Annotated in this window: 114 protein-coding genes, 3 tRNA genes and 7 pseudogenes (2 of these 124 running past the window's edge); 64 read left to right on the forward strand and 60 right to left on the reverse strand. The window is 59.3% G+C overall.

Annotated elements, in window-relative coordinates:
- Positions 1-839, forward strand: the 3' portion of a protein-coding gene (locus tag ISN39_RS06420) for a 4-hydroxyphenylacetate 3-hydroxylase N-terminal domain-containing protein (protein ID WP_194729493.1). The gene continues 643 nt to the left of window position 1, outside the view; the window shows 839 of its 1,482 coding nt (coding positions 644-1,482); its start codon lies off the left edge, out of view; it ends in the stop codon at positions 837-839.
- Between the two features lie 2 nt (positions 840-841).
- Positions 842-1,222 (forward strand): cupin domain-containing protein, encoded by a 381-nt coding sequence (locus ISN39_RS06425; RefSeq protein ID WP_210388706.1) that lies wholly within the window; start codon positions 842-844, stop codon positions 1,220-1,222.
- 49 nt (positions 1,223-1,271) lie between these two features.
- Here the strand turns inward: ISN39_RS06425 and ISN39_RS06430 are convergent, their stop codons facing one another.
- Positions 1,272-1,892 (reverse strand): tyrosine-type recombinase/integrase, encoded by a 621-nt coding sequence (locus ISN39_RS06430; RefSeq protein ID WP_194729495.1) that lies wholly within the window; start codon positions 1,890-1,892, stop codon positions 1,272-1,274.
- Between the two features lie 186 nt (positions 1,893-2,078).
- Here ISN39_RS06430 and ISN39_RS36130 point away from each other — a divergent pair, with 186 nt between their 5' ends.
- The 4 genes and pseudogenes from ISN39_RS36130 to ISN39_RS06445 all read left to right on the forward strand — a co-directional run.
- Positions 2,079-2,546 (forward strand): hypothetical protein, encoded by a 468-nt coding sequence (locus ISN39_RS36130; protein ID WP_246763287.1) that lies wholly within the window; start codon positions 2,079-2,081, stop codon positions 2,544-2,546.
- Between the two features lie 5 nt (positions 2,547-2,551).
- Complete coding sequence (locus tag ISN39_RS36135) at positions 2,552-2,842, forward strand: hypothetical protein (RefSeq protein WP_246763288.1); 291 nt, start codon at positions 2,552-2,554, stop codon at positions 2,840-2,842.
- A 102-nt stretch (positions 2,843-2,944) separates the two neighbouring features.
- Positions 2,945-3,226, forward strand: a complete 282-nt coding sequence (locus ISN39_RS06440; protein ID WP_233450651.1) for a GYD domain-containing protein — start codon at positions 2,945-2,947, stop codon at positions 3,224-3,226.
- A gap of 68 nt (positions 3,227-3,294) precedes the next feature.
- Positions 3,295-3,440: pseudogene (locus ISN39_RS06445) on the forward strand (DUF2277 family protein); the annotation flags it as partial.
- A 183-nt stretch (positions 3,441-3,623) separates the two neighbouring features.
- Here ISN39_RS06445 and ISN39_RS06450 read toward each other — a convergent pair.
- From ISN39_RS06450 to ISN39_RS06480, 7 genes and pseudogenes are all read right to left on the reverse strand, one after another.
- Positions 3,624-4,619 (reverse strand): annotated as a pseudogene (locus ISN39_RS06450) (tyrosine-type recombinase/integrase).
- Positions 4,616-5,197 carry a tyrosine-type recombinase/integrase gene (locus tag ISN39_RS06455; RefSeq protein WP_246763355.1) on the reverse strand — a complete coding sequence of 194 codons (582 nt, stop codon included), beginning with the start codon at positions 5,195-5,197 and terminating at the stop codon, positions 4,616-4,618. Before ISN39_RS06455 ends, ISN39_RS06450 begins: the two are co-directional and overlap by 4 nt.
- Positions 5,198-5,898: 701 nt before the next feature.
- The gene (locus ISN39_RS06460; RefSeq protein ID WP_194729496.1) at positions 5,899-9,696 is read right to left on the reverse strand and encodes a vitamin B12-dependent ribonucleotide reductase; all 3,798 of its coding nucleotides are present in this window, start codon (positions 9,694-9,696) and stop codon (positions 5,899-5,901) included.
- Positions 9,697-10,278: 582 nt separating this feature from the next.
- Positions 10,279-10,869: a hypothetical protein gene (locus tag ISN39_RS06465; RefSeq protein ID WP_194729497.1), complete on the reverse strand. Its 591-nt coding sequence runs from the start codon at positions 10,867-10,869 to the stop codon at positions 10,279-10,281.
- A gap of 169 nt (positions 10,870-11,038) precedes the next feature.
- Positions 11,039-11,533 (reverse strand): xanthine phosphoribosyltransferase, encoded by a 495-nt coding sequence (gpt, locus tag ISN39_RS06470; RefSeq protein ID WP_194729498.1) that lies wholly within the window; start codon positions 11,531-11,533, stop codon positions 11,039-11,041.
- Between the two features lie 166 nt (positions 11,534-11,699).
- Positions 11,700-12,542 carry a universal stress protein gene (locus ISN39_RS06475; RefSeq protein WP_194729499.1) on the reverse strand — a complete coding sequence of 281 codons (843 nt, stop codon included), beginning with the start codon at positions 12,540-12,542 and terminating at the stop codon, positions 11,700-11,702.
- Between the two features lie 97 nt (positions 12,543-12,639).
- Complete coding sequence (locus tag ISN39_RS06480; protein ID WP_194729500.1) at positions 12,640-13,416, reverse strand: competence/damage-inducible protein A; 777 nt, start codon at positions 13,414-13,416, stop codon at positions 12,640-12,642.
- A gap of 267 nt (positions 13,417-13,683) precedes the next feature.
- On the opposite strand from ISN39_RS06480, the pseudogene ISN39_RS06485 reads away from it, so the two are divergent.
- The 7 genes and pseudogenes from ISN39_RS06485 to ISN39_RS06515 all read left to right on the forward strand — a co-directional run bounded on the left by ISN39_RS06485 (position 13,684) and on the right by ISN39_RS06515 (position 18,739).
- Positions 13,684-13,920, forward strand: a pseudogene (locus tag ISN39_RS06485) (hypothetical protein).
- Positions 13,921-14,402: 482 nt separating this feature from the next.
- Positions 14,403-14,669, forward strand: a complete 267-nt coding sequence (locus ISN39_RS06490; protein WP_074067663.1) for a hypothetical protein — start codon at positions 14,403-14,405, stop codon at positions 14,667-14,669.
- A gap of 276 nt (positions 14,670-14,945) precedes the next feature.
- Positions 14,946-15,398, forward strand: coding sequence for an integrase arm-type DNA-binding domain-containing protein (locus tag ISN39_RS06495; protein ID WP_194729501.1), 453 nt, complete (start codon positions 14,946-14,948; stop codon positions 15,396-15,398).
- A complete protein-coding gene (locus ISN39_RS06500) occupies positions 15,362-16,141 on the forward strand; it encodes a site-specific integrase (protein ID WP_194729502.1) in 780 nt (259 codons plus the stop codon). The genes ISN39_RS06495 and ISN39_RS06500 overlap by 37 nt, the downstream gene beginning before the upstream one ends.
- Positions 16,138-16,815, forward strand: a complete 678-nt coding sequence (locus ISN39_RS06505; protein WP_194729503.1) for a hypothetical protein — start codon at positions 16,138-16,140, stop codon at positions 16,813-16,815. Before ISN39_RS06500 ends, ISN39_RS06505 begins: the two co-directional genes overlap by 4 nt.
- A gap of 327 nt (positions 16,816-17,142) precedes the next feature.
- Positions 17,143-17,958: a HipA family kinase gene (locus tag ISN39_RS06510; RefSeq protein WP_194729504.1), complete on the forward strand. Its 816-nt coding sequence runs from the start codon at positions 17,143-17,145 to the stop codon at positions 17,956-17,958.
- 1 nt (position 17,959) lies between these two features.
- Positions 17,960-18,739, forward strand: a complete 780-nt coding sequence (locus ISN39_RS06515) for a DUF3037 domain-containing protein (RefSeq protein ID WP_194729505.1) — start codon at positions 17,960-17,962, stop codon at positions 18,737-18,739.
- Between the two features lie 128 nt (positions 18,740-18,867).
- Here ISN39_RS06515 and ISN39_RS06520 read toward each other — a convergent pair whose 3' ends face one another.
- Together ISN39_RS06520 and ISN39_RS06525 are read right to left on the reverse strand one after the other, a co-directional pair.
- Entirely contained in the window at positions 18,868-19,134 is a 267-nt protein-coding gene (locus tag ISN39_RS06520; RefSeq protein WP_194729506.1) for a hypothetical protein, read from the reverse strand.
- 29 nt (positions 19,135-19,163) lie between these two features.
- Positions 19,164-20,153: a hypothetical protein gene (locus ISN39_RS06525; RefSeq protein ID WP_194729507.1), complete on the reverse strand. Its 990-nt coding sequence runs from the start codon at positions 20,151-20,153 to the stop codon at positions 19,164-19,166.
- A 955-nt stretch (positions 20,154-21,108) separates the two neighbouring features.
- Here ISN39_RS06525 and ISN39_RS06530 point away from each other — a divergent pair.
- Together ISN39_RS06530 and ISN39_RS06535 are read left to right on the forward strand one after the other, a co-directional pair.
- Positions 21,109-21,663: a hypothetical protein gene (locus tag ISN39_RS06530; RefSeq protein WP_022715542.1), complete on the forward strand. Its 555-nt coding sequence runs from the start codon at positions 21,109-21,111 to the stop codon at positions 21,661-21,663.
- A 112-nt stretch (positions 21,664-21,775) separates the two neighbouring features.
- Positions 21,776-22,216, forward strand: a complete 441-nt coding sequence (locus ISN39_RS06535; protein ID WP_194729508.1) for a hypothetical protein — start codon at positions 21,776-21,778, stop codon at positions 22,214-22,216.
- Positions 22,217-22,688: 472 nt separating this feature from the next.
- On the opposite strand, the gene ISN39_RS06540 is transcribed toward ISN39_RS06535, so the two are convergent.
- From ISN39_RS06540 to ISN39_RS06570, 7 genes are all read right to left on the reverse strand, one after another.
- Positions 22,689-22,973 carry a hypothetical protein gene (locus ISN39_RS06540; protein WP_194729509.1) on the reverse strand — a complete coding sequence of 95 codons (285 nt, stop codon included), beginning with the start codon at positions 22,971-22,973 and terminating at the stop codon, positions 22,689-22,691.
- Between the two features lie 2 nt (positions 22,974-22,975).
- Positions 22,976-23,218 (reverse strand): hypothetical protein, encoded by a 243-nt coding sequence (locus ISN39_RS06545; RefSeq protein WP_194729510.1) that lies wholly within the window; start codon positions 23,216-23,218, stop codon positions 22,976-22,978.
- A gap of 17 nt (positions 23,219-23,235) precedes the next feature.
- Entirely contained in the window at positions 23,236-23,496 is a 261-nt protein-coding gene (locus ISN39_RS06550; RefSeq protein WP_194729511.1) for a hypothetical protein, read from the reverse strand.
- Between the two features lie 48 nt (positions 23,497-23,544).
- Positions 23,545-24,732, reverse strand: a complete 1,188-nt coding sequence (locus ISN39_RS06555) for a helix-turn-helix domain-containing protein (RefSeq protein ID WP_194729512.1) — start codon at positions 24,730-24,732, stop codon at positions 23,545-23,547.
- A gap of 45 nt (positions 24,733-24,777) precedes the next feature.
- Positions 24,778-25,107, reverse strand: coding sequence for a hypothetical protein (locus ISN39_RS06560; protein WP_194729513.1), 330 nt, complete (start codon positions 25,105-25,107; stop codon positions 24,778-24,780).
- Between the two features lie 215 nt (positions 25,108-25,322).
- Positions 25,323-25,407, reverse strand: a tRNA-Leu gene (locus tag ISN39_RS06565).
- A 30-nt stretch (positions 25,408-25,437) separates the two neighbouring features.
- Positions 25,438-25,845 (reverse strand): VanZ family protein, encoded by a 408-nt coding sequence (locus tag ISN39_RS06570; protein ID WP_194729514.1) that lies wholly within the window; start codon positions 25,843-25,845, stop codon positions 25,438-25,440.
- A 165-nt stretch (positions 25,846-26,010) separates the two neighbouring features.
- On the opposite strand from ISN39_RS06570, the gene ilvA reads away from it, so the two are divergent.
- The 3 genes from ilvA to ISN39_RS06585 all read left to right on the forward strand — a co-directional run bounded on the left by ilvA (position 26,011) and on the right by ISN39_RS06585 (position 29,045).
- The gene (ilvA, locus tag ISN39_RS06575) at positions 26,011-27,267 is read left to right on the forward strand and encodes a threonine ammonia-lyase (protein WP_194729515.1); all 1,257 of its coding nucleotides are present in this window, start codon (positions 26,011-26,013) and stop codon (positions 27,265-27,267) included.
- Positions 27,268-27,304: 37 nt separating this feature from the next.
- A complete protein-coding gene (locus ISN39_RS06580; RefSeq protein WP_039844674.1) occupies positions 27,305-27,631 on the forward strand; it encodes an HlyU family transcriptional regulator in 327 nt (108 codons plus the stop codon).
- Between the two features lie 145 nt (positions 27,632-27,776).
- Positions 27,777-29,045, forward strand: coding sequence for a GGDEF domain-containing protein (locus ISN39_RS06585; protein WP_194729516.1), 1,269 nt, complete (start codon positions 27,777-27,779; stop codon positions 29,043-29,045).
- Positions 29,046-29,684: 639 nt separating this feature from the next.
- Here the strand turns inward: ISN39_RS06585 and ISN39_RS06590 are convergent.
- A complete protein-coding gene (locus ISN39_RS06590) occupies positions 29,685-30,299 on the reverse strand; it encodes an FMN-dependent NADH-azoreductase (protein WP_194729517.1) in 615 nt (204 codons plus the stop codon).
- A 139-nt stretch (positions 30,300-30,438) separates the two neighbouring features.
- On the opposite strand from ISN39_RS06590, the gene ISN39_RS06595 reads away from it, so the two are divergent.
- A complete protein-coding gene (locus ISN39_RS06595) occupies positions 30,439-31,407 on the forward strand; it encodes a LysR family transcriptional regulator (protein ID WP_194729518.1) in 969 nt (322 codons plus the stop codon).
- A gap of 36 nt (positions 31,408-31,443) precedes the next feature.
- On the opposite strand, the gene ISN39_RS06600 is transcribed toward ISN39_RS06595, so the two are convergent.
- From ISN39_RS06600 to ISN39_RS06615, 4 genes are all read right to left on the reverse strand, one after another.
- On the reverse strand, positions 31,444-33,432 hold the full coding sequence (locus ISN39_RS06600; protein WP_194729519.1) for a bifunctional 2',3'-cyclic-nucleotide 2'-phosphodiesterase/3'-nucleotidase: 1,989 nt from the start codon (positions 33,430-33,432) through the stop codon (positions 31,444-31,446).
- Between the two features lie 99 nt (positions 33,433-33,531).
- Positions 33,532-33,867, reverse strand: a complete 336-nt coding sequence (locus ISN39_RS06605; protein WP_194730119.1) for a PilZ domain-containing protein — start codon at positions 33,865-33,867, stop codon at positions 33,532-33,534.
- Positions 33,868-33,954: 87 nt separating this feature from the next.
- Positions 33,955-34,836: a DMT family transporter gene (locus ISN39_RS06610; RefSeq protein WP_194729520.1), complete on the reverse strand. Its 882-nt coding sequence runs from the start codon at positions 34,834-34,836 to the stop codon at positions 33,955-33,957.
- A 72-nt stretch (positions 34,837-34,908) separates the two neighbouring features.
- Positions 34,909-35,370, reverse strand: a complete 462-nt coding sequence (locus tag ISN39_RS06615) for an Lrp/AsnC family transcriptional regulator (RefSeq protein WP_194729521.1) — start codon at positions 35,368-35,370, stop codon at positions 34,909-34,911.
- A 159-nt stretch (positions 35,371-35,529) separates the two neighbouring features.
- Between ISN39_RS06615 and ald the strand changes: the two genes are divergently transcribed.
- Complete coding sequence (ald, locus tag ISN39_RS06620; protein WP_194729522.1) at positions 35,530-36,648, forward strand: alanine dehydrogenase; 1,119 nt, start codon at positions 35,530-35,532, stop codon at positions 36,646-36,648.
- A 16-nt stretch (positions 36,649-36,664) separates the two neighbouring features.
- Here ald and ISN39_RS06625 read toward each other — a convergent pair whose 3' ends face one another.
- The 6 genes from ISN39_RS06625 to ISN39_RS06650 all read right to left on the reverse strand — a co-directional run bounded on the left by ISN39_RS06625 (position 36,665) and on the right by ISN39_RS06650 (position 40,802).
- Complete coding sequence (locus ISN39_RS06625) at positions 36,665-37,174, reverse strand: DUF1203 domain-containing protein (protein WP_194729523.1); 510 nt, start codon at positions 37,172-37,174, stop codon at positions 36,665-36,667.
- 70 nt (positions 37,175-37,244) lie between these two features.
- Complete coding sequence (locus tag ISN39_RS06630; RefSeq protein WP_074067688.1) at positions 37,245-37,805, reverse strand: GNAT family N-acetyltransferase; 561 nt, start codon at positions 37,803-37,805, stop codon at positions 37,245-37,247.
- Positions 37,806-37,813: 8 nt separating this feature from the next.
- Positions 37,814-38,683, reverse strand: a complete 870-nt coding sequence (gene sseA, locus ISN39_RS06635) for a 3-mercaptopyruvate sulfurtransferase (RefSeq protein WP_194729524.1) — start codon at positions 38,681-38,683, stop codon at positions 37,814-37,816.
- Positions 38,684-38,704: 21 nt separating this feature from the next.
- Positions 38,705-39,442, reverse strand: a complete 738-nt coding sequence (locus ISN39_RS06640) for an alanyl-tRNA editing protein (protein ID WP_194729525.1) — start codon at positions 39,440-39,442, stop codon at positions 38,705-38,707.
- A 5-nt stretch (positions 39,443-39,447) separates the two neighbouring features.
- A complete protein-coding gene (locus ISN39_RS06645) occupies positions 39,448-40,488 on the reverse strand; it encodes a cysteine synthase A (RefSeq protein WP_194729526.1) in 1,041 nt (346 codons plus the stop codon).
- A 104-nt stretch (positions 40,489-40,592) separates the two neighbouring features.
- Complete coding sequence (locus ISN39_RS06650) at positions 40,593-40,802, reverse strand: hypothetical protein (protein ID WP_194729527.1); 210 nt, start codon at positions 40,800-40,802, stop codon at positions 40,593-40,595.
- Here ISN39_RS06650 and ISN39_RS06655 point away from each other — a divergent pair.
- From ISN39_RS06655 to ISN39_RS06665, 3 genes and pseudogenes are all read left to right on the forward strand, one after another.
- A complete protein-coding gene (locus ISN39_RS06655) occupies positions 40,801-41,637 on the forward strand; it encodes an SDR family NAD(P)-dependent oxidoreductase (protein ID WP_194729528.1) in 837 nt (278 codons plus the stop codon). The genes ISN39_RS06650 and ISN39_RS06655 overlap by 2 nt on opposite strands.
- A gap of 428 nt (positions 41,638-42,065) precedes the next feature.
- Positions 42,066-43,181 carry a Fic family protein gene (locus tag ISN39_RS06660; protein ID WP_194729529.1) on the forward strand — a complete coding sequence of 372 codons (1,116 nt, stop codon included), beginning with the start codon at positions 42,066-42,068 and terminating at the stop codon, positions 43,179-43,181.
- A 252-nt stretch (positions 43,182-43,433) separates the two neighbouring features.
- Positions 43,434-43,603 (forward strand): annotated as a pseudogene (locus ISN39_RS06665) (transposase domain-containing protein); the annotation flags it as partial.
- On the opposite strand, the gene ISN39_RS06670 reads toward ISN39_RS06665, so the two are convergent.
- The 3 genes from ISN39_RS06670 to ISN39_RS06680 all read right to left on the reverse strand — a co-directional run bounded on the left by ISN39_RS06670 (position 43,584) and on the right by ISN39_RS06680 (position 44,886).
- Positions 43,584-43,817, reverse strand: coding sequence for a DUF6429 family protein (locus ISN39_RS06670; protein ID WP_194729530.1), 234 nt, complete (start codon positions 43,815-43,817; stop codon positions 43,584-43,586). The pseudogene ISN39_RS06665 and the gene ISN39_RS06670 sit on opposite strands and share 20 nt — an antisense overlap.
- A gap of 138 nt (positions 43,818-43,955) precedes the next feature.
- Positions 43,956-44,336 (reverse strand): hypothetical protein, encoded by a 381-nt coding sequence (locus ISN39_RS06675; RefSeq protein WP_074067705.1) that lies wholly within the window; start codon positions 44,334-44,336, stop codon positions 43,956-43,958.
- A gap of 475 nt (positions 44,337-44,811) precedes the next feature.
- Positions 44,812-44,886 (reverse strand) — tRNA-Asn (locus ISN39_RS06680).
- Between the two features lie 117 nt (positions 44,887-45,003).
- On the opposite strand from ISN39_RS06680, the gene ISN39_RS36140 reads away from it, so the two are divergent.
- Positions 45,004-45,300, forward strand: a complete 297-nt coding sequence (locus ISN39_RS36140) for a hypothetical protein (RefSeq protein WP_246763289.1) — start codon at positions 45,004-45,006, stop codon at positions 45,298-45,300.
- Between the two features lie 271 nt (positions 45,301-45,571).
- Here ISN39_RS36140 and ISN39_RS06690 read toward each other — a convergent pair whose 3' ends face one another.
- The 7 genes from ISN39_RS06690 to ISN39_RS06720 all read right to left on the reverse strand — a co-directional run bounded on the left by ISN39_RS06690 (position 45,572) and on the right by ISN39_RS06720 (position 49,187).
- Positions 45,572-45,811, reverse strand: coding sequence for a hypothetical protein (locus tag ISN39_RS06690; RefSeq protein ID WP_194729532.1), 240 nt, complete (start codon positions 45,809-45,811; stop codon positions 45,572-45,574).
- A gap of 569 nt (positions 45,812-46,380) precedes the next feature.
- A complete protein-coding gene (locus ISN39_RS36145; RefSeq protein ID WP_246763290.1) occupies positions 46,381-46,662 on the reverse strand; it encodes a hypothetical protein in 282 nt (93 codons plus the stop codon).
- 237 nt (positions 46,663-46,899) lie between these two features.
- Positions 46,900-46,973 (reverse strand) — tRNA-Cys (locus ISN39_RS06700).
- Between the two features lie 172 nt (positions 46,974-47,145).
- Positions 47,146-47,400 (reverse strand): hypothetical protein, encoded by a 255-nt coding sequence (locus ISN39_RS06705; RefSeq protein WP_194729533.1) that lies wholly within the window; start codon positions 47,398-47,400, stop codon positions 47,146-47,148.
- A 25-nt stretch (positions 47,401-47,425) separates the two neighbouring features.
- On the reverse strand, positions 47,426-47,668 hold the full coding sequence (locus tag ISN39_RS06710) for a DUF2607 family protein (protein WP_194729534.1): 243 nt from the start codon (positions 47,666-47,668) through the stop codon (positions 47,426-47,428).
- Between the two features lie 51 nt (positions 47,669-47,719).
- On the reverse strand, positions 47,720-48,763 hold the full coding sequence (gene ligD, locus ISN39_RS06715; protein ID WP_194729535.1) for a non-homologous end-joining DNA ligase: 1,044 nt from the start codon (positions 48,761-48,763) through the stop codon (positions 47,720-47,722).
- A gap of 118 nt (positions 48,764-48,881) precedes the next feature.
- Complete coding sequence (locus ISN39_RS06720; RefSeq protein ID WP_194729536.1) at positions 48,882-49,187, reverse strand: ATPase inhibitor subunit zeta; 306 nt, start codon at positions 49,185-49,187, stop codon at positions 48,882-48,884.
- Positions 49,188-50,598: 1,411 nt separating this feature from the next.
- On the opposite strand from ISN39_RS06720, the gene ISN39_RS06725 reads away from it, so the two are divergent.
- Positions 50,599-50,904 carry a hypothetical protein gene (locus tag ISN39_RS06725; protein WP_194729537.1) on the forward strand — a complete coding sequence of 102 codons (306 nt, stop codon included), beginning with the start codon at positions 50,599-50,601 and terminating at the stop codon, positions 50,902-50,904.
- Between the two features lie 43 nt (positions 50,905-50,947).
- On the opposite strand, the gene ISN39_RS06730 is transcribed toward ISN39_RS06725, so the two are convergent.
- Positions 50,948-51,307: a hypothetical protein gene (locus tag ISN39_RS06730; RefSeq protein ID WP_194729538.1), complete on the reverse strand. Its 360-nt coding sequence runs from the start codon at positions 51,305-51,307 to the stop codon at positions 50,948-50,950.
- Positions 51,308-51,391: 84 nt separating this feature from the next.
- On the opposite strand from ISN39_RS06730, the gene ISN39_RS06735 reads away from it, so the two are divergent.
- Positions 51,392-51,952 carry an HNH endonuclease signature motif containing protein gene (locus ISN39_RS06735; protein ID WP_194729539.1) on the forward strand — a complete coding sequence of 187 codons (561 nt, stop codon included), beginning with the start codon at positions 51,392-51,394 and terminating at the stop codon, positions 51,950-51,952.
- A 47-nt stretch (positions 51,953-51,999) separates the two neighbouring features.
- On the opposite strand, the gene ISN39_RS06740 is transcribed toward ISN39_RS06735, so the two are convergent.
- Together ISN39_RS06740 and ISN39_RS36150 are read right to left on the reverse strand one after the other, a co-directional pair.
- On the reverse strand, positions 52,000-52,257 hold the full coding sequence (locus tag ISN39_RS06740) for a DUF982 domain-containing protein (protein ID WP_194729540.1): 258 nt from the start codon (positions 52,255-52,257) through the stop codon (positions 52,000-52,002).
- A 478-nt stretch (positions 52,258-52,735) separates the two neighbouring features.
- Positions 52,736-53,080 carry a hypothetical protein gene (locus ISN39_RS36150; protein WP_246763291.1) on the reverse strand — a complete coding sequence of 115 codons (345 nt, stop codon included), beginning with the start codon at positions 53,078-53,080 and terminating at the stop codon, positions 52,736-52,738.
- Positions 53,081-53,196: 116 nt separating this feature from the next.
- Here ISN39_RS36150 and ISN39_RS06750 point away from each other — a divergent pair, with 116 nt between their 5' ends.
- The 4 genes from ISN39_RS06750 (at position 53,197) to ISN39_RS06765 (ending at position 54,824) form a co-directional block, all read left to right on the forward strand.
- A complete protein-coding gene (locus ISN39_RS06750) occupies positions 53,197-53,517 on the forward strand; it encodes a hypothetical protein (RefSeq protein WP_194729542.1) in 321 nt (106 codons plus the stop codon).
- Between the two features lie 220 nt (positions 53,518-53,737).
- Complete coding sequence (locus ISN39_RS06755) at positions 53,738-53,971, forward strand: hypothetical protein (RefSeq protein WP_246763292.1); 234 nt, start codon at positions 53,738-53,740, stop codon at positions 53,969-53,971.
- Positions 53,968-54,195 carry a DUF551 domain-containing protein gene (locus ISN39_RS06760; protein WP_194729543.1) on the forward strand — a complete coding sequence of 76 codons (228 nt, stop codon included), beginning with the start codon at positions 53,968-53,970 and terminating at the stop codon, positions 54,193-54,195. The genes ISN39_RS06755 and ISN39_RS06760 overlap by 4 nt, the downstream gene beginning before the upstream one ends.
- Positions 54,192-54,824, forward strand: a complete 633-nt coding sequence (locus ISN39_RS06765) for a hypothetical protein (RefSeq protein WP_194729544.1) — start codon at positions 54,192-54,194, stop codon at positions 54,822-54,824. The genes ISN39_RS06760 and ISN39_RS06765 overlap by 4 nt, the downstream gene beginning before the upstream one ends.
- Before the next feature lie 486 nt (positions 54,825-55,310).
- Here ISN39_RS06765 and ISN39_RS06770 read toward each other — a convergent pair whose 3' ends face one another.
- Positions 55,311-55,547, reverse strand: a complete 237-nt coding sequence (locus ISN39_RS06770; protein ID WP_246763293.1) for a hypothetical protein — start codon at positions 55,545-55,547, stop codon at positions 55,311-55,313.
- A 404-nt stretch (positions 55,548-55,951) separates the two neighbouring features.
- Here ISN39_RS06770 and ISN39_RS06775 point away from each other — a divergent pair, with 404 nt between their 5' ends.
- Positions 55,952-56,311: a DUF3307 domain-containing protein gene (locus ISN39_RS06775; RefSeq protein ID WP_246763294.1), complete on the forward strand. Its 360-nt coding sequence runs from the start codon at positions 55,952-55,954 to the stop codon at positions 56,309-56,311.
- 172 nt (positions 56,312-56,483) lie between these two features.
- Here ISN39_RS06775 and ISN39_RS06780 read toward each other — a convergent pair whose 3' ends face one another.
- Positions 56,484-56,888 (reverse strand): hypothetical protein, encoded by a 405-nt coding sequence (locus tag ISN39_RS06780; protein WP_194729545.1) that lies wholly within the window; start codon positions 56,886-56,888, stop codon positions 56,484-56,486.
- 502 nt (positions 56,889-57,390) lie between these two features.
- Between ISN39_RS06780 and ISN39_RS36155 the strand changes: the two genes are divergently transcribed.
- Positions 57,391-57,996 carry a hypothetical protein gene (locus tag ISN39_RS36155; RefSeq protein WP_246763295.1) on the forward strand — a complete coding sequence of 202 codons (606 nt, stop codon included), beginning with the start codon at positions 57,391-57,393 and terminating at the stop codon, positions 57,994-57,996.
- 671 nt (positions 57,997-58,667) lie between these two features.
- On the opposite strand, the gene ISN39_RS36160 is transcribed toward ISN39_RS36155, so the two are convergent.
- Both ISN39_RS36160 and ISN39_RS06795 read right to left on the reverse strand, forming a co-directional pair.
- Positions 58,668-59,288, reverse strand: coding sequence for a DUF982 domain-containing protein (locus tag ISN39_RS36160; protein ID WP_246763296.1), 621 nt, complete (start codon positions 59,286-59,288; stop codon positions 58,668-58,670).
- A 92-nt stretch (positions 59,289-59,380) separates the two neighbouring features.
- Positions 59,381-59,638: a hypothetical protein gene (locus tag ISN39_RS06795; RefSeq protein WP_194729546.1), complete on the reverse strand. Its 258-nt coding sequence runs from the start codon at positions 59,636-59,638 to the stop codon at positions 59,381-59,383.
- A gap of 129 nt (positions 59,639-59,767) precedes the next feature.
- On the opposite strand from ISN39_RS06795, the gene ISN39_RS06800 reads away from it, so the two are divergent.
- Complete coding sequence (locus tag ISN39_RS06800) at positions 59,768-60,100, forward strand: hypothetical protein (RefSeq protein WP_194729547.1); 333 nt, start codon at positions 59,768-59,770, stop codon at positions 60,098-60,100.
- Between the two features lie 425 nt (positions 60,101-60,525).
- On the opposite strand, the gene ISN39_RS06805 is transcribed toward ISN39_RS06800, so the two are convergent.
- Positions 60,526-60,798 (reverse strand): hypothetical protein, encoded by a 273-nt coding sequence (locus tag ISN39_RS06805; RefSeq protein ID WP_348651967.1) that lies wholly within the window; start codon positions 60,796-60,798, stop codon positions 60,526-60,528.
- Between the two features lie 273 nt (positions 60,799-61,071).
- On the opposite strand from ISN39_RS06805, the pseudogene ISN39_RS37845 reads away from it, so the two are divergent.
- A pseudogene (locus ISN39_RS37845) lies at positions 61,072-61,369 on the forward strand (DnaT-like ssDNA-binding protein); the annotation flags it as partial.
- A 440-nt stretch (positions 61,370-61,809) separates the two neighbouring features.
- Here ISN39_RS37845 and tnpA read toward each other — a convergent pair.
- A pseudogene (gene tnpA, locus ISN39_RS06810) lies at positions 61,810-62,242 on the reverse strand (IS200/IS605 family transposase).
- A gap of 66 nt (positions 62,243-62,308) precedes the next feature.
- Between tnpA and ISN39_RS06815 the strand changes: the two are divergent.
- Genes ISN39_RS06815 through ISN39_RS06825 form a run of 3 tightly spaced genes read left to right on the forward strand, consistent with a single transcriptional unit; the run spans position 62,309 to position 63,557 of the window.
- Positions 62,309-62,638 (forward strand): helix-turn-helix domain-containing protein, encoded by a 330-nt coding sequence (locus ISN39_RS06815; protein ID WP_194729549.1) that lies wholly within the window; start codon positions 62,309-62,311, stop codon positions 62,636-62,638.
- Positions 62,635-63,144: a transposase gene (locus ISN39_RS06820; protein ID WP_194729550.1), complete on the forward strand. Its 510-nt coding sequence runs from the start codon at positions 62,635-62,637 to the stop codon at positions 63,142-63,144. Before ISN39_RS06815 ends, ISN39_RS06820 begins: the two co-directional genes overlap by 4 nt.
- On the forward strand, positions 63,033-63,557 hold the full coding sequence (locus tag ISN39_RS06825; protein ID WP_246763297.1) for an RNA-guided endonuclease TnpB family protein: 525 nt from the start codon (positions 63,033-63,035) through the stop codon (positions 63,555-63,557). The genes ISN39_RS06820 and ISN39_RS06825 overlap by 112 nt, the downstream gene beginning before the upstream one ends.
- On the opposite strand, the gene ISN39_RS06830 is transcribed toward ISN39_RS06825, so the two are convergent.
- Positions 63,558-63,737 (reverse strand): hypothetical protein, encoded by a 180-nt coding sequence (locus ISN39_RS06830; RefSeq protein WP_194729552.1) that lies wholly within the window; start codon positions 63,735-63,737, stop codon positions 63,558-63,560.
- Between the two features lie 333 nt (positions 63,738-64,070).
- Positions 64,071-64,283 carry a hypothetical protein gene (locus ISN39_RS06835; RefSeq protein WP_194729553.1) on the reverse strand — a complete coding sequence of 71 codons (213 nt, stop codon included), beginning with the start codon at positions 64,281-64,283 and terminating at the stop codon, positions 64,071-64,073.
- A gap of 211 nt (positions 64,284-64,494) precedes the next feature.
- On the opposite strand from ISN39_RS06835, the gene ISN39_RS06840 reads away from it, so the two are divergent.
- The 7 genes from ISN39_RS06840 to exoR all read left to right on the forward strand — a co-directional run bounded on the left by ISN39_RS06840 (position 64,495) and on the right by exoR (position 74,247).
- Positions 64,495-65,508 carry a hypothetical protein gene (locus ISN39_RS06840; RefSeq protein ID WP_194729554.1) on the forward strand — a complete coding sequence of 338 codons (1,014 nt, stop codon included), beginning with the start codon at positions 64,495-64,497 and terminating at the stop codon, positions 65,506-65,508.
- A gap of 250 nt (positions 65,509-65,758) precedes the next feature.
- Positions 65,759-66,424: a protein-L-isoaspartate O-methyltransferase gene (locus tag ISN39_RS06845; RefSeq protein WP_194729555.1), complete on the forward strand. Its 666-nt coding sequence runs from the start codon at positions 65,759-65,761 to the stop codon at positions 66,422-66,424.
- An 882-nt stretch (positions 66,425-67,306) separates the two neighbouring features.
- A complete protein-coding gene (locus ISN39_RS06850) occupies positions 67,307-68,131 on the forward strand; it encodes a DUF2497 domain-containing protein (protein WP_194729556.1) in 825 nt (274 codons plus the stop codon).
- 117 nt (positions 68,132-68,248) lie between these two features.
- On the forward strand, positions 68,249-71,089 hold the full coding sequence (locus tag ISN39_RS06855; protein WP_194729557.1) for a valine--tRNA ligase: 2,841 nt from the start codon (positions 68,249-68,251) through the stop codon (positions 71,087-71,089).
- Between the two features lie 396 nt (positions 71,090-71,485).
- A complete protein-coding gene (locus ISN39_RS06860) occupies positions 71,486-72,721 on the forward strand; it encodes an OmpP1/FadL family transporter (RefSeq protein WP_194729558.1) in 1,236 nt (411 codons plus the stop codon).
- Positions 72,722-72,989: 268 nt separating this feature from the next.
- Positions 72,990-73,445 (forward strand): hypothetical protein, encoded by a 456-nt coding sequence (locus ISN39_RS06865; protein ID WP_194729559.1) that lies wholly within the window; start codon positions 72,990-72,992, stop codon positions 73,443-73,445.
- Position 73,446: 1 nt separating this feature from the next.
- On the forward strand, positions 73,447-74,247 hold the full coding sequence (gene exoR / locus ISN39_RS06870) for an exopolysaccharide production regulator ExoR (protein WP_022715350.1): 801 nt from the start codon (positions 73,447-73,449) through the stop codon (positions 74,245-74,247).
- A gap of 9 nt (positions 74,248-74,256) precedes the next feature.
- Here exoR and xth read toward each other — a convergent pair whose 3' ends face one another.
- On the reverse strand, positions 74,257-75,048 hold the full coding sequence (gene xth, locus ISN39_RS06875; RefSeq protein ID WP_194729560.1) for an exodeoxyribonuclease III: 792 nt from the start codon (positions 75,046-75,048) through the stop codon (positions 74,257-74,259).
- Between the two features lie 121 nt (positions 75,049-75,169).
- Complete coding sequence (gene erpA, locus ISN39_RS06880; RefSeq protein ID WP_022715352.1) at positions 75,170-75,502, reverse strand: iron-sulfur cluster insertion protein ErpA; 333 nt, start codon at positions 75,500-75,502, stop codon at positions 75,170-75,172.
- 222 nt (positions 75,503-75,724) lie between these two features.
- On the opposite strand from erpA, the gene ISN39_RS06885 reads away from it, so the two are divergent.
- The 13 genes and pseudogenes from ISN39_RS06885 (at position 75,725) to ISN39_RS06945 (ending at position 91,071) form a co-directional block, all read left to right on the forward strand.
- Positions 75,725-76,942, forward strand: a complete 1,218-nt coding sequence (locus ISN39_RS06885; protein ID WP_074067765.1) for a deoxyguanosinetriphosphate triphosphohydrolase — start codon at positions 75,725-75,727, stop codon at positions 76,940-76,942.
- A gap of 53 nt (positions 76,943-76,995) precedes the next feature.
- On the forward strand, positions 76,996-78,753 hold the full coding sequence (gene argS, locus ISN39_RS06890; RefSeq protein WP_194729561.1) for an arginine--tRNA ligase: 1,758 nt from the start codon (positions 76,996-76,998) through the stop codon (positions 78,751-78,753).
- A 61-nt stretch (positions 78,754-78,814) separates the two neighbouring features.
- Positions 78,815-81,841 (forward strand): SPOR domain-containing protein, encoded by a 3,027-nt coding sequence (locus tag ISN39_RS06895; protein ID WP_194729562.1) that lies wholly within the window; start codon positions 78,815-78,817, stop codon positions 81,839-81,841.
- A 120-nt stretch (positions 81,842-81,961) separates the two neighbouring features.
- Positions 81,962-82,975, forward strand: a complete 1,014-nt coding sequence (gene nagZ, locus ISN39_RS06900; protein ID WP_194729563.1) for a beta-N-acetylhexosaminidase — start codon at positions 81,962-81,964, stop codon at positions 82,973-82,975.
- Positions 82,976-82,995: 20 nt separating this feature from the next.
- Entirely contained in the window at positions 82,996-83,856 is an 861-nt protein-coding gene (locus ISN39_RS06905; RefSeq protein ID WP_039844710.1) for a ScpA family protein, read from the forward strand.
- 59 nt (positions 83,857-83,915) lie between these two features.
- Positions 83,916-84,569 (forward strand): annotated as a pseudogene (scpB, locus tag ISN39_RS06910) (SMC-Scp complex subunit ScpB); the annotation flags it as partial.
- A gap of 187 nt (positions 84,570-84,756) precedes the next feature.
- Positions 84,757-84,948, forward strand: coding sequence for a twin-arginine translocase TatA/TatE family subunit (locus ISN39_RS06915; RefSeq protein ID WP_074067775.1), 192 nt, complete (start codon positions 84,757-84,759; stop codon positions 84,946-84,948).
- A 51-nt stretch (positions 84,949-84,999) separates the two neighbouring features.
- Complete coding sequence (tatB, locus tag ISN39_RS06920; protein WP_194729564.1) at positions 85,000-85,665, forward strand: Sec-independent protein translocase protein TatB; 666 nt, start codon at positions 85,000-85,002, stop codon at positions 85,663-85,665.
- The gene (tatC, locus tag ISN39_RS06925; RefSeq protein WP_194729565.1) at positions 85,662-86,489 is read left to right on the forward strand and encodes a twin-arginine translocase subunit TatC; all 828 of its coding nucleotides are present in this window, start codon (positions 85,662-85,664) and stop codon (positions 86,487-86,489) included. The genes tatB and tatC overlap by 4 nt, the downstream gene beginning before the upstream one ends.
- Positions 86,490-86,590: 101 nt before the next feature.
- On the forward strand, positions 86,591-87,874 hold the full coding sequence (gene serS, locus ISN39_RS06930) for a serine--tRNA ligase (RefSeq protein WP_194729566.1): 1,284 nt from the start codon (positions 86,591-86,593) through the stop codon (positions 87,872-87,874).
- Positions 87,875-87,878: 4 nt separating this feature from the next.
- Complete coding sequence (gene surE, locus ISN39_RS06935) at positions 87,879-88,646, forward strand: 5'/3'-nucleotidase SurE (protein ID WP_194729567.1); 768 nt, start codon at positions 87,879-87,881, stop codon at positions 88,644-88,646.
- Between the two features lie 6 nt (positions 88,647-88,652).
- Positions 88,653-89,306 carry a protein-L-isoaspartate(D-aspartate) O-methyltransferase gene (locus ISN39_RS06940; RefSeq protein WP_074067785.1) on the forward strand — a complete coding sequence of 218 codons (654 nt, stop codon included), beginning with the start codon at positions 88,653-88,655 and terminating at the stop codon, positions 89,304-89,306.
- A gap of 172 nt (positions 89,307-89,478) precedes the next feature.
- Positions 89,479-91,071: a peptidoglycan DD-metalloendopeptidase family protein gene (locus tag ISN39_RS06945; RefSeq protein WP_194729568.1), complete on the forward strand. Its 1,593-nt coding sequence runs from the start codon at positions 89,479-89,481 to the stop codon at positions 91,069-91,071.
- Between the two features lie 713 nt (positions 91,072-91,784).
- On the opposite strand, the gene ISN39_RS06950 is transcribed toward ISN39_RS06945, so the two are convergent.
- The gene (locus ISN39_RS06950; RefSeq protein WP_194729569.1) at positions 91,785-92,657 is read right to left on the reverse strand and encodes an ATP-binding protein; all 873 of its coding nucleotides are present in this window, start codon (positions 92,655-92,657) and stop codon (positions 91,785-91,787) included.
- A 211-nt stretch (positions 92,658-92,868) separates the two neighbouring features.
- Between ISN39_RS06950 and yajC the strand changes: the two genes are divergently transcribed.
- From yajC to ISN39_RS06975, 5 genes are all read left to right on the forward strand, one after another.
- Positions 92,869-93,216, forward strand: a complete 348-nt coding sequence (yajC, locus tag ISN39_RS06955; RefSeq protein ID WP_022715367.1) for a preprotein translocase subunit YajC — start codon at positions 92,869-92,871, stop codon at positions 93,214-93,216.
- 43 nt (positions 93,217-93,259) lie between these two features.
- The gene (gene secDF, locus ISN39_RS06960; protein ID WP_194729570.1) at positions 93,260-95,791 is read left to right on the forward strand and encodes a protein translocase subunit SecDF; all 2,532 of its coding nucleotides are present in this window, start codon (positions 93,260-93,262) and stop codon (positions 95,789-95,791) included.
- Between the two features lie 3 nt (positions 95,792-95,794).
- On the forward strand, positions 95,795-96,181 hold the full coding sequence (locus ISN39_RS06965) for an Mth938-like domain-containing protein (RefSeq protein ID WP_074067794.1): 387 nt from the start codon (positions 95,795-95,797) through the stop codon (positions 96,179-96,181).
- A gap of 2 nt (positions 96,182-96,183) precedes the next feature.
- Entirely contained in the window at positions 96,184-97,035 is an 852-nt protein-coding gene (locus ISN39_RS06970; protein WP_194729571.1) for a phytoene/squalene synthase family protein, read from the forward strand.
- Positions 97,036-97,108: 73 nt separating this feature from the next.
- Positions 97,109-97,579 (forward strand): hypothetical protein, encoded by a 471-nt coding sequence (locus ISN39_RS06975; RefSeq protein ID WP_194729572.1) that lies wholly within the window; start codon positions 97,109-97,111, stop codon positions 97,577-97,579.
- A gap of 3 nt (positions 97,580-97,582) precedes the next feature.
- Here ISN39_RS06975 and trmFO read toward each other — a convergent pair whose 3' ends face one another.
- From trmFO to ISN39_RS07010, 7 genes are all read right to left on the reverse strand, one after another.
- The gene (trmFO, locus tag ISN39_RS06980; RefSeq protein ID WP_194729573.1) at positions 97,583-99,016 is read right to left on the reverse strand and encodes a methylenetetrahydrofolate--tRNA-(uracil(54)-C(5))-methyltransferase (FADH(2)-oxidizing) TrmFO; all 1,434 of its coding nucleotides are present in this window, start codon (positions 99,014-99,016) and stop codon (positions 97,583-97,585) included.
- A gap of 254 nt (positions 99,017-99,270) precedes the next feature.
- Positions 99,271-100,944 carry a GNAT family N-acetyltransferase gene (locus ISN39_RS06985; protein WP_194729574.1) on the reverse strand — a complete coding sequence of 558 codons (1,674 nt, stop codon included), beginning with the start codon at positions 100,942-100,944 and terminating at the stop codon, positions 99,271-99,273.
- 130 nt (positions 100,945-101,074) lie between these two features.
- On the reverse strand, positions 101,075-101,566 hold the full coding sequence (locus ISN39_RS06990; protein ID WP_039844726.1) for a hypothetical protein: 492 nt from the start codon (positions 101,564-101,566) through the stop codon (positions 101,075-101,077).
- 86 nt (positions 101,567-101,652) lie between these two features.
- Complete coding sequence (locus ISN39_RS06995) at positions 101,653-102,999, reverse strand: HlyD family type I secretion periplasmic adaptor subunit (RefSeq protein ID WP_074067804.1); 1,347 nt, start codon at positions 102,997-102,999, stop codon at positions 101,653-101,655.
- Positions 102,989-105,253 (reverse strand): type I secretion system permease/ATPase, encoded by a 2,265-nt coding sequence (locus tag ISN39_RS07000; protein ID WP_246763298.1) that lies wholly within the window; start codon positions 105,251-105,253, stop codon positions 102,989-102,991. The genes ISN39_RS06995 and ISN39_RS07000 overlap by 11 nt, the downstream gene beginning before the upstream one ends.
- Before the next feature lie 23 nt (positions 105,254-105,276).
- Positions 105,277-107,301: a hypothetical protein gene (locus ISN39_RS07005; RefSeq protein WP_194729576.1), complete on the reverse strand. Its 2,025-nt coding sequence runs from the start codon at positions 107,299-107,301 to the stop codon at positions 105,277-105,279.
- Positions 107,302-107,444: 143 nt separating this feature from the next.
- Complete coding sequence (locus ISN39_RS07010) at positions 107,445-108,428, reverse strand: fibrinogen-binding protein (RefSeq protein ID WP_074067809.1); 984 nt, start codon at positions 108,426-108,428, stop codon at positions 107,445-107,447.
- Between the two features lie 868 nt (positions 108,429-109,296).
- Between ISN39_RS07010 and ISN39_RS07015 the strand changes: the two genes are divergently transcribed.
- Positions 109,297-110,064, forward strand: a complete 768-nt coding sequence (locus ISN39_RS07015) for a response regulator transcription factor (protein ID WP_074067811.1) — start codon at positions 109,297-109,299, stop codon at positions 110,062-110,064.
- 13 nt (positions 110,065-110,077) lie between these two features.
- On the opposite strand, the gene ISN39_RS07020 is transcribed toward ISN39_RS07015, so the two are convergent.
- Positions 110,078-110,404 carry a hypothetical protein gene (locus ISN39_RS07020; protein WP_194729577.1) on the reverse strand — a complete coding sequence of 109 codons (327 nt, stop codon included), beginning with the start codon at positions 110,402-110,404 and terminating at the stop codon, positions 110,078-110,080.
- A 370-nt stretch (positions 110,405-110,774) separates the two neighbouring features.
- On the opposite strand from ISN39_RS07020, the gene ISN39_RS07025 reads away from it, so the two are divergent.
- Positions 110,775-111,113 carry the beginning of a UDP-glucuronic acid decarboxylase family protein gene (locus ISN39_RS07025; RefSeq protein WP_194729578.1) on the forward strand. 681 nt of this gene lie beyond the right edge of the window, so only the first 339 of its 1,020 coding nucleotides appear in the window; its start codon is at positions 110,775-110,777; the stop codon falls past the right edge of the window.

The following is a 111,113-nucleotide window of genomic DNA, read 5'->3' on the forward strand; positions in this document are numbered from 1 at the left end:
CCTTCGCAGTGCCCATGAATGCAGCCGGGCTGAAGATCATGTCCCGCAAGTCGTATGAAGAAAATGCAACCAGCGTTTTCGACAATCCGCTCGCCAGCCGCTTCGATGAGAACGATGCGATCCTTTATTTCGATGACGTCAAAGTGCCGTGGGATAGGGTTTTCATCAACCAGGACATCCACATGTGCCAGCAGCAGTTTCATGCGACGCCCGCCCATGTCCTGCAGAATTACCAGGCACAAATCCGCCTGATGGTGAAGATGCGATTTCTTCTGGGGTTGGCACATCGCATCACCGAGACCAACGGCATCGTCAATTTCCCGCAGGTGCGCGAAACGCTCGGTGTCCTGGCGGCCCAGAGCGCGATGGTCGATGCGCTGGTGCATGCCATGGAGGTCAAGGGACGAAACTTCGGTGCCTACTTCGTCCCGGATGCGCACACGCTCTATTCGGCTCAGGTACTCACGCAGAAGCTCTATCCGGAAGTGATTTCGGCACTGCGTGAACTGGCCGGCGGCGGACTGATCATGCTGCCCTCAAGCGTCGAAGACTTCGCCGATCCCCAACTCAAGGCTCTGATCGAGAAGACCCAGCAATCACCATCCACGAGTGCCGAAGGGCGGGTGAAGCTCTTCAAGCTGGCCTGGGATGCGATCGGCTCCGAGTTCGCCTCGAGGCATACCCAATACGAGATGTTCTATGCGGGCGCGAACTTCGTCACCAGGAATCACAGTTATAGAACGTGCGACTGGCATTCCGGCACCCGATTGGTCGATCAGATGCTTGATTCCTATTCGCTCGAAAACGAACTTGGAGCCCTCGCGGCAGTGGCGGAATGACCATGCACCCGTCCACACTGAAAGAGCACAAGGAATTCCATCAGGTGGACATGGGACAGGGGTGGCATGTCCCTCCTGGCTACCCGGAGGGAATAGAGCAGAAAATACTGGCGGGGCGGCTTGACGAAGTGAAGGGCGAAGGCAACCGGACACGATTGCTGCGTTTCCTGCCGGGCGCGCGCACTGAAAAGCCGTTCGTGCATGACTACTGGGAAGAGGTCTATCTTCTCGAAGGCGACCTCATAGTCGGCGACAGGTCCCCCGAAACATATCCTGCTCATACCTACGCATGCCGTCCTCCAGGGGTCTCTCATGGGCCATTCAAATCAGAGATGGGCTGCTTGCTGCTGGAGATTCACTATTATGAGACGACATTGAGATGACCACTTCTGGCGCGGGGGCGACCACCGGCTTTCGCCGATGGTCAGGTCGTCATAACTCGATCTGCTCGGCAATCCGCAAAGCGTCATCCACCTCTACGCCGAGATATCGAACGGTACTTTCGAGCTTGGTGTGACCGAGAAGGATTTGGACCGCCCGTAGATTGCCTGTGTTTTTGTAGATTTGTGCCGCCTTTGTCCTTCTCATAGAGTGCGTGCCGTAGGCGCTCGACTCTAGCCCGATACTCGCGACCCACCTGTGGACGATCCTGGCATACTGCCGTGTCGAGATGTGCTGCGATGTCTGTCGGCGGCTTGGAAATAGATAACTTCCGCCATTCCTTCGAACGAACGGGAGCCAAGCTGCCAATGCAGTTTTCGTCTGCTCCGTCACCTCGAACTGGACTGGGCGTCTCGTCTTTTTCTGAATGATTGTTGCACGATCTCTGATCGAAGCACCTGACCAAAGGTCTTCAATCCTTAATCGGACGAGATCACATGCGCGGAGCTTGCTGTCGATGGCGAGGTTGAAAAGTGCCAGTTCACGGGTCGCACCGCTCATTTCGAGCCGAACCCTTATTGACCAGACATTCCTGGGTTGGAGCGGACGCTTTTGGCCGACGAGTATTCCTTTGTTCCAAGGACGCCGGGAACGCAACACAACAGATTCCATGATTATGCCTCCGCCGCTCCTCCCACCTCGTCGCCGCTTTGGGCGGGACGGACAATAGCATCTTCGGCGGTTCCCGGCCCGAAGCGGACGAAGTCCACACGCGAAATCCTCCCAGCAGCAGTCGTCACAAAAGCGAAAGCCTAAGAGCTGCTGATGTCCTTGATCTGACGCGCGGAGGACAGTCATGTGCAATTGGCGCAGCATGGTACTGCGGCGGTATCGTCACTCATCTTTCAGGCGTGCCTTGCACATGCGCAAGAGCCCCCGAAGGCTGAACCGATCTTCTCAAACCCTGGACCCGATGCCGATGAACACGGCCAGCAGCTTGGGTATCCAGTTGGTTGGCCTTTGGACAAGCCACAGAATATGGTCGGCAATTATAGCCATGCAGATCAGTTGACCCCGACGCGTACGGTAGCTGCCGCCGAAAAAACTTCGTCGTTGTTGCGGGCTCAGACCGAGATTTCTGTCTCGTATACTTTCGGCGACACTTATACTTTCGCTTCAAGCACTGCCACTCTGGCGGAGTATCTGGCCCGCAATCCAACGACGGGGTTACTGATAGCGCACGACCAGACCATATTGTACGAACACTACCAATATGGCCGTACCGATCACGACCGATTTCTTTCGCAATCGATGGCAAAACCATAACTGCCATGCTGATTGGAATTGCGATCTCGGAAGGTGCGATCCACTCTGTAGATGACACGGTGCAAACCTACGTGCCCGAGCTGACGGGTAAAGAGATCGGCAAGACGCCGATCCAGGCTTTTCTCCACATGGCGTCCGGCATCGCTTTCACGCAGACCTCTCAAGGAGCTGATGACCGCACGAGCGACGACGCGAGGCTCGATAGAGAACTTTTCGGGAAAGACAAAATCAGCACCATCGACCAATCTAGCGCTCTGCGGTCCGACGCTCGTCTAACGCCAAGTTTTTTGAGATAATAAGTATTGGGCAGATCACCCGATCTGCCCATTATCGAGGGAGGATGTCCTATGCCACTTTTCGTAACAACAGGGTGCTATACAGCCACGTCAGCGAAGGGAATGATTGACAATCCATCGAACCGAGAAAAGGCGGCCCGTGGCGTCATGGAAGCAGCGGGCGGGAAACTGCATTCTTTCTACCTCACGACCGGCGAAACCGACTGGATGGCAATCACGGAATTCGACGATGGTGCTGACCTGATCCCCGCACTTCTCGTCGTCAGCGCATCGGGAGCCGTATCGAATGTCAAAACCGTGCGAGCCTACACGGGCGCGGAATTCAAGGCTGCGCAAGAGAAGGCGGGCACAATCGCATCTTCCTACAAGCCCCCGGCAAAATAAGCAGACCACTGGTTGAAACATCTCTGGCAGCGGATCGAACCTCCGCTGCCAGAAACGATGTGTTGGCGCGCAATGAGGCCGCATTCGAGCGCGTCAGTTCGATCGCGGCATGTCCCGCGAGCTGCTCGATTCGCTGGAGACCTCTCAACCTCCTCGCGATCGCGAGGAAGTAGCGGCAAAGGCGCGCGCGAGAACGGCGATCCGGTTCGCGTAAGAGAGTCCGTCACGCACAGGATCAAGTTGGCCCGTTTGCGGTGTTGAGAAGAGCTTAGAAGATTCGCAGCACTCCGCAATGGCCGGTGTTGGCGCTTTCCTGCCTAGTGAAAGTTCCTCGATGATTGGTGGGCTCGGCATGACATCGCGGCCCTCACCGCGATGTCAATGGCTCCGGCAGGGATCAAAGTTTGTCAAGAAACGCCAATAGCTCGTCGCCAGCCCTGAACCGGCCAGGCGATTGTCCATTGAACGGGTCGATCTTGGCTAGAGCGGCCTCCTTGATTGCCAGGTGGGCATGCAAGTACGGCTGTGTGGACCGCGTGGACTCATGGCCTAGCCACAATGAGATCACCGTGCTGTCGACACCGGCATCCAGCAACTCCATCGCCGCGCTATGTCAAAGGTCATGGGGTGATATCCGCTTTGATCGTAACGACGAGCAGCCCTTCGACGCCGTCGACACGTATTTTGCCAGAAGATACTGAACGGCATCAGGACTCATCCGCCCGCCGTGAACGGTCGGGAAAAGAGCATTGCCGTTTCCAACCGGTGGCTCGTCCAACCAGGACCTGAGCGTGACATTGAGCATTCTGGTTATCGGCGTAGTGTGTTCCTTGCGTCCCTTCCCGAAACACCGGATATGCGCCCCTGTGTCGATGGTGACAGCACTTCGATCAAGGCCCACGAGTTCCGAGAGCCGCATCCCTGTCTGCACGGCTGTCAGCATCAAAACATGGTCACGACGCCCAACCCAGGTTCGTCGATCAGGAGCCGAGAGGATCGCTTCGATCTCGTTACGGGTGAGAAATTGCACCTCCCGCTTCGACCCGATCTTCCCTGGGATCGCAAGGACGCGCTGTATCTGCCCACTATATGCTCGTTCCTCGAAGGCCAGGAAGCGGAAGAAGCACCGGATTGCCGTCAGCCGAAGGTTATAGGTCGCAGGGCTGGCGTGGCGCTCGGAGTCCAGATCATCAAGGAACGCGACAACCAGCTCCGCATCGAAATCCTCCAGTCGAAGATCAGACGGAAATTTGCCGGTTCGACGATGTGCGAACTTCAGGAAGAGCTTGAATGTGTCGCGATAGGAGGCAATCGTATGTGGGCTCACGTTGCGGTGGCGAGCAAGGCGCTGCGCGAAGAAGCGTTCAATCAACCGAGGGAGTGGATTTGTCATTCGGCGACCTCCCACCTCGCGTCGAGACGACGTTTTGCCTCGCCTAAAAGATCGGGATGCGCTGTCAGATACCAATAGGTGGCGCTGACATAATTGTGCCCGAGGTAGGTCGAAAGCTCCGGTAAGCGCCGTTCGATGTCTTCGCCATCCTGGTACCAAGACAGCAGCGTTCGAACGGCGAAGGTGTGGCGGAGATCGTGAATCCTGGGACCGCCACGCTCATCCGGCTGCCTCAGCCCCGCCTGGCGTGTCCAGAGGATAAAGGAGAAGTGTGGGTTGGCATGGATCAGGGCCCTGCCAAGGTCTCCGGTAAAGAAGTATTTGCTTATCCGTCTGACCGGGTGATCGTCACGGATTGCCGCATATCGCCGAAGCGCCAGCGTCGTACTCGGATGCAGCGGCACGATGCGGGTCTTTCCGAACTTCGTCTCGCGGATCGTCAGCATGCCTGCTTCCAAATCGGCGTCCTCACGAAGCAACCGCGCCGCCTCTGAGAAGCGAAGTCCGGTGGATGCCAGCAAGCCGAAGAAGTAATGATATGTCGGCCCTCGGAAGCTTCCAGGATGCAGGTCGAGCATCGACTTCAGGAGATCGGTGATCTGTTCGTCTGAATAGATGAAAGGACGCGGTCTTCGTTGTGGTGGAAAGATGTGCGGAGGCGGAATCTCTGTTTGGGGGTCGACCACCTGGAGGTGGCGGGCAAAAGCTCTGACCGTCGAAAGGCGCGACGACCACGTTGCGGGACCACATTGGTGGCTTGCCCACTCCACCGCAGTCTTCGCGGTGACCCGCAGTTCGCCACGCGCAGTCGCATACCTCACAAAATTGCGCAGGCGGCTCTCCTGAGTCTGGAGTTGATCGGTTTCGTGCCGCGCCTGAAGGCGTCCAAGTTCGGAATGTACGAAGCTCGCTCTAGGCTCTAGCTGTAGTCCATTCCGTCGGTCCCTAGATCGAATTCATGACTTCATCTTGGGTGAGGTCTCTGCCCACATTTCTTAGTTTTCCCGTCATGCGTTGTGAAAACAGAGCTTCGTCGGCTGCGAAGTGGGCTCCGCTCCTCAGCCCTGTCTTCCTAAACGGAATCCGCCCCGAAGGGCGGATGCTTCTTTGACGCGGCTCGCCTTCGCGCGAACCGCGGGCGAGTAAGAAGGCTTCGTCGGCTGCGAAGTAGGCTCCGCTCCTCAGCCTTGTCTTCCTAAACGGAATCCGCCCAAAGGGCGGATGCTTCTTTGTCGCGGTTCGCTTTAGTGCGAACCGCGGTTCGGAGTAAGAAGAGTAATCAAGAGCACCCACTTGTACTTCCACACGTATCGCACTTCTCGCAGGTCCCATTCCGTACCATCGTGAAGTTCTGGCACTCGGTGCACATATTGCCCGTGTAGCCCTGCATGATGGAGCGGGCGCGGCGTTCGGCTTCGACCTTCTTGGCTTCGGTCTTGGCAGAGGCTGCGTCGGCAGCGGCGGCGTCGGTGAAGAGCGTGCTGGATTCCTCAGCGATCTCTTCGGCGATTTCCTCCGCCAGTTCCTTGGCGCGTTCCTCATAATCGCGCTTGAAGGCGACGACTTCGGAGGAGGCGGCGACGGTTTCGAGCTTGCGCACGGTGTTGCCGGCAATCGCCGTGATCGTCGCGCCCGAGGAGGCGCGGACAGGGGCGGCGGTTGCAGCACCCTTGATCTCCGATGCCGCGCGCTCGGTCGAGTTTCCGGAAACCAGCGTCGGCTTATAGCCGCGAGTCAGGCCTTTGGAGACGACGTCCGCCTTGCCTTCCGACACGCCGCGGCCGAGCGCCGTGTTGTTGAAGTCGGACGTATCGACATGCGCCAGATCGTGGCGGCCGAGATAGGAGATGGCGAGTTCGCGGAACACGTAGTCGAGGATCGACGTCGCATTCTTGATCGCGTCGTTGCCTGTGACGATGCCCGCCGGCTCGAACTTCGTGAAGGTGAAGGCATCGACATATTCCTCGAGCGGCACGCCGTATTGCAGACCGAGCGAGACCGAGATCGCGAAGTTGTTGATGAACGCACGAAGGGCCGAACCTTCCTTGTTCATGTCGAGGAAGATCTCGCCGAGGCGGCCGTCGTCATATTCGCCGGTGCGCAGGAAAATCGTGTGGCCGCCGATCTTTGCCTTCTGGGTGTAGCCCTTGCGGCGGCCCGGCAGCTTTTCCTGGCTGCGCACGACCTTCTCGATCACCCGCTCGATGATCTTCTCGGTGACGGTGACGGCCTGGGCGGCGGCTGGCTGGGCCAGCAGTTCCTCCAGCGCGTCCTCGTCGCCTTCGTCCTCGATCAGCGAAGCGTTTAGCGGCTGCGACAGCTTCGAGCCGTCGCGGTAAAGCGCGTTGGCCTTGAGGCCGAGCTTCCAGGAGAGCATGTAGGCGCTCTTGCAATCGTCGACGGTTGCATCGTTCGGCATGTTGATCGTCTTGGAGATCGCACCCGAGATGAAGGGCTGGGCAGCCGCCATCATGCGGATGTGGCTTTCGACCGAGAGATAACGCTTGCCGATCTTGCCGCAAGGATTGGCGCAATCGAAGACGGCGAGGTGCTCGTTCTTGAGGAACGGAGCGCCTTCCAGCGTCATCGCACCGCAAACATGGATGTTTGCAGCCTCGATGTCCTTCTTCGAAAAGCCCATGTGGTCGAGCAGGTTGAAGCTCATGTCGGCGAGCTGCTCGTCGGAGACCTTCAGCGTGCCCTTCAGGAAGTCGAGCCCAAGCGTCCACTGGTTGAAGACGAACTTGATGTCGAAAGCGGACTTCAGCGCCGCGTTGACGGCCTCGACCTTCTCGTCGGTGAAGCCCTTGGCCTTCAGCGTCGAGGGGTTGATGGCGGGCGCCTGGTTCAGATTGCCGTGGCCGACGGCGTAAGCTTCGATCTCGGCAATCTGGCTTTCGGAGTAGCCGAGCGTGCGCAGCGCTTCCGGTACGGCACGGTTGATGATCTTGAAGTAACCGCCGCCGGCAAGCTTCTTGAACTTGACGAGCGCGAAGTCGGGCTCGATGCCGGTCGTGTCGCAATCCATGACGAGGCCGATCGTTCCGGTCGGCGCAATCACGGTTGCCTGGGCGTTGCGGTAGCCGTGCTTTTCGCCGAGTTCCAGTGCCTTGTCCCAAGCGCTCTTGGCGTGCGCGGCGAGATCCTGGTCCGGGTTTTCGCCGTGGATGAGGGCGACGGGGTTGATCGACAGGCCTTCATAGCCGGACATCTCGCCATAGGCGGCGCGGCGATGGTTGCGGATGACGCGCAGCATGTTCTCGCGGTTCGGCGCAAACATCGGGAACGGGCCGAGTTCAGCAGCCATTTCCGCCGAGGTGGCATAGGAAATGCCGGTCATGATCGCCGTCAGGGAGCCTGCGATGGCGCGGGCTTCGTCGCTGTCATAAGGAATGCCGGACGACATCAGCAGGCCGCCGATATTGGCATAGCCGAGACCGATCGTGCGGTATTCGTAGGAGAGCTCGGCGATGCGGCGCGACGGGAACTGCGCCATCATCACGGAGATTTCGAGCACGACGCTCCACAGACGCACGGCATGCTCGTAGTCGGCGATGTTGATCCGCTTTGTCGCCGCATCCTTGAACTGCATGAGGTTCAGCGAGGCAAGGTTGCAGGCCGTGTCGTCGAGGAACATGTATTCCGAGCACGGGTTGGAGGCGCGGATAGGGCCGGCGGCCGGGCTGGTATGCCAGTCGTTCATCGTCGTGTTGAAGTGCAGACCCGGATCGGCCGATGCCCAGGCGGCATAGGAGATCGTTTCCCAGAGGTCGCGGGCCTTCAGCGTCTTCATGACCTTACCGTCCTTGCGGGCCGTCAGGTTCCAGTCGCCATCGGCTTCGACGGCGCGAAGGAAGTCGTCGCGGATCGAGACCGAGTTGTTGGAGTTCTGGCCGGAAACGGTGAGGTAGGCTTCACTATCCCAGTCCGTGTCGTAGGTCTTGAACTCCATGTCCTTGTAGCCCTGGCGGGCGAACTGGATGACGCGGCTCACATAATTTTCCGGAACCTGGTCCTTCTTGGCGGCGCGGATTTCGCGCTTGAGGGCAGGGTTCTTGGTCGGGTCGAAACAATCCGCATCGGCGCCGCCTTCGCAATTGAAGCAGGCCTTCATGATCGCCTTCAGGTGCTTGGCGACGATCTTCGAGCCGGTGACGAGGGCTGCAACCTTCTGCTCTTCCTTGACCTTCCAGTTGATGTATTCCTCGATATCCGGATGATCGATGTCGACGACGACCATCTTGGCCGCACGGCGCGTCGTGCCGCCCGACTTGATGGCGCCCGCCGCACGGTCGCCGATCTTCAGGAAGCTCATCAGGCCGGAGGAGCGGCCGCCGCCGGAAAGCTTTTCGCCCTCGCCGCGCAGATATGAGAAGTTGGAGCCGGTGCCGGAGCCGTACTTGAAGAGGCGGGCCTCGCGAACCCAGAGGTCCATGATGCCGCCTTCGTTGACGAGATCATCCTCGACCGACTGGATGAAGCAGGCATGCGGCTGGGGGTGCTCGTAGGCCGACTTGGACTTTGTCAGCTTGCCGGTGAAGGGGTCGACGTAGAAGTGGCCCTGGCCGGGGCCATCAATGCCGTAGGCCCAGTGCATGCCGGTGTTGAACCACTGCGGGGAGTTCGGGGCGACGCGTTGGGTAGCGAGCATGTAGGCGAGTTCGTCGCGAAAGGCAGAGGCATCTTCCTCGGACGAGAAGTAGCCGCCCTTCCAGCCCCAGTAGGTCCAGGTGCCGGCCAGACGGTCGAAGACCTGGCGCGCATCGATTTCGGAGCCGTACTGCTGATCCTTCGGCAGCTCCTTGAGGGCTGCCTCATCGGCAACCGAACGCCACAAGAAGGAGGGAACGTCGTTTTCCTCGACCTTCTTCAGCCTTGCCGGAACGCCGGCCTTGCGGAAATATTTCTGGGCAAGGATGTCGGCCGCGACTTGGGAGAACTGCGCGGGAACGTCGATGTTCTCAAGGCGGAAGACGATCGAACCGTCGGGGTTCTTGATCTCGCTCGTCGCCTTGCGGAATTCGATGTCCGCGTAAGCGCTCTGGCCTGCCTTTGTGAAACGGCGTTCTATGCGCATGTCCTTGCACCTCTGTTTGCGCGCCCCATCCCCGTTGACCAGGACGCAAGTTTCCTCATCCGGCAGCGCCGGAAGATGCGCAGCCAGCTCTCGTTTCCGTACCGTCACAGGAGTGTCATCCGGAGATGTCTTTCCTGTATCTTGTGGTGATGGTGGCTGCAAACACTAAATATAGTATTAACAGCTTATTATCGCCAGCCCCGGATGTCACTTTTTTGGAGGTCAAAAATCGCGCAAAGGTCCCCTCACGGCTGCCATCCATCATGGATGTAACACCCTGATTCCACGCTCGAATTTTGAAGAGAACCGGCCTCGTTAAACCCGGTCCAGCTGCCGCCGCAACATCGGAAACCATTAAGTGAGAAATGGGCGATTCCGTCAAGGGGTGGTTTTTAACGAAGCGTTCACCACAACATATTGTGGACGGCCCTGTGAAGACTGGGGAAAAGCCTGGAGGCCCTGAATTTCAGGGCTTTGCGGGCTTCAGGCACCTGGAAAGCGAGGATGAAAAGAAAAAGTTAGCCGAATCCAAATCTAAGGATGGCATTTTCGGCCCGGATCGGCATCGCGATTCGGGAGGCCTCACATCGCATCGAGCGCGACGGTCACGGTGGCAATGCCGATCGCCGCTCCAGCCTCGTCGCGGATGGTGAAACTGGCCTGCGCCTCGAGAATCTGCGTGGTCTCGTCGCGCTCGGCGCGATCGACGAAAATCTCGTCCGAATCGCGCGCGAAGGTCTGCAGATATTTGTTTTCGTCGGCCTGCCAGAAATCCGTCGTCACTCTGCTCTCGCCGACATTGAGCCCATTCCTGTCGGTAATGAAGAACTCGACGATAACGCCCTGCGATGCATCCTGTTTTTCCTTCAAGTAGCGCGAAACGGGCGTGGATAGAATGGCGGACACCATCTGCAGGGCGCCGGTTTCCACTTCGGATCGGTAGGTCGAATCAAGGACCTGGATATCCGTGCTGCTGACGTCACTGAATTTGGCGTTCTGCTCTCTGATCGCCGCGAGGACCATCGGCGTGCTGACCATCGGCCGGACGACGGTATCTACATAGTCGCGGACGACGGCGACATAGGCGGGTTCGGCAAAGGCCGGCACGGGCAACAAAGAGGGGATCGCCAGCCCTGAAGCGACGACCGCTCTAACCCAACCCCGGTATGCCATTCCCCTCTTCCTTGCTCCGCGCGTTTTTGCCCTCGCGCGATCCGTGACCCGGCCCTTGGCACGTCGCTCGGATGCGCGCGTGCAGGCCAGGCTCGCATCATACATCTGCAGTATTACTAAGATGACAATTCCGCGTGGAGTTTATTCGTGCCGGAATGGCCCGACGCTGTCAGCGCGGACCCTTGGCGATCGGCTCCTGATAGGTGAAGCCCATGTCCCAGGGGAAGTAGATCCAGGTGTCCTGGCTGACCTCCGTGACGAAGGTGTCGACCGTCGGCACGCCGAGCGGCTTTGCGTAGACGCAGGCAAAATGCGCCTTGGGCAGCATGGCGCGCACTTGCACCGCCGTCTTGCCGGTATCGGTGAGGTCGTCGATGACGAGGATGCCATCGCCGCCATTTTCCTTGAGCTCCGGCGCAATGCCCTTCAGCACCACCATATCCCCCTGGTTGACGTAATCATGATAAGAAGCGACACAGACCGTTTCGATCAGGCGGATGTCGAGTTCGCGGCAGATGATTGCCGCAGGAACCAGGCCGCCGCGGGTGATGCAGACAATGCCCTTGAATTCCTTGTTGAGGCCGGCGATGCGCCAGGCAAGCGCGCGGGCGTCGCGATGGAACTGATCCCAGGAAACGGGAAAGGCTTTATCGGGAAAAGACATCGAACTGCTCCGCGGCATGAAAGGAAAACCCGCCGGCGACCAAGCGCAATCCGTCAAACGCAAATCGCGCAGGGCCAACCCGCGCGAAAGGAAGTTCCGGAGCCCGTCACCGGTTGCCGCAATTAGCGGGATTTGCGGGTAAAACGCAAGTCCCGCCGGTGCTTCGTCAACGGGAGAGGAGGGTGAGCGCCGTCATCGACTGCAAGAGCGACTTCGTCGTGCCGCCGAAGATCATCTGCCAGAGGCGCGAATGGGTGTAGGCGCCCATCACCAGGAGATCGATGCTGCTGTCGGAGAGGCGGTTTTCGATGACGTTCGAGGCGCTCTTATGGGTGCCTTCCGCAACGGCAAGCATCGCCTTCACGCCGTGGCGGGAAAGCGTGGCTGCGATTTCCGCTCCCGCCAGGCCCGCCGTCTGCATCGCAGAATCCACCGGATCGACGGAAAAGACCTCGACTTCGTCGGCAGCCTTCAGGATCGGCATGGCATCGAATGTCGCACGTGCGGCTTCCTTCGAGCCGTTCCAGGCAATCATCACGCGTTTGATCGCTTTCGGTTGCCGCAAGATATAGGGGATCATCAGGACCGGACGGCCGCTTTCGAAAAGAAAGCTGTCGATATCGACCTGGCTGTCAGATGGCTTGGAAGGGTCCGCTTGCGAGGCGATCAAGAGGTCCGCGCTGCGGGCGCTCTCGATCAGCGGCGCCGAGCCGTAGCCCGCCGAGGTGGCGAAGCTGCGCCATTCGAATGATGCGCCGGACGCTTCGGCTTTCTGGCGGAAGATGCGCTCCACTTCCACGGTCTCGGAATGCGCCATGTCCTGCAGCGCCTGAACGGCGACTGGATCGGGAATTTCCATCGGAGCGACCAGCGGCACGGCCGAGATGTTTTCGGCGTGGAGACCGATGACATGGGCATCGTTTTCGGCGGCAAGCGCAAAGGCAAAATCGGAGACCGCACGGCTGTTGTCGGCCGTATCGAGAATGGCGAGTATGGTCTTGTAAGGCATATCAATTCTCCTCGGCGGCTGAAAATGGTTTCGTAAGCAGGAAATGCGTTGTCGGTGGAACGGTTCCTTGGTTGTTCGAGGGCGGTGTGTTGCTGCTCTAAGCTTCGGCGGACCGGTTTTCGTCAATCTCCCTGGTCCTACGAATGTTCTCGATCATGGCGTGAACCTCAGCGCCCGCTGCATCGACAGCCGCCTGCGACCGGCCGCGCACGACGATCTCCGTCGAGAATTTCTGGCCGACATAGCGCGGATAGGAGCCGATGCTGGTGTCCGGGTGCGCCTTCTGGATGGCGGCCAGCAGCATGCCGATATCGCCTTCGGCATAGGGGCAGGCGATCGCCAGCGACAGCACGCGCTGCCCGGTGCGAAGCATCGGCAGCACATTGTCGACCATGGCCTGAAACACCTGCGGCACGCCCGCCATGACGTAGACATTGCCGATGACGAAGCCGGGGGCAGTCGACACCGGATTGGCGATGTGTGCCGCCCCGCGCGGCATGCGCGCCATGCGCTTGCGCGCTTCGGTGAATTCCATCTCGCGGCGCTTGTACATGTCACCGAGCAGTGTCATGGCAGCAGCATCATGGTCGCAGGGAACGCCAAAAGCCTTCGAGACTGCGTCCGCGGTGATATCGTCATGCGTGGGGCCGATGCCGCCCGAGGTGAAGACGTAGTCGTATTTGCCGCGAAGGGCGTTCAGAGCTTCGACGATCGCATCCTCGTCATCGGCGACGATCCGCACCTCCTTGAGATCGATGCCGGAAAGCTGAAGCATATCCGCCAGATGGCCAATGTTTTTGTCCTTGGTTCGGCCGGACAGAAGCTCATCGCCGATGGCCAGCATGGCGGCGGTGATGACGGTTTCAGTGCTCATGAGAGATATCCTGATGGGGCTTTGCTATAGGTAGCGCCGTTTTCCCGGCTTGCAAATGGCGGCACCCGGTCGCGGCAGAAGGCGAAGGAAACGGTAAGTGCATTTAGTCTACATACATTGAACGCTGAGTTCTGCGCAGGCAGGTCATGCTCAAGGAAGCGCGCTGATAGAACTTCCGCCGGTCAACCATTCAATCCGTGCCGCAGGGGAGTTCGTCATGGCGAGGTCCTAGTTCTTTACTATTCGGCCTGTGGCCATATCGAAACCATGGCATATGCAGTTGCGGAAGGCGCGCCAAGTCTGCGGGCGCCGAAGTCACCGTAAAGGGCGTTCCGGACCTGATTCCCGAAGAGATGGGTGTCGATGAGATCAAGGGCGGCTCGCCCCCACGGCGCGTCCACGATCACCGACGGCGATGGCTCGCGCCAGCCTTCAGCAATCGAGCTGGAAGCCGCGAAATACCAGGCCGCGCACGTCGCAAAGATCGCGGCGAAGCTCGGGTAAGACGCTTTCCGATCAAATGGTAGAGGCGGCGCGGCTCATCGCTGCGCCGTTGCTTGGCCGCAAGAGGTGCTTTCGTGCAATTCCTCTTGATTTTAACCAAAGCAGCATTCACGCGGCGCCAAAGTCGGCCGCTACCAGTGAAACTGCAGGGCTATGACCAGCAACATGGTCCCGGCAAGCACGCTCCCGAACAAACACGCAGCGGCTGTTTTGTAAAACCTGAGACGCCGCGCCCTTTCTCCACTCCAATCGTAAACCATCGTCTTACTCCCACAAGACAAGCTTACACGCATCGTGGCACTGTAATTCGTGCATCCGCAAAGGCGCCTTCGAGCCCTGCCGCCTTTCAGACGCCGGCATAAAATCATATTTATTGGGATTGATAAAGATGGTGGGGCGAGACCAGTAGGCGCATAGTTCTTTCCGCCGCGGCTGTAAGACCTGCGATTTCGTCCTGTGTGCCAATAGGACCGGAGATTTTGATGCGCGCTGTTATCGCTTCCCTGCTGGTCGCCCTTGCCCTTGCCGGATGCAACACGGCTCCGCCGGAGCCCATCCGCGGCAGCCTCACCTATGGCAGAGTCGTCCACGTTCCCGCGCGAGCGGGATACACCGTCAAGCACGAGTTTCCGGACAAGTTCGGATACCGGGTCTACGAAAGATACGTGGTTCAGCCGGATGGAACGCTGAAGCTCATCTCCCGCCGAACCGGCTCCGACTACTGGCACTTTCCCCGGATGAAATGGTGAGTGGACTGCCCGGCGTCGCAAAAACCTCGCGTCACGGCTGCGTGCTGGTGCGGGCGACGGGGATCGAACCCGTAAGGATTTCTCCGAGGGATTTTAAGTTAGTTTTTTGGGCTAATCCCTGATACCCTGAAACCCACCAAAAATCGCTTAAAATCCTTGTAAATCATGGCTTTCACGTGTAATTAAGGGATACCACAATTATGTATTAGGGCACATCGGGGTATTACAAAAATGTACCCTGAGATATACCCTGAAAGCCGAGGGATTTTTTTGAAAATGCCGCTTCTTTCTGAGGATTTTATCCGGCGCGCGAAATTGCCGGAAGGCGTTAATGAGAAGGTTATCCGCGATTCAAAGTTGACTGGCTTCATTCTGCGCATGCGCCGAAGTGCGGCTGGCGAAACCGTTAAGGCGTTCTTCGTTGAGCATGTTGTCGATAACCCCGACGGTTCCAAGAAGCGTTCAAAAACTTCGGTTGGTATCTATGGCACATTCACGGCGAACGCCGCGAGGGCAGAAGCGCAAACGATGCTGCAAGCTGCCAAGCGTGGCGAAGACCCCGCCGCCGAGCGCGCGGCCAAGAAGGCGCGGAAACGGTTTGAGGCCCTTGTCGATGAATATCGCGAGAAAAAGCTTATCCGCCGTAAAGATTCGACTCGGAAGGATTACGAAGGCCGCATCGGCGTATCCTCTTGCCATACTTCAAGGGCAAGTTCGTTGATGACATAACAACGCCAATGGTGGCCGATTGTCACTTTCGAAAAAGGGCCAATCCGACCGATGCCAACCGCGCAATCGCGGTTCTTTCGGCCATTATGAAGCATGCCGTTCAGCAAGGCATGCGCGCCACTAACCCTTGCAAGGGCATCGAGCGCTACCAAGAAACCGCGAAAGACGATTGGATTGACGAACATCAGTTGCCGGCTTTCCTCGACAAACTGGACGCCGTTGTAACCCCCGTCGGCGATCTCTTACGCTTCATGGCGGTAACCGGGTGGCGCGTTTCTGAGGCGCGCTTGATGCGTTGGGAATGGGTCAACTTACGCCGCCTCATAGTTCGCATACCCGATGAAAACTCAAAAATCGGCGTAATTGACAGACACCTTTCCGCTGACGCCGCTGAATTGATTAACCGTCAATCGCATCGCGAAGGTTTTGTTTTCAGCAACAGGGAAGGGCGCTTTCCTACCAATTACAAGGACGTGCGCAACGTTCTGGCTGACACATGCAAGGCGGCAGGAATTCCCAAGCTTACGCCGCATGCCCTTCGCCACACGATGGCAACACATACGGCGATCGCCGGGGCGACTGCTCATGAATTGCGAGAGGCGGGCGGATGGAAAACGCTTGCGATGGCAAACCGCTACGTCAGTCGCGCGGAAGCCCTTGGCAAGAGTGGCGCGGAAAAGGCGGCGGCGGCGATCAACATTCACCGCAAACCCAAAGCCGACGTGAAGGAATTCACCCGATGACTGATTCGGCTCTTTTATGGGAGCGGGTCGAACGGTTTTCGTTTTCCGAAGATGCCCAAAACCAAATTATCGACCTTTGCCAGCCGTTGAAATTTTCGACCGAAACAATGGCGTGCCGTGAACCGGGCTTAACAAACCGGTCCCCCGAATTCTGCTGCATCGAATTGTTTGAAGCGAAGGCAAGGCTTTCCCTACGCGCCTACATCGACAGCCCGCGCGTTACGGCGAAGGAAGAGCGGGGGCGCTTCGAACGGATAGAGTCTACGGTGCGGCAAGCGCATGAACTGTTGCGCCACGCGGAACCATTTCTTTTCCCGTGGCGGCTCGACGCATCCAACCAAATTCTGGCTGACTTGCAGCATATCGCCGACCAAGCTCGCGAGGCCGCCAGCAATGTTGACAAAGAGTTCCAGGCCGATCCGTTCAACAGCGTTCACGATCCGCACCGCTTGCAATTGTGCTTAGCGATGTTGTGGCAACAGTTCCTTGAGACCGAAGCGCCCCCGGTGAACTCCCGTAGCAGCGCCGCCGCCCGTCTGTTGCTTGCCACGGTGAATCCAGCGATGGCGTTTGCGCGCGAATATCTCGGCATTCGGCAGGCGCGGCCTCTGACTTCTGACAATGCGGAATATGCTATCCGGCAACTTACATCGCACAAATTCACCGATCAGTGACTTCCCTTTCTTCCGTTCGGGAAAGCCCACAGCGCATTCCAGCCCTTTGCCGGTATTGACGACCGCAAACGCCTTGCGCGCTTCTTCGGCCACCGCCTTGATATAGCGAACTACCGGCAAGCTTCGAGGCGTTCAAGGATCACTCCGGCGCTCTTGTTTCGGCAGCACACGTGATGCGCTTGCAGCGCCTTCGTCCCTCGGCAAGGTGCAACTTGGCCCGAGGCGGCCACTCCTTGTCCGTGACTTTGTGGGAGGCGACAATCGCAGAAAACCAACACATTGAAGTTGTCGCGTCGCTGGTGTACGACCAACGCGACGGGGGCGAAATTGCTGGCTGGGGTAAATTGGCGACCTGCGCGAATTCAGCGCGTGAATGCGGTGTTGACTACGAGCACCAAGCCTCTGCTCGTGGTCACGGATGCTGGCACAGCGCTTGTGAAGTATATGGGCAACCGGGCAGGGATAGATGCTCTCGTAACCGAGTTGCTTGCCGCCGAATTAGCCGCCAGAATTGGATTGCGTACCCCAGATTTCGCCGTCGTAGTGATTCCCGAAATCGAGACTGCGGATCCTCTAATTACCGTTCAAGCTGGGCCGGCATTCTTTTCTCGTTGGGAGCAGGCGCAGAGCTTGTCACCAAATTCTAAGCTTCTGGCTAACCTGCGAACGCCAAGCGACGTGGCACGTCTTGTGGTATTCGATACTTGGATCAGAAACAAGGACCGCTTTGCGGACGATGCAAATGGTGGCGTCCTGAACTACGACAACATCCTATTCAAGGCGGACAAGCGCAAAACACAGCTCCTGGTCATTGATCACAGTCATGCGTTCGCGGAGACGTCGCTCGCGAACGAAGTCAATGATTTTTGGGCAACCGAGCAAACGGTTTACGGATTGTTTAATGAGTTCGCCGCAATGCTGACGCGGCAAGATGTAAAATCGGCGCTTAATACCATATGCGCCGTGGCTATTGGTGAGATAAGAGATATATGTCACTCGCCGCCGCCCCAGTGGGGCTTCACGGCAGGCATGGCCAATCAATTGGCTGGCTTGCTGGTGGAGCGGGCAAAACGGATGACAGAGTGGCTGCCAGACGCGATTTTCGATCAACTGGAATTTGATCTTGATAGGAAGGAGGCATGAGATGGAAGCACTGAAACTATTCTATTCTATCGTACAGTTCAGCCCCTTTCCGGAGCGTTTTGAATACGTTAACGCGGGTGTTGTCGTCTTCGAAATCCGCCAAGGTAAAGTCGTCGTTAAGTTGGCAGATGATTTTTCGCGCGTGAAGAAGTTCTTCGGTGAAATCAACGCGACCTTCCTCAAAGGCGCTCTTCATGATTTCTCGCAGAGAGTCGTGCTTCACTTTTCGCGACCGTCGATCGCCGCCGCATGGATTGACGACTTCAATGCCAAAAGAGCCGATCTTTTCCGGCTGACTCCTTTGAACGCGGTCGCCGGTGACCGCGCCGATGATGTCGCGGAAAAACTCTTTAACGAGTTAGTTGCTTGGCATGCCCATTCAAAGAAAATTGAGCGGATCAACACGCTGCTAACAAGCGCTTTCCGTGAAGCTGGTGTCCTGTCGCTTCTCGATAAACGCCCCGACCCTGTCCATATCGAGCAGTATGGGGTGAATGTTCAAGCCGATTACGGCTATCAGAACGGCGTTTACAATCTTATCGATGCCGCTCGCTTCGACAATCCGCAACGTGGCCTTGCTGAAGCTGGAAAGCGGGTTCTGGAGGGGAAGGCGCTGTCCGAGATGCTGGGTAAGCGCCTCATTGTGGTTGGAGAATTCGGCACTCAACCGGATCGCTATGTTGAGAACCTGCGCGGCGACTTCGAGAGCGTTGGTGCCAAGCTCTTCCGACTGGAAGAAGTCGACGAACTCTCTGAAGAGATACGGCGAACCGCGCACTGACGCCGGTTACAATGATCTTGTATTCACCCGCACCGGTCGTGGAATCACTTCGGACGAAATTGAAGCGTCGTGAGCTACCCGGACGTCCTAGTGGGTACTAGTACTAGCACGTGAGCGGATGCGGTCATTCAAATTTCGCCGTCCAATAACGAAGGACGCCGCCGATATGCCCGAAAGTGGAAGCTTCCACTTCCGTCCGGCTGGATTTCGAACGAACAATTGATATCGATGATATCGTCCAGTTTGTCCGAGATATCGGCAAAGCGCTCAGCAAGAGATCGCGACGCGACTGTTGCCTGACTGATTTCGCTTTTGGACAGGAAATAGGGTTCGTCAGCGGGAATGTCGCTGCGGTTTTCGAAGGCTGCAAGGCGGCTGGATTCTTTGATGTTCATGACGGCGTCCTTTCTTGATACGGCGGCGCTCATGGCCGCCCTTTTTTGGCAGCAGCAAGTTCGGCCCGGAGCACCCGGACTTCGGTTACAAGCTTCGCAAGCATGCGGTTTTCGAGCCTATCCATCGCCGCATTGAAGAGACGGCGCTCTTCATCCAGCAATCGCGCGATTTCGTCCGCTAACTCGATGGAGACGAGAACCTCTTTGGTCATGGCGCCTTCGACCGCGCCCGCCAAATTGGAAAGATCACTGGCAACTCCTGGCGGGCCGGTTTCGGTGGAAGCGGGCACGTTGGTTGCGCCGAATCGAAGGCCCGCCGGGCGAATGTCCGTTGCCGCGTTGGCGTCCAGAAGCACGCTGTCGATAACCGTCTCAAGGTCGGCAGCGACGATCTGCCTTACAATCGCTTCGAACGCCGCGTTTCGCGCCATTTCTTTGGTGAAAGTTGAAATCGCGCCAACCTTGTAAACGCTCATGGCCGCTGCCGACAGCGTCCGTTTGACAACCGGAATCGGCTGGCCTTCGGCAAGGAACGAGCCCGGCGTATCCCCCGGCGATAGCGCCGGAAGCCGCGCCGAGCGAAGGCCCGGCCCGAATGGAACTTTCAAACTGGACGCCCGGCGCTGCAATTGGCCGTAGACGCTAAGAGGAGAAAGCAAGGCGAGCGGCAAGAGCGCGGTTCCGACCAACTCGGCGGCCCAACCGCTAACGGTGGTCATTGCCGGGTTGGTTTCCGCCTTCGAAACCACGGATGGATCATTGGCAATCTCGACAAGCTTCGCGCCTGCCGCTTCGCCGTAGAGATGCGCGGCAACGTCGGCAAGTGGCCGTTGACTTATCATCGCTTTCAGCGAAACGGCCATGCTTCGGACGATTTGCGTGGCGGGGTCGGGCGATCGGCCTTGCCGGTTTCCTTGCCGAAGCCCGGTAATCTGCCTTTGCGCGGAAACGGCGGTCGATTTTGCGAAATCGGCCTTCCTTTGCACATCGAGGAACTCGGCTCTTGAAACATCGGACATAAAAAATCCCCTCGCGTTCGCTGGGGGATGGCTGCCGATCGATGCGTGCCGTCCCGACGGCCATCCCTGGGAAGTTCAATTAAAAAACTAGCACGTTCCCCAAAATCTGGCCAGCACTTTTGCAATTATAGCGGAGCTATAAGATTGGAATTAATCAATTATGGGTTGCATCAGATCCCGTTTCGGTTCGAGGGGGGGTCCAAATAATTTTTTCGCGAGTTTTTGCGGAAGAAAGAGGGGGCGGTCAGGAACCGGGTATGGCCTACTTTTCGAACTCCCCGCCCCGGGATGCAACCGTCCCGCGTATTTGACCAAGCGTGTGGCATTTAATTGCCGCCGCCTTAGGTTTTTAGCCATACTAAATGTGCATATCTCATCAGCAGTACGGTGACCGCGATCTAGACCGAACGCCGGGAGAGTGGGCGTGGCCTTGGCTGGCGATCAAGTGGGACGGCGGCATTGCGCCAATTCCAGTCATTGACAGCAGGTGCAACAAATGGCCGGATTCGACCCTTCTCAGACCTTGCCGCGGAGAAGTTGACGGACAAGTCCAGACCCCGTTGCGGTCGTTCAGTGCCCATCGTAGCACGACGCTGTGCATTGCCTCGGAGGCCCACGCATCCTCCATCCGAAGGAAGGCAACTCCATTTGACGGAGACACGCGGAACGTGGCTCGGCACGCTAATTGTGGTATCTTAGTTGAAGAGGCAGTTGCTCATGCGTCGGCTACGGCATGAGCTTGGAGGAGTCCGGGGCATCGGCGATCGAAGATGCAGCCTCGTCCCAGGCGCTGTCGCAGCCAATCGGGCTGAGTTACGACCGCACGCTTGATCTCGATCTGGGGAACAGGCGCTCGGTGAAACCACACACGTCTCGAGCGCAAGCAGGTCGCCTCTAAATCTGCGGCGGCGCTGAGCATCGGCTTGGATCCACCGCTCGCACCATGGAGGAACCAATGAAACCCACAATCGCGGCATGCGCCGCAGCGATGACACCTGTCAAAACAGCGCTTCTCTCCGGATTACTCCTGGGCTTAGCTCCTGGAGTCGTCCTCGGACAGCCGATCGAAAAGAAGGGGACCACGCCCTATGTCACGCATTTCGTTTTTCGGCCTTTGATGAGCATTGACATTCCCGGAGTCGGTACGGCCACCGCGCTGGAGGCGGTCGGGACCACCGAAAATATGAAGGGAGAGGCGATGCTCGACAAGATGTCAGCACATTGCACGGCGGTAAGCGTTGCTTCGGGCGACAAGAACTACATTGATGGCGCTTGTGTGCTGGCCGATCGGGACGGCGACAAGATCTTCTCGACCTTCGATACACGCGATCTCGACAAGTCGCAGCCGGAAATGGATTGTGGCACCCATATTATCACCGGCGGCACCGGCAAGTACGCGGGCATCACGGGGCGTGAGCCCTTTGCTTGTATAGCGATGCCTGCGCTGGCTGGTCCCGGCGGCTATACTGCGATGGACATCCCGCATAACACGACGTGGGAGATCAAATGACAGGAACCTTGATGTCCTATCGCAAACTCGGCGGCCGACAACCGGTCCCAACAAGGTTGAATGAGAGGCCGGCCCGACAGCCGGGCTTTTTTCTGCACGGGATCAATGGCTGATGAAGCACAGTAGACCTAGCACAAGAATCTTTGGGGACGTCCTCAGCCTTGCCCTGCAAATCGCAGGGGCCATTGGGGCGTCAATGTCCGTTCGTTGTTCATCTGCGTCATTCACCTGGCTCGAACAAATGACCACTTTCCACCCATTGCTGCCATTCGATCTGACGCGGGCGAACGGCAGCAATTGGGCCGTAAGCTGCTGTGCTACCGAATACAGCGGGCGCGGACGCAAGTACGAAAACCCTTCCATAAATCGCACGGTTTCTGGAAATCGCATATTCGAGGCGCGGCTTGTTCTGAAATACGCGCCCGGCGACGTTGATAAAATCAAAGCGGGCGACGAAGCCGAGGGCGTTATTGCCGGGTTGCCGTTTCAGGCAGCACTTCGCAAGGCCGAGGCCAACCGCACCAACGCGTCGGCAAATCACGGCACGCTTTAGAATCGTAGACCGGAAGGATTTCTAAAATGTCGGCACGCCGAAATCGATGCTTTGTCCCGGCAACATGTACGAGCGCAAAGTCATCTTGGAATGTCAGGCCTGTCGCAAGAAAGTTACGTTCGTCCTCACCATCAAGGTATCGACACGACAAACATTTGATTCGCCCTATGTATTAGCTGAACGATACATACATTGATGCACGCAAGTTAAATTTGTCCTTCCGTTTTGAGCAAGGCCTAGAAATTGTAGAAAAGTTCTCTTCGGCCAACGAGCGCCGCCCGCATTCAGTTGCGGGCGTGGGAACGAACCGGCGAACACTTGAAAGAAATCGACGCCCGGCCCGCCAACGCCCAAAACAAAGTGCGGACGCCCCTACTTTGATTTTCCCAATTCCAAGCGCCGAGAGCCGTGAACCGCTCTATTCGACGGTTCACGGCATTGAGCAGCTGGCGCAGGAAGAGAAAAGCAGCCGCTAGGATTTTAGAGGCTGCCTTTCGCACCTGATCTCACCCATCCGGTGCGCCGCATGTTCGGAAAACAAGCGCACCAGTTGGCCAGCGCACTCACGTTCCCGCACCGCCCGCGCCAGCCGGGCGTCGAATTCGGCGACGATCTCGTATGCGGCGTCGTCGCTGTCAGCGGCCACCACGCGGGTGGTGAAATGGTGAAATAATACGTTGGCCGAAAATTCGGCCGCTACCATCATATCAACGAAAGCCTCAATCTGCTCGGCGACGAGTTTGGTTTCATTGCTCATGCTCATTTCCTCCCTGTTGCAAGCTTGTCCTCGAAGAACTGGCGCATCATCGAGTGATAGGCGAACCTTTGCAGGCAGCGTTCTGGGCTCAATTCGTCGTTCTCCCAACGGGCCGGGTGATTTGCCTTGGCCCGCTCGCTGATTTTCAGGCTTGCCAGCGATACGTCGTCCACGCCTGCCGCCAGAATGGTGACGAATTCGTCGTCATCGAGTTCCGGGATTTTCTCTTTAGCTTTCGTGCTCATGCCCGTTTCCTCCTTGGTCAGCGTATGTGTTCGCGTTCGATCAGCAACAGCGCGTATTCGGGATCACCCTTCCTGATCTCTTTGGCCACCCGCCGCAGAAGGTCATGAACCTCTTCGGCGTTCTCCTGCGCGTCCTCGACCTCGTATTTGTAGTAGTCGCGGTCTTCGCGCAGCGCGGCGTTCTCTTTCAGGGCGGCGTCTAACTTGACTTTCAGCTTCGCCACCTCGTCGTCGGGCGGCGCGCTCCTGGCTTTCAGCAATTCCACGTCGTGGTCCATGGTTCAGTCCTCCTGTTTTGCGCCCGGTTACTTTCCCCCGAATTGCGTTCAATGCAGCGTCGTCCTAGGCGGGCCGCCCTTGCCGTTGCGCGGCTGGCCAGCGTGCAGCCATTGTTGCAGTTGACGGTATGTCGTGAATCCGGTGCCGTAGTGCTTGCCCGCCGCCACCCGTTCGGCCTCTTCGAAATCAAGGCTTCGCCAGCGAAGGAAATCGCCTCGATGCATGGGATTGGGGAATTGCCCGGCGGCAATCTTGGCGTCGATCTTGCGCAGCACCGCCTCAACGTCGCAGCAAGGGTATTTGCCGCGAAGCTCCCGGCATTCCTTCGGCGGCACATAGCCGAGCGTTTGTCCTGTAAAACCGTCTCTGAAAATGCCTTGCGGCTTGCTTGCCTTAGCCAGCCGTTCGGCTTCTTCGAGGACTTCGAGGATACGGGTTACAAATACAGGCCTATCGGTTTCATAGCTTGGGAATGTCCCGGCGGCGATCTCGGCATCCACCTGCGCAAAGACCCGCGCGGTATCGCAATTCGGAAAACGCGCCTTTAGCTTCTGAACGCCTTGCGGCATTAGCAGGTCCGTTACGCTGACCGTCTCTACCTGCCGCAAAAGTTGTGAAACCCTCTCGCGTGGGCGCGGGGGAATATCATCTTCTGACGAACGAAGTGAGGAAGTAGATAGGGGTTCAGAATGAACCCCGGTCACGGGGTTCTGTTCAACGGGGTTAACTTCAACGGGGTTTGAAGGTCGTTTTGTTCCCTCGGAAACTGCACTTTTGTTCACCCGGAAATGGTCGTTTTGTTCTCTTGGAGATGCGTTTTCCGAGGGTCGTTTTGTTCCCTCGGAAATGGCCGCGCCCGGCAAATGGAAGTTGTAGAGGTTGGTTGTCTGCTTGCCTCTCGAAGTCCGCCTCTTCCAACTGATGTAACCGGCGGCCTTAAGCTCTGCTAGGCTGTTGCTGACCGCTTTTTTGCTCAGTCCGCATCGTTCGGCAATCACCTCAACCGACGGATAGCAGGCACCGGTTACGCTGTTTCGAAAATCCTTGATCATGATATGAAGAACCCTCGCGGAGGATGGCTTCACCCGTTTATGGTCAAGCATCGCGGCGTCGATAATGTTGAGAACGTCATTCTTCGATAAATGCGGCATGATGCATCCCTGCGGCTCGTAGAAGCCGGGGGCAGGTTGCGGCGGGATCAGGAAATGCGGTATGATCGCAGGGTCAGAAATCAATGCACTTCCAAGAGCCGCCGTAGGCCCACCCGCCTCGGCGGCTTTTCATTCGGCTGCTGGAAGAGTTTCGATCCGCGGCGTTTCGACGGTTCCCGTCGCCAACAAGTCGCAAAGAGAACTCAGCTCGTAAATAACGCCTTTGGCACCGTGCCGTCTTGTGAATGACGGGGGCTGACGCCGCCGCCTCCGGGCCTTCATTGTTTCCGGCTTAACGCCGAGGATGGCGGCTGCGTCCTGTTCGTCGCAATCGGCGGGCAATTCAAGGTCTTCGGCAAGCTGACGATACAGTCCCCGACCGCGATAGCCTTGCACTGCCCAAAAGCGTTTGCGGTGCTGGAATAGTCTGGAAATGCCCGTTTCAACCTTCGTTTTCATTTGTTAGTGCTCCCGAATAAAAATTAAGCACGACTACAATAATTGCCGGTCGTACACCGTCGCAAACGTAAAGGTTCGGCGAATCGGGCCGAAGGTTTTACGCAAACGGGTTCGGGGCGGGGCAAGGCTTCGTATACCCTGAGGTGTACCCTAGCCCAATTTTGGGCGGACTAAAAAACGACAACAAAAATGTGATTTATCTAGATATTTCAATATGGTGCGGGCGACGGGGATCGAACCCGTAAGGATTTCTCCGAGGGATTTTAAGTCCCTTGCGTCTACCAGTTTCGCCACGCCCGCGCGCGATCCTCAATTAACGACTGGAGTGATTCAGTCAAGAGCGCCGGCGGCGGCACCGGTTTGCGGCTTTGGAGCGGGAACGGCCTCGATCCTTTGCTTCATCTGCCCGCGCCGGTAGGTAGCGCGGCCGGTAAGAATGCCGACCATGGCGCCGGCTGCCTTGATGACCGAGTCGTGCAAGCGTGCATGACGCGTCGGCGACAGGTATTGCAGGAACTCGATGGCGAGTGCGCCGAAGATCAGCAGCAGTGCGACGAGCTTCCACTGTTTCGGATAGCCGAGCGCGAAAACGAAGCCGGTGACGGCATAGGCAAGCGCGCGGTCGGCGTTGACGCTGGTCATCGTATGCGGCCTGAGGCCGATCGGCGAAATGGTGACGAAAATGATGGCGGCAAGCAGCAGCCAGGCGAGCGGTCGCATAAAACGGGATGTCATCATCCCTTCACGTTAGCAGCATTGCAAAGCGAACGCACGGGGGAGCTGCAGCAATCCGCCAAGCGCGATGAAGAAAGCTTTCTGCAGAGCGAACCGCACGGCGGTTAAACGGACTTCTTTTGCCAGCCGACCTGTGCCATAGCGAAGTCTTGAGACAGGAATGGACCGATGACCGTCACAAGACAGGATGTAGATCGCGCGGAAGAGGCGCTGCGCAGCCTCTTTCCGGCAACGCCGCTGCAGCTCAACGACCATCTTTCGGCGCGCTACGGTGCTGAAATCTGGCTGAAGCGGGAGGATCTGTCGCCCGTCCGTTCTTACAAGATCCGCGGCGCCTTTAATTTCTTCCGCAAGGCGATTGCCGAAGGGAGCGGCGAGCGCCTCTTCATCTGCGCTTCGGCGGGTAACCATGCACAGGGCTTTGCATATGTCTGCCGCCATTTCGGCGTTCAGGGCGTGGTCTTCATGCCGGTGACGACGCCGCAGCAGAAGATCGACAAGACGCGCATGTTCGGCGCCGAATTCATCACCATCAAGCTCTACGGCGATTTCTTCGATCAATGCTATCAGGCCGCCCGCGACCATGCCGAGGCGGAAGGAGGCGTCATGGTGCCGCCCTTCGACCATGCGGACATCATCGAGGGGCAGGCAACGGTCGCAGCAGAAATCATGCAGCAGCTGCCGGAGGGTAGGGTGCCGGACATGCTGGTCTTGCCGGTCGGAGGCGGTGGGCTTGCTGCGGGCATCACGGGCTATCTCAAGGGCTCGGTCCCGAATTCCGTCTTTGTCTTCACCGAGCCGGCAGGCGCGCCGAGTCTGAAACGCAGCATCGAGGCCGGCGAAGTGGTGACGCTTTCCAAGGTCGACAATTTTGTCGACGGCGCGGCCGTTGCGCGCATCGGCGACCTGAATTTCGCAGCGCTCAAAGGCTTTGCAGCCGCGCACGTCATGCTGATGCCAGAGAACGCCATCTGCGTGACGATCTCGGAAATGCTCAATGTCGAGGGCGTCGTGCTGGAGCCGGCAGGGGCTTTGTCTTTGACGGCGATCGCGGCGATGGATCCGCAGACCATTCGCGACAAGACGATCGTCGCGGTTGTCTCCGGCGGCAATTTCGACTTCGAGCGGCTGCCCGACGTCAAGGAGCGCGCGATGCGTTACGCCGGGCTGAAGAAATACTTCATCCTGCGGCTGCCGCAGCGCCCCGGCGCGCTCCGCGATTTCCTCAATCTTCTGGGGCCCGACGACGACATCGCCCGCTTCGAATACCTGAAGAAGACGGCGCGCAACTTCGGCTCGGTTCTGATCGGCATCGAGACCAAGGCGCCGGAGAACTTCGCCACCCTGATTTCGAATTTCGAAAAGGCCGGCATGGGCTTCGAGGACATCACCGAGAACGACATCCTCGCCAACCTCATCATTTGACTTTGCGGGCGCGAGCGGCCCGTGTTAAAGGCGGAACATGGCTTCGATCTTATCCAGCATTTTCTCGATGTTTTCCGGTGGCGGCAAATCGGCCGAGGCGAGCGCAGGCCCGAAAGGCGAGCCGCAGCTTTACGCCGATTGCGCCATCTACGCTGAGCCGCGCAAGGAAGGCGGACAGTTCCGCCTGGCAGGCCGCATCGAAAAGACGGTCGGCGGCGAGGTTTTGGTACGCAATTTCATCCGCGCCGACATGTTCTCCTCGTCGGATGATGCGATCGAATGCACGGTGCGCAAAGCGCACCAGATCATCGATCAGCACGGCCCCTCGCTTTTCGGCGACGGTGCAAAGGAGCGGCAGGTCTAGCCGCTCACTTCCCATAGCCTTCGCCGGGGCGGCTTTGCGGCGGCATCCATACAGGGAGAGGCCGCGGGTTACCCTGACTGACGTCACGCGACCGTTTCTTAACCGTATCGCGCTATGAAGAAGCGGTTGGAGAGCGGAAAGCGCGATGGCAATTGTCAATCTCGGCCTCATTGTGGTGGAAGCCGTCGGCTACTTCGCGCTGATGGTGAGCCTGCTGCATTTCCGCCACGGGCTGGGCCTTGGCGTTTTCATGACGGCGCTCGGCGTCATGCATTTCATGGAAACCTATCTCGCCGCCGTATTCTACGTGTCGCTGCCTTTCGGTGTCGCCTCGCCCGGATCGTCGGTCTTCTTCGCCGGCAAGCTGATGATGATCCTGATGCTCTACCTGGAGGAGGATGCTTCGACGGTCCGGCAGCCGATCTACGGCCTGTTCCTCGGCAATCTCCTGACCGTCGCGATCGCGTGGGTTCTGCAACTGCATGAAACCGTCGAGATTTCACCCGGCAATGCCGCCGATTTCAGCTTCCTGAAGGAGATGGGCTGGCTGATGGTCTGGGGTACGGCGCTGCTCTACCTCGACGCGCTCGGTATCATTCTGCTGTACGAACGCCTTGGTCATTGGATGAAGCGTAAGGTGATCCTTCGTTTCATGCTGTGCGGCTTCGCACTTCTGACCTTCGACCAGATCGGCTTCTTCGGCGCCTTGCACTATTTTCTCGACGTACCGCTTGCAGCCTTCTGGGACGGCTGGAGGGCAAAGATGTTCGCGGCCTGCATCTATACCGCGCTCTTTGCCTTCTACCGGCTTTATATTCATCGAAACGGCGTTCCGGCGGCAGCACGCTCGCTCAGCGGTCTGTTCGGCGACCTGACATTCCGCGAGCGGTACAACGATCTTCTGGAGCGGACCGGCAGGGACATTCTGACGGGCGTCTACGACCGCTCGCGTATGGAGCTCGAAGCACCGGTCATGATGCGGGAAGCCATGCGGCAAGGGCAGTTTACAACCGTCATCATCATCGATGCCGACCACTTCAAGGACGTCAACGACAACTTCGGCCATCTGCAGGGTGATGAGGTTCTGAAGTCGATCGCCGCCCGGCTGGTGATGATCCTGCGTTCTGCAGACAGGGTGTTCCGCTTTGGTGGCGAAGAATTCGTTGCAATTTGCCCGGGCACTAACCACGAGGAGGGCTTGTTGGTCGCAGAACGGCTCCGATGGACGATCGCGACAAGCGTCAGGACACCAGATGCAAGACCCGTCACCGTCAGCATCGGCGTTGCGACCGCCGACGAAGATGGCGTGAGCTTCATGACCGTTCTCTCGACTGCAGATGACCGGCTCTACCGGGCAAAGAAGAATGGCCGGAATTGCGTCTTCGGCCGTACGGGCTTAGTCAAAGTCAGCTAATCTGACGCTTGGTTCCGGAGCCTGCTCGCCCGACCAACTAAGCTGCGACAAATGCAATGGGCCATGAGCGGAAGAACGTTTACTTCTGGATTGCGCCCGAGCGGCAGTTCTGTGTCTGCGGGACAAGTGCTGCCCTGGGCGCAGTGGCTATCGGCCCGTTGCGCCGCCCATTGCAGACTATGCGAACTATGTCGCCCGGTTCGACGTTATCGCCGAATATCTCGTGCGCTGGCAGCCGCCCTCCCTCATGCCCTGGGGAACGCACGACGCATTCTTCGACCTCGCTGAGATTCTGTCGTGGGTGCGGACGATGCCCAGGATGGAAGCTCACGTTTTCGACGCAGGCCACCTCTTGCTCGAGACGCACGCGGCCGCGTCGCTCATGCTCGACTTCATCAGGCGCACCCAACAGGAAAGTGAAAGTACGCGAAAGCTTGATTGACACCGCCTGATCAGTAGTGACGAGGGCCGCCAACGCACTATCCTCGCGCCATTCAAACCGAGCAACTGCAACGTCCGCAACGGGCCGGAAGAGGTGTTCCGGACAGGATATCAAGCGTCAGACTCGTCGGGTATGGCGCAGCGGAAACAAAAAGCGGCCGGACAGAGCCGGCCGCTTCTGGGGGCGATGTTAAGCGGTTAGGCGGCGAGAGCGATCTCTTCGGCGCGGGCCTTGGCGGCGCTGATCGCCTTTTCCGCAGCTTCCGGACCGAAAGCGAGGCCTTCGACATAGACGGTTTCGATGTCGGTGACGCCGAGGAAGCCCAGAACCGACTTCAGATACGGAACGGCATGGTTCATGCCGGCGGCAGGACCCTGCGAGTAGACGCCGCCGGAGGCCAGCACGACATAGACCTTCTTGCCGGTTGCAAGCCCGACCGGGCCGCTTTCGGTGTACTTGAAGGTGCGGCCGGCGCGGGCGACGTTGTCGATCCAGGTCTTCAGCGATGAATAGATATTGAAGTTGATGAGGCCTGTGCCGATGACGATGGTGTCGGCGGCGAGCAGCTCGTCGATGAGCGCGTCGGAGGTCTTCACGGCTTCGGCTTCCTGCGCCGTGCGGTCTTCGGCAGGCTTGCGGATTGCGGCGGTAAACAGGTCATCGATGTGCGGTAGCGGATTGGCGGCGAGGTCGCGGCGGACGATGACGCTGCCCGGCTTCTGGGCCTGAAGTTTGCCGGCGAGATCGGTGGCAATGGTGGTCGAAAGCGATTCAGCGCGCGGGCTGGATGTCAGGAGCAGGATGGACGACATAGTTGAATTTCCTCTCGAATTGGAGTGCTGCGAGCTCGCTTGGGAGGTTCGAGCCGCCTTCAGAGGAAAAATAGGACTGGCCGGCTATCGAAAAAACTGGGATAATGTCGATCGAAATTATCGATAGATTGGATGGAAGATGCTTCCCAACCCGACATTGGATCAGCTGCAGGTGTTCCTTACCGTGGCAGAAACCGGCAGCTTCTCCGCCGCCTCGCGCGCGCTCAACCGCGCGCAGTCGGTGATCAGCTACACGATCGCGAACCTCGAGGCACAGCTCGAGATGCCGCTTTTTGAGCGTTCCGGCGCCCGCCAGCCGAAGCTCACGGATGCGGGCAAGGCCATGCTCGAAGATGCGCGCCGCCTGCTGACCGATCTGCAGGTGATGCGCGCCCGCGTCAAAGGGCTGAAGGAAGGATTGGAAGCGGAGGTCTCTGTGGCGATCAGCGTCATGGTGCCGTCTCCGGCAACGGTGGACGTGCTGCGGGAGTTCCGTGAGCAATTTCCGTCCGTTGCGCTCAATCTCACGGTCGGCGAGCTTGGCATGGTCATGGAGACCGTCCTGAGCGGCAAGGCGACGATCGGCATCGGCGGAGCCGTCCTGAAGCCGGACGACTCGATGCTGATGGAAAAGATCGGCCATTCCTTCATGATGCCGGTGGCCTCGCGCAATCATCCGTTAGCGCAGATAGGTCGGCCGTTGACGCTTGGCGATGTTCGCGAGGAAGTACAGCTCGTCGTCACCGATGCGTCCGGGCTGACGAAAGGCCGCGATTTCAACGTGCTTTCTTACAAGACCTGGCGTGTCAGCGACATCGCGACCAAGCACGCGTTGATCCGCGGCGGCCTCGGCTGGGGCGGCCTGCCTGCATCGATCATCCGTGACGACCTGATGAGCGGCGCACTCGTTCATCTCGACCTTGATGCCTATGAGCAAGGCGAGTATCCGATCTATGCCATGCGCCGCCTCGCCAATCCGCCAGGCCCAGCTGCGGCATGGATGATCGATGCATTCCGCACCAGGCTGTCCCAATGCCCCAACCACGCCGATTTCACGGCGGCGCTGAACGAGATTCGCGGACCGGAAATGCCGCTTGCAGCGGAATAGGCGAGGCGCTGCCGCCTCGCCTGGCTTTCAGATCGGCTAGAGAACCAGCCTGAACTTTGCAAATCCGTCCGCGCCCTCGCCGGCATCCTCCAGCTTGACACTCTTGACGTTGGCCAGGAAGTGCTTGGCCTTCGGCCCGCTCTGGAAGACGGCGCTCGTGCCCGGCAGCGGCTTGAAGGTCCAGTTGCCGTCGGCGGACGGATTGATCGTGCCCTGTTCATGAACGAAGCGGACGATCACGTCGCGGTTGGTGTCCGGAGCCTGGAAGACGACCTTGTCGGCTGCGATCTCCGGGAACTTGCCGCCGCCGCCCGCACGGTAGTTGTTGGTGACCACGACGAACTTCTGCTTGAGGTCGATCGGCTTGCCGTCGAACTGCAGATTCTGGATGCGGTTCGAGCTTTCATTGATCGCCTTGCCGTCATTGTCGTATTTGCGCGGCTGCGAAAGATCGATCTGGTAGGTCACACCGTCGATGACATCGAAGTTGTAGGACGGGAAATCACCGTTGAGCAATTCCGCATCCGTTGCACCGGGCTTCACCTCGTTGAACATGCCGGCCGACATTTCCAGCCAGTTCTTCACCTGCTTGCCGGTAATGACCACTGCCTGCACGGTGTTCGGATAGAGGTAGAGGTCGGCGACATTCTTGATCGCGACATCGCCCGCCGGAACGTCGGTATAGTAATCCGCGCCGCCGCGGCCGCCTGCCTTGAAAGGAGCAGCGGCCGAAAGGACGGGCAGATCCTTAAATTCGGTATCAGCCAGCATCTGCTTGATGTACCAGGTCTGCGCCTGACTGACGATCTGCACGGAGGGATTGTCGGCAACGAGGGCGAAGTAGGAATAGAGCGGCGCGGACGTCTTGCCGACCGGGGTGCGGACATAGGCGAGCGTCGCCTCATGCTCAGCCTTTGCGGCTTCGATCACGTCCTTCTTGTCGCCCACGTCGGCAACGACCTTCTTCTTGTCGTCGCGGTGATAGATCGGCCGAGCCTCGGCGGTGAAATCGACGATCGTCCAGCTCTTGCCGTTCTTTTCCAGAAGCAGGTCGATGAGGCCAAGATGCGAGCCCCAGAATCCGGCCATGACCGTCGGCTTGCCATGCAGCGTGCCTTTCACCGGATCGGCGTTGGCAATCCCGTCCCAACTCTTCGGGCCGGGGAAGACAAGGTGCTGATGGCCGGTGAAGATCGCATCGATGCCGTCCACGGCGGCAAGATGCAGCGAGGCATTCTCCATCTTCTCGGAGGGGGCGGAGCCGTCGATGCCGGAGTGGGAAAGCGCGATGACGATATCGGCGCCTTCCTCCTTCATCGCCGGAACCCAGGCCTTGGCGGCCTCGACGATGTCGCGGGTCTGCGCCTTGCCTTCGAGGTTCTTGATGTCCCAGAGCATGATCTGCGGCGGCACGAAGCCGATGAAGCCGATCTTGACCGGGCTCTCGTTGCCTGCGCCGTCCTTGATCTGCTTTTCGACGATCACGTAGGGCTTGAAGAAGAGATCGTCCTTCTTCGGATCGGAGGCGAGCTGGCCCTTCGTCAGGTTGGCGCAGACGAACGGGAAATTCGCGCCGCCGAGCACCTTGAACATGAAACTGAGGCCGTAGTTGAACTCGTGGTTTCCGAGCGTGCCGACGGTATAGCCAAGCGTGTTCATCGCCTTAATGACCGGGTGGACGTCGCCATCCTTCATGCCGTGTTGATAGGCCATGTAATCGCCCATCGGATTGCCCTGCAGCAGGTCACCATTGTCGATCAGCAGCGAGTTGGCCGCTTCGGCGCGAATGTTATCGATGATCGTCGCGGTGCGTGCCAGACCCATCGTGTCGTTCGGCTTGTCGGCATAGTAGTCGTATGGGAAAACGTTGACATGGATGTCTGTGGTTTCCATGAGCCGCAGATGCGCTTGATTGGCGGCCGCGCGCGCTGTGAAGGGGTGGAGCAGAACAAGCGCCGACGTCGCGGCAATGCCGCCAAGTAATGACCGGCGGGTAATCGGGTGCAAATCAAGAATGGAAGACATTGAACACTCCTTCGCAAATGACCCATGGCTCAACCGGCGGCGAGCCTAGGATGATTTGCACGGCAGTGCATCCGGAAAATGACAAACCGGCCTTGGATGTTATCGCGTTAACACCGGCTTCACATCCTTGTGGAAGAAGCGGAAGTAGGATGCGACCTGAGCCTGGGCGTTGGAGTTCGGGTCGAACTGGATACCGAGGCGCCCATTGTGGCTCCACCGGATTATGCCGTGCAGCGTTCCAAGATCTTCCGCTAGGATTTGTACGCGGCTGCCCGACGCGGCATAAAGCGGCGTTCGAATTTCCACCGCAGCGCCCGTTATCGAGAGATTGAGGATGCGGGCGTCTACTTCGTTATTGAGATAGCGAACCTTACCGAAAATGCGGCAATACTTGCGTTCGGCCCTGCGAGTAATGATATTCAGATTACGCATTATGCAGCCCTCAATAGAATACTTGGCGCACTGTATCGCGAAAATATTGAAAAATCCTTTTATAGAAACCGCTAAATTACGAGATGGGTTCTATCTCCGCACAGCGCCGCTGCGCGCCACCACCTGCTCACGCCAGATGGTGAAAATGCCGGCAGCCACGACGATCACCGAGCCGGCGATCGTGTTGAGGCGCAGGGCTTCGTCAAAGATGACGACGCCGATGATCGAGGCGTAGACGAGCTGCAGATACGTAAGCGGCTGAACGGCCGCGGCATCGAGCATGTCATAGGCGCGGATCAGGAAATAGTGGCTTGAGATGCCGGTTAGGCAGAGAAGCGCCATCCAGCCCCAGTCACTGGCCGACATCGGGGTCCAATAGAAAGGACCGATGAGTGTTATCGTTATGCCGCCCGCGACGCCGGTATAGAAGAAGCTCGTCATCGAAGAATCGTCACGGCTGACGAGGCGAGTGGCGATGACGTAGAAGGCGAAGAGGAAGCAGCCCAAGACCGCAAGCAGCAGCTTCGGATCAAAAAAGCCGCTTTCTGGCTTCAAGATCAATAGAACACCGGCGAGCCCCGCGCAGATTGCCGTCCAGCGGCGCCACCCGACGCGCTCGCCGAGCAGCGGCACGGAAAGGAGGGCGATCAGGATCGGAGTGCCGGCAAAGATCGCCTGGGTGCGCGCAAGTCCGATGATCGCGAAACAGGTGATCGCCAGCACGACTTGCGCTGCAAGCAGCACGCCACGCGTGACCTGAAGCAAAGGCCGGTTCGTGCGCACGGTCGCCTTCAGGCCGCCGCGCATTCTCGACGCGAGCAGGATCGTGAAAATTGCAAAGGCCCAGTAGCGGATCATCGTCACGAAAACCGGCGGATAGGTGCTCGCCAGATGCTTCGAGATGCCGTCCTGCACGGAAAAGATGGTGATCGCCAGAAGGACGAAGATATAGCCTTGCGTCTTGGATTTCATGCCTTGCCGTAAGGCGGGAGAGGCCCGCATACGACTGAAGCTAGGCCAGGATTCATGCCGCTTTGCAAGGCCTCAAAGCCCGACATTCGGCCTGTCGATGATTTCCCGGAGCGCGAAGCTGGAATTGATCTTGACGACGTGGGGCAGGGCGGAGAGCCAGTCGCGGTGTATGCGCTCGTAGTCTTCCAGGTCGCGTGCGGCGACACGCAGAATGTAGTCGTACTCGCCCGACATTAGGTAGCAGACGAGCACGTTCGGGCAGCGCTTCACCGCCGCCTCGAATTCCGCAAGGGTCTTCGCAAACTGGCCGGAGAGCGAGATGTGCACGATGGCGATCATCTTGTAGTCCAGTGCCTTGTGTGAAAGGCGCGCGTGATAGCCGCCGATGACGCCGCTCTTCTCAAGAATGTCGAGCCGTCTGGAACAGGCCGAAGCCGAAAGGCCCACCTTGTTCGCAAGATCGGCATTGGTGATGCGGGCGTTCGCCTGAAGCGTCTTCAGAATCGCACGATCGATAGTATCGAGTTCAGACATTCGAAGAACCTTCGAAAAGAGGGTCGTTTTCGCAATAATCCTCGAAAAATAGTTCTCAGGCAAATGCTCTTTGCAAGGACATTTCGCGCCTCCGGTGTTTGGATTTGGGTCATCCAAAACGCTCCGCCCAAGCGGACATAAAATGAGAGGAACGCTTAGATGCGTGTCGGTTGCCCGAAGGAAATCAAGAATCATGAATATCGTGTCGGCCTGACACCTGCTTCGGTTCGTGAATATGTCGCCCATGGCCATGACGTCTGGGTCGAGACAAAGGCAGGCGCCGGCATCGGTGCCGATGACGCCTCCTATATCGCCGCTGGCGCGAGGATCGCCGCCTCGGCCAAGGATATCTTCGAGAAGTGCGACATGGTCGTGAAGGTCAAGGAGCCGCAGCCCTCGGAATGGGTGCAGCTTCGCGACGGCCAGCTTCTCTATACCTATCTCCACCTCGCGCCCGATCCAGAGCAGACCAGGGGCCTGCTCGCGTCCGGCGTCACCGCGATCGCCTATGAAACCGTTACCGACGAGCGCGGCGGTCTGCCGCTGCTTGCCCCGATGTCTGAAGTCGCGGGACGCCTGTCGATCCAGGCGGGGGCCACGGCGCTTCAAAAGGCTAATGGCGGCCTCGGCATACTGCTCGGCGGCGTTCCCGGCGTGCTGCCGGCCAAGGTCGCAATCATCGGCGGCGGCGTCGTTGGCCTGCATGCGGCCAAGATGGCAGCCGGCCTGGGCGCCGATGTCAGTATTCTCGACAAGTCGCTGCCGCGCCTGCGCCAGCTCGACGACATTTTCGGCGGGCGCATCCACACGCGTTATTCCAGCATCCAGGCACTGGAGGAAGAGGTCTTCACCGCCGATCTCGTCGTCGGCGCCGTGCTCATTCCTGGTGCGGCCGCACCAAAGCTCGTCACGCGCGAAATGCTGTCCGGCATGAAGAAAGGCTCAGTCATCGTCGATGTCGCGATCGACCAGGGCGGCTGCTTCGAAACCTCGCATGCGACGACGCATTCCGAGCCGACCTACGAGGTCGAAGGCGTGGTGCACTACTGCGTCGCCAACATGCCGGGTGCGGTTCCTGTCACCTCCGCGCATGCGCTGAACAACGCAACGCTCGTCCATGGCCTGGCGCTTGCCGACCGCGGCCTGCGCGCCATCGCTGAGGACAAGCATCTGCGCAACGGTCTCAACGTCCACAGAGGCCGCATCACCAACAAGCCGGTCGCCGACGCGCTGGGTTATGAAGCCCACGCAGCGGAAAGCGTATTGAACGTAGCGTAATTCCCAACACTCTGCGTTAGATGAAGGCGCTGGTCTCGCTGAAGGCCGGCGCCTTTTGCTTGTCGATCCGGCACTGGAAGCAATTGTTGCGCGCCGAGCGCACATGCACGTATGCGATCTCCCGGCGCTTCAGCAGCTCTTCGGCATAGCCCGGAATATCGGTGGTCGCGGTGACGGCCCCGGTGCCGTAGACAATGCGATTGTTCTCGCCATAGCCGCGCACGATAAAGTCCCGGCTCGTCTTCAGCACCGGCGGCAGCTCTTCCTCCGCTTTATAACGCTCGCACCGCTTCTTGTGCAGGAAGATCGGGCCGGTCTCGGCATAGGGCTGCAATTCCGGAAACGGGCGGTAGGCGAAAACAAGAAGCAAGTCGCCGGCATCGATATTCTTCAGGCAATGACGGCAGGGATGCCCCGGTCCATCGGAAACCATCGTTTCCGGCAGATTGTCATAGGCATCGCGGCCGCCGGTCCAAAGGTGCTCGGCATCGGCGGTCGGCATGGCGGAAAAACGGATGGCTGACATGGCAAATCTCCTTCGTGATTGCCATGAAATGCGCTATTAGAGCCGGTCAAACCACCCGATTCCTGCCGGCTCAGCTCTTCCTGGCAATCTCCAGCAGTTCCTTGTCGCTGAGCGGCCGCACGATGCCGGTGCCGGTTGAGACGGGAGAGAAGCCGAACATCTGATAGAGCTGTAGGGCGCGCGGATGGTCGAGGTTGTTGGTCGTTGTCGTGACGCGCGTTGGGTTCAGCGTCCAGATCGCGTAGAGCGCCTGCAGCAGGAACCACTTGCCGATGCCGAGGCCGAGCGCGTGCTCGATCAGGCCGAAATGGCAAAGTTCGATCGTATCCTCGTCCTCGCAGAAATACTCGTAGAAGCCGGCAGGCGCGCCGTTGACATAGAGCACGCTGATATTGTTGCGCTTGTCGTGCAGAGTTTCCGTAAGCACCTCGTCACTCATGCGCAGCCGGTCCACCCATTGCCAGCGGGCGCCGACCTGGCGGTAGAGATAGCGGTAGAACGGCAGCGGAATGCCCGGCGCACGCATGATCGCCGTCTGGATGTTGACCGGCACCGGTAGGCTTGCCTTGGGCGGCGCCGTCATTTCCAGCCGGGTGATATGCGCCGTGAGCGAGGAGGGGGACTTCGCCATGGTGCGTCTCAGACCTTGGTCGGGTCGGGCGGGCCGGTCACCACCGGGGTATCGTCGCGGCTGCCCCACTCGCTCCACGAGCCGTCATAGAGCTTGTTGTCGGTATGGCCGATCGATTCGAGCGCCAGCGTGATGATCGCAGCCGTAATCCCCGAGCCGCAGGAGGTGACGACCGGTTTCGAAAGGTCGATCCCGGCACCCTCGATAGTCTGCTTCAGCTCCGGCAGCGATTTGAAACGGCCCTGATTGGCAAAAACGCCGGAGGGCAGGCTGCGGGCGCCGGGCATATGGCCGGAGCGCATGCCGGCCCGCGGCTCCGGCTCGGTGGCGGCGAAACGTCCGGCGCTGCGCGCATCGGCGATCTGCAGCGCGCCGCTGGAAACGATGTCTCGCATGGTTTCGAGGGAAACGACACGGCCTGCATCATAATTCGTCTTGAAGGTCGTCGGCTTATAATTCGGGACATCCGTTTTCAGCGGTCTGCCCTCCGCCTTCCAGCCGTCGAGTCCGCCGTCGAGAACGAAGACGTTTTTTGCGCCCATGACCCGGAAGAGCCACCAGACGCGCGGCGAGGCGAACATGCCGATACCATCATAGACGACGATACGGTCCGTCTCGCTGATACCGAGCTTGCCGGCTTCTTCGGCGAAATAATCCGGCGAGGGGATGGTATGCGGCAGCCCGGTGGAATGATCCGCGATCTTGTCTTGGTCGAAGCGGATCGCGCCCGGAATATGGCCACTTGCATATTCGGCGTCCGCGTCGCGATTCTGCGCCGGGAGATAGAAAGAGGCATCCAGCACGCGCAGGTCCGGCTTTCCGAGCTCGCCCTGCAGCCAATCGGCCGAGACGACGAAACGGCTCTTCTCTTCGCTCATTCTGATCTCTCCCTGATTGTCTTAGGCTTCGTTGCCGGGCACGCCGAAGCGGATGCGGAAGCGGCGGTTCTCCTTACCCTTCTTCTCGATCTTGGCAATATGGACCTGACCGACTTCCTGCGTTTCGGAGACATGTGTGCCGCCGCAGGGCTGGCTGTCAATCGCCGAGTTTTCGCCGATGCAGACGAGGCTGACGCGGCCAAGTCCCATCGGCGGGCGCACGTTCTTCGATTTCACGATGCCGGGGTTCGCAGCCAGCTCCTCGTCGGTGATCCACTGCACATAGACCGGGTAGTTCTGGGCGACGAGTTCCATCATCTTCGCCGTCACCTCGTCCTTGTCGATCGTCTCGCTCATGTCGAAATCGATGCGGCTCTCGTCCTCGCCAACAGCGGCACCCGTGATCGGATAGGAACAGACGACCGAAAGCAGGTGGCAGGCTGTGTGCATGCGCATCAGCCGGTAGCGGCGCGGCCAGTCGACATGCAGGACGAGCCTTTCGCCGATTACCGGCTGCGGCTGGCCCGCAGACGGGACGTGGACGACGATATCCTTGGTCGCCCCGTGCTTCGTCGGGCCAAGTTCGATCTTCGAACCGTCGGCGCGCTCGAGAAAGCCGGTATCGCCCGGTTGGCCGCCGGACGCTGCATAAAAGCAGGTCTGATCCAGCTCGATGCCCCCGCCTTCGTGGATGGCGGTGACCACCGCCTCGCATGTCGATAGATAGAAATCGTCACGATAGAGGGCATTGACTGGCATGGGTCTCACGCTGCTGGTTCGTAAGGTATCTTTATGTCCTGCGACGTGGTCAGCCACGTGGGAACGGGCAGGCCCTTTGAGGTCAGGAAATCGGGGTTGAAGAGCTTTGACTGGTAGCGGTTGCCGTAATCGCAAAGGATCGTCACCACGGTGTGACCCGGGCCAAGATCCTTCGCAAGACGTACCGCACCGGCAATATTGATTCCCGTCGAACCGCCGAGGCAGAGCCCTTCGTGTTCGACGAGATCGAAGACATAGGGCAGCGCTTCGGCGTCGGAAATCTGATAGGCGAAATCCGGCGTGAAGCCTTCGAGATTGGCCGTGATGCGGCCCTGGCCGATGCCCTCGGTGATCGAGGAGCCGGAGGATTTCAATTCACCGTTCTTGTAGAACTCGTAAAGTGCTGCCCCCTCAGGATCGGCGATGCCGATCTTGACGTCGTTGCGGAACGCCTTGAGGCCGGCCGCGACGCCCGCAAGCGTGCCTCCCGAGCCGACGGCGCTGACGAAACCGTCGACCTTGCCGTCGGTATCCTTCCAGATTTCCGCGGCCGTGGTCTCGATGTGTGCCTGGCGGTTCGCGACATTGTCGAACTGGTTCGCCCAGATGGCGCCGTTCGGATCGGACTTCGCCAGCTGTTCTGCCAGGCGACCGGAAACCTTCACATAGTTGTTGGGGTTCTTGTAAGGCACGGCAGGCACTTCGACGAGTTCGGCGCCGAGCAACTTCAGCGCGTCTTTCTTCTCCTGGCTCTGCGTTTCCGGGATGACGATCACCGTGCGGTAGCCGAGCGCGTTGGCGACGACCGCCAGCCCGATGCCGGTATTGCCGGCAGTGCCCTCGACAATCACGCCGCCCGGCCTCAGCAGCCCCTTCTTCTCGGCATCGCGGATGATGTAGAGCGCGGCGCGGTCCTTCACCGACTGGCCGGGGTTCAGGAACTCCGCCTTGCCGAGGATGGTGCAGCCGGTCGCTTCGGATGCGCCCTTGAGCTTGATGAGCGGAGTGTTGCCGATCGCCTCGATGACGGATGGGTGGAAGGTCATGGAATCTGCCTCTGTGGAACTGGTAGTTTAGGAACGGTCTTTTCCCTTCACAAGGCTGGGTTGGCAAGAAATGCTATTCCATGGCCCCGCCTGCGACGATAAAATTAGACTTCCGCTTTCAAAAATCCCGCGTGACTTGCAATTTGCGTCGGGCTGCCCGCCTCAAGCACACCAAAACCCTCGACGGGATCATCGGCGGCCCGATCGGCTGAAATGAGCCACAATAGCGTGATAGAGGCATGAATCCGGGAGGCAGCGAGAAACTTCCGGTCCTGGTTTTGTGCTGAATCGGCAGTCTGGAGGAAGTCAATCATGCGTGATTTCATCGCCCGTCCCGAACATGGCATCGCCTGGATTTCCGGCGCGAATTCAGGCATCGGACGGGCATTGGCGCTGAAACTGGCAGGCGAGGGATACAAAGTCGCCGTCACCGCGGGCAATCATGAAGAGCTGGCCGAACTTCAGACCGAAGCAAGCGGCCTTTCCGGCAGCATCGTCGTTCTCGATGGCGACGTGACCGATCCCGAGGATATGGAGCATGTGCTCGCCTCGATCGAATACGAGCACGGCGCGCTCGCCCTGGCGATCTTCAATACCGGCATTTACCAGCCTGTGCATGCCGAGGAATTGAACCGGGCGGATTTCGAGAAAAGCTTCGCCGTCAACCTCTGCGGTGTCGTCAATTGCCTCCTGCCTGCCATCCGGCACATGAAGGCCAAGGGGCAGGGGCAGATCGCCATCGTCTCTTCCGCCGCCGGCTATGGCGGCCTGCCCACGAGCGCGGCCTATGGCGCCACCGAGGCGGCGCTGATCAACATGGCCGAAAGCCTGAAATTCGATCTCGACAAGATGGGCATCCGCATCCAGATCATCTGCCCCGGCTTTGCCGATATGCCGGCAGGCCTCGAGAACAGCTTCCCGATGCCGCCGCTCGTGTCGCCTGCTGAAGCCGCCGAGCAGATTGCGGCAGGCCTCAAATCCAGTCGCTTCGAAGTCAGTTTTCCGAAGCGCTTCACCTATATGCTGAAACTCCTCCGGCTGATGCCCTACGGCCTCTACTTCCGGCTGGTGAATCGTTCGGCGCGCTGGTGGAAGCATCCGCCCCCTTCGTCCGGCCACCATCCGGCGACACCGCATCCTGCGGAGTGATTGGGGTAACGTGTCTCAGGGCAAGCCTGCGAGCCGGTTCACGAAGAACCGGCTCATTCAATTGATCAGTTGATACTGATGAAATCTGGCTCCCCGTGCCGAACGAAACTGCGACGTTGTGTCGTCGATTCGTTATTCTCCTACTACCCTAGATTGATGCCTCTGGTGCAGAGCGAGACCGTGACCGGGCCGAGCGGATTCGCGCTTACCGTTGTCCGAAACCTTTTCTTAAAGCGCGCGCTGTCGCCCTTGCCCGGGAGAAGGGTAAGATTCGGACAAAGACCTGACCGTAGCGTAGAATCGGCGATCTTTGCGGATGCTCTCGACTGAATGCGGTGATTGGCGGCATTAATATCCGCAGTTTTTGCGGTGATTGAACTTGCCTTTGCGGAGAATAGTTGCCATTTTCACCGCCAGAGGTGCGGAGAATGGCGACGTATATCCACCAGCGAGAAGATTGGCCCAAGTTTCATTGGAACACCGATGCGCTTGCAGGCCAGCTTGCGGCTGTTCGCCATCGGCAAGGGCGTCTGTTTGGTCGGATGGAGGCACTTGGCTTTGACCTGCGCGCCGAAGCGGTTCTCCAGACCCTGACCGAAGACGTCCTGAAATCCAGCGAGATCGAAGGCGAGACCCTCGACAAGGAGCAGGTTCGCTCCTCGATCGCACGGCGTCTCGGCATGGATATCGGCGCACTTGCTCCCGTTGATCGTAACGTCGAGGGTGTCGTCGAAATGATGCTTGACGCCACTCAGAATTATCAGCGCCGTCTTTCCGACGAACGTCTCTTCGCATGGCACGCCGCCCTTTTTCCTACAGGCCGCAGCGGCATGACGAAGATTGTCGTCGGTGCATGGCGCTGCGAAGCTTCAGGACCGATGCAGGTGGTGTCCGGGCCGGTTGGCAGGGAGAAGGTCCACTACGAGGCACCGGCAGCCGAGCGACTGTTGAATGAGATGGCGGCCTTCCTCGACTGGTTTAACAGCGACCTGCGGCTCGACCCAGTTCTGAAGGCTGCGATCGCCCATCTGTGGTTCGTGACGATCCATCCCTTCGATGATGGCAATGGTCGCATCGCGCGTGCCATCGCCGATATGGCGCTTGCTCGATCCGAGAGCAATCAGCAGCGTTTCTACAGCATGTCCGCTCAAATCCGTCTGGAGCGAACGGACTATTATGCCATCCTGGAGAGAACCCAGAAGGGTGACGTCGATATCACCGAATGGCTGCAATGGTTTTTGGCATGTCTCGACCGTGCTTTTGAGGGTGCTGAGCCGATTCTTGCGAATGTGCTTCGCAAGGCGCGTTTTTGGGAGGCGATTGCAGGAGGGACGATCAGCGAACGCCAGCGTAAAGTCATCAATCGCTTGCTGGATGGTTTCGACGGCAAGCTGACCTCCTCGAAATGGGCGGTGTTGACGAAGACGTCGCCGGATACCGCGCTCCGCGACATCAATGACCTTGTGACGCGCAGCATCCTGGTGAAAGATGAGGGCGGAGGTCGCAGCACGAGCTATTCGCTGGCAGAGATCGCTGGGGCTTGAAGTCCCGGAAGGCTCCGAGGATTGTAGGCTATCTCGAAGCACACAGGCTATGTGGTTATTCCGTCTTGTTCGCATGGCAATGAAGGTCGCGCAAGGATGGTATTGGATCTCCGACGGAACCGGACGCCAGCCGCTAGCGGCACCACATGACCTGAAACCCGGTACCGGTTCTGATGCCGAACGCAACCTGCCAAAACTTTCCACTCTCGCGCGCGCCGGCATCGGCTCGCTGCTGCTTGCGGCACGTGTGCGGACCGCGCCGCCTTCATCGCGACGCTGAGCATCACAGCAAAGCTCAACGAATCGATCCGCAAGCTTGGCTCGCCGACGTGCTCGCCCGCATCGCCGATCATCCGGTCAGCAAGATTGACGAGCTTCGGAACTGGAAAGCGAAAAACGCTGCTATCGCGGCGGCCGCGTAAACAACGCCCGAAAGAGCTCCTCCGAGCGCTGGAGCCCTTCATCCGTCAAGATCAATGACTTCGTTTTGTTCGCCGGATCGCCGATCAGGCCCTTCTTGAATAAGCGATCTGTTGCATTCCAATCAAAACTCTTCCACGCCCGACGCCCGTCATGCAGCGTCAGCCATAGTAGTGCCAGGACAGCGTCGTCGATCTTGTCCTCATCGATGTCCATGCCTCGATGATAACATGCCCGCGACCCAATATCATGCGGCCTTCAGCGTATGCTTACTAAGGAGCCGGCTTTTTCCGCTATCGCAAGGAAATATCGATGGCCAATGATATCAGGCAGACCCTGAGATCGGCCCGGCCCCTACCGGTAATCATCACGATCGCCTCTGGACGATGATGCCCCTTCCAATCTGTCCAGCATCTGCAAGAGAAGGTCGGCGCAAACCTTTGTCGGTTCGTCATCGGCACACTTGATGTCAATTTCAACGTCTCCATCCTTGATGTGAAAATGCGCGGCCTTTGATGGGGGAGGAGGCGGCGGACGATCACGCATTCGTCCCCTGCGCCAACCAAGACGAGGACGATCCTCATCTGAGGGAGCTGCTTGCTGACCGGGCGGAGTGGATTCAGGCGCCGCTGTTGCGTTGTCTGGCGGCCGTGGCGTGTCGGTGGGCTGCTGGGCAAAGCTCGCGCCGGCAGTCAATGCCAAGGCAACGGCTGCAATGGAAAGGATGGGTTTCATGACTGATCCTCGGATTTCGCACGTGAAGGAACGCGTCGCACCGAGGTTGGTTGCAACGATACTTTTAAGGGCTAAATGACGAACGCTGATGACGATGTATTGGCAGGCCGTCGGCGCGAATGCCGGCGACCTTTAAGATTATGCGATGCAGTTCTCGGGCAACGTAGTCCTATAAACGCGTCTTTTGGTGTTCGACATATAGGTCTTGAGGCGCTTCAAACCCTCAGATACCGCGGATAGTCCTTCGAGCCTTCTGAGCCGGCGTGGGAAGCGACAGGAAGGCCGATATAAAGTCCTGCTGCAAAAGGTGCTCGCCACGTTTGTGAAGGCCGTGCGAGATATATTCCTGCACAAAATCGGAGCCAACAGCAGGAGTTTAATCACCAACAGGAAATAAGTAGTAGGAATAAAATGAGGAGCCGATTCAATCAAGAACCGACTCCTGCAATAGCATCAACCACTTAGGTTGGAAATCTGGCTCCCCGGGCCGGATTCGAACCGGCGACCTGTCGATTAACAGTCGAATGCTCTACCGCTGAGCTACCAGGGATCACCGCTTGGCGCGGCGTGAGTGGGCTAATACAAATGCTTGTTCGATTTGCCAAGCAGTTTTTTCAAAAAAATGACATCCGCTTGCATTTGCAGCGTTTGTTCCCATCTCCTGTGCATGACTGACGGGACAGACAATAGCAGAAAATCGCGCGAAAAGCGCTTCGGCATCGATCATACAACGGGAAAGCTCGTTCTCGGTTCCCTGCACATCCCTCTGCCGCGCTCGCGGATTGCCCGTGTGTTCATAGGCGTCCTGCTGATCTTCTGCGGTCTCCTGGGCTTTCTGCCTGTTCTCGGCTTCTGGATGATACCGCTCGGCTTCATCGTTCTCTCGCACGACCTCCCGTTCGCCCGCAGATGGCGCCGCCGATTCTCCATCTGGTGGCACAGACGGAACACGTCCGCAGGCTGATGGAGCAGCCAAGGAAAAGAGCGTGTGAAGAACGGTTCGGAACACCGTTCAGAAGTTGCCGGGGACATTTTTCAGAAATGGCCTCTTGCGATTTTTCTAGGATGGTTCTAAACGCTCGCAACGGTTCGATTACTTGAACCTGTGAGCCTCGTGGCGGAGTGGTGACGCAGAGGACTGCAAATCCACAGCACATCCAATAAAATCAATGACCGTTCTGAATAAGCGCCATCATTTCAGGCGTTTTTCTTCGTTTTCCGACCATTGTTTTCATTCAGATTTTTCGGCTGTTCAGAATGGCCGAAACGCTTTTTTGTGGCTTCCAAGACGCGCTTTTCCGTCTCCTTCGCATAAGCCACTCGAATGCCAGCACCGCGGCTGCCGCCAATTCCCCGCGCCCTTTCTCGATCGCACCATTGGCGAAGGCATAGACAGCTTCGCGATCCACATGGCCCTTGGTGTTTTTCTTTCGTCGCTTAAGCGTGACGCCGTCCCATGGGTTCGGCGTACCCACGGCTCTGTCTGGTAGAGATCGTTTTCCGCTCTGGCGTATTTGGAAGCAGTGACCGACATGCCGCCGCCCTTTCATTCCTCTGCATGCGCAGCGCCATCAGAGGCTCTTGATACCGGGCAGCGTGGACCTTCATCTCACGAACGCCCCAGCAAATCGCCAGCGCGCAGGCTTCGGCCGCATTGTGAGCGAGCGTCTTCTGCGGAGGGAGCTTGATGCCGATGCGCTCGCATTCGGAGACGGCGGCGCTCTTCCAGTCCTTCTTGCCCTTGTTGTCCAGCGGCGGCTTGAAGGTCTGGCCGTAGAACGCCTTGCGCCAAGTGCCAGGGGGAGCGTGCCTTAGGGAACGCCGAAATTGGCGATCGTCGAGACAATGGCCGTGGTCGCCACCCATGGATAAATGAGTGCGTCGGCGCTGGTGTTGCCGATCTTGGCGAGGGATTGCTCCTCCAGCACCACAAAATCAGGCTTGCCGTGCTCATATGAGGGCAGCCACCTTCAAGCCGATCCGGATGGAGATATGCGGCTGGTTCTCCGGCCAATCCCAGGATGCCCCGAGCTCGACCATGGCCCTATTTCAGTTCATTGGCCGTGATCAGCAGGGCCTTGTACTTGCCATCCGGTCCCATGCCATGCATCTGGCGCGGGCCTCCGACGTAGATCTCAAGCCGTGGCGACCAGCTTTCGCCCATCTCGAACCAATCAACCCCATCATCTCCGCTGCCGGTGGCACGCGGGCCAAAGATGGGTTCGTGTGCATTGAGCTGTTCTTCCGATACGTTCGTTAGATCGATGGTTTGGATACGTCCGCCGTCCTTGCCGGTGTGTTGAATACTGGCGAGCGTGGAATGCATGTAAGGCGCTGCATCCTTCGCGATCGACGCTGCAGCATGCCGAGTGCGCACGTCTTGCCAGCAGACTGTGGAAAAAAATCGGTTCAAAGCTGCTGCCGCTGAAGACGGAACCGAGGGGCTGAAACGGGGACGCATTACCACACCTCGTTTTGGTGTGGCGGAACGGTTCAAGTCCAGATTGCCACCTGAGAACAGCTGCGGCAAAATCAAGCACTTACAGGTGGGTGAAAAGATGATTGGAGGCCTCGCCCGGAATTGAACCGGGGTACAAGGATTTGCAGTCCTCTGCGTCACCACTCCGCCACGAGGCCATCCGTAAGCGTTTTATGCTGTGGTGGCGCGGATTTAGAATGATCCTAGGAGAAGCGCAAGGGGGTTCAGTCTGAATACGGTCCTTTTTTCATTCTGAATAACCGTTTTCCGAATGTTCTCGGACCCCGCAGAGTTGACTGCGGGGTTTGTCTTTAACGGACTGCGAGATTTTTACTGGCAGTTGCCGGCGGCATTTTTAACCTGACCCGGTGCGCAGTCGGAAGACTCTTGCTTGCCTTGGGAATCCTTGTCTTTATCGGAAGAGCTCGTCCCAGAGGTTGAAGTACCAGATCCGGTACCGGAACCTGAATTGTCGCCGGACTGGCCAGAACCACTAGTTCCGCCAGAACCACCACTGGCCTGAGCCATGGCCGAAGTTGCAAGGCCGATCGAAAGTACAGAGACGGTGAGGAGTTTCAGAAGCATTGGATGATCCTCCCATTAGCTTCAGTTATGATCCATCCTCAACACCATGGCTCTCATGATGTTCCGGGTTAGTGTCGGAGATGTGATCGATGTAGGCAGCGTTTAGCCGCGCGGCTATGTCGTCTGCCTCCTCACGGGACAATCCAGTGAGCTTGCATCCGGATGCCTCGACAGGCAGGCCCGTTTCCTTGTCCAGCACTGACCATGAGCGATCTATCTGTTGCACGGACGCGGCCTTCGGTCCCTTTGTCAATCTGCGGCGAACCATGGGAACCTCCCGTCGCCGAACTTCCGCGGCAACGACCGGGTTCCTTCGCTTTCATTCAATCTCATAAATATCCGCATTCTCCTCCGGATCGCGCAGCCCTTTATAGGATGATTGCCGCAGCTTGCCGTCATGCGTCCAGGCGCGATATTCGACCTCGGCAACCAGCGTCGGCTTCACCCAAACGATATACTTGCGTCGACCGGAATATTCGACCGGCGGCTTCTTCACTTTCAGCTTGTCGAGAGCTTCCCGCAGCTCATGCGCCGTGCCTTCATTAAAGCCAGTCCCGACCGATCCGACATAGACCAGCTTCTTGCCCTGGCGTGCCGCGAGCAGCAGTGAACCGATTCCGGCACGCGCAACAAAGGAATGCTCGTAGCCGACGATCGCAAAGCCTTCGCTCTGGATGCATTTGATCTTCTGCCAGTCGCCACGCCGGCCGGAGCGATAGGTGCTCTCCCGGTCTTTCGCGATGATGCCCTCAAGGCCGTGCTCGCAGGCAGCAAAATACAGCCGGTCTCCGTCTGCCTCGATCTCTTCCGAAAGCCGGATGACATCGTCCCGGCTCTTGATCAGCCCCTCCAAGAGATGCCGCCGCGCGGTGAATTCCAATGGCCTCAGATCATGGCCGTCGAAATAGAGAAGGTCGAAGGCCATGAAGATCGCTTCGCTTGAGATGCACTTGCCGCCCCGGTCGCCGAGCGATTGCTGAAGCAGCCCGAAGTCCGATCGGCCTTGCTCGTCGAGGACGACCGCCTCGCCATCAAGGATCGCAGTCGCCACATCGAGCTTCTTCGCCGCTTTTGCGATGGCCGGGAAGCGATCCGTCCAATCGTGGCCGCCTCTGGTGATAATGCGAACGCCCTTCGGCTCGATGTGCACCGCAAGGCGATAGCCGTCCCACTTGATTTCGAAAGCCCACTCCGCCCCTTTGGGTGGTCTGGGTTTCAGCAGCGCCAGACACGGCTCTATGCGTTCTGGCATGGGATCGAGGGGAAGATTAGGCTGCGCGGGATCGCGTGGCTTGCGTGGCCGGGATCGAACCGGCGCGTTGGCATCGCTGAGGAGAGGCTTTGATTTTGGCGGCCTAGACATGAAACGGCTTGACCCTACGCTGAACTAGCGCCATTTCATATGTAGCTCGGGCGGGAGCTTTCCGTAACATGCAGGCGTCGAAACCTCTAGACGAGGAGAGGATGACGCATGGCCGTGCTTAAAGCTGTTCAGCGGCCTCGACCATAAATTCGCGCATCTTTGCTGCGACGTCCTGCTCGCTGATACTGTGACCTGCCGCTTGAAGATCAGAGAGAGCTTTCAAGAGAACTCCAGCGTCCCCACCACCTTTGAAGCGGGCATCAGTGATTTCATCGGCGTAACCTGCAACGTCATCCCGACCAATGAGGCCCGCGATCCACTTCGCCAAAAGCCTGTCGTGACGAGATTTGAGCTTGATGGTCCTCTCGGAGTCCTGGAAGTATTGGTCTTCCATTCCCTTTTTGCGGTCTCTAAAATCGGCCATTATTTTCCTCCTCATTTGTGTTATCGCGAAACCGCTCAATGCCGTGTTTGCGGAAATTAATGGCCTCCACCGACGGACGGGCTTTGGACCATAGGCGACATATCCAACTATTTCGAAGGTCGATCTTTAAAGAACGGTCAATATTTCGCCTCTGAAGTAATCTAACACAGTTGAACGCTCAGCACCGAAATTAACTTGATGATTGGCGATGTTCATGCCGGCCGCAAAACGCCACGCGCATGACAATGAAGCGGGAGAACCCGGTGGTAGTTGTTGAAACGCCGAGGGGACGGACATCCTGAACGACGGGCACAGATCGGCGCCGGCCGCGAACATCCACGAGAATCACTACTGCGACCATGAGGACGCCAACGGCATCCGCTGTACGGAATGGGGCGATTACGGCTTCGAGGAGAGCAAGACGATCACGCGCTCTGGTATTGCCGGGGACATCAGCCGCTGAACTATCGCGGCCTGGCGCCGCATGACGGTGAGCGATCCTTGATCGGCGAATAGGCCGCCCTACCATATGACCGGTCTCCCACTCTGCGGCGGCTGTCCTATCCAGCGAAGATTTTGGGAGGGACGCATAATGGGTGATCCCGATCGATATTCCGGAAAGCCCCCGAAACGGGGATGCGGCGTGTGGATACTGATAGGGATGGCAATGGCATTAGCGCTTCTTAGTGCGTTGCTCTTAGGCTTTTTGGGCTAGCCTCGCCCGCGCATCAGATTGCCGGTTGATTCTTCAGCGTCGTCTGACCGTACGCTACCGGACAGGAACGCTGTTGCTGTTTCGTTCGTTAAAGCAGTGGATTGCGTGGTATGTCATCATCCCGGCCGCATCTGACGGCCATTCCAGACGCCGCGCATCCAGCCAGTCCACGCTGGCGGCCTAGCCCTGCACGCACCCTCCTTAGCAGCAGGGCCTTTTTCTTCGTAAACCGTCCGAAACCGTACTACGCCTTTTGGGCTAGTTTGCCCGGGCTGCGCTGTCTGGCATTCTGCTAGCGGGACTCAAAGACCATGGGTTCGAGTGTGGCAGGGTTTTGAAGGTTCCCTGTGGCACGAGGTGCGGACCCGGGCTCGCTATTCTAACCTTTGGGCGAGCCCTCGTCGTAAATCCTCTGCACATCGACACTTTTCAAAGCGCGTCTTCGTAGCCTCGGTTTGCACGCCGAAGTCGCGCCGGACGAGGTCGTGGAGCGTGTTCAAAGCACATAGACCCGCGTATAGGTCATCCCCTCCTCATTGATATCCGATCCGTCCTCCCGGCCAATAGTCAGGTCGGGAGCCGTACTGTTATGGTCAGGGTACATCGTCCCGCGAGGCCGTTTCCCCCGATCGGCCTCACAAATGGATCAGCATGACGTGCGGCACTTCGAGAGGTAGACCGCCGAGGATTGTGACCATGACACAGAAAATCGAAATCGATCTCGTCCCGTTGAAGCTGTTCTCCAGGCGCGTATCGGAAGGCTGGACCAGGAAACCAGGCTATCCACTCCAGATGCCGCCAGATTGTCTATCAGCGCCGAATATGGGCTCTGAGGCATATGTGAAACGGCCCGTGCTGCAAGGCTTTTCTTTGGTGGAACTCGGATACGGAGACACGCGGCGGCCCGTTTCCGGCATTTCCAGATCGTCCTTCTCGGCAGCAGTTTTCTTGAGATTTCACTTCGGCATGCCCGACTTCCCAGTTCGTAAGGAGCAAGGGTGAGTCCGCCTTGTTAAGGCCTCGAGGAGCTGTCCCGGGCTATACATTAAGGCCGGACGATCGGCGTCTTCCACATGGTCTTGTTCGTTCGATCCTGGGCATCGTCGAGCTTGCTGCTCAACACCTCGACGCGGGTAGCGACCTTGTTGATGCTCTCGATCGCCGTATCCAGCTTGCCGCCGAACGATTCCACGACGCGATCGATCCGCTTGTTCGTTTCGGCGACAGCCGTCTTGTTCTCGGTGATCTGCTCGATCATGCGGGACTGCTGGAACTGCAGCGGCGCGATCTGGCCGATCTGGTTGTTCATGCCGTCGAGTGTCGTCTGATAGGTCTTCTGACGGTCCTTGCGGTCGGCAGCTTCCCGGTCAAAGCGCTCTCCCAACTCCGCCTGTGTTTTCTGCATGTCGTCGATGGTGTTGCCGAGGTTGAACCAAACGCCGCCGAGCGCAAACGCATTAATCGCAACGCCGCCGATGATGGCGATGAAATGAACCGGGTTGATCTTCGGCTTCTCTACTTCGATAAGTTAGCAGAAACGCTGAGGGATAAGCTGCCTACGGCTGTCGATTGCGTTCTTCTGTGGGAAACTCCCGTTCCATATTTGCGCGCCATTTATCCGGAAGCGCTCATCGTCAGCCAGATGCCTGGATCTTTTGCGCGCGCACCATACCCACATACGGTGGTCTTTGACACTCTTGGACTATACCGCGAAGGTACGATGTTCACGCATGCCGCGGACACCATCGTCGATGAAGAAAACCCTTGGACCGGTGCGAAGACGAGGTCCGTTCATAAGCACCGATGGCTTTGGGAGAAGGCCAACGGTCCCATCCCTGAAGGGCATGTCTTGAAGTGCCTCGACGGAGATAAGACGAACTGCGACCCATCGAACTGGGAACTGATCTCGCGCGAAGTTGTGCCGCATCTCAGTGGCCGCTTTGGCTTTGCATACGACCAAGCGGAACCGGAGGTGAAGCCGGCAATGATGGCGGTCGCGAAGCTCAAACACGCCGTCAAGCAGGCTAGATCCAAGGCGAGGTCAGCATGAACGAGTTCGCACTCGGAGCCATACCCGTCGGCGGCGGCTTCATCGTACTAAGCCAGCATTTTTGCATCCGCGGCAGCGTTTACAAAAGCCTGTCTCGCGAGTTCAAGACTCCCATGCATGCACACGGCAGCCAAACACAGTTGCCTCGCCTGTGCGTAAAGCTCGCACCGCTTTTCGGGCCAACGGTGGTTCAAGCATTCCAATGCAGTATCCGGCCCAGAGATCTCCTGTCGGATGCCATTTCCGACGCGCACATGGACTGGCGCACTCCAAGTGACCCCGAAATCAACCCTGATGACAGCCATCTGAATTCCCCGGTTTTTACGGCGTCGAACCTTCCTGGAGGGGCAAATGTTCCATGGAAGATCGGCACCAATGTCGCTTTTGGTTTGAATGAAGGATTAGACGTATGACCAACTGTTTCGCAGCAGGAGCAATGAAGCGCGGCCACGGCTGGATCGCCTATTATCGCCGTGTGCATGACGCCGAGAACCGAGTCCTTCGCGACGGCCGGCCACGACATCATCTTCGAGACGGTAGCCGAGGCGCTCAAGGCCGCGAATGCCGAGTTCCTGAAATACCTCAACAGCCCGATCACCGGCATCTCCTCCATGGGCGGCAGCAAGAAGAGCGTGGCGAAGAAGGCTGCGGAGAAATTATTCCGGGGCGGCGGGAAGACTGTCGAGGTTGGGCGCAAGAGGTTACGGCATGAACATCTCCACCAAACCCACCAGAGGCCGGAAGATCGATGTCGAAGCCATGGCGAAACTCTGGAACAGCGGGCTATCCGCCGGGCAGATTGCGGATCGCATCGGAATATCCCGGTGCGCTGTCTCCGGTCATATCCATCGCCACAGGGATTTGTTCGAGCCGCGGGGACGTGACAATCAGCCGGTCGGCAAGCGAGGCGGCGGCAGGAAACGGCAGGCAAAGCCACACATCGCCCCGGTGACGGGCAGCAACGACGGTCGCCGAATCCACACGAAGAACCTGCACAAAGCCCGCATGGAGGCCGCAAGACGTGAGGCAGAGGAATTCGAGGCCGGAACATCCCCGCTGCTGCAGATCCACGTCAGCGATGAAGAGCGAATCGCCAACGGCAAGGAGCTTCATGATCTCGGCGTTCATCAATGCCGTTGGCCGTTGAATAACGGCTCGCCCTTTCTGTTTTGCGCTGATGCGACCGGCGGCGAGCTTTACTGCTGGCATCATATGAACCGAGCCCATCGGCCGAAGGGGAGCGAATGACGGACCTCTTCGGCTTCGAGATGCACCGTGATGCTGAGTTTCACGGCCGGAACCGGCTGACGCTTACCAGGCGCTGGGGCGGAGGTCCGCAGGCCTGTGCTGCGCATCAGGTGTTCGTCTGCTGGGGCGCCATCGCGTGGGATGATCTTTGGATCGACCATGTCGTCGAGGAGATACAGTCAGGCGAAGGACCATACCCTGACCTGTGGTGCTGGGGCATGACATCAAGCGGAGCGCCTAAGCATCCGATGGCGCGCGGTAAGCACCGCATCCCAGCTGATCAGAAGGAAATTCTTTGGAAAGCGGCTGGCATATGACAGATCCGTCCGAACATCCTGAAGCACTTGGCATCTTCGCTGAATATGGAATTCAGGTCGTTCCGGCCCATGTCATGCCGTCCGTGGGGCAGACAAGAGCCATTGCCACGCTAGACCGCATCAGAAACCGCCAGGGAGAGGCGCACGCGCGTTTCGTGGTCATGACGCTGCCAACAACAAAGCGTTCATTGACGAGACGTCTCTGTGGGTAGTTAGCGATATGGTCAGGGCAGCGACGAAGAACTATCCCGATCTGGTCGAGAATAACGTCTCTGCCTGGTTCTCCTTCTTCGATGGTCTGCCGCTCGGGTGGCTACAATTCTGGGCGCTCGATCTCGACGGCGTCATATCGAAACGACATGCCTTGGGCGGCATGGTATATGAACGAATGCGCCGGCACTTCGGAGCGATGGCAGTGCAGCCAGATCTTCTAGACGACAGGAGAACGGCATGAGCGATTGGCTACGGATCGATACCGCACCGAAGGACGGAACGAGGGTTCTATTGGGCCGTTTTACGGGCGATCCGAAAGGCGATCATGAAGGATTTGTCTCTGTCGACTGGTATAGGCAGCCAGAAGACAAACAAGGCTACGTCGGGTGTGGTCATTTCAGCGAACATTATTGGCCACCGACACACTGGATGCATCTTCCTCAACCCCCGAAGGTGAAAAAATGAACGAAGGCGAAATCGCAGAGCGTTTTATCCGGGCGGCAGAGATCGACCAGATGAGCGAGCGGGTCGGGCCGAAGCCGCTCAAGGCCCAATCTTTGCAATACCTCCATACCCAGGCAGACAAGAACGGCTGGGGAAGCGAGCGCCTTGCCGAAGAGCGCAAGGACTTCTGGGATGGCATCGGCCGTCGTGTCTCGGCTCGTGAGATGAGCGAGGCCGATGAGACACGGTCATGGCTTCGGCTGGTGCCGAACGACAGCGATCGATCCGCGCTCGTGAACTGGTCGAACTGCATGGCAGGAGATGGCATCTTCAAGGAATGGTGCTTCGCTATTGGCATCCATCCAGAGACCGGGAGGCGCAGAAAAGACCCGGCAATCGCACGTATTTTGTTAGCTTTGGGCCGCAAGCCGTTGCAGCATAACGAAATCGACCTCTACGGGGTGTTGCCTCGCACCCCGGAAATCAGCGATAAGTATGCCATCGTCGCAGAAGTCGCGGCACACTGGCGGGAGACTGAGGCGAAGCCGATGGCCTGCTATTTCGACACGGACCTTTCAGGGTTCAGCTGGGCGGACAAACAGAACGAGCGCCGCCGACACAGAGAAGCCCGCCGCAAGCAGGCGGCATAGAACAAGACCGGCCACGCTTCGGCGCACCCCGGCTGGTTACTCACAGCCCGCCACCTTAACTGGTCGGCGGGCTTTTCATTTGGAGCGCGAGCCGCTTCAGTTTGAAGGAGCTGGTGTGGTTGGTGCGGGGTTAGCAGGCGGTGTGGTCTCAGTCCCGCTTTGTTGATCGCGTCCTGGCATAAGCACCATCACACCTATTATGACGATTATCACAACTACAATTCCAATGATCATGTTTCGATTCATGACTTGTTCCTCCAATAGACTTGCGTTCGAGGGCTATTTGGACAGGTAGTTGTTAGGTTCTGTTTGTCCATAGGCGATTGTCATCGATGCAGTCTCCGGTTGAACAAGCCATTCTGAACGGAGCGGAGACTCCGACTTGTCCCCGGCGACAAGACCATGGCTACACTCGTGGGCGAAGAGCCCGCGCCGCCGCACCGGGCCTGTCGGGCTTCATTAACGGCGTGAAGTGGGTCAGCCGGATTAAAGCATAGAGCTGTCGACCGTCGGGATTTCGCCTTCCTCTGCCTTCATCTTCGCTTGGGCAAGGGCGAACGCTTTGGCGTCTGGCTCTCTATGGAGGATCATCGCCAAGGCGGTTCCCGTGATCCGAAATCGGCCGCAGGTGGGACAGAGGAATTCGACAACGTCTTCTATCCCCGATAGGTCCTCTTGGGCTGGCTCATTTGATATGGGGCAGGTGTCATTGGTCCAGTTCATTCAATTCCCCCAAGGTTAAACCATGCCAGTCCTGAAAAACGCACGGCATGAAAGGCTCTTCATTATTCTAGGTGAATCCGGCTTACGTCGCGGAGGAATATAGTTGACTGCTTCGCTCTGGCCGGTCTTCCACCCAATGTCGTGACCTCCTCTGTGAGGATATAGCCGACGCTCTGAAGTGTGTTTGCCAAATCGGCCATCGAGCGATTGTCTTCGATTGTCAGATGTCCGACCTGTTCAACCGGGCGCCTCAAATAGACAGCGTATCTAGCCATGTGCGTTTCCTTTTGGGTTGCATCAGCAGTTGATGATGAACGCGTACGAGTCGCAAGTGCAGTGGAGCAACCTGAACCTCTTTGCACGAGGTTTTCCAGTTATTCGACTTCTCCACAGGTGGAGAGACGATGATCGAGAATTTCATGATGCTGGCGCTGATTCTGCTCGGCGCCCATTGGCTATGCGATTACCCGCTGCAGGGTCAGTTCCTCTCTGACGCCAAACAATCAGGCCCGCTGCGCGTTTATCACCTGATCGCACATTCCGGCATCCAAGGCGCCGGCGTGGCAGTGGTCACAGGGAGCGTCTGGCTAGGTCTGCTCGAATGGATGGCACACGCGATGATCGACGAGGCGAAGGTGAGGGGCAAGACGACGTTCGCCCAGGACCAAGCCCTGCATATCGCCTGCAAGATCGTCTGGCTCGCTTACCTCGTCCTGTCCGCAACGTATCAGCATGGGTCGTCTATATCGCTCTGGTGGCGATGATGTTCGCACTGTCATCCATCTCGGCATGGTGGCCGAGATGAGCGGGATGGTCGAACGCGGCGCGCTGCTGGTGATGTGCCTCTGTGCAATCGCCGCGCTGATATGGATGTTCTGGTAGAAACTCATATCGCGAAACGCGAAGGCTTTACTGATAGGTAGGAACGATTTTGCGTCAGGCGGGTGCAGACTGCCAAATCAGGCTGACGCCAACGAAGAATGCGACCAGAGACAGCAGCGCAGTCATCACAGCAACGTTGTTCCACCACTGCCCAGCTGCCCATGAATACTTATCAGGTCCCTCGAGGGCGGCTACGTAGGCTTGATTGGTCAGGTAGGCGAACATTGAAGTTAGAACAGACAGGCCAGCACCGACCGAGAACGAAACAAGCGATTTCATCATTCCTCTGATCAGCGGCCTGTAGGTTGCAGAGGCTTCTGGTTGACTGATTGTGGTCGCGACGAAGCCAAGCAGAGCGATGCAAGCGCCGCCGTTGAGGATTAGAAGCGCCTTAAGACCCTCTTGTGCGGCTTCGATTGATGCGCCTTCCAAGCGGCCGACACGGTCTTCGTCACTCATGAACATCCTCAAAGTTTAGCTGTGCAAGTCCTGAAAAGCACGGCAGGATACAATCTACCAGCGATCGAAGGGGCGGACCCCAATAAGCTTATTCAAATCTTGATCGCGATGCTCTTCCTTAAGCGCCACCCGTATATGATCAGGAATGCGTAGCGGGGTTTTGTTCGTGAGGTGGCTTCCGGCTTTGACCGCAAGATAACGACGGGCGATGAGCGCCTTTACGTGCTCGTTGAAATAGTCCCCTGAGAAAACTTAGGTTCGATTAGCGACGGCCCAAGCCAAAAGCCATTGCTCTGGCTCAGAAATATCTTGAAGGCCATCTATGTGCGTCGCTTGGCGTTGAAGGCGACGTCTACGGACGAGCGGCGCAGATGCCAATTGCACAACTTCCACTGACACAGCCAGCACACTGCCGCTGCAAATTGCGACGATGAAGGCGGCGCCTGGAAGCCAATTTGGCAGCGATGCGAGATAAGAAAGGGCGAGGTAGTCGGCTAGCAAGATGCCGGACGATGCGAACAATAGTCCAAGCGCAACGGGCCAAGACGTACTCATCATTTCTTTCAGGTCTTTAATCGATGGCATTGGCGGGAATCGGCCTCAGATTGAATTAAATCAAAGGCAATCAAAGTTGGCGCGAGGTGGCAAGAGAAACGGCGCTGGCCGCCCAAAAGGAGCCGCTGCCAAGCGAACTCGGGCAATTGCGGACAAGGCATCGTCCGAAGGTCTAACGCCTCTGGAGGTCATGCTGAAGGCGATGCGCGTCCATTTCAATAAGAAGGATTGGGATGCTGCAGCCTCGATCGCGAAGGATGCAGCGCCTTACATGCATTCCACGCTCGCCAGCGTTCAGCACACCGGCAAGGACGGCGGACGTATCCAAACCATCGATCTAACGAACGTATCGGAAGAACAGCTCAATGCACACGAACCCATCTTTGGCCCGCGTGCCACCGGCAGCGGAGATGATGGGGTTGATTGGTTCGAGATGGGCGAAAGCTGGTCGCCACGGCTTGAGATCTACGTCGGAGGCCCGCGCCAGATGCATGGCATGGGACCGGATGGCAAGTACAAGGCCCTGCTGATCACGGCCAATGAACTGAAATAGGGCCATGGTCGAGCTCGGGGCATCCTGGGATTGGCCGGAGAACCAGCCGCATATCTCCATCCGGATCGGCTTGAAGGTGGCTGCCCTCATATGAGCACGGCAAGCCTGATTTTGTGGTGCTGGAGGAGCAATCCCTCGCCAAGATCGGCAACACCAGCGCCGACGCACTCATTTATCCATGGGTGGCGACCACGGCCATTGTCTCGACGATCGCCAATTTCGGCGTTCCCTAAGGCACGCTCCCCCTGGCACTTGGCGCAAGGCGTTCTACGGCCAGACTTCAAGCCGCCGCTGGACAACAAGGGCAAGAAGGACTGGAAGAGCGCCGCCGTGACCGAATGCGAGCGCATCGGCATCCGTCTCCCGTCTCAGAGGACGCTCGCCCACAATGCTGCGGAGGCATGTGCTCTTGCGATCTGGTGTCAGGGAAGAGCCTTGCGGATGCAGCGGAATGAAAGGGCTGCGGCATGAGGTTTCAGCCAACTATTGGCTTTGTGTCCGCTTTCAAAACAATCACCTTGTGAAAATCACCCAAGAGTGGACGCGGGCCAGCACTTGCGTGATGTTTTCCCAGCAGGTCCGGCCTGCGGTCATCGCGGTAACGAAGCTCCGGCAGGCTGCGAGAAATGCAAGATCCAAGGCAGGTGAAGCTGAATGAATTCGCAGGTCACTTAGCGCTCCACCGCAAGCTGAACCGCAGACTTGGCGTCCTCAGCTGCCATCCGACCATCAATGGCGGCTCGGCAGGCTTGCCATGCACGGCGCCATTTATCGCTCGTTTGATTGGGTTCGTGAATAAGCCAGTTCATGGCCTCCTCGGGGGAGCCGACAACAATGCGGATGCGGCGATCTCCCAGCACGAGGGGTTTCTTCCATCGGTGCACCAACATGACCGCGCTCCAATCGTAGGGGTATCGATCATAATTAATCCACCGCCACGCCACATCGTTCCATCCCGGAGAAAAGAAACAGGAGCCGCGAGTTGAACGAGTTCGCCGGAAGCCCATGTCATGCCGTCCGTAGGGCAAACAAGAGCCATTGCCACGCTGGACCGCACCAGAAACCACCATGGAGAGACCATCCTTCCACATCCGCTGCAGAACTGAAGCTGTATCGTAGTGGCTGGATTTCTTCGCCTGAAGTAAAGGTCCGTGCGCCGCGTAACTCGCCGCCCATTTACGAACCGTGGCATGATCAACGCCGAAATGCCGGCCTACTCCGCGAGTGCCTCGCTCACCCTTCTGATAAAACTCCACAACAGATCGCTTAAAAGCTTCGCTGTGCTTGGACATGAAAAACCCCCGAAGGTTGTTGTCCAACTTTCGGGGTCAGTTCATTACCCGGTGGGCGGGTTTTCATTCCATCAGCAATGCTGCGACCGCGGCTATGTCTGATCGAGATCAATGCCGCTTATCTGTGCTGGAAGTCCCTGGATTGCGTATCTGGGGAGACGACGCCATGTGGATCCAACCGTATTCCGGTTGAGGATGTCCATGAATTCGGACGCATCCTTGCCCGTCAGGTCGTCCAACTGCTTGTACCCGATCGTAGCAGGATGGCCAGTGATGGCATCAACAACGGTCCACGTGCCGTCTGCTTCTGCGCGGCGGTCGTATGGCATGTGAGAGATTTCGGAAGACATGATATCCTCCTTTCTGGCGCCCCGTAAGGAGTGGCGCCTATAGGATAAACGCGAAGTAGGCCCATTTGTTTCGGTCCTGGGGCCAGCACCATCCGCGCCGGCGGGTTCGGGCAAATAAGGAGAAGTCGCATGAGCGAACAGAAACGGCCCGTAACCAGGGCGAAATTCTTCTGCAGCGGCAAGGAAGGGAACACTGTTTTCCTTCCGCCGTCTATTCCGAGGATATCCAATCCGAGGATGACGGCGGGAGAGATCGACCGCGATCCCCGATCCGAATGGTACGGCAAGCCGAACCTCTATGTCGGGTGCCAAGGGGCTGTAGAAGGTCTGACGAACCGGCTTGTAGAGGATGGCGTCCTGCCCGGGCTCGAATGCCGCGGTCGAGGAACAGGAGCGTCTGAGCAAGAGCTTGCCGCCGCAGCATCCTCACAGAGTGCGACAAGCCCTCGGCAGGTGGGGTAACGCTCGCCAGACCGCCGACGCCGCTCCACAGTCGCTGTATGTCAGCCGTAAGGTCATTAATGCGGTAGACAAAGGGGCAGGGTTTCGAAACCACGTTGCCGGCCGACGACCTGCATGTGACGATTCCCACAGCCGGACGCACTGGATGGCGATGTGGGCTCTGCATGGGATGACGAAGTGAAAATCCCGCGGGGAGGCCCGCGGCTGAAGCGGTTTGGAGAGCTGTTCGCGTCGAACATGAGCTGGGATTACGCCGAGTACAGCTGCATATCACCATCTCTTACGACGATGATGCTCCGGAACTCGCGACCGTCGAACCCTATCAGGGCGAGATCCTGCTCGGACCGGAGGTGTTTAAGGAAGTGATCGACGTCTGGCTTGCGAGCGTGAGGGAAGTGGAAGTCTGATGCTCGGTGTCATTGGTGTCACGCAGCCAGAAGAAATTCTTGATCTACCTCGCGGTTCAATGCTCCGACCAACTCCTTGGCCTCCTCGGCTGTGAGCATGTCCATAACAAATCCGTTGATCACGGCTTTCTGCCCGGTGACTTCATCGAACACCGACCAATAGATGTTGAGATTCTTATGAACGTTATACCTGTGGGCTTCCATGGGGAATTCCTCCTTCTTGAAGCATCGATAGAAAAGCACTTCGCCACCAAAAGATGAATCGTGCGGGTGTATATCGAGGCTATCCATTGGGATAGTGCCCGGCTACGCCCCTAACCTCGGGTCCACAATGAATTTTACCGACGCTGTAACCGTCGCGGGAACGCGCCGGCGCGATGACGGCTACCTTGTTGCCGAACGCTCGTATCGCCCGTACAGGCATCTAGATCGATCTGGGATCCGACGTGGGAAAACCGGACATGAGCACGGTGCGCGTCTATCGCGCGGGCGGTCTTCGCTGAGGATAGGCTCAAGAGTGCTGCTCGCCGGCCGGTGACGAATGACCACCCGCCGGAAATGGTCACGTCGGATAACTGAATCCCCGACGCCATCGTGAACGCGAGTTACGAGGCCGCTTTCCTCGAGCTTTCCAATCCTGGCAGCCTTTCACCGATCATAACCGGCTCTGCACAGTCAAGCGTGAGAAGGTCGAGCAGCTTGAGGTCGAGTATTCAACCTCTGCTTCAACGGACATCGCCGACATCGTAGCGCTCGCCACCCGGTCGTAACCACGATCGAGGGGCTGCTCTGGCCGTTCCTGTGCCCGATCCTGGCGGGGAGCGCTCTTAGTCTAGGCCCTGTGAGCCGCCTCACTCGCTAGCCTGATGACGTAGTCTTCGGATGCGTCGGCGAGGGCGAGGGCCACCTCAGCTCGTCCATGGCCTTGTGAGTGCAGCCTTTCGATCAATTCAAGCATGGCAGCATCAACGATCTGCCGGCAGTTCATGCGTGTTGGTTGCGGTCTACCTATAAAGTATAGCTTGGCGGTCATGGCACCCCCTTTTGATCCGCTTGCAGGATGCCACAATTTCGCAGGTGCACAAGCAACTGCTAATTTTAATATGCAGTGCAATATGGAACAATTTAACTACAGGCGCTTGCAGGGCACCGCTGAACGCCTCATCACGAAAGTCGGCCAGAGCGGCACCGTAACACGCGTCACGCCTCGAGGTCCTGTCTTGGGCGGCGATCCGGTCGAAAAGATCGTACACGGCCAAGCTCGTGCCGATGGGATACACTGCGCCGAGATCGACGGGACTGTCATCGTGAACCTCGCGGGATACCCCGGCGTTCAGGCCGGGGAGGAACGCGAGAGCGGCCTTGGGCCGCTTCCCGCTGGGATTTGACATATTCGGCGATCACCGAGAGCGGTGCGCCGCCACAGCTTGCCGCAAAGGAGGACGGCGACCACAAAACGCCCTTGTGGTGGCGCCCGGTGATTTCCGGGCGGCTCTCGCGCAGACGTCGGCTGGATACGCCTTTGCGGCTGTTGACCAGCTTCGACAGGGCGATCTTCGGAGGGTCATGCACCCGCAGGGGAACATGATCGTCCTCGCCGTCGCATTCGATCAATTCGGCCTCGAAGTCGCGACACAGCTTGGCGAAGATGCGCCGCCGGTGGCGGATTGCCGGTTCTGACAGAACGTCACGGCGGTATTTCGTGACAAAGGCCTGCCAAATGACCATGGAGCATGTAGACGACATGCCTGCCGGTGCGATCCACGGTTGCGCTCCTTGGAGCAATTGATAGAATCGTAACATGATCCACCGCGCTTTCCGCTACAAGCTCGCTCCGACCGCCGAACAGGAAGTCCTGTTGCGGCAGTTCGCGGGGGTTGTGCGGCTGGTCTATAATCTGGCGCTGGAGCAGCGCAGGGACTGGTGGCGGCATTACCGGCGGCAGACCGGGAACCGCTTGAACTCCATCGCCCAGGCGCGGGAATTGACCGCACTGCGGGCCGCGTTCGACTGGATTGCCGCCGTGCATGTGACGCCCCAGCAGCAGGCCCTGCGCGATCTGGACAAGGCGTATGCCAACTTCTTCGCCGGGCGCGCAGGATATCCCTCGCGGCCCGCAAGAAGGGCGTGAACGGCGCCTTCCGCTTTCAGGGGCGGGAGATCGAGGTCAAGCGCCTGAACGGCAAGTGGTCCGCCGCGCGCCTTCCCAAGATCGGCTGGGTGAAGTTCCGCGACACGCGGCGCCTGCGTGGCAAGACCATGAATGTGACGGTGAGCCTGGCGGCGAACGGCTGGCACATCGCCTTCGCCTGCGAAATCGACCATGCCGTCCCGCAAAACGATTTGCCCGCCGTGGGGATCGACCGGGGCGTGGCGAACACGCTGACGCTTTCGACCGGGGAGCATTGGTGGATGCCTGCCGGCCTTGCGGAGATCGAGCGCAGGAAGCGCCGGGCCCAGCGCGTTCTGGCGCGGCGCAAGCGCGGGTCGCGCCGCCACGCCAAGGCCCCGCCGCCGTTGCAGCCTTGCAGGCCCGTGCTGCCCGCATCCGGCAGGATTGGCGGCACAAGGCCAGTCTTGATATCGCCCGTCGCTTCGCAACGGTCGTGCTGGAAGACCTCGCCACGCGCAACATGACGCGCAGCGCCAGGGGAACCGTGGACGCGCCCGGAACCAACGTCTGCCAGAAGGCGGGCCTGAACCGGGCGATCCTCGAACAAGGCTGGCACGGCTTTGAAACCGTGTTGGCCTACAAGCTCGAAGAACGGGGCGGATACCTGTGCAAGGTCGATCCCCGCCACACCTCGCAGACCTGTTCGGCCTGCGCAGCCGTGGACAGGGAAAGCCGCGAAAGCCAAGCGTCTTTCCGCTGTTGCCAATGCGGCTTGCGCGCCCATGCCGACCACAATGCTGCAATCAACATCCTGCGTCGGAACACGGCGTCTATGATCGTGGAGGAAGGGCAGCCGCTCTCCGTTGAAGCGATAACGATCGGCGGAGCTTCGCGCCCCCTCGGAAATCCCCCGCTTTCAAGCGGGGGAAGATGTTAATCAGGCCAGAGACGTGCAGCTTTCCATCTCGTCCGTGGGGATCGCGATCTCGCCGTCACGGCCAATGGCAAGCAGTATCGCGTCGTCAACGGCGATCCCAACAATTACGATGGCGTGACCAACGTCGTCCTTGTCGTCCAAAGAAGGATTGCGCCTCAGTCGTCGTGCGGCGCCGCCCATTCGCGCTCGAATTGGATGCTGTCATCGAGTGATGGGAACCAGCAGTGAGCGTCGACCCCAGGTGTTCCTGGTCCGCCGCTTGGTGCCTTGAGTATGTAAACGCCAGCGCACTTCTTCACGGAATTTGAGAGCTTTTCCAAATCCGAATAGGGAATGTTTGCGATAATCACGGGCCCGAAATTTCCCATCCGTCACTCCGTGTCTCTGCTTGGCTGAGTATCATCGAAAGCCGAAACGATGGAAAGGAACACCTATGACTAAGTTGCTACTGCATAAGACCTATAGGGCCTGCACGCCCCGAACGATCCTCGACATTCCGCGCGTGAGGCGGGTTCACTCGAAGCCATCGGCCTCGGGCAGATCATCAAGGATGAGGCTCCCGCTCCGAAGAAGGTAGGCAAGGGCGTCGACGCTGAATAATGGCCACCCTCCCTCATCGACGCGCTTTCTCCGAACATGGAGAAGACCTTCCGCGAGGCGATCGACGATATCAAGTCCGAGATTGCGCTGAGAGAGGTTGTCGAGCGTCTGGAGCGGCGCGATCACCCACCTCGAGGAAACTTCGCAATCGGATTAGCTCGAAACCGTAACAGGTCGGAGATTTTTAAAGCGGGTGCATCCAGCGTCCGCCAAGCAATTATTTGACAAACAATCATATTTTTGGAAAATGAGCGCCTCTCCAGGAGTAAACCTCCAAGGCAAAAGCCGGGCGCTGCGGTCTGGCTGAATTGCCAAAATCAGTCCGCTGTGATCCGATATGCCGGCCATTGAACAGGAAATTCGACAGGACGCGCGCATTCCGCCCGGCTATTGCGTTCGGGAGCTTCTGGCGTCGCCGCTGTTTGCAATGTCGCTGACGGAGGCGGCGAGCCGCCTCATAGCCATCTATCATGAGGCGCCGCGCGCGGTGCGCTATACGTCTGATCTGCGCCGTTGGCTCGTCGCCCAGGCCGCGCTCGCCTTCTATTTCGAGCGTCGGACGGATGCGAGCCGCGAGGATCTGACGGTGACGCGTCTTACCGAGTTCGCGCCGCTGCACCAATTCGCCAGCAGGAATACGATCGCTTCCTATATAGCGCAGATGCGCCAGTACAAGCTCTTCACCGAACGGGAGAGCCAGGACAAGAGACTGCGGCCGTTGGCGATTTCCGATGCGGCGGAGCATCTTATCCGCAACTGGTTCGACAGCCATATGGCATCGCTGGACAGGTTGGACGGGGGAGAGCGGCTTGCTCTTTCCCAGGCCGACCCACGGCTGCTTTACTATTCCCATCCGCCCGCTGCCCGGGCACTCATCGCCGATCCGCGCTGGAACGATCCGCCGGAAAGCGTGAAGACCTTCACGTTCACCAATCTCGGCAGCAATGTGATTCATGACCTGGTGGCCCGTTTTCCCTCGGGCAATACGCTTTCCGAGCGCTGCTATGTTGGCGAACTGAGGCCGGGAGATCTTGCAAGCCGCTACCATGTCTCGCGCACGCAGATCGTGCGCGTGCTGAACCGTGCGAGAGCCCTCGGCGACATCGGCTGGGACGGATCGCAATATGGCGAGAAATTCTGGATTTCCGCCCGCCTGATCGAAGATTATCGGGGATGGCAGGCCGTCAAATTCGAAGCGCTGTCGAGGTCGATGAGCGACGCTTGCGCAGATATACGCATAGTGCGGGCGTTCAGGCGCGATGCACTTCGCAACTCTGGGCGCACTGACGCTATCGTGTCGTCTCGCTGTCCAGCAGCCCGCAGCAGAATATGGCGATCAGCGCTGCGATGATGAAGAAGTCGAACAACGTGAGATACTCGAAAAAGGCAGACATGGCCTGCACCTCCTCCATTTCCTCCGGTTGTAAGAATACCACAAACCACCTCTTTGTTCCAAACAAGAGTTGCAGTCCCGGCCGCGTCGGACGGCAGCCGGTTCAAGCGGGAGGATTCTTGCCGCAGTTGCTTACTGTGCCTTGAAAGCGCACGCCGCGGAGATTAAGAGGACGGGTGACAATGCCGCGTTCAACGGGCGAGAGGATATGATGGATTTCGAAGCAGCACGCGCAAAGATGGTCGACAACCAGATCCGTACGACGGACGTCACGTCGCATTCCGTGCTGACGGCCTTCCTGACGGTGCCCCGCGAGGCCTTCGTGCCGGAGAAATCCAAGGCTCTGGCCTATATCGACAACGATGTCGAAATCTCCCCGGCAGCGGGCGGCAAGTCGGCGCGCTTCCTGATGGAAGCTTCGCCGCTGGCAAAGCTGCTGCAACTTGCTGCCATCACCACGGACGATGCGGTTCTCGAAGTCGGCTGTGGCACGGGCTACACCTCGGCTCTGCTGGCCATGCTTGCCGGTTCGGTGGCTGCGCTTGAATGCGACGAAGCGCTTGCAGCCGAAGCAAAGAAGAACCTTTCCGGCTACGCCAACGTTTCCGTCGTCACCGGCGCGCTGGAGCAGGGCAACAGTGCCGGCGCGCCCTACGATCTGATCTTCGTCAATGGCTCCGTCGAGGAGGTCCCCGCTGCCCTTCTTGACCAGCTCGCCGAGGGCGGCCGTCTTGTCACCGTTCAGGGCTACGGCAACGCCGCCCGCGCCAAGGTGTTCTTCAGCGAAAACGGCGCTGTTTCGGAAAACGTGTTCTTCAATGCTTCGGTCAAGCCGTTGCCGGGCTTTGCCAAGGTTCGAGAGTTCGTCTTCTGAGCGCAATTTTCAGGATTTATGAAGCGGGCGCCTCGGGGCGCCCGTTTTGTTTGTGCGCCAGGCATGGCGCGTGGTGTGCGAACACCGTTTGGCCGGGGTGGTATCCGGCCGATGACTTGGAGGTGAGAGTCCTCTGCGGGCCCTGGTGATGGGAACCGTTAGCTGAACAGCAAGGGCGTTGCCGCGAGGCGGGGTCTGAAGGAAGCTGTAGGCAAAGTGCCGGCCTGACGAACAGGAAGCGCATATGAGGCGTCCGCATCCGGGCGAGGGGGCAAACACACCCGAAGCCCGATATCACCCGGAGGGTGCGGGCGTAGATGCGACAGGTATTTGGCACGAAGGTCACGCGTCTTACCCTGGGAGGTCTGCCGACCTGCCCCTGGTTTTCAGGTGTTGCTACCGGCGTCGAAAGGTGTCGGGATGGGGCGGCAGAAGTCAGCAGACGCCGTAGTAGCCGGACCAACCGGTGAAGGGCCGAACATGTCGACGGAGGCCGGACCGCTTTTCCGACCGCCTTGAGCAGATGCCTCGCAAGAGGGCCTAAGCCGGAGGTAGCGGGCGGAACCCGCGAGATAAGGCTGGGCGCTTGTAGGGCGGCGGGCATTGGGGACCATGAAACCGAGCGCGACATGAACCGCCGTGTACGGAACCGTACGCACGGTGGTGTGGGAGGAGGGACGCCGCAAGGCTCCCTCCTACCCGATTCGGCCTGTCGCAAAAGCGTCAGCGGCGCTGGCCTAGACTGCCGCAACAAAACTGTGCACGGGCGCATTCATTTGATTCGCGCTGATTTTTTTCATGTCTGGGGTATTCTAAGGTCTGGGTGATTCGGATGCCCACTCCACGCAATCCGATCTTGTTGCAGGGATAACGGGGATAGATATGGCTCAGCCAAGCGTAGTGCGTGAACCGTCCATGGAAGAGATTCTGGCGTCGATCCGCCAGATCATCGAGAGCAATGAGCCGGGCGCGGGCAGGGCGATTTCGCCGTCCCTGCCGCCTGTCTACGGCGCCGATGACGAGGAGAGCGACTCCAACATCCATCTGACGGTCGACGAGACTTATGCTGACGTCGAGTTCCCCGAGCCTATGATGATGTCCGATCCGCGTTTCGTCGCGGCGAATTCGGCAGGCAGCCGCGAAGCCGAAGCGCCGGCGCCGGCGCGGGCGATGTCGCTTGCCGATGTTGCTGCCCGCGTTCGTGCCGCCTCGGAGCGTACCGCACCGCAACCGCAGCGCGAAGCGCCGCCGGTCTTTCATCAACCGGAACCGGCCGGATCCCCCGACCAGGAAGCCCGCCATCCGGCGGAGGCCGTTTCAGCACCTTTTGGTGCTCCGCCGCCGGCCGCAATGCCGGCACCGGCCGTTGCGCAGGCAGAACGCGTTGACATGCCGCAGCCAGCCGCCGCAGAACCGGCGCAGCGGGCGGCCGTCTCGCCGGCCGCCGACGCTGAAGAAGAGCGTTTGCCGAATGTCGCCGAAGAAACCCAGAGCCTGATTTCGCAGAGCGCCGGCCTGCAGGTTGCACGCTCGTTCGAGGAGCTTGCGCTTGCGATTGATGGCGCCGAGCGCCGCTCGCTGGACGAGATTGCCGAGGACATGCTGCGCCCGATGCTGCGCGAGTGGCTGGACGACAACCTGCCGACGCTTGTCGAACGGCTGGTGCGCGAAGAAATCGAACGCGTGGCGCGCGGCCCGCGCCGCTGACCGGGACCGCTTTTATCGAACAAGCCGCTCCGGTCTCCGGGGCGGCTTTTTTATTGACTTGCCGTCAGCCATCCTATTTACAACCCCCATCCTAAAACCCCGAAGTTTGGTCATAAAATGCTCGACAAGACCTATGATTCCGCCGCAGTCGAACCGAAAATCGCCGCGAAATGGGATGAGGCCGATTCGTTCCGCGCGGGCGCCAACAAGAAGCCCGGCGCCGAGACCTTCACGATCGTCATCCCGCCGCCGAACGTGACCGGTTCGCTGCACATGGGACATGCGCTGAATAATACGCTGCAGGACATCATGATCCGCTTTGAGCGCATGCGCGGCAAGGACGTGCTCTGGCAGCCGGGCATGGACCATGCGGGCATCGCCACACAGATGGTCGTCGAGCGCAAGCTGATGGAACAGCAGCTGCCGGGCCGGCGCGAGATGGGCCGCGACGCCTTCATCGAGAAGGTCTGGGAGTGGAAGGCGGAATCGGGCGGCTTGATCTTCAACCAGCTGAAGCGCCTAGGTGCTTCCTGCGACTGGTCGCGCGAACGGTTCACGATGGACGACGGGCTCTCGGAGGCGGTTCTCGAGGTTTTCGTCACTCTCTACAAAGAGGGTCTGATCTACAAGGACAAACGCCTCGTCAACTGGGACCCGAAGCTTCTGACGGCGATCTCCGACATGGAAGTCGAGCAGATTGAGGTCAAAGGCAATCTCTGGCATTTGCGCTATCCGCTTGAAGAGGGCGTCACCTATCAGCATCCCGTAGCCTTTGACGAGGAGGGTAAACCCACCGACTTCGAAACGCGCGACTACCTGGTTGTTGCGACGACGCGGCCCGAGACCATGCTCGGCGATACTGGCGTCGCGGTGAATCCCGAAGACGAGCGCTACAAAGCGATCATCGGCAAACACGTCATTTTGCCGATCGTCGGCCGCAAGATTCCGATCGTTGCCGACACCTACGCCGATCCGACGGCCGGCACCGGCGCCGTCAAGGTCACCCCTGCACACGACTTCAACGACTTTGACGTTGCCAAGCGCACGGGCCTGCGTGCGATCAACGTGCTCAATACCGATGCTTCGGTTACCATCAAGGACAACGAGGACTTCCTGGAAGGTCTCGGCCATCCGGCCGCCTTGCATGGCGCCTGGGACCGGCTGGAAGGCCAGGATCGCTTCACGGCACGGAAGATCATCGTCGAGATTTTCGAGGAAGCGGGCCTGCTCGACAAGATCGAGCCGCACATACATACGGTCCCGCACGGCGACCGTGGCGGGGTGCCGATCGAGCCGCGTTTGACCGAACAATGGTGGGTGGACAACAAGACGCTTGCGAAGCCTGCCATCGCATCGGTCCGTGAAGGCCGCACCCAGTTTGTTCCGAAGAACTGGGAGAATACTTACTTCCAGTGGATGGAGAACATCCAGCCCTGGTGCATTTCCCGCCAGCTCTGGTGGGGCCATCAGATCCCGGCCTGGTACGGTCCGGACGGCCAGGTCTTCGTCGAGAAAACCGAGGAGGAGGCGCTGCAGGCTGCGATCCAGCATTACCTCTCGCACGAAGGCCCGATGAAGGCCTATGTCGAGGACCTCTTGGAAAATTTCAAGCCGGGCGAAATCCTGACGCGCGACGAGGACGTTCTCGACACCTGGTTCTCCTCAGCGCTCTGGCCTTTCTCCACTCTCGGCTGGCCGGAGCAGACGCCGGAACTGGCGCGGTACTACCCGACGAACGTTCTCGTCACTGGCTTCGACATCATACCGTTTTGGGTGGTTCGTATGATGCAGATGGGCCTGCACTTCATGAAGGACGAGGACGGCAATCCGATCGAGCCCTTCCATACCGTCTATATCCACGCGCTCGTCCGCGACAAGAACGGCCAGAAGATGTCGAAGTCGAAGGGCAACGTCATCGATCCGCTCGAACTGATGGACGAATACGGCGCCGACGCATTGCGCTTCACGCTGGCGATCATGGCTGCACAGGGCCGCGATGTTAAGCTCGATCCGGCCCGCATCGCCGGCTACCGGAACTTCGGCACCAAGCTTTGGAACGCCACGCGCTTTGCCGAAATGAACGGTGTCAAAAGCGATCCGAACTTCGTACCGGAGGCGACGGGGCTGACGATCAACCGCTGGATCCTGACGGAGCTTGCCCGTACGGAACGTGACGTAACGGAAGCAATCGAATCCTACCGCTTCAACGATGCGGCCGGTGCGCTTTACCGGTTCGTCTGGAATCAGGTCTGCGACTGGTACCTGGAACTGCTGAAGCCGGTCTTCAGCGGTGAAGACGAGGGCGCGAAGAAGGAGGCTCAGGCCTGCAGCGCCTATGTACTCGAAGAGATCTACAAGTTGCTGCATCCGTTCATGCCGTTCATGACCGAGGAGCTTTGGGCGCATACAGCAGGCGAAGGCGTCGAGCGCGATACGCTGATCTGCCATGCCGAATGGCCGGCGCCGTCCTATGCCGACAATGCTGCAGCCGACGAGATCAACTGGCTGATCGACCTCGTCTCCGGCATCCGCTCGGTTCGCGCCGAAATGAACGTTCCGCCGTCGGCGACTGCGCCGCTGGTGGTCGTCAAGGCCAACAATCTGACGCGCGAACGGCTTGCCCGTCACGAGGCCGCGATCAAGCGCCTTGCCCGTGTCGAAGCGATTACGCTTGCCGATAGCGCCCCGAAGGGGGCAGCGCAGATCGTCGTCGCCGAAGCGACCGCCTGCCTGCCGCTCGGCAGCCTGATCGATCTTTCGGTTGAAAAAACTCGCTTGGAAAAGGCAATCACCAAGACCGAAGGAGAGATCGCGCGCATCAACGGTAAGCTTTCCAACGAGAAGTTCGTCGCCAATGCCAATCCGGACGTAGTGGAAGCGGAGCGCGAGAGGCTGGCCGAATTCCAGAGCCAGATCGCAAGCCTCAAGGTAGCGCTGTCGCGCGTCATTGAAGCCTAGGCTTCCCCTTGGCGTATAATACCTGAAGGCGTCCGGTTTGGTCGGACGCCTTTTTACGCCGTTGGAATGATTCGATCGTCCTGGCTGAATATTCCCGGCTGCAAACATACAGTTTTGCGAATTTATGAAATGAACTGCCCTCTCGGGGCGAAAATCACGACTGTTGTCAGATTGATACAGATCACCCGATGTGTGGAATGACAATCCAAAAATACCCATAAATGATTAGGGTATTAGGATAAAATTTTATGAACAAAAAACATTGACGTGCCCGTCAATTCCTTACGTCAATTTAACACCTCTCCCGCATTGTGGCTGCAAGAAGGCGCAAGTTGCCATTTATCACGATCGCCTGCACTCTGCCGCCATTGGAGTGCTTTAGTGGGGGAGACACAGTTGGCATCTCGTATGTTTTTCAAAGGCGTAGCATCGCTCGCCGTCCTTTCGTCCATCGCCTCGCCATCGTTTGCGGGCGGGCTGGAGCGCGGCGGGTATAATATCGATCTTCTGTTTGATCCTTCGCGCTTTGCGGTCGACTCCACGGCCACTTTCGTGATGCCGCAGCGCAAGCTGAAGAATGTGGATGATATCAACCCTGCGAACGGTGATCTCAACGCGATCCCGGGATACTCTACCTCGGCGGATGACAGCGAGGATTACTGGTCTCCCCGTATCGGCGCCAAGGCTGCAATCGGCGATGCGGACTGCATGTTCGATTATTCGCAGCCCTATGGTGCTCACACCAATCCAGGTGCTCGCTGGGCGGGCGCAAACGACAATATCGAGACGAAGGTCAACAGCGACAACTATGCTCTGACCTGCTCTTACAAATTCGACATGGGGCCAGGTCAGTTTCGCGTCATTGGTGGCGCCAATTACCTCGAAATGGATGGTTTCAAGGAACGCCTCCTAGTTCCACCGGAGCTCCTTGGCCTTCTGGGGCTTCCTGGAAGCGGTGTGGGTCGTCTTGATCTTGAGGGGGACGGCTGGGGATGGCGAGCCGGTGTGGCTTACGAAATTCCGGAATATGCGCTTCGTGCGAGCTTGATGTACTACAGTGAAGTCAAGCTCAACGAAGTCACGGGAACGGTGGACTTGACGCAGGTGCCGGCCGCCCTTCATCCCCTCGGAGGACTGATCATTCCGGTAGAGGGATCGACGGCGATGCCGGATGCTGTCGAACTGAAGCTCCAATCAGGGATTGCACCAGATTGGCTTGCATTCGGCTCCGTCAAATGGACGGACTGGAGCCAATTGCAGCGCATCCCGTTCTACAATAGCGGTGTCGAAATCACCTCCCTCGATCTGGGTTATCGAGACGGCTGGACAATCACCGGCGGTGTCGGTCACAAGTTCAATGATCAGTGGAGCGGCGCCGTCAGTGTCACTTGGGACCGCGGCACATCTCAGGAATTCGGTTCGCAGACCGACAGTTGGCTGCTCGGTGCCGGTGTTTCCTATTCGCCGAACAAGAACGTCGAGTTCCGCTTTGGTGGCGTGCTCGGCATCTTGACGAGCGGGGATTCGTCTCCGACCACGATTGACGGTGTTGGTGTGGGCGACGAGGCGACATACGAGTTCGACAACGATCTGGTGACGGCGCTCTCGACATCCCTCAAAGTCAAATTCTGATCTTGCATCAACGACGTAGAAGAGCCCGGCAAAAACGCCGGGCTTTTCTTTGCGCCCGCCGTATTAACCTTGCTCCAAGTCATCCCATTTTGTGACGATTCAGCAACACATTTTTACGACAGTTCGCATATCATGCCGGCGGGGCGAATTTGTCCATTTCCCGCCACAAACAGGGCGCAGCGATATTTGCGGGCGAGGGAATGGCAGGCGTAGGGTACGTTTAAGAAGCAAGATGGGTCGAGTTTTTTCCGCGACGGGCAAAGTGCGTATGAGCGCCGGCTTTGATGCCGCTTCTTGTGCGATTCAGCTTTTCCCGCAAGGCGATTCCGCCCAAAAAATTCACTCAGAAGTCACGCACCCAAGCTGTCTTTCCCCCGATGATACGGCGTCCATTGTCGCCGCACGCAGGCACCGCGATCACGCCAGCACCGGTTTGGTCACATTTGGTGTTTACGAATATTCGAAAGGCGGAAGGACGCTTGTTCGCTCCGCAGGAATGACGCCGCAGGCATTGCAGGCGGACCAGGCCGGAACGCGGGTGGTCAATCGCGATGCGCAAAAAATTCAGGCTCTCGAAGAAGGGCCGAAGGCTGGATGCGACGCGGGCAAAGGGGCCATTGAGCCCGCCGCGGGATCGCTCGCCTGGAGGAATACGCCGGGAAGCCGGGCAGCGGAGTGTATGCTGCCATGGCGGTCTGCGATGGAAGCGAAAGAAACCGAGTGAAATGCTGACATCCGAGTTCAGACTTTTCAGATTTACGCTTATGGGGCTGTCTATCGCGCTTTCGGCGGCGATATCCTCCCCGGCCAAGGCATTCGATATCAATGCAGGCGTCACCAAGGAATCCGGTCCCTTCGATCTCTTCAAGTTCGGCTTCAAGGCCTATAAGAGCGGCCAGAAGGAAGAGGCCATCGAAGCCTATAAATACGCCGCCGAAAAGGGCCATACTGGTTCGCGCTGGGCGCTCGCCAATATGTATGCCGACGGCGATGGCGTCGCCCAGGACGATTTCGAAGCCTTCAAGATATACAGTGAAATCGCCCAGCAGGGCGTGGAGCCCGGCTCCGAAGATACCGGCTTCTTCATCAACGCGCTTTTGTCGCTCGCCAACTATTACAAGCACGGCATTCCCGGCAGCCCGGTGCGGACCGATCTCAGCCAGGCCCGCCAGCTCTATTTCCAGGTCGCATCGACCTTCGGCGTCGCTGAAGCGCAGTTCCAGCTCGCGCAGATGATGCTGTCGGGCGACGGCGGCACGCGCAGTCCGCAGCAGGCGAAGAAGTGGCTGAACCAGGCCCGCAAGAGCGGCCACCCCGGCGCCATGTCGGTCTTCGGCAATATTCTCTTCCAGGAAGGCCAGTCGGCACGCGGCCTGGCGCTGATGACGGCGGCGCTCGACCGCTGCAAGCCGAAGGATTGCGGCTGGATGGAATCGCTGCAGGAGCAGGCCTTCTCGGTCGCGACCGAAGGTGATCGCCGCACGGCTGTTTCGCTCTCCCACAAGATCGCGACCGGCAGCGATTAATCTGCGACCTTAAGCTGCGAAGTCGAAATAGGCGACGACCGGAACGTGGTCGGACGGCTTTTCCCAGGCCCGTACATGCTTTTCGATCGCCACCGACGTCATGTGATCGGCGGCCTCCGGCGAAAGCATCAGGTGATCGATCCGGATGCCGTTGTTCTTCTGCCAGGCGCCGGCCTGGTAATCCCAGAAGGAATAGAGCTGAACGGCGTCGCTCGAGGTGCGGACGGCATCGGTAAGCCCGAGATTTTCGAGCCTGCGGAAGGCCTCGCGCGTTTGCGGCAGGAAGAGCGCATCGCTTTCCCAGACCTTCGGATCGAAGCAGTCGTGCGGTTCGGGGATCACGTTGTAGTCGCCGGCGAGGATGAAGACATCCTCATAGGCGAGGCGCGAGACCGCAAATTGGCGCAGCCGCTCCATCCAGGCGAGCTTGTAAGGATATTTTTCGGTGTCGACGGGATTGCCGTTCGGCAGATAGAGGCAGCAGACGCGAAGGGCGCGATTGCCGGGGATCGAGAACACGGCTTCGAGAAAACGCGCCTGCTCGTCGAGAGCATCGCCCGGCAGCCCGCGGCTCACCTCGTCCGGCGTGGTCTTGGAAAGGATCGCAACGCCATTGAAACCCTTCTGGCCATGCGTTTCGACGTGATAGCCCATCGCCTCGATCTCGAGCCGCGGGAAAGCCTCGTCGATCGTCTTGATCTCCTGCAGGCAGACGATGTCCGGATCGGAATCCTTGAGCCATTGCGTGAGGTTGTCGATGCGCGCCTTGACGCCGTTGATGTTCCAGGTCGCGATCTTCATAGGTTGTTCCTTTTGCGGCTTCGTGCCTGATCTTTTATCGTGCCGTCCCACGTGCGGACAAGACGATAAACCGGCCGGAAGGGATACTTCGGCCGGTTCGATGTGGATAGACAGGCAAGCTTTAAATCGAGAAGCTGGTGCCGCAGCCGCAGCTTGCAACCGCGTTCGGGTTCTTGATCTGGAAGGATTGACCGAGAAGGTTGTCGACGAAGTCGATTTCCGAGCCTGCCATATAGACCAGCGACAGGCTGTCGATCAGTACCTTTGCGTTGTTCTTCTCGATGACGATGTCATCGTCCCGGGCATCGCCGGTAAGATCGAACTTGTATGAAAAACCCGAGCAGCCGCCGCCTTCGACGGAAACGCGCAGCGCGTTCTTGCCGGTTTCGGCACCGACGATCGCCGCGATTCGTTTTGCCGCCGCGTCGGAAAGGGTTACACTTGTATCCGTCATATTTCCTCCTGCCGGGGTCAAGATCCGGAGAGAATTGATACTGGCCGATGAAACGTCAAACGGCCGATATCAAAAGAATTTACCACATGCGTTGCCGGAACGCATTATTCGGCAAAGCAGTTAAGAAAGCGCCTCTTTGCCGTTTATGTTGGCTATAGGTATGAAGAGCGCGATGCGGCGTCAATGGGCGAGGTGCTGCGCGATGTTGAATGACGGTGAAAAATGAAGATCGACAGGCAGGCGTTGGGTTTTGGAAATGGCGAGCGGGCAACCTATGCGGCAGACCCCTGGACGACGCGCGGAAGGCTTTATGCCGAAAGCTGCAGCCCGACGCGTTCCGAATTTCAGCGCGATCGCGACCGCATCGTCCATACGACGGCTTTTCGCCGTCTGAAGCACAAGACGCAGGTCTTCATCGCGCAGGATGGCGATCATTATCGTACGCGCCTGACGCACACGATCGAGGTCGCCCAGATCGCCCGTGCCCTGGCGCGCGCCCTGAAGCTTGACGAGGACCTGGCGGAGGGCGTGGCGCTCGTCCACGACTTTGGCCACACGCCTTTCGGCCACACCGGCGAGGACGCGCTGCACGAGGTGCTCCTGCCCTATGGCGGCTTCGACCATAACGCCCAGTCGCTCCGCATCGTCACCAAGCTGGAGCGGCGCTATGCCGAATTCGACGGCATCAACCTGACCTGGGAGAGCCTCGAAGGCCTCGTGAAGCACAATGGGCCGCTGCTGACGAAGGACGGGCAGGGCACGCGCGGGCCGGTGCCGCAGCCGATCCTCGATTACTGCGAAATCCACGACCTCGAACTTGCGACCTTCGCCAGCCTCGAAGCGCAGGTGGCAGCGATCGCCGACGACATTGCCTATAACACCCATGACATCGACGATGGTCTGCGTTCGGGCTACCTGACGTTCGAGATGCTGGAGGAAATTCCCTTCCTCGCCGGACTGATGGCCGAGGTCCGCGCGCGCTACCCCCATCTTGAGAAGAGCCGGTTCACGCATGAGATCATGCGCCGGCAGATCACGCGCATGGTCGAAGATGTCATTGCCGTCGCCCAGGAGCGCCTGACTGAGGTGAAACCGAAAAGCGTCAAGGATGTACGCGAGGCCGGCAAGGTGATCGCAACCTTCTCGCAGGCGATGTCGCAGACCGACAGGCAGATCAAGCAGATGCTCTTCAAGCGCATCTACCGCCATCCCGACATCATGCGCATCCGCGCAGGCGCCGCAACGATCGTCACCGATCTTTTCGCCGCCTACATGGCCAATCCGAAGGAGATGCAGAGCCATTACTGGGTCGATCATATTGCAGGCCTTGCCGATGCGCCGAAAGCCCGCCATGTCGGCGATTATCTGGCGGGCATGACCGACACCTATGCAATCAGCGCCCACAGGCGATTGTTTGACCGCACTCCGGATTTGCGATAGGCAGCGGGCGCCGCGGCAGGAGCTGCGGCAGAGCCTATGCATGGAAGAGTGCGATGAACCTTTTTACCGACTTCGAAGCCAGGATTAAGAACGCCCTTGAACAGATTGATATCGTCAAGGAAAAGCGATCCGAGCTCGATTTCGGCCGCATCGCCGTCGAGCCGCCGCGTGATGCAAGCCACGGCGATGTCGCGACCAATGCCGCGATGGTGCTGGCAAAGCCGCTGGGGACCAATCCGCGCGCGCTCGCCGAAATCATCATCGCCAAGTTGAAAGAAGATGCCGACGTAGCCGACGTCTCCGTCGCCGGTCCCGGCTTCATCAACATCAGGCTTTCCATCGGCTACTGGCAGCGCTTGCTTGCTTCGATCATCGCGGCCGGAACCGACTACGGCCGCTCGAAGCTTGGCGCCGGCAAGAAGGTCAATGTCGAATATGTCTCGGCAAACCCGACCGGCCCGATGCATGTCGGCCATTGCCGCGGCGCCGTCGTCGGAGACGCGCTGGCTAATCTGCTTGCCTTCGCCGGCTATGCCGTCGAGAAGGAATACTACATCAACGATGCAGGCTCGCAGATCGACGTGCTGGCGCGCTCGGTCTTCCTGCGCTACCGCGAAGCGCTCGGCGAAAGCATCGGCGATATCCCGCCCGGCTTTTATCCGGGCGATTATCTGATCCCGGTCGGAAAGTCCCTTGCTGGCGACTATGGCGTGCGGCTGCACAACATGCCGGAAGAGCAGTGGATGCCGATCGTCAAGGATCGCGCGATCGCCGCGATGATGACGATGATCCGCGAGGATCTCGCAGCTCTCAACGTGCATCACGACATCTTCTTTTCCGAGCGGATGCTGCATGATGCCGGCGCTGCCGCGATCCGCACCGCGATCAATGATCTGACCTTCAAGGGCTTCGTCTACAAGGGCGCGCTGCCGCCGCCGAAGGGCCAGGTGCCCGAAGACTGGGAAGACCGCGAGCAGACGCTCTTCCGCTCGACGGAAGTCGGCGACGACATGGATCGCCCACTTATCAAGTCGGATGGCTCCTACACCTATTTCGCCGCGGATGTCGCCTATTTCAAGAACAAGTTCGATCGCGGCTTCGAGGAAATGATCTATGTGCTCGGCGCCGACCACGGCGGATACGTGAAGCGCCTGGAGGCCGTTGCCCGCGCCGTTTCCCAAGGAAAATCGAAGCTCACCGTTCTGCTTTGCCAGCTCGTGAAGCTCTATCGCAACGGCGAGCCGGTGAAGATGTCGAAACGCTCCGGCGACTTCGTGACGCTGCGCGACGTGGTCGAGGAAGTGGGCCGCGATTCGGTTCGCTTCATGATGCTCTACCGCAAGAACTCCGAGCCGCTCGACTTCGATTTCGCCAAGGTAACGGAACATTCGAAAGACAATCCGGTCTTTTACGTGCAGTATGCGCATGCCCGCTGCATGTCGGTTTTCCGCCAGGCGAAGGAGGCGTTTCCGGATCTTGACCTATCGCCCGCAGACCTTGCGGAAGCGGTCTCCGGCATCTACGATCCCACGGAATTGCAGCTGGTTGCGAAGGCTGCAGAATTCCCGCGCATCGTCGAATCTGCGGCACAGTCGCAAGAGCCCCATCGCATCGCGTTTTACCTGTATGATCTCGCAAGTTTCTTCCATGCGCACTGGAATAAAGGTAAAGATCAAACGGACTTACGATTTGTTAACGATAAGAACCGAGAATCGAGTATTGCCAGACTTGGGCTGGTGTATGCTGTCGCTTCGGTTTTGAAGTCGGGACTCGCCATTACAGGCACTGCCGCACCGGATGAAATGCGATAACGTCACCATTTCCCCACATTGCGCTGGCATTTGACCGCGTGGGTTTACGGGTGGGATGAGTATGGCTGACAAACAACTGGCGTATGATACGCGAAAGAAGACGGAGCTTTTCGATGAAGGCGATCCGCTGGCTGAGCTTGCGCGTATCGTAGGCTTCGAGCCGCGCATAGCCGCCAATACGGTTGCTGACGTGCCCCGGCAGGAGCCGGCATTCAATCTCGAGGACGAGCTTCTTCGCGAATTCGAGCGTTTCGACGCTCCGCGTCCGCTCGCCGGCCTCGATCGTCCGGCCGAACCTGCCGCCGAGGAATATGACTATCCCGCAGGCGAGGCCATCGTCGAGCCGGAGCCTGTCGATCCGCCGGCTGCCGCATCGCCCGCCGGGGAGGAGGCCGAGGTCCTTTCCGCCGCCGATTGGGTCGCGCCCCAGGCGTCCGAACCGGTTTTCGGTGGCGCCCGCGATCTGATTGAGGAGCTCGAGCTCTCGATCGGCGGTCCCACGGTTCAAATTCCGCAGGCTTCAGCCCCTGCCAAGGCGCCGCAGTGGTCGGCTGCCAGCATCAAGCTTCCGCTTGCAAACTTCCATGCCGCCCGCCGCGACGAGCCGGTTGAAGCGCCCGTAAAAGCCGTTGCGCCTGTCGAGGCGGTCGCCGCTCCCGAACAGCAGCCCGAGCCTGTTGCGCATGTTCAGCCCGTTATCCAGATCCAGCCCGAGCCGGTAATGGAGCCGGTTATGGAGCCGGTCGCCTTTGATCCGGCCGAGGAATTCGAAACGGCTGCTCCGCAGGGCTTTCCGGCCGAACTCGATCGCCATGACGAAGTGGTCATGGATGAAGCGCCAACCCAGGCAATGCTTGCGCCGGTGGAGGCGCCGGTTGCGATGGAGCCGCGGGTTGAAGCTGAACCCTTCGATCTGGTTGCTGCCGCAACGGAAGGCGTCGTACAGGCGGACGCCGCGCTGACTGAAGCACCTCCCGAAGATCAGCCGATCGCCTTCGATTTCGATGATCTGCTGGCGGACGTCTCCCGTTATCCGGTTCCTCAGCGCGCGGCCTCTGCGCCCGAGGAGCCGAAGGCGGCACCTTTCGAGGAGTGGGAGCCGCTGGTCGTCACGCCCGTTGCTGCTGCACCTGTCGCCGCTCCAGTGGTTGTTGCTGCTGCTGCCGCCGCCGAAGTTCCCTCTGTGGCCGCACCTGCCAAGCAGGATGCTGACAGCGAAGATCCGTTTGCCGGCCACGATTTCGAACTCGATCTCGAAGGCATCGAACTCGAACTCGCCGATCTAGATTTTGCCGAGCCTGCAAAGGCGCCGGAACCTGCTCCTGTCGTTACGGCAGCGCCGCCTGCCGTGGTTGTCGCGCGGCCAGTCGGGCAGGTTGCTGCCGCTTCGCTTTACGATGGGCCGCATCCCGCAGCCGTAGACAGCGTGACCGCTGCAGCCGATGCCGATGAAGATCTGCCCTTCGATGCCTCGATGATTGCTGAGGCCGACCATCATCCCGAGACTGTCGAGGACATGCATGTGCCGTCACTGCCGCCCGTCGAGCAGCCGGCGCCGGCTGCGCCGGCAAACGACTTCGATTTCGACGTCGACGCGGAAATTGCAAGCCTCTTCGAAACGTCGGTCCAAAAGGAACCGGCTGCGGCGGCACCTGCTTGGGCTCCAGAAGCGGCACCCGCTTGGGCTCCTGCAGCAGCCGCTGCCGTTGTTGCAGCAGCGCCGGTGGCGGCTCGGCCGCAGTCGGCCGGCGGACTTGACGAATTCGAGCGTGCGCTTGAGGAGGATTTCCGCCGCAGCGTTCGTGAACCCGTTCGCCGCGCCGAAGCGCCGGCCGAGGTCCGTATCCAATCCGCGGCCGAGGCCGAGGACATGGGCCGCGCCCGTTCCATGAAGCGGTTGCTTGCGGCTGCCGCTCTGATCGTCGTCTTCGCCGGCGGTGCCTACGGCGTCTATTCGGTTGTTACCGACGGCGGCCTCGGCATTGCTGGCGGCGAACCGCGCGTGATCGTGGCCGACAAGGAACCGGTCAAGATCGTCCCGGAAAATCCGGGCGGCAAGACTGTGCCAAACCAGGACAAGGCGGTCTATGACCGCGTTGCCGGTGCCACCGAAGCGCCGAAGCAGAAGGCGCTCGTTTCATCCGACGAAGAGCCCGTCGATGTCGTTCAGCGCACCCTGACGCCCGAAGTTCTGCCGGAAGACAACGACGGACCCATCGCCGATAGTCCGGCAAGTACGCCGGTCGGCGATACGCAGGACCCGCGTCTGCTTCCGAACGAGGACACGGCGCAGAACGGTGCTGCGGCCGAGGACGGCCCCGATGGCGATCGTCCGCCGGCCGTTGCACCGCGCAAGGTTCGCACAATGATCGTCAAGCCGGACGGAACGCTGGTTGCCCGCGAAGAGCCTGCCGCACCGGTTGAAGAGCCCGCCGTTCAGCCGCCTGCCGCTGTGACGGCCTCTAAAGGTTCGGCGGCAAGCTTCCCGGCGGCCAACGAGGTCGCCTCTGCCGATATCCGCGCGACGCCTGTTGAAACGACCACCGTCGCGCCGCTGCCTGCCGCTCAGCAGCCATCCACGTCTACCCTGGAAAAGGTTGCCGCTGCAGATCCGGCAAATGCAAAGTTCGATCAGCCTGTCCCTCCGGTTCAGGCACCGCCCGCCGCTGAAAAGCCTGCCGATACGGCGCCGGTACCGATGGCCCGTCCGGCCGAGCAGCCGGTCGATGTCGTCGGCACCGTGACCGAAAGAGGCAATGTCCGCCCGGCCGAACAGCAGCCGAAGCCGGCTGAAGTGGCATCCGTCGAGCCTGCCGCTGCCAAGCCGCAGCAGGCTGCACCGGCTGGCGGATACGGCATGCAGATCGCGTCGTTGCCGTCCGAAGCAGAGGCGAACAAATCCTATGCGAGCCTGTCGAAGAAGTTTGCAAGCGTTCTCGGCGGCCGCAGCTTTGAAATCCGAAAGGCCGAAATCGCCGGTAAAGGCACGTTCTACCGCGTCCGGATCCCGGCCGGCTCGAAGGACGAGGCCGCAGCCCTTTGCCAGCAATATCGCTCAGCCGGAGGCAGCTGCCTGATTTCGAAGTAAACGATTGATCGTTTGATCCGGAGCGGCGGGCATGTCCCGCCGCTTTTTTTGTGTGCTGCTTTCCTGTGAATGGCGCTTGACCTTACTCGCAATTCCCCGACAGGCCTCTATGATTCGGACATGACCGAATCAAAAGCGATGATCCTGGGCTGTAGCGGCCTGTCACTCACCCCTGAAGAAAAGGCCTTCTACAAGGCTGAGCGGCCCTGGGGCTTCATCCTCTTCGGCCGCAATATCTCCGAACCGCAGCAAATCGCCGATCTCGTCGCCGAAATGCGCGAAAGCGTCGGCTGGCACGCGCCTGTGCTGATTGATCAGGAAGGTGGTCGCGTGCAGCGCATCCGCCCACCGATCCTGCAGCACTATCCCTCCGGCCAGGCGCTCGGGGATATCTACCGGCGCAATCGCGAGCAGGGGTTGCGCGCGGCATGGCTGATGTCGCGGTTGCACGCCTTCGATCTTCTCAAATTCGGCATCAATGTCGATTGCCTGCCTGTTCTCGACGTGCCGGTCGAAGGCAGCAGCAGCGTCATCGGCAACCGCGCCTATGGCGGCGATCCGAAAACCGTCGCCGATATGGGGCGTGCCGCGGCCGAGGGGCTGAAGGCCGGCGGGGTGCTGCCGGTGATGAAGCATATGCCGGGCCACGGCCGCGGCTTTGCCGATTCCCACCACGAACTGCCGGTCGTCACGGTCTCGCGCGATGAACTGGAAGCGCACGACTTCCCCCCCTTCATCGCCATGAAGGACGAGCTTGCGGCAATGACCTGCCACGTCGTCTTTACGGCGATCGATCCGGACAATCCGGCGACGACCTCCAGCAAGCTGATCGACGGCGTGATCCGAAAGCGCATCGGTTTCAAGGGCCTGTTGCTTTCCGATGATACGTCGATGAACGCCTTGGCCGGGACAATCGGCGAGCGGGCTGCAAATATCATTGCAGGCGGATGCGATATCGTGCTGCATTGCAACGGAATTATGGACGAGATGCAGCAGGTCGTGGCAAACACGCCGGTATTGGCACATGCCGCGCTGGAGCGGGCAAATGCCGTGCTGGCGGGCTTCCCAAAAGTCGACCAGGCGGACGAGGCGGCGATCCGCGCCGAATTCGACGGAATGTTCGCAACCGTCTGAGCGATGGAAGAGAGGCAGAGGTGAACACGGTCAAAGGCACAGAGTGGACACAGGCGGCGGCAACGCCGATGGACAAGCTTTGGCAGGACAATGGTGCCGACCGCGCGAGCCATGAGCCGGCGCTGGTGATCGACGTCGCCGGCTTCGAAGGCCCGCTCGATCTCCTCCTCTACCTCGCCCGCAACCAGAAGGTCGATCTTTCGCGCATTTCGGTGCTGGCGCTTGCCGAGCAGTATCTGCAGTTCATCGAAACCGCTCGCCGCATCCGCATCGAGCTTGCCGCCGATTATCTCGTGATGGCGGCGTGGCTCGCCTATCTCAAGTCCCGCCTGCTGATCCCGCAGCAGGTCAAGGACGACGGTCCCTCCGGCGAGGAGATGGCCGCAACGCTTGCCTTCCGCCTGAAACGCCTCGAAGCCATGCGCGAGGCTGCAAGCGGGCTCGTCAACCGCAACCGTCTCGGTCGTGATATCTTTGCCCGCGGCGCGCCTGAGCATATTCCGGACCGGCAAAAATCCGCGTACGAGGCAAGCCTTTACGATCTCCTGACCGCCTATGCGTCGCTCCGCCAGCGCCAGGCCGTGACCCAGGTCACGATCGCGCGCCGCACCGTCTGGTCCCTGACCGATGCCCGCGAACTGCTGACGCGCATGATTGGCGACATCGGCGGCTGGACGGTGCTGGAGCATTACCTGCTGCGTTATCTGGCATCGCCGGAAGAGCGCGTCACGGCAATCGCCAGCGCCTTTGCCGCCTCGCTTGAACTCGTACGCGAGGGCAAGCTGGAGATCCGCCAGGACGCCGCCTTCGAGCCGCTCTATATGCGCCGGGGACCGAAGCATGCGACCCTGCAGGTCGTCGAGCAGGAGAGGCCCGCTTGATGGATTCCAGAGACGATATCGGCCGTGGTGAAGGCGAGGGCGCTTTCCACGAGAATTTCCAGGCGGAGATGGAGGCCGAGCGCATCGCCGAGGCCCTGGTCTTTGCTTCCTCGCAGCCGGTTTCCGAAGCCTTCATCGCCGATCGCTTGCCGAGAAATTTCAACGTTCGCGCCGTCATGCTCCGGCTCAAGGAGCAGTATGCGCCGCGCGGCGTCAACCTTATCCAGGTGGATGATGCCTGGGCCTTTCGCACCGCCGCCGATCTCTCCTTCGTCATCCGCCGCGACGACAACGAGGTCAAGAAGCTGTCGCGTGCCGCCCTTGAGGTTCTGGCGATCATTGCCTATCACCAGCCGGTCACCCGCGCCGAGATCGAAGACATCCGCGGCGTGCAAACCTCACGCGGCACGCTGGACGTGCTGATGGAAGCAGGCTGGGTGCGCTTCCGCGGCCGCCGCCGCACGCCCGGCCGGCCGGTGACGCTCGGCACGACCCGCGATTTCCTTGATCATTTCGGCCTCGAGGAACTTCGCGACCTGCCCGGGTTGGAGGAGCTGAAGGGTGCCGGCCTTCTTTCCGGCCGCATTCCCGCGAATTTCAACATCCCATCGCCCTTGATGAGCGACGAACTGACCGAGGACGAGGATCCGATCACGCAGATGGACCTTGAGGAATTGGGCCTTCTCGCGCCCGGCGGCGCCTCCGAAGATTAGTGTCATCCGGTCTTTGTTTTGACACCGACGACGAAAACAATAGAGATCACTATAATTCGATACCCGGACGACTTGTCATTATGGCCGAAGCCGTGACATTAAGCGTCAATTCAAGGGGAGTTTCGATATTGGAAACGATGTCGGAAACTCTTACATCGAAGAAAGATCGCAACAGGGAGTATGCGTAATGGGTTCTTTTAGCATGTGGCACTGGTTGATCGTTCTGGTCATCGTGCTGTTGCTGTTCGGCCGCGGTAAGATTCCGGAGCTCATGGGCGACGTTGCCAGGGGCATCAAGAGCTTCAAGAAGGGCATCAACGACGAAGAAGCGCCGGACACGGCGAAGACCGTCGATCACAAGGCCGACGAACCGAAGTAACAAGTCCGGGAACGGGTGGCTTTTGCCCCGCTTCCCCTCCAGGAGCCTTGAATGTTCGATATTGGCTGGACCGAGTTGCTTGTCATCGCGGTCGTGTTGATCGTCGTCGTCGGTCCGAAGGATCTGCCGCCGATGCTGCGCGCTTTCGGCAAGATGACGCAGCGTGCCCGCAAGGTCGCCGGCGAATTCCGCGCCCAGTTCGACGAGGCGTTGCGGGAGGCGGATCTCGATGACGTGCGACAGACGATCAGCGATGCGCAGCGGCTTAATCCGGCAAACAGCCTGCGCGAGGCGATGAACCCGCTTCGCCAGATGGGCAACGACATCAAGGCCGACCTGCAGAAGGCAACGGCGGTCGAAAACAAGACCGAAGCGCCACCGGTTACCGTGCCGGCGCCGTCGATGAGCCTGCCCGAAACGCCGCCTGTCGTCGCGCCGGCTCCCGAAGCGGCGCCCGCACCAGCCGTCGCCGAAAAGCCGAAGGCCGTGCGCAAGCCGCGCGCTGCCGCCGAAAAGGCGCTGCCTGGGGCTGCAACCGGGGCTGCAACCGGGGCTGCTCCTGCTGCAAAGCCGAAGCGTGCGGCTGCTGCAAAGACCGCCGCCGCCACGACAGAACCGGCCGCAGCAACAAAGGCTGCGCCAGCAAAGCCTGCTTTGGCAAAGAAGACTGCAGCCGCTCCGAAGAAGACGGCGATGAAGAAGAAGGACGAGGCATGAGCGGTGATATCGAAGACAAGCCGCAGCCGTTGATCGAGCACCTGATGGAGCTGCGCACGCGGCTGATCTGGGCGATAGGCGCGTTTTTCGTCGCCTTTGTCGTCTGCTTCATCTTCGCCAAGCATCTCTTCAACGCCCTGGTTTACCCTTACAAATGGGCAGTCAGCTGGGCCGGCCTCGATGTAACGAAGGCGCAGCTCATCTATACGGCTCCGCAGGAGTTCTTCTTCACGCAGGTGAAGGTCGCGATGTTCGGCGGCCTTGTGATCGCCTTCCCAATCATTGCCGCGCAAATCTACAAGTTCGTCGCCCCCGGCCTCTACAAGAACGAGCGTGCGGCCTTCCTGCCGTTCCTGATCGCATCGCCGGTCCTGTTTCTGCTTGGAGGCGCACTCGTCTATTTCTTCTTCACGCCGATGGTCATGTGGTTCTTCCTGACCATGCAGCAGGCGCCGGGAGAGGGCGATGTCGCGATCTCGCTGCTGCCAAAGGTTTCGGAATATCTGAGCCTCATCATGACGCTCGTCTTCTCCTTCGGTCTCGTGTTCCAGCTTCCGGTCGTCACGACGCTGCTTGCGCGCGTCGGCCTGCTCACCTCGCAGTGGCTTGCCGAGAAGCGCAAGTTTGCGATCGTGCTCGCCTTCGTCGTCGCCGCCGTGCTGACGCCGCCCGATCCGATGTCCCAGATCGGCCTTGCACTGCCGACGATCCTTCTCTACGAGATTGCCATCTACGCTGCGCGAATCGTGGAGCGCCAGCGTTCCCGACAGGCGGTCGAAGAGGCGGACGGGTCTGCGGACGTTGCCAAGACGGACAGCGTCTGAGCGGTTCTCCGAAATTCCCTCCTGAACGCATGCAAAATATCCGGTCGAGGCCCGGTCAGGCTTTGGCTGGGTCATGTCCTTCGTAACGACCCGGAACGACAATGCTCGATATCAAATGGATCCGTGAGAATCCCGAGGCGCTCGATGAAGCACTGGCCAAGCGCGGTGCGGAGCCCTTGGCCCAAAGCCTCATAGCTCTCGATGAGAAGCGCCGCTCCGCCGTACAGAAGGTGCAGGACCTGCAGTCCCGCCGCAACGCCGCCTCCAGGGAGATCGGCGCGGCGATGGCGCAGAAGAACAGCGAGCTTGCCGAAAAGCTGAAGGCCGAAGTCGCCGAGATGAAGGTTTCGCTGCCGGCGGCCGAAGAGGAAGACCGCCAGCTGACGGCCGAGCTCAACGACGCGCTGGCGCGCATTCCGAACGTGCCCCTCGACGACGTACCGGTCGGCAAGGACGAGCACGACAACGTCATCGCTCGCACGGTCGGCGAAAAGCCGCGCTGGAACCACACGCCGAAGGAACATTTCGAAATCGGCGAAACCCTCGGCTACATGGATTTCGAACGTGCCGCCAAGCTTTCCGGTTCGCGCTTCACGGTGCTGACAGGACCGCTTGCGAGGCTCGAGCGGGCGCTCGGTCAGTTCATGATCGACCTCCACACGACGGAACATGGCTATAGCGAAGTCAGCTCGCCGCTGATGGTGCGCGACGAGGCGGTGTTCGGCACCGCACAGCTTCCAAAGTTCGCGGAAGACCTCTTCAGGACGACGGACGGCCGCTGGCTGATCCCGACGGCTGAAGTAACGCTGACAAATCTGGTCTCGGGTGAGATTCTCGAGCAGGAAAAGCTGCCGCTCCGCTTCACCGCGCTGACCCCGTCCTTCCGTTCTGAGGCAGGTTCGGCAGGGCGCGATACGCGCGGCATGCTGCGCCAGCACCAGTTCTGGAAGTGCGAACTCGTGTCGATCACCGATGCCGAGAGCTCGATCGCCGAGCATGAACGCATGACGGCCTGCGCCGAAGAAGTGCTGAAGCGCCTCGGCCTGCATTTCCGCACGATGACGCTCTGCACCGGCGACATGGGCTTCGGCTCGCGCAAGACCTACGATATCGAGGTCTGGCTGCCGGGGCAGAACGCCTATCGCGAAATCTCGTCCTGCTCGGTCTGCGGCGATTTCCAGGCGCGGCGCATGAATGCGCGCTATCGCGGCAAGGATGACAAGAGCACGAAGTTCGTTCACACGCTGAACGGCTCCGGCACCGCCGTCGGCCGCTGCCTGATCGCAGTGCTCGAAAACTACCTGAACGAGGACGGCTCGGTGACTATCCCCGACGCGCTGCTGCCCTATATGGGCGGTTTGACGAAGATCGAACGGGCGGCCTGAAGCGATGCGCATTCTGCTCACCAATGACGACGGCATCCATGCCGAAGGTCTCGCGGCACTTGAGCGGATTGCGCGCACCCTTTCCGACGATGTCTGGATCGTCGCGCCGGAAACGGATCAGAGCGGCCTGGCTCATTCGCTGAGCCTTTCGGAGCCGCTTCGTCTGCGTCAGGTGGCCGACAAGCATTTCGCGCTCCGCGGCACGCCGACCGACTGCGTCATCATGGGCATCAAGCAGGTGATGGACATCAAGCCTGACCTCGTGCTTTCGGGCGTCAATTCAGGCTCGAACGTCGCCGACGATGTCACCTATTCGGGCACCATCGCCGGCGCGATCGAAGGCACGATGCAAGGCGTGCGCTCCTTTGCGCTGAGCCAGGCCTATAGCTATTCCGACGGCGCGCGCATCGTGCCGTGGGAGGTCGCCGAGGCCCATGCGCCGGCGCTACTCGACAGGCTGATGACGGTCGACCTGCCGGAAGGCACTTTCCTCAACCTCAACTTCCCGAACTGCCGTCCGCACGATGTGCAGGGTGCCGAAGTCACAGCCCAGGGCAAGCTCGCCTTCAACCTGCAGATCGATGCGCGCTCCGACGGCCGCGGCTTGCCCTATTATTGGCTGAAGTTCGGCGAGCGTGGCGGCGCCTTTTCAGAGGGCACGGATATTCACGCGCTGAAGCATAATAAGATTTCGGTAACACCTTTGAAACTGGATCTGACCGATTATTCCGTGAAGGACCGCGTGGCGCGGGCGCTTTCAGGTACGGAGTAGGACGTTTTGACGGCACGGCTGGTCGAGAAGGAAGGTTTTGCGGCACTCGTCTTGAGGCTGCGGGCGGAGGGTATCTCAGACATCGATCTCCTGACGGCCGTCGAGCAGACGCCGCGCTCGCTTTTCGTGCCGCCGCAATTTTCCGACGACGCCTATTCCACCCGGACGATCCCGATCGAGTGCGGCTCGTTCCTGGAAGGCGTCGATCTTGCCGTCCGCATCCTGCATCTTTTGAAGGTCAAGCCCGGTCAGCGTGTGCTTGAAGTGGGTACCGGCAGTGGCTTCACCGCAGCTGTCATCGGCCGCATCGCCGAGCGCGTGCTGACGATCGACCGCTACAAGACGCTGACGGCCAATGCGCAGCGCCGCATGGATCAGCTCGGCCTTCGCAGCATCGTCGTCCGGCAAGCCGATGGCAGCAACGGCCTGCAGGGCGAGGGGACTTTCGACCGCATCCTGGTGACGGCTGCTTTCAATTCCATGCCGCGCTTTTATGCGGACCAGCTCGTCTCCGGCGGTTCGATGATCGCGCCGCTGATGATCTCCGAGGGCCAGTGCCGCATGGTCCGGCTGACGAAGACCGGCAGCCGCTTCGAGCGCGAAGAGCTTTTCGACGTACCTTATTTGCCCATCGTGCCGAGATTGGCTTCCCAGCTCTGAGGCCATTTTGGCGAGCATTTCCAGTGTGTCCGGCGGCTATGATTTCTCACCCGCAAAACTATGGTTATCAATTCCTCAAAAAAATCGCACTGATTCCAGCGCTTTAACCGGGTGGTAACACTAACGCGCTTTAATATACCCACGAATGGTTGAGTTATGAGTGGGTCGAGTCATGCGTTTTAGCGTTTCGCCAAAGTTCGGAAAGCCGGCCGGCAATCTCTTGTTTATTGCCTTGCTGGCAAGCACCGCAACGGGCTGCAGTTCGGATGTGACCCGCTTCGGCGGCCTCTTTGCCGGGTCGGGCCAGGATCAGATGACGACCGGTTCTGTACCGAGGCGGAACATGAGTGGCTCGCAGGGCGATCCGGTCCCGAGCGCCGATCTTCAGTCCGGAATGGCTCAGCCCTCATACAATGCCAGCAATGACGCACTGAATCAGCCCTATCCGGCGACGACCGGAACGACAAGCTCCAGCGCGCGCCTTGCGTCTGCTCCAGTTTCTGTCCAGCGCACCGAACTTGCCGCGCCGACGGGCGCATCCCCCGCGCCGTCGCGCGAAAAGCAGATCGCCATGGCGCAGCCGTTGCCGGCGGCTCCTTCCGGCTCGCAGGCTCCCCGCCAGAGGCAGGCTGCTCCGAAGCTGGCTGCGCCCGATCCGATGACGACAGGCACGACGCCGAAGGTGTCCGGATGGTCGGCGGCCAACGCGCCTGCTGTCCTGGTGCGTCCGGGCGAAAATCTGGCAACGCTCGCCAACCGCTACGGCGTTCCCGAAAAGGAAATCCTCCGCGTCAACAACATGAAGTCGGCCGCTGCCATCAAGCCGGGCGAAACGATCCTCATCCCGACCTTCAACGGCGGCAGGAATGCTGCCAAGGCTTCCGCGCAGGCCGCCGACCTTTCCAAGACCGGTAAGCTTCCGCAGCCTTCGAAGACGCCGGACCAGAATCTCGCGGTGTTGCCGGGCGCAAACGCTGCTCGCGACAAGTCGCAGGCAAGCGCGGATGCTGCCGCGGGCAAGATTGCGGCCGGTGCCGGAAAGGACCCGAATGCGGGCGGCGGCACTTACACGGTCAAGCCGGGCGATTCCCTGGCCAAGATTGCCAAGGCGACCGGCACGAAGATCGATGATCTCAAGGCTGCGAACAACCTTTCCGCAAGTTCGATCCGCATCGGCCAGACACTGACGATCCCGAACGGTTCTAGTTCCGCCGATCAGACGAAGACTGCGTCCATTCCGGCCAAAGCCGAACCGAAGCCTGCTGCTCCGGCCGCAGTTGAAACGGCGTCCGCTCAGCCGGCCGCCTACCAGGCGCCGGTCGCAACGCAGACCGTCGACGAAGTCGAGAAGAAGTCCGATGTCGCCTCCGCAGCCCCCGAATCGACCGGCATCGGCAAATATCGCTGGCCGGTGCGCGGCGCCGTCATCGCCGCTTACGGCGCGAACGTCAATGGCAGCCGCAACGACGGTATCGACATCTCGGTGCCGCAGGGCACGCCGATCAAGGCCGCCGAAAACGGCGTGGTCATCTATGCCGGTAACGGTTTGAAGGAGCTCGGCAACACCGTCCTCATCCGCCACGACGACGGCACGGTGACCGTCTACGGCAATGCCGACACGCTGAGCGTCGCCCGTGGCCAGAAGATCCAGCGCGGCCAGACCGTCGCCGTCTCCGGCATGAGCGGCAGCGTCAAGCAACCGCAGGTCCACTTTGAAGTCCGCAAGGACGCCTCGCCGGTCAATCCGATCACCTTCCTCGAGTAGGTAAAGCGTCTCGGGGAAGTGCAAAAGCCCGGCTGACCGCCGGGCTTTTGTCGTTTGTGCGCCAGGCATGGCGCGTGGTGTGCGAACACCGTTTGGCCGGGGTGGTATCCGGCCGATGACTTGGAGGTGAGAGTCCTCTGCGGGCCCTGGTGATGGGAACCGTTAGCTGAACAGCAAGGGCGTTGCCGCGAGGCGGGGTCTGAAGGAAGCTGTAGGCAAAGTGCCGGCCTGACGAACAGGAAGCGCATATGAGGCGTCCGCATCCGGGCGAGGGGGCAAACACACCCGAAGCCCGATATCACCCGGAGGGTGCGGGCGTAGATGCGACAGGTATTTGGCACGAAGGTCACGCGTCTTACCCTGGGAGGTCTGCCGACCTGCCCCTGGTTTTCTACCGGCGTCGAAAGGTGTCGGGATGGGGCGGCAGACAGACGCCGTAGTAGCCGGACCAACCGGTGAAGGGCCGAACATGTCGACGGAGGCCGGACCGCTTTTCCGACCGCCTTGAGCAGATGCCTCGCAAGGGGGCCTAAGCCGGAGGTAGCGGGCGGAACCCGCGAAATAAGGCTGGGCGCTTGTAGGGCGGCGGGCATTGGGGACCATGAAACCGAGCGCGACATGAACCGCCGTGTACGGAACCGTACGCACGGTGGTGTGGGAGGAGGGACGCCGCAAGGCTCCCTCCTACCCGATTGCAGCAGCCGTGGGTCGGCTCAGTCGCGGGCGAGCACGACGCGCATGCGCCCTGCGAGATCCTGGATGTACTGCCATGCGACACGCCCGGAGCGCGCACCGCGCGTGGTCGCCCATTCCAGCGCTTCCGCATGCATCTTCTTTCGATCGAGCGTCAGCTTGAAATGCTCGGCATAGCCGTCGATCATCGTGAGATAGTCTTCCTGGCTGCATTTGTGGAAGCCGAGCCAAAGACCGAAACGGTCGGAAAGCGATACCTTCTCTTCGACGGCCTCGGATGGATTGATCGCGGTCGACTGCTCGTTCTCCATCATATGCCGCGGCAGCAGGTGGCGACGGTTGGAGGTAGCGTAGAAAAGCACGTTGTCCGGCCGGCCTTCGATGCCGCCGTCCAGCGCTGCCTTGAGCGACTTGTAGGCGGTATCGTCATGGTCGAAGGAGAGGTCGTCGCAGAAAACGATGACGCGATGCGGCACCTCCTTCAGGATATCAAGCAGGGTCGGAAGGCTCGCAATGTCCTCGCGATGCACTTCCACAAGCTTCAGCGAAACGCCGCTTTCGCGCCGCACGTCCTCATGCACGGCTTTGACCAGCGACGACTTGCCCATGCCGCGCGCGCCCCAGAGCAGCACGTTGTTGGCGGCAAATCCCTCGGCAAAGCGCACCGTGTTTTCGTGCAGGATGTCACGCACGTGGTCGACGCCGCGGATGAGCTTCAAGGCAACACGGTTCGGCCGCGCGACGGGCTGCAGATGCGTGCGGGCAGGCGACCAGACGAAACAGTCGGCGCCATTCCAGTCGTTGACGCCGGGCGCCGGGCCTGCCAGCCGCTCGACCGCATTGGCAAGCCGCCTCAGCTCCTGCAAAATGACGCTGTTCAATTCTTCGGCCATTGCATGTCCTCCTGAATTTCCTGCCGCGGCATGCGCGCCCGAGGGTTTCGACGCGCAGTAGCATGGCCTTTCCACAGCGGAAAGGTTATGAGACAGGGGAATCGGTACGCCCGCAGGCTGTTTTTGTTGCATTCGTTCTTGCCGCAACTATAGTCCGGCCACCCGAAAAAGAGAGGCGGATATACGCCGCCCGTAGTTGAGGAGCTTATCCATGTTCATCACCCCGGCATTTGCCCAGGCCGCACCGGATGCCGCTGCGTCGCCCTTCGGCTCCGGCTTCGAAATGATCATCCTGTTCGTGCCGCTGATGGTCGTCTGGTACTTCCTGCTGATCCGTCCGCAGCGCGCCCAGGCCAAGAAGCGTGCAGAAACCTTAAGCGCGATCCGCCGCGGCGACCAGGTCGTCACGGCCGGTGGCCTCGTCGGCAAGGTAACGAAGGTCGTCGACGACAAGGAACTGGAAGTCGAAATCGCTGAAGGCGTGCGCGTTCGCGTGGTCCGCAGCGGCATCGCCGACGTTCGCGTGAAGGGCGAGCCCGTAAAGGCAGACGCCGCGTAATTCCGGCAGGCAGATCAGCCGGATCAGAGGTGTCGAGACTGAAATGCTCCATCTTTCCCGTTGGAAAACAGTTCTGATCTGGCTCATTGTCTTTGTGGCGGCGCTCGGCGCCGCCCCAAATCTTTTCACGGACGTCTCGCTGCCGGGCTGGATACCGCACAAGCGGGTGGCTCTCGGCCTCGATCTTCAGGGCGGTTCGCATATCGTGCTGAAGGCGGAGCGATCCGACATCGTCAGGAAGCGGCTCGAAAACACCGTTGCGAGCGTGCGCGGCAGGCTGCGCGAAGCGGGAATTCGCTATACGGGCCTTGCCGGCAATGGGCAGACCATTCAGGTCCGCATCACCGATCCGAACCAGATCGATCGGGCCGTCAGCGTTCTGACGCCGCTGATAGCTGCGGCAACCGGAGCCCGGGATCCCGACGTCACGCTCTCGAAAGGCAATGACGGCCAGCTGACGCTGCAAATCACCGGCAAGGCGATCGGCCGAAGCCTGTCGGCGGCGCTCACACAATCGGTCGATATCGTTGGCCGCCGTGCCGTCGAGGCAGGCGGGATCGATCCTGTCATCGAAACCCGCGGCCCGGATCGATTGTCCGTGCAGGTGCCGGGTCTCGCCGACCCGCAGCGGTTCAAGGATCTTTTGAGCCAGGATGGCCGGCTTTCCTTCCACCTGATCGATAGCAGCATGTCGCCGCAGGATGCGATGAGCGGCACCGTGCCGGCGCGCTCGCGGATCGTCTATTCGCAGGACGACCCGCCGAACGCCTTTCTTGTAGAGCGCACGGAAGTGCTGTCGTCGGCCGATCTGAGCGATTTCCAGGTCGAGCCTGGCAACGACGAAGACAGTTCCATCCTGACCTTTCGCTTTAATCCCGAGAGTGCCAGGCGATTTGCCGAGCTGACGCAGAACAATGTGGGGCGGTCCCTCGCGATCCTGCTGGACGATCAGGTCATTGTCGCACCCGATATCCGCGAACCGGTCACCGGCAATAGGGGCGAGATACCGCTCAACTATTCGCAGGAAGAAACGGAAGACCTCGCCGCAATCTTGCGCTCCGGGGCGCTTCCCGTAACGCTGACGATTGTCGAGGAGCGGACGATCGATCCCGGTCTCGGCGCCGGATCCATCCTCTCCGGCCTCGTCGCAGGGTTTGTCGGCGCCGTTTTCGTGATCGGCCTGATGGTAGCGTTCTACGGTATCCTCGGTGTGATTGCCGGCGCTGCGCTTGTGGTCAACATCATGATGATCCTTGCGATTCTCAGTCTTTCGGGAGCGCCGCTGACCTTGCCGGGTGTTGCAGGCATCGTGCTGACGATCGGCATTGCGGTCGATGCCACCGTTCTGATCTACGAACGCATCCGCGAAGAGGTCAAAGGCGGCGCGCATCTCGATCAGGCGATCGGCGTAGGCTATTCCAGAGCCTTTATGACCGTCGTCGATGCCAATATCACGACCTTGATTGCCGCCGCGATCCTCTTCTACCTCGGAAGCGATGCGATACGCGGCTTTGCGGTCACGCTTGCGATCGGCATTCTAACGACGGCGTTCACTGCCTTCCTCTTCACACGCCCGCTGGTCGTTGCCTGGGTGCGCCACCGCCGCCTCAAGCATCTGCCGAAGAGCGTCCACACCGATCTCTTCGACGGCACGAACATCCGCTTCATGGGCATCCGCCGCTACAGCTTCACCGCGCTTGCGGCCCTTTCGCTCGTTTCCATGCTAGCCGTAACGACGATTGGCATGAATCTCGGCATCGATTTCACGGGCGGCTCCGTCATCGAAGTGAGATCCAAGCAGGGACCGGCCGATCTTGAGGATATCCGTTCGCGGCTGAGCCAACTGAATATAGGCGATATCCAGGCCAGGCGCCTGCGTGATGCCTCAAACGCCATCATCCGCATTGAAGCGCAGGGCGGCGGCGAAAATGCCGAGCAGTCGGCAATCACCCTCGTGCGCAGCGAGCTTGCGGACCAGTATGATTTCCGCCGCGTCGAAGTCGTCGGCCCCGCCGTTTCCGGCGAGCTGACGAAGTCGGCGACGCTCGGCGTTCTTGCTTCGCTTGCGGCGATCCTCGTCTACATCTGGTTCCGCTTCGAGTGGCAGTTCGCCGTCGGCGCCATCATCGCGACGCTGCACGACGTCATCCTGACGCTCGGTTCCTTCGTCGTCACCGGGATCGAATTCAATCTGACGAGCATCGCCGCATTGCTTGTGATCGTGGGCTATTCGCTGAACGACACCGTCGTCGTTTACGACCGCATGCGCGAAAACCTGAAGCACTTCAGGAGGATGCCGCTACCGATCCTGATCGACGCCTCGATCAACCAGACGCTGTCGCGCACGATCCTGACGTCTGCCACGACGCTGCTTGCGCTGCTTGCGCTCTACCTCTTCGGCGGCGAGGTCATCCGCTCCTTCGCGCTCGTCATCCTTTTCGGCGTTGCCGTCGGAACCTTCTCCTCCATTTATATTGCAGCACCGGTACTGATCCTCTTCAGGCTTCGCCCGAAGACCCTCGACGAGAAAGAGGATGGGGCCACCGATGAAAAATCCGGAAAGGCCACAGTGTAAGCCATGGCTAAAGGCATCGAAATCCGCGAGGCCCATTTCCCCGGCCGCGCTCCCGTCGACACGTACGGAAATGGCGGCTTCCGCTTTGCCGATATGTCGCATCGCGGCTCCATCCTCTGCCTTCCATCCGGCATCTACGGCTGGGACATGGACATGTCGAAGGCGCTCTCCGTCGAGAGTTTCCGGAGAGTGCTGGATGAGGCAGATGACATCGAGGTTCTGCTCGTCGGGACAGGCACCGAGCTTCGCCGCTTGCCGCCGGAGCTGAAGGATGCCCTGAAGGCCCGCGGTATTTCCTCCGACCCGATGAGCACGGGTGCTGCCGTCCGCACCTTCAACATCATGCTCGCAGAATCGCGCGCCGTCGCGGCGGCCCTGATCGCGGTCTGACAATGACGGACAAACCGATGAGCAACCAGGAGATCTGCCTGGCGATGCTGCGCGACAGCGACCGCGATCGCTATCTCGCCTGCCTTTTGTCTCCGCAGGACAAGCGCGGCGCACTCGCAGCCCTTTACGCCTTCAATGCCGAACTCGCCCGCATCCGCGATCTCGTGCACGAGCCGCTGCCCGGTGAGGTGCGCATGCAATACTGGCGCGATCTGCTGGAAGGCAGCGCCCACGGCTCGACCGAGGCCAATCCTGTTGCCGCATCCTTGCTGAGCGCGATCGAGGCCCACCGCCTGCCGCGCCAGACGCTCATCGACATGATCGATGCGCGCATCTTCGATCTCTACGACGATCCGATGGAAACGCGCACCTCACTCGAAGGCTATGCCGGAGAGACGGCCTCCGCGCTGATCCAGCTGGCAAGCCTCGTCTTGTCGGCGGACGAGGCGGCGAAATCCGCGGAGGCCGCGGGCCATGCCGGTGTCGCACAGGCTATTGCCGGCATGCTGCTGCTGATGCCGCTGCACCGCCATCGCGGCCAGCTCTATATTCCGCTCGAAATTCTGAGCGCCACCGGACTCGATCGCGATAGCTTTTTGGCGGGCAAGGACAAGGCGCGCATTTCCGCTGCTATCGAAGCCTTCGTCGGTCTTGGCCGCGATCATCTCGCAAAGGCCCGTGCGGTCGTGCTCCCGCCCGCCATTTTCCCAGCCTTCCTGCCTGTGACGCTTGCCGAGCCAATGCTGATGAAGGCGCAGAAGGCTGGTGCTGGACTGCTTGATCAATCGCTGCAACAGCCGCAATGGCGCCGTCAGCTCGGCATGACGCTGGCGCTGATACGCAAGAAAATCTGAATCTGTTCAAATTCGCGCAAGGCTCGGGCACTATAAGCGGACAACCGCTAAGCCTGAATCGGAGAAAACGGCGTTGAGCATGATCGTCTGGTCCGTCATTTTTGCCCTTGTGGTCTTCCTGGCCTTCGTCGCGACCCGTTTGGCGGCGCAGAACAAGGATGAGGAGGGCTTTCACGATACCGGTCTCGCCATCCTGGAATTCAATCGTGCCTTCCCGCACGAGGCGATCCGCCAGCTTCAGGCGACGGCCGACGGTCAGGTGGTTTTCGTGCGACTGCACGACAACAAGGCGGGCTTCATGCGCAATATGCACCGCCACTTCTCCTGCCATGTGCTGGAGCCGGGCAGGGTGCGCGTCGTCAGTTCGGAAACGGGAAGGGGCCTGGTCATCGATTTCCTCGATCACCCGCATCACAACGGCGTTTTCGAATTCGCTTCCGCCAAGGAGGCAGCCGAAGTTTCGCTCTGGCTGCTCGGCAATTACGTCGCCGACGCAGACCTTGCGCTGCCGCCGAGCGAAAGGCCGGCAGCCAACAATCAGTAAAACTCAGGCGCTCTCTGCAAAAGGCGCGCTCTGGCCGAGCCATGCGGCGCAATCGGCAAGCGCGCGCTTGGCGATCAGCTGCCGCTTCAGGATGGTCTTGTCCTTGCCGCGGAAGCGTTTGACGCCCTCCGGCTTGACGATCGAGCCGGGCCGCAGGTCCGGAAACAGGCCGAAATTGATGTTCATCGGCTGGAAGGAGCGCTTGCCCGGTTCCTCGTCGGTGACGAGATGCCCGCCGGTGATATGTCCAAGCAGCGAACCCAGAGCCGTGGTCGCCGGCGGCAGCAATACCGCTTCGCCCTTGCGTTCGGCGGCGGCGAAACGCCCCGCCATCAGCCCGACGCTGGCGCTTTCGACATAGCCCTCGCAGCCGGTGATCTGGCCGGCAAACCGCAGCCCCGGCCGCGACTTCAAGGTCAGCGAGGGATCGAGCAGCGTCGGCGAATTGATATAGGTGTTGCGGTGCAGGCCGCCGAGGCGGGCGAATTCGGCGTTCTGCAGACCCGGGATCATCCGGAAGATTTCCGCCTGCGCGCCGTATTTCAGTTTAGTCTGGAACCCGACCATGTTGTAGAGCGTACCGAGCGCATTGTCCTGACGAAGCTGCACGACGGCATAGGCTTTGACCGATGGATTGTGCGCGTTGGTCAGCCCCATCGGCTTCATAGGCCCGTGGCGAAGCGTCTCGCGACCGCGCTCCGCCATCACTTCGATCGGCAAGCAGCCGTCGAAATAGGGCGTGCCTTCCCACTCCTTGAAGCCGACGGTGTCGCCAGCGATCAGCGCGTCGACGAAGGCATTATACTGCTCCTCGTCCATCGGGCAGTTGATATAGTCCTTGCCGGTGCCGCCGGGACCGACCTTGTCGTAGCGCGACTGATACCAGCAGATGTCCATGTCGATGCTGTCGCGATAGACGATCGGTGCAATCGCATCGAAGAAGGCAAGCGCGTCCGCACCCGTTTCTTCCTGGATTGCCGCAGCCAGTGACGGCGCCGTCAGCGGTCCGGTGGCAACGATGGCCAGATCCCACTCCTTCGGAGGCAGCCCGGTCACTTCCTCGCGAACGACGCTGACGAGCGGATGGTCGTCGATCACCTTCGTCACTGCGTCCGAAAAGGCCTCGCGATCGACGGCGAGCGCCCCGCCCGCTGGAACCTGATGCTTGTCGGCGCAGGCCATGATGAGCGAGCCTGCCATGCGCATTTCCGCGTGGATCACGCCGACGGCATTGCTCGTCGCGTCGTCGGAGCGGAAGGAATTGGAGCAGACGAGCTCCGCAAGGCCGTCGGTCTTATGCGCATCGGTGCCGCGCACGCCACGCATTTCGTGCAGGATGACCGGCACGCCGGCATTGGCAATCTGCCATGCGGCCTCCGAGCCGGCGAGCCCGCCGCCGACGACGTGGATAGGGGAATAGGAAGAGGTCTTGTTCATGCGCGGCTGATATCACGCCCGGCGCGAACAGGGAACTCCCGGCGTGAAAAAGCCGAACCAGGCGGCAATGCCACAAGATACCGATCCCGAAATTGTGGCTGGCGATTGCACCAGGGGATCGTGTGTCGCAGTCGTCGAGGAATGCCCAGCACTTCCTCCTTGGCGTGGATTCCGTCGAATCCAGCGCCACGCGGATCTCGTGATGCGCGTGCCAGTCTATATCGGTGCGGCAGTCTCTGTGAAAAAGCATGGCCTCATGCAGGCACCAGTTCCGTCGCTCCGCACTCGAATTTTGCCGAAACCCTGCCGGTCTGGTTCCGTCGCGACGTCTTCTGCCGTTTGCTTGCAGCAACCGGCGCCGCTGCGGCCTGTTCGGTTTCGCTGACGATCCGCCGCAAAGCCTCGCGCGACTTTTCAGCGAATTTCCGCTGCACTGGATTGTCGTAGTTATATTGCTCGACCATGGCGAAGACGCGTGCAGCCTCCGGCTGGCGGCCCGCCGCCGCCAGTGCCACGCCTTGCTTGTAGTGCGCCTGCGCGTCGTAGGGCGAGCGTTCGATGATGCGGCCGAAAGTCCTCGCAGCCTCCTCGTAGGTGCCGAGCGCGAGTTGCGTGTCTCCAAGACGCAGATAGACCGGATTCGGGTCGTCGATGCGGCCGATAAGCGCCGTGAAGCCGGCCTCGGCTTCGTGCAGCTTGCCCTTCTCGAACATCAGGCTCGCCAGCCCGAACTCCGCACCCATATGGCTGGGGACGGTTTCGAGAAGCTGCCGGAACGCCGCTTCGGCAAAAGCTTTGGCGCCGTCGCGGTACATCTGCAGCGCTTGGTCGTAGACGAAGGGGATGCTGCGGGGATGGATCACGTCACCGAGATTGCGGCCGCTGCGCGTGCGGAACAATGTGCAGCTGATCCGGCGCTCGTCGGGGCCGAACATGTATTTATAGGGCTCGTTACCGCGCAGGAAGTCGTATGTCTTGAATCCGTCCGCGATCGCCCTGCGAATGCAGTAGCCATGCAGGATGAGGCCGGGCGAGGGCGTCTTCCAGGTCTCGTCGCGGCCGGTGATGTAAAAGAGGATCGACTTCTTCTGCCGGTCGACGATGTTGGCCAGTGCGCCGAGCGGCCGGTCGCCGTACCACATCACCGGCACATCGAGATTGCCGTCCTTGAAGCTGTCCATCAGCAATTGGCGCGTCGCGCCGATCAGCCGTTCGGTGCGTTCCTTGCCCTTCCGCCCAATCCACTTCGTGCGCCACAGCTCGAAGAGAATATCGAGGTCGCGGTCGATGGTTTCCGGCGTCGCCATCGTGATGCGATAGTCGTCGTCGCTCTCGACCTTGCGCAGGAAGCGCCGCAGTTTCTGGCGCGTCTGGCTGCTCATCTTCTGTTCCAGATAGTCGTCAAAGCTCGGTGGCAGCGTGACGACCGGGCAGATGCAGTTGTCTATGTTCTCGGGATTTTGCGGGGAGCTGTCGCGGAACATCACCTCCGGCCCCTGCAGCGCGCGAACCAGTGCTTCGCGCCGTTGCGGAGGGCCGCTGAAATATTCCAGCTTCAGATGCGTCCAATTCTGCCGTTTCAGATAGGCGGCAAATCCGGCGATCGCGTGCTGCTCATAGTCCGGCTGCGCGATGAAGCCGGTATAGTCGGCCGAAAAATTGCCGGCCATGATGATCTCGTCGAAAAAGACGCCGGTCTTCTTGTCATGCTGGGTGGTGACACGCAGAGGAAAGAAGGCGACGTAGGGAGAGCGATCCTCCCGTTCGCGCAGCGCTAGGATGAACCAGCGTTTGCGATGAAAAAGATAGGACTTGAGCCATATCCAGGACACGAAGTGTTGCGCATGAGGATCGTCCATATAGACCCGATCCCAGTCTTCGCGGACAGCCTCGAAGCCGGCCTCGGTGTCGATCACGTCAATGCGCATGGTCCCCTCCCAATACCCATAACACATTCGGGAGGCTTCATTCTAAGGGCAAATGCAGGGCTTCAAATATGCCGTTCGGATGAAACGTTTGTATTAAATATGATTAGCCGCCGGGGGTTAGGAGCAGGGGCTAAAGCTCGCCGGATACATGCGAGCTTGCGTTGATGAAGCTCCAGAGCGATTGGCTGATCGAGACGATCTCGGCGATCGATTTCTCCAGCGCCGCAATCTCCTTTTCGTCGAGTTGCTCGACCTTGCCGTAGCTGATTTCCTTGTCGTCCTCGACGAAGCGCATCAGTTGCGTGCCGGAGATCTGGCCCTTGTCGTCGAAGGAATAGATGCAGTGGTTATACTTGTTGCGCATCTTGGATTCCTTCTTCATGCGCGACATGGCGTGAAGAACGGCCTTGCGGTCTGCTGCTGGCGTGGAATGCAGCTTTGCGAGGCGCTCGACCAGGTCGATCCTCGCCCGTGTCGTGTTGAGCGTCAGGAACACGACGATCGCCGCGTCCTTCTGGATTTTGAGAAGGTGGGCAATGATGTAGATCAGCAGGCTTTCGGTATTGGTCCAGACATAGTTCAGGCGGCCGACCCGCAGCAGCACGTCAGACATAGCCGCCATGAAAGCCTCCCTCCGTCGATCCTCTGGTGAAACGATACTTCAGATCGCCGTGAGAGGCTTTTGTTTTCTTTTGCTGACTGCTGCCATCAGCGTTCCTTGAATGCACGCGACATGCTGTCGGTGATCGGTTTCGTCAGATACTCGAAGAAAGTGCGTTCGGATGTCTGGATCAGCACGTCGGCCGGCATGCCGGGCACCGGATGGAAGCCGTGAACCCGGCTGATCTCGTCGTCGGGTATTTGGACACGCACGATATAGACATCCTTCACCTGCTGGCCGGCATTTTCCTCGATCGAGTCTGCGGAAACGTAGAAGACGTTGCCGTTGAGCACCGGCGTCGTGCGCCGGTTGAGTGCCGAAAGGCGTATGGCCGCCGTCTGGCCCTCATGCAACTGGTCGATCGACGTGCGCAGTACCTGCGCTTCGATGATGAGCGGCACATGCGCGGGCAGGATTTCCATGATCGGCTTGCCGGTGGTGATGACGCCGCCTGCGGTGTGATAATAGCTGCGCACGACGGTGCCGTTGACCGGCGAGCGGATGACCGTGCGCTCGAGGACGCCTGCTGCTTCGCGAACCTGCTCGCGCACGCTGTCGAGCTCGGATTCGGCAGTTTCCAGCGCGTCGAGTGCGGCCTGCTTATTGGAGTTGACGGCGATGACCGCTTCCTGACGGAACTTGGCGACTTCCGCCTCGCTTTCATTGAGCTCGCCCGTCAGCCGCGATATATCGCCCAGTGCATCGGCCATGGCGCGTTCGATCGCCAGAAGGTCGGTCTTGCGCATATAGCCGACCTTGACGAGACGCGCCTTGGAATCGCGCTCTTCGGTCAGAAGAGACAGCTGGCGCTCGAAGGCCTCCTTCTGGCCGTTGTATCCCTTGAAGCGGTACTCCAGCGATTTGATGTTCTTATCGATGAGGTTGAGCTGTTCTTCCAGCTTGATCTGCTTGCTGTGGAAAACAACGTTCTGGCTCTGGATGATCGCGTTGACGTCTGGGTCGCTCGCCTCGGCCATGACGATGTCGGGTATCTTGAATTGGCGGGCGCCTTGGGCCTCGGCGCGCAGCCGAGCCACCACCGCTTCAAGGCGCAGGCGCCGCAGCTTCAGCATCCGCTCGTTGGAGAGCGCGGCCGTCGGGTCGAGTGTCACCAGAACATCGCCTTCCTTGACGACATCGCCTTCGCTGACGCTCATTTCCTTGATGATACCGCCTTCGAGATGCTGCACGATCTTGTTGTTGCCGGTTGCGACGAAGCTGCCCTGCGCGATGATTGCGGAGGCAAGCGGTGCGGTTGCCGCCCAGAAGCCGAAGCCGCCGAAGGAGGCGAAAAGGACGCCGAGCCCGATGATGCTGTGATAGCGGATGGAGCGCGGCACTTCGCTGTACCATTCGATCGGGTTGCCGGCCGGTTGCGGCTTTTTACTCACCATTGTCGTTACCTTCGATACGCGGCGGCTGCCGGCCGTTACTCTTGGAAAGCGCTTCCATGACCTCGGTACGCTCGCCGAACATGGCGACGGAGCCCTCCTTCAGAAGCAGGATCTTGTCGACGCACTGAAGCAGGGCGGGGCGCTGCGTGATCGTTACCGTCGTGATGCCCTTTTTCTTCGCATGGATGAGGGCACGTGCAAGCGCTGCCTCGCCCTGCGAATCGAGGTTGGAGTTCGGCTCGTCGAGAACGACGAACTTCGGATCGCCGAAGAACGCACGGGCAAGCGCGATACGCTGTTTCTGGCCGCCGGAAAGCGGAGCACCATCGGCGGCAACGATCGTCTCGTAGCCCTGTGGGAAGCTCGCGATCAGCTCATGCACGTCGGCAAGCACGGCCGCCTCGTAGATCTGCTGGTCTTCGACGTCGTCGCGCATGCGCGATATGTTGGCCTTGATCGTACCGGGAAAGAGCTGAACGTCCTGCGGCAGATAGCCGATGCTTTCGCCGAACTGCCGTTGGTCCCAGTTGCGCAGGTCCATGAGGTCCAGGCGCACGTTGCCGGAAGTCGGCAAGATCGAGCCGACGAGCATCTTGCCGAGCGTCGTCTTGCCGGAGCCGGAATTGCCGATGATCGCCAGCGATTCGCCCTTCTTCAGGGAGAAGGAGATGCCGTTCAGGATCACCTTCTTCTGCGGCGGCGGTACGAAGAGAATACGCTCGACATCCAGCCGGCCTTCCGGATTGGGCAGCCGCAGCCGCGGAAAGTTCAGCGGCGAGGTGATCAGCAGCTGCTTGATCCTGCCGAAGGCAGACGCCGACTTGTTGAACTGCTGCCAGCCTTCGATTGCACCTTCGATCGGCGCCAGCGCGCGGCCCGAAACGATCGAGGCCGCAATCACCATGCCGCCCGTCATCTCGCCCGAAAGCGACAGATGCGCGCCCCAGCCGAGCAGCGCGACCTGCGTGATCATGCGGCAGGCCTTCGAGACGCCGGAAAAGACGATATTCCGGTCCTGCGCCGAGACATGCGATTTCAGCGAGCCGGCCGTCTCTCGGCCCCACATCTTCACCGCCTCGGGGATCATGGAGAGCGCATTGATGATCTGCGAGTTGCGCGACATGGAATCGAGGTGGAAGTTCGCGCGGCTGAGATAGCCGTTCGCCTCCGCGAACTGCCGCGCCGTGAACTTCTGGTTCAAATAGGCGATGACGAAGAGCACTGCGCAGCAGGTCATAATGATGAGACCGAGATGTGGATGCACCAGATAGACCACGACGACGAAGAGCGGCATCAGCGGTGCATCGAGAAAGGCGATGAGCGTGCCTGAGGTCAGGAAGGACCGCAATTGCTGCAGATCCTGCAGCGTCTGGTAGTCCCTGCCGTTGCTGTGCAGCGATGCGCGAGCGGCGGCACTCAGGATCGGCGCCCCGAGTTGCACTTCGAGCTCGACCGCCGTGCGCATCAGAATGAAGCGCCGGATCGAATCCATGAAGGCCTGCAGGATGACGGCGCCCAGAACGGCAACCGTGAGCATGACCAGCGTATCGATCGAACGGCTCGTGAGCACGCGGTCGGAAATCTGGAAGAGATAGAGAGGGATCGCAAGCAGCAACACGTTGATGGCGATCGTGAAGGCCATGACGATGACCATGTTGCGCCGGACAGCTGCGATACCCCTTGCGAGACTAACGGCAAAGTTCACCGGTTCGCTGCGCTTGTGGAAGCTGGCGCCGCCACCGCCGCCACCGCCACCACCGCCAAAATCGGGGGTCTTGCCGTTGTTGCCGCCGTCGTTACGCTGGCGGCGCTCGTTCTCCCTGATTGGCCCGCGATTGCCGTCGATCGTCTTGCCGAAGGGAATTGCGGGATTGGCCTTTGCCTCGCTCTGATCACCCGGCGTCTTGAGCGGCACGATGGGCGTGTCAGGCGTTGCCTTGGCAACGGTTTCCCCGGCCTTCGCCTGTTTTGTCGACCACTCAGGACTTGGGATGGCGCGCGAGCGTAGCGGGATCAGCGGGACCGTCTCCTCGGCTGGATTTTCGATCGGCTCAGGGGCTTTTTCGGCCTTCGGCTCGGCGGGCGAAACGGACTGCGCCGGCGCCGTGCGGTTCTCCGTGAGCTTCCGCAGGCTCGCAACGGCTTCGTCGATCGCCGACATGCAGGCAACCGTCAGCGTTTCGTCGACGCGGCCGGTACTGCCAAATCTGAGCGAGCGGTCGGCGGAAAGCGTCTGTTTTGAAATATGATTCACGTAACGTCTCCCTCTGGCTCCGGTTAGGCGACGACGGTTTGCATTACGTCGGCCGGTTGAGCCAGCGTCCATGAAAGGTCATGACCTGCGTTGATGACCGCGTCCTCGGATCCACCAAGCGGCTCGTCCTCCCCGAGGAATGCGATAACTTCATTGGCGAGATGATCGCTGTTCGGCTGTGGCTGCGATGTGTCGTGCTCCACCAGGCCGCCCTGGATCAGGATGGCATCCGAATAGAGCTGACCGGCAAGGTAGGTCGTCTGGCCGAAGCTGTCGTAATCGGTAATCTGCGCGATGTTGACGACCGCATTGCTGCCCGTGTCGATCTTTATATCGGCGCCCTGGTTGTGCTCGAGAATGTTCGATACGGCCTGTGTCACGTCGTCGGAATCGCCAAGGATGCTCACCTGCTTGATGATGTTCACATCGTAGAGATTGCCGGTGATGTAGAGGACGTTGAGGCCGATATAACCTTCGAAATTGCCGTCATGCGATAGCCCCGACGGCATCGCCGCATCGCGGTCCTCGATTGCCTTTTGCGTCTGCACCACATAGTCGGGCATCGCTTCGAAACGGTCGTTTGCGCCGACGTTATGGATAGATGCGAGGTTCCAGATCAGATTGTTGCCGGATTGCACGATGGCTCCTGGAGCCCCGTCCTCGGCGCGCACCCAGTCGTTGTCGTAGAGCAGGGCGATCTGCGAAATGACATTCATGTCGAGGATGTCGCCGCCGACGATGATCAGGTCGTACTGCATGCCGATGCCGAGGAAGGAGGCAAGGTTGACGGCGGCATTGCCACCTGTCAGCACGGTTGCCTCCGAACCGGTCGTCGTTACGGTCATCGTGTCGTTGTCGCTGATGAAGTGATACTGCTCGATCCAGTTCACGAAGGAAACATCGCCTTCGATCACGCTGACGCGCCATGCGGTCGGAAAGATCGTCTCAGCCGCCGGTTCTGCTGTGTCCGGCTTTCCGTCGTCGTAAGTGCTGCGCTCGAAAATCGCGATGTTGTTCGCAACGGCCGTCGCGCTATCGTCATGATTGAAGACGGAAGCGATCTCGTCGCGATCGCTGTAGACGTAAAACTGCGAAATCGCATCGATCTGATGGTAGTTGCCCATCACGGCGATAACCGGCGATATGATCGCCGTCTCGGTGATCTCCACCACGTTTGCAAGCACATTCGCGCCTGCGGCCACATCGAGGCTGTTTTCGCTGCCGCCGTCCTGTTCCACGGGTACGTCGCTTTTCTCAGGCTCCGTGGGCGGCGTTGCGGTGCCGCGGTCGGGCATGAAGTCGTCGATCGAAGGCGCTTCTTCGACGAGCTGACCGTTCACATAAGTATAAGTACTAATGCCGTCGATCTGGTTGTCTGGGAGTACGATGATCTGCGGTTCGCCGCTTTCCATCGTCGTGGCGCTGCTCTCGCGCGCCGCCTGGATGTACTCGTGGATATCGTCCGCGATCGCCCGCAGGCCTTCCTGCGTATCGACGCGATCATAGGAAGAGAAGGGCGTAAAGGCGTCCGCCTTCTCGCTGAATTCCATGAGGCGGTGTGTGACGAAGCTCGTGTCGCGCAGCTCCGGCTGATCGCCGGTCATATTCAGGTGGTCGTCGTCGATCAGCATATTCGCCTGGGCGACATGGCTGATGACCGAGCCTGGTCCCTGGAAGACTTCGAGTTCTTCTTCCTCCTCCTCGCCGGGAAGGTAGACATTGGCGCCGAAATGTGGAGCGCTGAGATCGCGCGATGCAATCTCGGCCAGCTTCTTCAGGGTCTCTTCGAATACGCCGCCGAAGTGGCGCGGATCTCCGTAGTTGATATCATAGCTGACGGATCGGTAATCGACGCCTGGATCGTAATCTTTCAGCTGAAGGTTCGAAGTAAAGGCCGGGCTGAAAGCCTCGTCCTCTGACAGCGAAGGATCTGCTTCGCGCGGACGGGCGCCGTCCAGGTAATTGCTTCGCATCCGCGCTTCGTCGGTTGCAGCGCCGAATAAGCCGATAAAATGGGCAACGATTTCCGAAATCTTCTCTGCATGCATGACGGCCCCTCCCGTTCAACACGGTGTCCGGCCCGAAAGGCAGCAAACTCATCGATGACGAGCTATTCTTCTCTGCCGCTTCTCAAGCCACCAAACTGCACCGGCGGATTGCCGGTGCAGTTTGTTTCCGCACTGGTTGGAGGTCAGGCTCCAGAGTCGGCGTCGTCTCCCGCCAGGTTGCCGCCTACGACGCTGCTGTCGAAGGTGTTGGAGAGCAGGTTGGCGCCCTGAACGACTTCCAGATGGAAGCCGGAATTGGCAATGATCGCCGAAGCGTCTGCCGTGCTCGTGCCGGTGACGTCGTCGCCTGCGCCGCCATCCCAACCGCCGTCGCTGATGTCGATGCCTTCCGAGCCGAAGGCCTTGCCGCCGTCCGCTTCGAGATGGTTGCGGGCCCCTTCGTTATCCATCTTGATGTTCCAGGCACTGTCCTGGTCGGCAAGATGATTTGCCTGGACAGCGCTGAAGCCGTTGCCGCCAGCACCGAGCGAGCCGTTGAGGATGTTGTCGACATCAAGCGTGAACGAGAAGTTGTCACCGATATTGAGGTTGCCGCCGGCGATCCCGAGATTGTCGAAATCCTTGACGTCTTCAAGAACGGCGAAGTCTGTGTCCGTCTTGTTGAAGCTGTCGGTCGTCGTCGTATTGTGGCTGTTGGTATCGGTGATCGTCTTGATATCGGTGTCAGTATCCGTGATCGTCTTGATATCGGTATCGGTAATGGTCTTGATGTCGGTGTCCGTCTTGGTGCTGGTGAACGTGTCGTTGTCGCTGTACGACTTGCTGTCGTAGCTCCAGTCATAGTCGGTCTTGACGTCCGTATCGGTGATAGTGGTCGTCTTGGTGTTGGTGATGTTGTCGTTGTCGCTGTACGACTTGCTGTCGTAGCTCCAGTCGTATGAGTTGTCGCGGTTGTCGCCGTTGTTGGCATCGACATCGATCTTGGAGTCCACGTCCACATCGACGCTGCTGTCGCTGTTGTTGCGGTTGTCGCCGTTTGCCACACCGCCGACATAGCCGGTGGAGCCGTCTTCTACGTCAGTATCGTTGATTGCAGTATTGGCGAAGCCGTCGGCAAGTGCGCCGACATTCGTTTCATCGCCGCCATTCGGATAATTGTAGCTCATTTCGCATTTCTCCAAAAAAATTCGGAGCAGCTTTCGAAATCCCTTTCATCTCAACGGGATTTTGCTCGCGCTTGCTCCGATACTGTTACAGATCGGCAGATGTAAGCACTACCTTGTCACCTGCGCTTGATGTTCCGGTTTGTAGATCAAACCCTCATTGAACTGCGCGTTACTAAGTACAAAGGCGCAGGTATCCTGATCCGCAATTGTAAGATTGCAGACTTGATGCACTTATTTCTTTGAGTTACCCCAGCTAAGGCGCCGCGATACCGCAGACACTAGGTGGTATTCGACGCCTCCCATGTCGCCATTTGGCAACGATGCGACTGTGGCCGAGAAAATATTATGTTGATAGATACCAATTCGGGCTAGCGAACCAGGAATTACTGCAATCAGCCGGAAGTAATCATGGAAAATAGACCAGCGAAGCACTCGGGCATCCAGTCGCGCCCTCGCATACTGATGCCGCAAGGCCGCTGGCCTGGCGTTCCGAAGGTTCAGCTTGCTGGTTTTGCGGCCAGAACGTTTTCATAAGTAACTTCTTAGTTCGCTGCCGCGATGGTAAAATACCAAAAATAGTCTGTCTTTTATATTGGCACACAAAATACCATTTCGAGGCAAAAATATTGGAACATATAGCCCACAAGTTAGCTGTACTTACGCCGATACAACCGGAACAATAGGAAATATCACTTTAAATCTGCAAAAACTAACCCATTTGGGCCATTTATTTTCGTATCTGTTCATATTACCATAATTAAGAAATGGCTAACTAACTAAGACGGAAATTTTTAGGGCACACCTCTTTGGGTGTTTTCACATTATCGCCCAAAGCATCTGTAACGTGTAACGCTATGGGGAGGCGTAAATGTTCATGACGGCGTCAAAGACGGGGGATGCCGACCAAAGCCGAAAGTTCGGCCCGGCCGGAGATACAATACTGGTCATTGCAAATGCGGATTTGTTCTCCGAATGCCTGGCAGAGGCTTTGGCGAAGAAATTCGCAGGCTGCGAAGTGGTGAGCAAGGGCTATTCAAAAGCCATGCTGGAAAACGACGCAAATGACGCCAAGCTCGTGCTCTTCTATCATATAGCGGGCCCCGAGCTGAACGAGGCGCTTCAGGTCGTGCGGGAAAACCACCCGTCGACGTCGATCGGTCTCGTCGTCGAGGCGATCGACATGCTGGAGCCCTATATAAACCGGCTGGTCGAAGCGCGGGTCATCGATGGCGTGCTGCCGCTCAATCTCCGCCTCGACGTGTTCATGGCGGCGGTCGACCTTCTGATGAAGGGCGGCGAGCATTTCCCCTCGGCGCTGCTTAACCGGCTCACGGCCGCGCAGCCGGAAAAATCGCTTTACGACACGAAGTCGGTTGCTGGAGCCGGTGCCGGCACTTTGAGGCTTCGCCAAGGCGATCTTTCCGCGCTCACCACCCGCGAAGTCCAGATCCTGGATCTGATCTGCAAGGGTACGCAGAACAAGATCATCGCCGATGAGCTGCACCTTTCCGAAAACACAGTGAAGGTTCACGTACGCAACATCTATAAGAAGATGAATGTCCGCAACCGCACTGAGGCCGCTTCACGCTTCTTCAACAATGAAGCCGGCAACGCATCGGGCAGGTGGCGAAACTAGACCCTCAGGGTCGTCAGGTGGCCGGTCGCGCGAAGCAGCGCGACTTCTGGCCGAACCCGCTCGGCGTGCAGATCCAGGGCGCGGACCCATAATAAACCTTGGACCCCGCGCTCACTGGCGTCGCTTTGTTGCTCGCCACCGCATAGCTGTAGACCTTGCTGCTGCGCGGCACTTTGGTAACCACGGTTTTTGCCGGCTTTGCATTGGACGCAAGTGTCAGGTCGTCATCGACGGCCGCACATGAAATCGGTCCTGCAGCGATGAGCATCAGCCCAAAAGCTAGCGCAGTCCTGCGAACGGCATCCGACGTCCGCATTCCGGTGAAATCGAAGTTCCGCATCGCTCGTTCCCCTCAACAAGGCAGCCTTTTGCCTGCCTTCCGCTCCCATGTCTAGAACGTATTGGTTGAGCGAAGCTTGCATTGTCGATTCAATAATCAAATCCAACATGGTTAAGCAGGATTAAACACGCTTATATCAACTGTATTACAAGAGTAATCAATTCGAAATAGCCCACGCTTTTCATGTTGACGGAATATAAAAGCCTAATATCATCAACCATAGATAGACTTGAATTGGCGGGTTAGGCCAAAAACTACTCGGGTAGCTCAAGTATTTATCTGTTTTGCTTCGGAGTAATTCTGGAGACTGAAGGAGATCTATTAAAAAATAAGGATCAGTGTTCTTGGTCCTATTGGGAAGGGGTTTGTAATGCGTAGTTTCGTTCCCAACGAAATATGTTCCGGTTATGATAATCTATCGGGCCGGACACCGAAGAAAGTGCTCGTCAACGGAGGCGCGGGATTCCTCGGCTCCCATCTTTGCGAGCGGCTTCTCAAGGGCGGCCACGAAGTCATCTGTCTGGATAATTTCTCGACCGGCCGCCGATCCAACGTCCACCATCTCCGGCCATTTTCACGTTTTCGGATCATCGAGCACGATGTTCGCAGTCCCTTTGACGTGGATGCGGCGCTGATTTTCAATTTCGCGTCTCCGGCCTCTCCGCCGGATTATCAGCGCGATCCGGTTGGAACCTTGCTCACCAATGTG

Origin of the sequence: Rhizobium sp. 007 (assembly GCF_015353075.1) — a bacterium.
Taxonomy (GTDB): domain Bacteria; phylum Pseudomonadota; class Alphaproteobacteria; order Rhizobiales; family Rhizobiaceae; genus Rhizobium.

Coding starts and splice junctions, on each gene's coding strand:
- ISN39_RS06520 (WP_194729506.1), bottom strand. CDS start 19,134: ATGAACATCAAAGAATCCAGCCGCCTTGCAGCCTTCGAAAACCGCAGC.
- gpt (WP_194729498.1), bottom strand. CDS start 11,533: ATGTCTTTTCCCGATAAAGCCTTTCCCGTTTCCTGGGATCAGTTCCAT.
- ISN39_RS06815 (WP_194729549.1), top strand. CDS start 62,309: ATGATCCACCGCGCTTTCCGCTACAAGCTCGCTCCGACCGCCGAACAG.
- ISN39_RS06915 (WP_074067775.1), top strand. CDS start 84,757: ATGGGTTCTTTTAGCATGTGGCACTGGTTGATCGTTCTGGTCATCGTG.
- ISN39_RS06760 (WP_194729543.1), top strand. CDS start 53,968: ATGAGCGATTGGCTACGGATCGATACCGCACCGAAGGACGGAACGAGG.
- ISN39_RS06945 (WP_194729568.1), top strand. CDS start 89,479: ATGCGTTTTAGCGTTTCGCCAAAGTTCGGAAAGCCGGCCGGCAATCTC.
- ISN39_RS06995 (WP_074067804.1), bottom strand. CDS start 102,999: ATGGTGAGTAAAAAGCCGCAACCGGCCGGCAACCCGATCGAATGGTAC.
- ISN39_RS36135 (WP_246763288.1), top strand. CDS start 2,552: ATGCTGATTGGAATTGCGATCTCGGAAGGTGCGATCCACTCTGTAGAT.
- ISN39_RS06990 (WP_039844726.1), bottom strand. CDS start 101,566: ATGGCGGCTATGTCTGACGTGCTGCTGCGGGTCGGCCGCCTGAACTAT.
- ISN39_RS06805 (WP_348651967.1), bottom strand. CDS start 60,798: ATGGATAGCCTCGATATACACCCGCACGATTCATCTTTTGGTGGCGAA.
- serS (WP_194729566.1), top strand. CDS start 86,591: ATGCTCGATATCAAATGGATCCGTGAGAATCCCGAGGCGCTCGATGAA.
- ISN39_RS06755 (WP_246763292.1), top strand. CDS start 53,738: ATGGTCAGGGCAGCGACGAAGAACTATCCCGATCTGGTCGAGAATAAC.
- ISN39_RS06545 (WP_194729510.1), bottom strand. CDS start 23,218: ATGAGCACGAAAGCTAAAGAGAAAATCCCGGAACTCGATGACGACGAA.
- ISN39_RS36145 (WP_246763290.1), bottom strand. CDS start 46,662: ATGCATTCCACGCTCGCCAGTATTCAACACACCGGCAAGGACGGCGGA.
- ISN39_RS06865 (WP_194729559.1), top strand. CDS start 72,990: ATGAGCGCCGGCTTTGATGCCGCTTCTTGTGCGATTCAGCTTTTCCCG.
- ISN39_RS06625 (WP_194729523.1), bottom strand. CDS start 37,174: ATGTCAGCCATCCGTTTTTCCGCCATGCCGACCGCCGATGCCGAGCAC.
- ISN39_RS06730 (WP_194729538.1), bottom strand. CDS start 51,307: ATGCAGAAAACACAGGCGGAGTTGGGAGAGCGCTTTGACCGGGAAGCT.
- trmFO (WP_194729573.1), bottom strand. CDS start 99,016: ATGAACAAGACCTCTTCCTATTCCCCTATCCACGTCGTCGGCGGCGGG.
- yajC (WP_022715367.1), top strand. CDS start 92,869: ATGTTCATCACCCCGGCATTTGCCCAGGCCGCACCGGATGCCGCTGCG.
- ISN39_RS06895 (WP_194729562.1), top strand. CDS start 78,815: ATGGCTGACAAACAACTGGCGTATGATACGCGAAAGAAGACGGAGCTT.
- ISN39_RS06655 (WP_194729528.1), top strand. CDS start 40,801: ATGCGTGATTTCATCGCCCGTCCCGAACATGGCATCGCCTGGATTTCC.
- ligD (WP_194729535.1), bottom strand. CDS start 48,763: ATGTCTAGGCCGCCAAAATCAAAGCCTCTCCTCAGCGATGCCAACGCG.
- ISN39_RS36140 (WP_246763289.1), top strand. CDS start 45,004: ATGACTGACGGGACAGACAATAGCAGAAAATCGCGCGAAAAGCGCTTC.
- tatB (WP_194729564.1), top strand. CDS start 85,000: ATGTTCGATATTGGCTGGACCGAGTTGCTTGTCATCGCGGTCGTGTTG.
- ISN39_RS07020 (WP_194729577.1), bottom strand. CDS start 110,404: ATGCGGAACTTCGATTTCACCGGAATGCGGACGTCGGATGCCGTTCGC.
- ISN39_RS06710 (WP_194729534.1), bottom strand. CDS start 47,668: ATGGTTCGCCGCAGATTGACAAAGGGACCGAAGGCCGCGTCCGTGCAA.
- ISN39_RS06455 (WP_246763355.1), bottom strand. CDS start 5,197: ATGCTCGACCTGCATCCTGGAAGCTTCCGAGGGCCGACATATCATTAC.
- ISN39_RS06675 (WP_074067705.1), bottom strand. CDS start 44,336: ATGAAACCCATCCTTTCCATTGCAGCCGTTGCCTTGGCATTGACTGCC.
- ISN39_RS06530 (WP_022715542.1), top strand. CDS start 21,109: ATGAAACCCACAATCGCGGCATGCGCCGCAGCGATGACACCTGTCAAA.
- ISN39_RS06985 (WP_194729574.1), bottom strand. CDS start 100,944: ATGCGCATTGACGTGATCGACACCGAGGCCGGCTTCGAGGCTGTCCGC.
- ISN39_RS06660 (WP_194729529.1), top strand. CDS start 42,066: ATGGCGACGTATATCCACCAGCGAGAAGATTGGCCCAAGTTTCATTGG.
- ISN39_RS06740 (WP_194729540.1), bottom strand. CDS start 52,257: ATGGCTGTCATCAGGGTTGATTTCGGGGTCACTTGGAGTGCGCCAGTC.
- ISN39_RS06430 (WP_194729495.1), bottom strand. CDS start 1,892: ATGGAATCTGTTGTGTTGCGTTCCCGGCGTCCTTGGAACAAAGGAATA.
- ISN39_RS06535 (WP_194729508.1), top strand. CDS start 21,776: ATGAAGCACAGTAGACCTAGCACAAGAATCTTTGGGGACGTCCTCAGC.
- ISN39_RS06550 (WP_194729511.1), bottom strand. CDS start 23,496: ATGGACCACGACGTGGAATTGCTGAAAGCCAGGAGCGCGCCGCCCGAC.
- ISN39_RS06640 (WP_194729525.1), bottom strand. CDS start 39,442: ATGCCAGTCAATGCCCTCTATCGTGACGATTTCTATCTATCGACATGC.
- ISN39_RS06465 (WP_194729497.1), bottom strand. CDS start 10,869: ATGGCATACCGGGGTTGGGTTAGAGCGGTCGTCGCTTCAGGGCTGGCG.
- ISN39_RS06645 (WP_194729526.1), bottom strand. CDS start 40,488: ATGACCTTCCACCCATCCGTCATCGAGGCGATCGGCAACACTCCGCTC.
- ilvA (WP_194729515.1), top strand. CDS start 26,011: ATGACCGTCACAAGACAGGATGTAGATCGCGCGGAAGAGGCGCTGCGC.
- ISN39_RS06670 (WP_194729530.1), bottom strand. CDS start 43,817: ATGGACATCGATGAGGACAAGATCGACGACGCTGTCCTGGCACTACTA.
- ISN39_RS06495 (WP_194729501.1), top strand. CDS start 14,946: ATGCCGCTTCTTTCTGAGGATTTTATCCGGCGCGCGAAATTGCCGGAA.
- nagZ (WP_194729563.1), top strand. CDS start 81,962: ATGACCGAATCAAAAGCGATGATCCTGGGCTGTAGCGGCCTGTCACTC.
- ISN39_RS36150 (WP_246763291.1), bottom strand. CDS start 53,080: ATGAACGCCGAGATCATGAAGCTCCTTGCCGTTGGCGATTCGCTCTTC.
- ISN39_RS06735 (WP_194729539.1), top strand. CDS start 51,392: ATGAACCGGGTTGATCTTCGGCTTCTCTACTTCGATAAGTTAGCAGAA.
- ISN39_RS06540 (WP_194729509.1), bottom strand. CDS start 22,973: ATGAGCAATGAAACCAAACTCGTCGCCGAGCAGATTGAGGCTTTCGTT.
- erpA (WP_022715352.1), bottom strand. CDS start 75,502: ATGACGGATACAAGTGTAACCCTTTCCGACGCGGCGGCAAAACGAATC.
- ISN39_RS06475 (WP_194729499.1), bottom strand. CDS start 12,542: ATGCCTTACAAGACCATACTCGCCATTCTCGATACGGCCGACAACAGC.
- ISN39_RS06855 (WP_194729557.1), top strand. CDS start 68,249: ATGCTCGACAAGACCTATGATTCCGCCGCAGTCGAACCGAAAATCGCC.
- ISN39_RS06775 (WP_246763294.1), top strand. CDS start 55,952: ATGATCGAGAATTTCATGATGCTGGCGCTGATTCTGCTCGGCGCCCAT.
- ISN39_RS06800 (WP_194729547.1), top strand. CDS start 59,768: ATGAGCGAACAGAAACGGCCCGTAACCAGGGCGAAATTCTTCTGCAGC.
- ISN39_RS06850 (WP_194729556.1), top strand. CDS start 67,307: ATGGCTCAGCCAAGCGTAGTGCGTGAACCGTCCATGGAAGAGATTCTG.
- ISN39_RS06650 (WP_194729527.1), bottom strand. CDS start 40,802: ATGATTGACTTCCTCCAGACTGCCGATTCAGCACAAAACCAGGACCGG.
- ISN39_RS06460 (WP_194729496.1), bottom strand. CDS start 9,696: ATGCGCATAGAACGCCGTTTCACAAAGGCAGGCCAGAGCGCTTACGCG.
- ISN39_RS06600 (WP_194729519.1), bottom strand. CDS start 33,432: ATGTCTTCCATTCTTGATTTGCACCCGATTACCCGCCGGTCATTACTT.
- ISN39_RS06570 (WP_194729514.1), bottom strand. CDS start 25,845: ATGATGACATCCCGTTTTATGCGACCGCTCGCCTGGCTGCTGCTTGCC.
- ISN39_RS06965 (WP_074067794.1), top strand. CDS start 95,795: ATGGCTAAAGGCATCGAAATCCGCGAGGCCCATTTCCCCGGCCGCGCT.
- ISN39_RS36155 (WP_246763295.1), top strand. CDS start 57,391: ATGCCGGACGATGCGAACAATAGTCCAAGCGCAACGGGCCAAGACGTA.
- ISN39_RS07010 (WP_074067809.1), bottom strand. CDS start 108,428: ATGAGCTACAATTATCCGAATGGCGGCGATGAAACGAATGTCGGCGCA.
- ISN39_RS36160 (WP_246763296.1), bottom strand. CDS start 59,288: ATGTCCAAGCACAGCGAAGCTTTTAAGCGATCTGTTGTGGAGTTTTAT.
- argS (WP_194729561.1), top strand. CDS start 76,996: ATGAACCTTTTTACCGACTTCGAAGCCAGGATTAAGAACGCCCTTGAA.
- ISN39_RS06765 (WP_194729544.1), top strand. CDS start 54,192: ATGAACGAAGGCGAAATCGCAGAGCGTTTTATCCGGGCGGCAGAGATC.
- ISN39_RS06780 (WP_194729545.1), bottom strand. CDS start 56,888: ATGAGTGACGAAGACCGTGTCGGCCGCTTGGAAGGCGCATCAATCGAA.
- ald (WP_194729522.1), top strand. CDS start 35,530: ATGCGTGTCGGTTGCCCGAAGGAAATCAAGAATCATGAATATCGTGTC.
- secDF (WP_194729570.1), top strand. CDS start 93,260: ATGCTCCATCTTTCCCGTTGGAAAACAGTTCTGATCTGGCTCATTGTC.
- ISN39_RS06750 (WP_194729542.1), top strand. CDS start 53,197: ATGACGGACCTCTTCGGCTTCGAGATGCACCGTGATGCTGAGTTTCAC.
- xth (WP_194729560.1), bottom strand. CDS start 75,048: ATGAAGATCGCGACCTGGAACATCAACGGCGTCAAGGCGCGCATCGAC.
- ISN39_RS06515 (WP_194729505.1), top strand. CDS start 17,960: ATGGAAGCACTGAAACTATTCTATTCTATCGTACAGTTCAGCCCCTTT.
- ISN39_RS06885 (WP_074067765.1), top strand. CDS start 75,725: ATGAAGATCGACAGGCAGGCGTTGGGTTTTGGAAATGGCGAGCGGGCA.
- ISN39_RS06425 (WP_210388706.1), top strand. CDS start 842: ATGCACCCGTCCACACTGAAAGAGCACAAGGAATTCCATCAGGTGGAC.
- ISN39_RS06770 (WP_246763293.1), bottom strand. CDS start 55,547: ATGAACTGGACCAATGACACCTGCCCCATATCAAATGAGCCAGCCCAA.
- ISN39_RS06580 (WP_039844674.1), top strand. CDS start 27,305: ATGGCTTCGATCTTATCCAGCATTTTCTCGATGTTTTCCGGTGGCGGC.
- ISN39_RS07015 (WP_074067811.1), top strand. CDS start 109,297: ATGTTCATGACGGCGTCAAAGACGGGGGATGCCGACCAAAGCCGAAAG.
- ISN39_RS06585 (WP_194729516.1), top strand. CDS start 27,777: ATGGCAATTGTCAATCTCGGCCTCATTGTGGTGGAAGCCGTCGGCTAC.
- ISN39_RS06950 (WP_194729569.1), bottom strand. CDS start 92,657: ATGGCCGAAGAATTGAACAGCGTCATTTTGCAGGAGCTGAGGCGGCTT.
- ISN39_RS06480 (WP_194729500.1), bottom strand. CDS start 13,416: ATGAGCACTGAAACCGTCATCACCGCCGCCATGCTGGCCATCGGCGAT.
- ISN39_RS06505 (WP_194729503.1), top strand. CDS start 16,138: ATGACTGATTCGGCTCTTTTATGGGAGCGGGTCGAACGGTTTTCGTTT.
- ISN39_RS06610 (WP_194729520.1), bottom strand. CDS start 34,836: ATGAAATCCAAGACGCAAGGCTATATCTTCGTCCTTCTGGCGATCACC.
- surE (WP_194729567.1), top strand. CDS start 87,879: ATGCGCATTCTGCTCACCAATGACGACGGCATCCATGCCGAAGGTCTC.
- sseA (WP_194729524.1), bottom strand. CDS start 38,683: ATGAGCGAAGAGAAGAGCCGTTTCGTCGTCTCGGCCGATTGGCTGCAG.
- ISN39_RS06725 (WP_194729537.1), top strand. CDS start 50,599: ATGACACAGAAAATCGAAATCGATCTCGTCCCGTTGAAGCTGTTCTCC.
- ISN39_RS07005 (WP_194729576.1), bottom strand. CDS start 107,301: ATGCATGCAGAGAAGATTTCGGAAATCGTTGCCCATTTTATCGGCTTA.
- ISN39_RS06590 (WP_194729517.1), bottom strand. CDS start 30,299: ATGTCGTCCATCCTGCTCCTGACATCCAGCCCGCGCGCTGAATCGCTT.
- ISN39_RS06560 (WP_194729513.1), bottom strand. CDS start 25,107: ATGAAAACGAAGGTTGAAACGGGCATTTCCAGACTATTCCAGCACCGC.
- ISN39_RS06830 (WP_194729552.1), bottom strand. CDS start 63,737: ATGGGCGGCGCCGCACGACGACTGAGGCGCAATCCTTCTTTGGACGAC.
- ISN39_RS06795 (WP_194729546.1), bottom strand. CDS start 59,638: ATGTCTTCCGAAATCTCTCACATGCCATACGACCGCCGCGCAGAAGCA.
- ISN39_RS06970 (WP_194729571.1), top strand. CDS start 96,184: ATGACGGACAAACCGATGAGCAACCAGGAGATCTGCCTGGCGATGCTG.
- ISN39_RS06440 (WP_233450651.1), top strand. CDS start 2,945: ATGATTGACAATCCATCGAACCGAGAAAAGGCGGCCCGTGGCGTCATG.
- ISN39_RS06845 (WP_194729555.1), top strand. CDS start 65,759: ATGATGGATTTCGAAGCAGCACGCGCAAAGATGGTCGACAACCAGATC.
- ISN39_RS06615 (WP_194729521.1), bottom strand. CDS start 35,370: ATGTCTGAACTCGATACTATCGATCGTGCGATTCTGAAGACGCTTCAG.
- ISN39_RS06705 (WP_194729533.1), bottom strand. CDS start 47,400: ATGCTTCTGAAACTCCTCACCGTCTCTGTACTTTCGATCGGCCTTGCA.
- ISN39_RS06525 (WP_194729507.1), bottom strand. CDS start 20,153: ATGTCCGATGTTTCAAGAGCCGAGTTCCTCGATGTGCAAAGGAAGGCC.
- tatC (WP_194729565.1), top strand. CDS start 85,662: ATGAGCGGTGATATCGAAGACAAGCCGCAGCCGTTGATCGAGCACCTG.
- exoR (WP_022715350.1), top strand. CDS start 73,447: ATGCTGACATCCGAGTTCAGACTTTTCAGATTTACGCTTATGGGGCTG.
- ISN39_RS06840 (WP_194729554.1), top strand. CDS start 64,495: ATGCCGGCCATTGAACAGGAAATTCGACAGGACGCGCGCATTCCGCCC.
- ISN39_RS06595 (WP_194729518.1), top strand. CDS start 30,439: ATGCTTCCCAACCCGACATTGGATCAGCTGCAGGTGTTCCTTACCGTG.
- ISN39_RS06490 (WP_074067663.1), top strand. CDS start 14,403: ATGCGCGCTGTTATCGCTTCCCTGCTGGTCGCCCTTGCCCTTGCCGGA.
- ISN39_RS06720 (WP_194729536.1), bottom strand. CDS start 49,187: ATGGCCGATTTTAGAGACCGCAAAAAGGGAATGGAAGACCAATACTTC.
- ISN39_RS06630 (WP_074067688.1), bottom strand. CDS start 37,805: ATGGCGAAGTCCCCCTCCTCGCTCACGGCGCATATCACCCGGCTGGAA.